The sequence below is a fragment of the Paenibacillus amylolyticus genome (assembly GCF_036894225.1).
In the GTDB taxonomy this organism is placed as follows: Bacteria; Bacillota; Bacilli; order Paenibacillales; family Paenibacillaceae; genus Paenibacillus; species Paenibacillus amylolyticus.
Window position 1 is genome coordinate 4,210,012 of the sequence record NZ_CP145892.1, and the last position, 115,343, is coordinate 4,325,354.

A 115,343-nucleotide genomic window follows, 5' to 3' on the forward strand; every position below is an offset into this window, starting at 1 on the left:
ATTTGATATAGGAGTAAGTATATTAAAATATGTTCAGGTATGATATTGACTATTCAGACTTTTTGCTATGGACGATCTTGCCATAACTTTAATATTTCATCCAACATAAGCTCATGAGTAAACGCAGTGTAGTCCAGCAGGACGCTCGACAAAAGGATATCCATTCTGCCATTCTGTACCGCTAACAACTCAAGCCATTCTTCAGACTTACGTACAGCAGACCATGTCTGCCTGGATGTCTCATCATCACCAACAATTAATAATATTCTTTCCACGTTGAGAACAGATAACTCCTTAATGGTTACTGTGCCCCGTTCCCAATAAGTCTCAACTCCTTCGGGACCCTCCATTTGCATATCAACGTAAAAAACGGAAGCAATGCTCCTTGGGCCTAACATCTGCAACGCTTCACCATAAACTTTGAGTACAACTAATCTGTCTTTTCGTATGAAATCCTCAAGCTGGTCCTTTATGGCCGTTGCCTTCTCTTCATATCTTTGAAGCCATACCTCTGCAATATCAGACCTGTCCAAAAAGCTTGCAACATATCTCAAATGCTCTCTCCAATCTCCTTTTTCCCACGGGAGGTCACACACAGGAGCAGTGGAATGAAGCTGTCTTTGCAAATCCTCAGACTCCGTCCCAACAGTAATAATATAATCAGGTTTAACTAATCGAAGCTGTTCCAGCCAGGTGGTCTCACTCTCTGCGAGTGGCATAACTTTGTCCGTTTCATATTTACGTCGGTAATAGTATGTCCACGGATGACTTGCCGGCGCGGCACAGGGAATGATCTGCAATGCAAGCAGTATACCAATGCTCACAGAATGAACTGCAGCAATTTTTTGTTTGCTATTACGTATAAACGCTGCTGGTGGAATGCCAGAGATTTGCTTGAATTTACGCCGGAAATACGTCTCATCCTGATAACCCACGTACGATGCCACATCCTTGAGTCGATAACTGTGATCATTTCTCATTAAGATCTGGGCTTGTTTAATTCGGTATAGCGTTAGATAGTCCACTGGACTGTAACCATACCTTTTCTTGAATAAACGCATGAAATGTCGAGGGCTCATTCGTGCCACATTTGCTAATTCCTCAATGGTTAATCTCTTCGAATAATTCTGCTCCATGTAGCCTTTGACATGTTCAATTGGTGAAGCCAGGTCCGTCTTTTCGGTAAAGGCCACGTCGTAAAACATGGTATACAACAGTTCCTGAAAACGAATCTGACCATAGTACCTTTGCAAACCATCCTTCTTCAATGTGTGGTGGTAAATCATCTGACAGATCACACCAACAGCAACGGGTGAAGATGAGCTGACCTCGCCATTCACTTCATTACGTAAAAGTTGCTTCATCATTTCAAGGGCTGTTCCACCCTCCTGCTCCAGTGCGTACATGACATCAAAACTCATGTGATACACGCCTCTTTCATCCAACGAATGCACATTTGCCTCAACCAGTTGCCCCGGGAAGCCTACATACAGTCCGCCCGCCTTCAATTCGATGAAACTGCCATCTATCTTTAACCACCCTTGCCCACTGGCTACAAATAATAACATGTATGTTTCAATGAAGTGTTTCCTCAGAAGCCACTCCGTCGCAGGATCACTCGTATAATTCACGTGAAGGAGCCTAAAATTCATATGATCCAGGTGATCCAAATGCTTTGAATTTATTTCGTTGTTGTCCATCTGCATTGATCTCCCTCCAGCCATGAACGATTGTATTGATTTCATTCTTCAAAAATATAACATACCACACTAACGAATAAAAAAAACACTCCGGCTATCCTCTAACCTGTCTTCAATGAATAAGATGCACTTATTATTGAAGGATCAGGCTAAAAAACACCAGAGTGTTATAAGTTCATATGTGTTCAGACGCTTAACAGGCGTCCGTAGGTTTCATCACAAAAATCTGTATTGAGCTTCAATTAATCCATTATACACGCCTTGTTTTTGGATCAGCTGCTCATGGTTGCCCTCTTCTTTAATTTCACCATGATCCAGGACGATAATGTTATCTGCATTCCGGATGGTTGAGAGACGGTGAGCGACCATAAAGGACGTTCTTCCCTGCAACAGCACCTTCAACGCTTCCTGGATTTTAAGCTCTGTCTCCGTATCAATACTGGCTGTAGCTTCATCCAGAATCAGTATGCGTGGATCAGCAAGCAACGCACGGGCAAAGGATAACAGTTGTCGCTGTCCCATGGATAATACGTTCCCGCGTTCCTCTACTTCGGTATCGTATCCGCCAGGCAGCTTCATGATGAACTCATGTGCATTGACTGCTTTGGCTGCATCCTCCACCTCTTCATTCGTTGCATCCAGTCGTCCAAATCGAATATTGTCACGAATCGTACCCGAGAAGATGAAGGTATCCTGTAATACAATGCTGATCTGGCTGCGTAAACTCTCTACTGTTACATCCCGCACATCCTGTCCGTCAATGGTGAGACGTCCGCCGGATATATCATAGAAACGACTGATCAGATTGATGATCGTACTTTTACCCGAGCCCGTATGACCAACAAGTGCAATCGATTGTCCCGCAGCCGCTGAGAAGCTGATTCCTTTCAGCGCCTGTCTGCCCTTCTCGTATTCGAACACCACATTTTCGAATGCGATATCTCCTTTAATAGAAGGAAGTGGCTTGGCACCTGGTTTATCCGCAATACTTGGTTTTTCATCCATGAATTCGAAGATACGCTCCGATGACGCCATTGCAACCAGCAACTGATTGTACATCTGTCCCAGACGGTTGATTGGGTCCCAGAAGTTGCCGACATAGTTGGCAAAGGCAACAAGTAATCCCACGGTTAACTGGTCATGTTGAATCAGGTAAGCACCAAACCAGAAAAGGATTAATGTACCGAATCCACCGGTAATCTCAATCAGCGGTCCAAAGCCCTGGTTCATCGCTGATGCTCTATCCCATGACTTTTTGCTAGACAGATTCATGTTGTCAAAGTATTTCATGTTCTCTTTTTCCTGTGTGTAAGCCTGAGTCACTCGAATCCCCTGAATGGATTCATTCAAGTGGGAGTTAATCCGAGAGTTCTTCATGCGCACATCCTGCCAAGCCCGACGGATCAGCACCCGCAGTTTGGTCGAGATGATAAACATGATTGGCACCGTAATGATCACGGCAAGACCCAGTTTCCAGTTAATCAACAGCAAGATCACAATGATCCCGAGCAACTGTACGCAGTCGATCATGACGTTAACTGCACCGTTCGTGAATAGATCCTGAAGGGAGTTAATATCATTCGTAACACGTACCAGTACGGAACCTGCCGGTCTTTTGTCAAAGAAGTTAAAGGACAGCTTCTGGATATGCTTGAACAGATCCGAGCGAAGGTCATAAATAACACGCTGTCCGATAATGTTTGTCAATTTGATCCGGTACGTATTGGCAGCCCACTGGATGAGATACAACACAAATATGGAGCCTGCAATAAGATAAAGCATAGTCATGCTTGGCAACCCCGTTGCCGGTGCGATGGCACGGTCAATCGCCAGACTGATCAGAAAAGGTACGGACAATTTTGTAATGGTACCCAAGATCATCATTAGAATAACGAGTGGTAACAGTTGTTTCGCATAAGGTTTCATGTATGCAAATAAACGTCCAAATTCTTTCCAGTTAAACGGTTTTTCAATAATTTCATCATCCTGATACACAAATCGTTCATTCAGTTTCTTCTCAGAGGCCACTTTTGCCTCGCGCCTGTCTGCTATCGTTTCGGCACTCATGAATTCACCTGCTCCCCAGCCTCCCGCTTACCGCGGGCAATATAATCTGCATATTGAATTTTATAAACATCCTGATATGGTCCAGGCACTTCAATGAGTTCGGTATGTTTACCACGTTGTACCACGCGACCTTCATCGAGCACCAGAATCTCATCTGCATGTCGTAGTGAAGATATCCGGTGTGCAATAATAAATGTCGTTCTGCCGCGCATAACTTCCTGGAAACCGGACTGAATCTCGTGTTCTGTCTCCATGTCCACGGCGCTGGTTGCATCATCAAGTACCAGAATTTTTGGATTTTTCAGCAAAGCCCTTGCAATCGCAATCCGCTGTTTCTGTCCACCCGATAAACCCATACCGCGCTCACCAACCACCGTGTCATATCCGTCCGGGAACTCCATAATGAAGTCATGAGCCTTGGCCAGCTTGGCTGCACGGATGATCTCATCCATGGTGACGTTCTTAAGCCCGTAGGAAATATTATTACGAATGCTGGATGAGAACAGGAATGTTTCCTGGAAAACAGAAGCGATCTGACTCCGCAAACTGCGGATGCCTATGTCTTTAATGTTTTTGCCATCCAGCTTGATCGTTCCTGAGTTCACGTTATAGGCACGCATTAGAAGCTGAATGATGGTCGATTTACCTGACCCTGTTCCCCCGAGGAAACCGATTACAGAACCGGGTGCAGCGTCAAAATTAATATCGGTTACTGCTGGCATTTTGTTGCCGTAGGCAAAGGTAACGGATTCAAATGTCACATGGCCGTTCACCTGGTCTGCCTCAACAATGACTGGATCTTGCGTTTCTTCCACATCCACTGGCGTATTCAGCAGCTCGAGCACCCGTTCACCTGAAGCTTTGGATTGCGTATAGTTGTTGATATGGAACCCAAGGTTCCACATTGGACCGATTATGTACCAGATCAAACTGAAAAAGGCAACGAGTTCACCGAGTGTCAGCGTCTTCTGTATAACCATTCTTCCACCGATCACCAGCAACAGCACGATACTCACCGAAGCAAGAATCTCCATGATCGGAAAATAGCGACTCCACAATGTTGCGGCATGAATCTGATTTGTTTTGTAACGCTCATTACGTATGGAGAATTTCTCCACTTCATAAGGCTCACGTGCAAAGGATTTTACCGTACGTACGCCAGTAATATTCTCCTGTACCGCTGTTGTCAGTGAACTGAGCGCCAGCCGCATCTCCTGAAACGCAGGGTGAATTTTGGATTCGAATCTCAGCGCAACGAAGGCAAGTAATGGGATGCATATGAGCGTGAACAGCGTAAGCTGCCAACTCATGGTCATCATCATGATTGCGCCAAATACGACCATGAAAACCATGTTGAGAATCTGGGCGAAACCAAATCCGATAAAGTTACGGATGGCTTCCAAATCTCCCGTGAGGCGGGACATCAGATCACCTGTCTTGGCCGTATCATAATAACGGAAGGATAAAAATTGAAGCTTTTCGTAACATGCATTACGAAGTCTGTACGCCAGGAAGTTACCCAAGCGTCCTCCAAAAAAGCCATGTAAAAACTGCATTCCCGCTTTCAAAATAACTACACCTAACACAGTCAAGGCAATTATGGGAACGTCTTCAAAAGTTCGCGGAACAATAATGTCATCAATCAGTATCCTCAGCATGTACGGATATACCAACCCAAGTGCGGTCGCTAAGGCGAGGAACAAGATTGATACAAATAAATACGTTCGCTTTTCCCAAAAAAAGGTTTGCAGTTGCCTAAGAACATCCATGTTTCTCCTCCTCTTATGTCGTTCAAAAATACTATGAACATTTATGAAGTTTATCACCGTACCCCATTCGCGGCAAAGCGAATAACAGACCATATTCTGCCTGCTTTCAGCTTATTGACGCATTAACGAAGGTAAATACCCACCTTTCAATCAAATGTTTGAATATTCTCTTTATTTCAGGTTGTTCGTACCAAAAAAAGGCTCCCTATATGCCTTTTCGGCAGGGGCCTTTTTGGATTGATTTTCGCAACATTTTCAATGTGTTGCTGTATCATTCATTTTGTTTTACAAAGACTTCCAGAGAATACGCGTTTTGCCGTGATTTTAACTGCGTTCAATCTGTTCCAGTTGGTAAGACAAGCTGGTCCATTGCTCCGCCGGAATTCCGCTCTCCAGTGTATCTTGAATTCCACTCACCGCCTCGTCCAGACGTTCTTCCAACTGACGGGATTGGTGTTGCAAGGATTGACAAATCTGGTTGTCATAAAACTGAATCAGTTTGTCTTGCGCAGCAGGAAGAACTTTAATGATCATCTGTTTGAGGACAGGATCAAGTGCCTCCTGTAATCGCTGACGTCCATCTCCTTCGAAGAACTGTTTCGGATTGCGGAAATAATTCAAATAGCTTTTCCATCCAGACGGTTCTTCCAGACGAACTTCTTCAAGCACAGGTGTACTCCAGCGTTCGTTCAGTGGCAGTGACACATCCACGCCCCCTGATAACTGCCTCACCTCATCTATACATTCCGTAACTTGCTTCATCAGCCAGGTCTGACCCGCCTGTTCAAGTCTGAGGGTGGTAGCAAGCAGTTCCTGCTCCAGTTCAATGGCAATCATACGTAACAGTTCACGTCCACAGGCTGCAAAAGCTATCTTCAGATTGCCCCGATCCTCCCGAAGTACGGATGGATGGAATGCTTCTGCCATGAATAAACCAAGGCGATAGGCAAGTCGCTGCCGCACATGGAACAGCAATTCTGCTGTTTCCTGTGACAGTTCTTCCTTCATGGATCTTGCTGCAAGTTGCTGTATGCGCTGGCGTGACTGTCCCTGGATCGTCTCCAGTTCATCCCGCCGTTGCTGCAATACTTCCTCCCCCTGAGCCGCATCTTCCGCACGCTTCTTCAGCCGCTGAATGACACGTGCCATCTCTTCGGAAGCTCCACCTACAGCAAGATCGGCTAATTCTCTGCCTGCAAATTGGTTGAACTCTTCCTCAAAACGGTTAAAACCAGATTGCTCAAGCAGCTTCGAATCCCCTGCCATCTTGCCTTCCATCGCCAGTATGCTGGATACCGGGAAGAGTCGTGGTGCCCGAATTCCATTACTGCGCAGTTGGGTACTCACATGATCGAGAACCTGCTCCAGTTCTTCCTCAGAGGAAGACAAGTCACTGGCATTCACAACAAAGAACATCTGATCCATGGCAGAACTATCTTTAACACGTCCCAACTGATTCAGGAACTGGCGATCTCCTTGGGAGAAAGCATGGTTGTAATACGTTACAAAAATGAGTGCATCCGCATTCTTCATATAATTGAAGGTTACACCCGTATGACGAGCATTCACGGAGTCCGCTCCTGGTGTGTCTACCAGTACAATGCCTTGTTCAGTTACATCGCAACTGTAATAGAGATCGATACTGTCTACAAAACAGGACTTTTTCTCGTTTGCGACAAAGTTACGATAACCGTCCAGATCCACCAGCACATCCTGACCTAACTGGTCCGCTGTTTCTTCCCAGCCGGCTGCTGCCGCCTGTAAAAAGCTGTAATGCGGGCGCCCAGCGGGGTGTACATCCTGTGGTGAGAGGGAACGTACTCGCTTTTGCCACTCCGCTCCAGGCTCACCCAGTCCGAGTAATCGGAAGGAATAGCCGAGGTCTTCCTGGAAGGCGTCCCGGGTCTTCATGCGGACCCGGGCTGTTCCATGCTCCGCGCCCCCGGCAGGAGCCATGATTCGGTTAATCGCCGCTGTTGTTGGATGCGGCGAGACGGGTAGTACAGCTTCGCCCAGCAACGCGTTGGCGAAGGAGGATTTGCCGGCGCTGAATGCTCCGAACAGCGCCAAAGTGAACGTGCCGCCCGCAAGCGAAGCCGCGCGTGCACGCAGATCCCGTACCGCCGACCCCATGGCGGGGTACGGCTCCACCAGCGCAGCAGCGGCTTCGAGTCGTGCCGCTGCTGCGTCCAGGCGTCGGCGGCGTTCAGCGCCAGCCGCCGACGATGGCCCAGGCACCGCGGCCGCGACTGCGCGCTGCGCTGGCGGTGCCTCTTGCGTCTGTGGCTGCGCAGCCACAGACGTTGACGTGCCCGCATGCGAACCGGGAGCTTCGCCCGGTTCTGGCACCGCGGGCACGTGCGGGCCCTTCACCTCCGGCAATAGCCCGGAGGGGAGGGGGCCCGCATGGGGCAGCAGGCTGCGCAGCCCTGCTGCCTCTGCGGCGGCGCTGCGCTGGAGCGCCGTGTAGCGCGCCGCCGCCGCGGATTGCGCCAGCAGCGCTGCGCGGCTGGCGTCCAACGCCTGAAGCGCGGCTTCGCCTCGCGCTGCCAGCGCTTCCAGCATGCGGTCGGCCAGCATCATGGCCGACCTGCGATAGCGGGCCTCAATCTCGCCCCGCACATCTTTACTGAACTGAATCACATACTCTGGAGATACCTCTGCACTGGCACTGCGTTTCATCTCCAATAGTGCTTCATCTACAGCAGGCAGTTCCGTATTGAGCGACTGCTCCCACTCCGCTCCCCATAGCTGATGGGATTCACCCAGCTGTCTAAGCATTGTACGAATATGTACCTCAACTTGTCCGGAAGCCTGATCCTGTAACAGTCTGACCAGCTCAGAAGCACGGCGTTGTTTCTCCTGCTCGGTTTTTCCACCTGAGAACAATAAACCTACCCTGAAACCTGGTTTGCGGCTCTCCAAATAGGCAGCAGCCGACGCACGAATATCCGCAGGTGTAAGATTTGCATTTGCCAGAAGAGGTTCAAGCTCCGCCCGGAATTTCTCACGCACTCGCGCAGGCCCGTTACGAATGTCTGCTGCTTGTTGATCAAGAAGCTCCAGCTCTCGTTCCAAGCGTTCAATTCCTTCCTTGCCACCAATTTCATCCAGCAGGGAATTCTCTTCGTCTTCACGTTTCTCGGCTTCTCTCGTCAGGTGTTGCTCCGTTACATGACTGGCCGAACTTGCCAAACTGTGCGTAATTAACGCTTCCTTCTCTTGCATCATGTGTCCAATGAGTTCCGGAAGCACATCCCACTGGTTGTAGCGATGCTTCTTGTCGCGGAGGGAAGTAAATAACAGTCCGTCATATCTGACTTCCCAGGCCGCAAATATAGCTTCGACACCTTCGGTATATTGGTCAAAAGAGAGCTCACGCTCCCGATGCTTGTCGATCTGGTTCACGATCAAAAACAACGGTTTGCCCCAATCCGACAGACTCTTGGCAAATGAAAGGTTTGTCTCGGACTGGACATGGTTATAGTCCATGACATAGAACACCACATCCGCCAGATGGAGCGCTGAATGGGTTGCGAGACTATGTCCGCGATCTGTTGAATCCACACCTGGTGTATCCAGCAGGACAGCATCATCTTTCAGCAGAGGAATATCATCCCATACCTCAATTGAGCTATAAGCTCCACCATTTTTGCAATACGACTCCAATTCCTCTGGAGAAACTTCAAGTGTTCCCGCTCCATTGTCAGCGCTTACGTTTGGAGTAGTATAAATAAGCGCTCTTGGCTTACCATTACGTATGGATACCACATTTGCACTAGTTGGCACGGGACTTGAAGGCAGCACCCGCTTACCGCATAAACTGTTGATGAGACTCGATTTGCCTGCAGAGAAATGACCACAGAACGCAATCGTCAGATGTTTCATTTCCGCCTTGCTGATTAAATCCGTTATAGCCTGTACGGCTGTATGGTCCCCTGTCTGCTCCATCGCTTCACGCAGCGGAAGCAGAGGTTTGGCCATTTCTTTTGGGTAATCTGTTCTGGACATGACTGGCCTTCCCCCTGGCTCCTCTAATTTGACATCCGTTTCGACGTCTATCTCTTTTACAACATTTATTTTAACATTATCAAGTTTGAATTTGAACGGTTGGAATTGAATATACATAAATGAACGTATAAGTCCTATAATCTAAAAAAAATAAAACCGAACAAGTCGGTTTTATCTGTAATACGTTTTATACACGGTATTTAGCAAATGCTTACCCCAAGTGTCTGTTGCATGAATGCGATGCGATCACCGTAACCACAACGATCATCATGACATTAATACAACAGAACCAATAGTGTAATCACTTCTTATGAAACTGCGTTCTCCATGGAAGGCAGCAAGATTTCAAATACTTGTCCATGTTGCAGAATTGTAATGTCTCTGCCTTTGTCTCTCATAACAACAACTTCTGGTTTAACGGACATACGCTCCAGATAATGTTCAGGCACGTCGCCAGAGTGGCTTACTGTGATGCCTTCTACTTCTTTTTCTTCATTTTCAGCCATTTCCTGTTCAACGATTTGTTCAAAGATATCGGAGAAGGCCTCAAAATTGTCAGTGTACACGGAAATGCATTTCATGATTATTCATCCTTTTCTGCTCATTAATTTATTTTTCGTTTTCGGGTGGTGACACGTTCCTTATCTTTCCTGATTTGGGACGTTTTCATACGTTTTTTCCCTTCCCTGCATATGTCCAGCAATGGACAGATATGACACGCAGGGTTCTGTGCCTTGCAATGGTAGCGTCCAAAAAATATAAACCGGTGGTGAGTTAAAGTCCACTCGTCCCGGGGTACGCGCTTCATTAGTTTCTTTTCGACTTCAAGTACGGAGTCATCCCAACCTGCAAGCGCCAGCCGCTTGGATACACGTTCAACATGAGTATCTACAGCAATTGCTGGTACTCCAAACGCATTGGAAACAACTACATTCGCGGTTTTCCGCCCGACACCTGGTAGCGTCACAAGCTGATCATGTTCCTGCGGTACATCACCGCCATACTGCTCTATTAAAATTCGGCACATGTTCTGAATATGCTTGGCCTTGTTCCGGTACAAACCGATTCGCCGAATATCCTGTTCCAACTCTTCGAGAGGAACTGTCAGATAATCTGCTGGGCTTCTGTACTTCTGGAACAGATCTGCGGTTACCTTGTTCACCGTTTCATCGGTGCACTGGGCAGACAAAAGGACAGCTACCGTCAATTCAAATGCATTGCTGTGATTTAATTCGCAATGTGCATCAGGAAACATTGCTTCCATAGTTTCGAGTATATGTCTAACCGTCGCTGCGTTCATGAAGAGCTACCTCCCACAAAATGACTCCACTCTGCGGAGCCTTACTTCGAAGCTTCATCCGAGTACTTTGCGGGGACCTCAAAAAGCTTGCAAAAAAAACGTCTTGATGCGGGAAAGATCCCGTATCAAGACGGTCATTCTTTTGATCCTCGAAAAGAAACGATTACTGTTTTTGAATCTCCAGAATAACATTGTTCAGGAGATACAATACAATATTATCATTATCTCTGAGAGATTGCACGCTTAAAGTATTGTCACCCTGGTGAACAAATACACTTGATCCGAGTGCAAAACGATAGTTTGTGTCTGCTGTCGTTTCCCGTTTAACCAAAATTTGGTTACCAACGCCATCATAAGACCAGAATTGTTTGCTCATGACAGTTAGTACTCTGAAGCGTGTGGAATTATCCGTATCTTTTGTCATTTCCACACGATCTCCGACCGTAAGACTCGTCAGTGAAGTTAATGTGGAGCCAGATTTCACGACTTTAACAGAACCGCTAACAGACACGGTTTCAGTCTGGCCGTTAAACTGCTTGAGCGTTACAGATGAAGCATCCACCGCTGTAACTTCAGCCAGCGTACGCTTCACGACTTGAACCGCTTTTGGCGTAGCTCCTTCAAACGTTACATTAATCAGGTTGCCTGCTGTCAGTTGTGAAGGCGTGATCGTCTGACCACTCTCTCCTGTCAGTACGGCTTGATCCACGTAGAACTGACTTGTCAACAGATCGGATTTTACTCGAATACGACTATTTGCTTCCAAGGCAACCACTTCGAATTGAGCCACAGTGTTCAGTGAAACCTTCTGCACTACATCCTGATTTGCTCCAAGCGTTACGGTCACTTTGTCACCAATCTTCAAATCTCCCAGACTTGCGCCCGATTTGTTATAGATCTCAACCGTAGGTAAGGTAGTATAAGGCACTGTAATCGTCTGATTACCAGACAACACACTGATTTTTCTGCCCGTTGTGTCAATGTTGCTGATCGTACCTTCATACTTGTAAATCACTTTAACGGACAACGCACGTGTTCCCACATAGGTCAGATCCAATTTGCGACCATCATTCAAAATCGACTCCAGACCAGCGAGTGTAGGTTTGGTCGTATTGTAGTCCAGTTTGGTTTTTTCGTCCAATGTAAATACAAACGGTTTTTTGTTGTTGTCCAGTACGGTAAGTACCTTTGTTTTGCTGTTGTAAGATACAACCGTTACTCCGTTCATAGGTTCCATTTGACGTCCAATCACCTGAATACGTGTTACCTGATCGTCAGAGTTCAATGACAACTCCACCTGATCCCCGTTCGTTGCATCCGTGATGAGATCATTTAGCGTCGCATCCTGAATACCATTAATAATAACTTCCGGCTTTTCAGTCAGCAGTTTCGCCTCAAGGGAACCCCCTTCACGTTTGAACGTTAACGTGGACTGGTTGCCACCGATCTCAACCAATGTTCCGCGCACAGATTGCTCCACACCTTGAGACAATGTGATAGTTTGCAAAACACTGTCCTTTACAGTGTATTTTACGGCACTGCCGGCTTTGAGATCAGCCACTGATATGATACGGTTTTGATATGTGATAAGCAGATTGTCATTGTATGCAAACTGCTCTGTAGCACCCGCTGCATTGACAAGTTTGATCGTTTTGCCAGAAGTGGATACTTCAGCAATTACGCCATTGTCACTCTTGTTAACAATGCCGGATTTCACACGAATAGCAACTGTTTTTTTGTCAGTCGAGAACGTCTCACGCTGTACTTCGATGATGCTATCTGCCGTAATATCGGATAGTTTGATTGCATTACCATTCTGATCGATGAATGCAGTTGCCTCATCATAACTATACGTTTCGTAATTCTCGCCCACAAAGATACCAATTTTATTACCAGACAATGAACGTGCAAATGTACCTTCAACACTTTCCACCTGCGGTGTAGCATCAACAACTTCCACATAGGAAGCCCCACCTGCAGAACCTACAACCATAACTTTTGTATACAGCTTCACATCTGTGGCGGAAGCACGAGTCTCACTGTCTTTCGTAAAGTAAGGCGTACTGCTGTTCACTGTGAAGTTAACGGCTTTGCCGTCCACAACCAGCGTGATCTGCCCATCTTTCAATCCTGTCACATAACCCGTGGTTGTGTTCGGGTACGTTGTATCCGTTAATGATTCACCACGACTGAAGAAGGTAGCCAGTTGAGCACGGGTTACGGAACCAGTTGGATTGAATTTGTTGCCTTCCACACCTTTGGCCAGATCCAAGCTAACAGCCAGATTGACATAACCTTTACCACTTTCGGAAATACTTGCATTATCAGCAAATCCGGTAGATTGATTGTTTTGTGCCTTCGCTTCAGCATCCTTATCCAATGAACGGATTAACAATTTTGTAATCCATTCCCGTGAAGCTGGTTTTTGACCCCAGGAGGTCTTGGATACATCCACCGTTGATTCTTCCGTTTTGTCAATCAGTCCCAGTTGAAGTGCCAGCGCGACATATGGCTTGAAATAATTTCCCACTTCCATGTTTGTCGGTAATGCCGCAGCCGTGTCGGTATTCAACTGGCCCTCTTGATTCATAAAACGGATTGCCATTGTTACAGCTTCTTGCTGTGTTACCGCGTCTCCTGGACGGAACAGGCCGTTGTTACCGAGAAGAATACCTTGATATGCCAGTTTGTACACATGTTTCTCAGCCCAGTATCCGACCTTGATGTCACTGAACAAACCAGTTGGTGCAGCCGTATTTGTTATTGCAGCAGTCTGACCCTGCCCCGTTTCTGTTGATTCTGCTGCCATGGCAGCTCCGCCGGCGCTAAGGGCCATCATGCCTGCAAGCACGGCTGATACTACTTTTTTAGAGTGTGATGTATGGTTATATTTAAAAGTCACCTATGATTCCCCTCTCTCATGTAAAACGACCCATATTCCGTGGATTCCCGGTACAACAGCATGCTGTACAGCCTATTCGGATCTTGTCATTGGATGTTCAAGATCCACATGGCCCATCAGACTCTCCGTCTGCTGACCATCCACCAGTAAATCAAGTGATTTTACTTCATCAAACTGGAAGAACGTTTGTTTTAGAGCATCCAGTGCATAAGACTCTCCACCTGCTCCAAGACGTGCCGTATCTGGCATATGAATATCCAGCGTAAGAGCTCCATCCTTGAACTGAACAGACTTCAATTCAATTTCTTTAGACCACAGCGGAACCAGTTTAGCGTCTTTGCTCTGTTGCAGTGATTCAAAGGCAGCTTTATATTTGGCATCATCCGATGCGTATGAAATCTCTGCCGAAGCTTTGTGCAACTCCAGTTCTTCTTCATCCGTATAGAATACAGTGATTGTTTTCTTTTCATTACTTTCGGAAGTTGCCGGCTTCTCCGTAGACGTTTCGCTTGGCGGAGTAGTTGTAGTCGCTTCCTCTGAGCTGCCTTCCTCCGTGGATTCTGTAGGCGTTGTATTCTCTTCAGGCTCAGCAGTTACCGGTTCGGTAATTGTTTCACCTTCAACCTCGGTTACATTGTTTTCAGTTCCTGCGCCTTGCGTCTGATTCGGAGCAGCTGTTGGCTTGCTTCCACATCCAGCAGCAACTGCCATAACCGTTACCAGCAAGGCTGCAATCCATATTTTCTTGTTCATTCTAACTCCGCCTCCTCAACATAAGGGCTTGTCCCTTATTTAATTCCCAGATACTCCTTGATTCCTGCAACAATCCCTTTGGCAACACTGTTCTGGAAACTCTCAGTGAACAGGGCTGCTTCGTCACTCTTATTGCTAAGGAATCCACCTTCCAGCAGAACTGCTGGCATTGTCGTTTCACGGGTCACATGGAGACTTGCCGTTTTCACTCCACGATCTTTCAGTCCGGAAGACTGTAAAAGATACTTGTGCATCACTGTAGCAAGTGCTTTGCTGTTGGAGCGTGTATAGAATGTCTCTACACCGTTCGCAGCAGCAGGGCCACTGTTAGCATGAATGGAGATGAAAATATCCGCTTTTATGTCTTGTGCAATCTTCACACGTTCTTTCAATGCCAAAAATGTATCATCGCTGCGCGTTAACACAACGTCAATTTTGGATTCTTTTTTCAACAAGGCTTCCACTTTCAGAGCCATTGCCAGATTGAAGTCTTTTTCACGTTTACCAGTTACACCGATTGCCCCAGGATCCTGATCTCCGTGACCTGCATCGATAACGACAACTTTTTTGCCATTATTACCAACTGGAGGGGCAGGTGTACCACTTTGATTGTCGAGGTTAATCATAACCAGTCCGGAATCATTTTGCACACTGTACCCTTTTGAACTGGACAGATCGATTACAAAACGAATTGTAGATGGACTGTTGCTGTATAACGAGTAACGAATCTTCGACACATCCGGATAGCCGCTAACGACGAGTTGTCCATTCTGGTTGCTGTCTAGAGCCTGTCCTTCACTGAACGAATCAGCAAATGCGGTATTCGGCAAGTCTATAACGATTCGATCTGGTCCTGTCATCGTGAAGACGTTCGGCTTCGTACTTCCGCTTGTTGCAATCATGAAGCGGTTGTCGCTGAAGCTGATGCCGTTCACCAGTACAAGACCTTCTTGATCCGATCCTCCGCCTTCATTGCCAGAGTTCGGAGGTGTGGTTGTCCCGTTTCCGGAACCTGAATTCTGGGTAACTAATGTTACCGTCTTCGTAGTATTGTTCCAACCCACCTTAAGACCCATTTCCTCACCAATAAATCGGAGAGGTACGAGCGTAGTACCATTTTTCACGAGTGGCGGGGCATCCAAGTTTACGTTACTGCCGTTCACCGTTGCCGTCTTCTGTCCAACAATCATCTGCATGGCAGTGTTGTCTTTGCTAATAGTCACTGTTTGAGTTTGCTGCTTCCACTCCACGCTATATCCAAGATTTTCGGACACAACCCGGATCGGAACCATCACCTTGCTGTTGATAATTTCCGCTTTTGTATCCGATGGCTGTACGATTTCTTTACCGTCTAGGATAATTTTCGTGTCTGTTGCTGCGTGACTATAGCCCGGGAATACGAGCCCAAAGACAAATAACAGTACCAAAAAACCGAACTTCTTCATCCTTCACCCCTACCATTCTCATATTTTTTTGCCGCATGTTGTCATTTTCCAACTCCGACTGACCGCTTGGGCATTACCAGACACCTATTAGACGCCCCTCGCTCTCAAAAGTTGCGAATATATTCCAACATAACAGAAAAAAAACGTTGTCAGATCAAGCTTTTTTTACATTTTAATGTCTTCTTTTTTCCTTATTTATCAAATATACATCTCTAAACAACGTAATACCCTAACCTTCATATTTGCGCACAATTCAATTTACAGTCCCAAAAATTCAACAATTCCGTCCACAATCGCCTGTGCACATTTGTCCTGGTATTCTTCCGTGAGCATGACTGCTTCATCTGTAGGGTTACTTAAAAAACCAAGTTCAAGTAACACAGCAGGCATGGTTGTTTCACGCGTCACATGCAGACTAGCCGTTTTAACCCCACGATCCTTGAGTCCTGTTACCGGTAACACATATTTGTGAAGAGCGTCAGCCAAAGTTTTGCTTTCTTTACGACTGTAGAGCGTTTCAATGCCGTTTGGTACCGGTGTAGTGAATTTGTTTCCATGAATGGATACAAAAACATCTGCCTGATTCAATTCAGCAATATCCACACGCTGTTTGAGCGAAAGTTCTGTATCATCCTGGCGTGTAATGACCGTTTGAATATTTGGGTATTTTTGAAGGGTTGCCTGTACCTTCAGTCCTACAGCCAGATTGAAATCCTTCTCATAAGCTCCTGACAAACTCACTGCACCCGATTGACGACCACCATGTCCCGGATCAATGACCACAATCGTTTTGCCATCATTGGTAGGTACTGCCGGTTGGCTTGTCGGTTCTCCACTCGTGGCTGTCAGGTCAACGAGCAAGACATTGTTATCTCCAACAGACCATTTGGCTGTAGCCGTCTGATTCATATCCAGAACGACACGCACGGTAGAAGGCGATTTACTGAACATGGCATACCGAACTTTGGAAACTATGGATGAATCCGTAACGAGAATCTGTCCACTCCCATCCGGGTTAGAGGCTTGTCCCTGAATGAATTCCTCAGAAAATGTCGCTGAAGGCAGATCAACAATAATTCGGTCTGGCCCACCAATACTGGATACTTTGGGGCTAATATTACCGTTTGTTGCTACAATCAAGCGATCTCCGCTGAAGCTGATGCCTTGAAGTTCTGTCAAACCATCCGGGACAGGTGCCTCAACGGGGTCACTGTCACCTTCCGTTTCAACTACGGGAGGAATACTAAATAGGCTTACTGTCTTGGTTCCATTGTCCCAGCCCACACGCAGACCCATGCCTTCCCCAACAAAGCGTAACGGAACAAGCGTAGTTCCCTGTTTGATCAGTGGGGGCGAATCCAGGTTCACCACGTTTCCATTCACTGTAGCTGCATCTTTGCCAGCCGTCATTTGAATCATGCTGTTTCCTTTTTGAACCTGGACTGACTGAGTTTCCTTCTCCCACTTCACCTTATAACCCAGGTTCTCGGATACAATTCGAATTGGAACCATGACCGTTTTCCCGATATTCTCTGCAGGTGCACCCGTCTGCTGGTTAATGGTTACACCGTCGAGTACAATCGAGGGCGTGGTGTCTGCATGGGCCATGATTGGGAATAAACATAGGAACAGAAGAAAAACGACTGCTGCCGACCATTTTTTCATACCTCATCCACCATTCTTTTTGTCTTTTGAACATCCGACCTGATTCTCTGCAGCGTAACATCAATGACAATATGTAACCTTCCATAATCTACTAATCAGTTTATCAGATATTGTCTGATCATCCGGTTACAACGTTGTCATATTTAGTCGGAAACTGAGTGGCAAAAAGTTGACTTTCTCCATTCGTCCAGTTCCCAAAATCATATTAAAATTACATTTCTCATCCATTTTTGCTATGCTGAGTTCAAATACTTGAATACAGGAGACTGAGCCTTGATGCCTAAAATACTGATCGTGGACGATGAAGCAGATCTTCGAAAGCTACTGACTGATTATTTTGAAATTAACGGTTATTCCGTGATGACAGCCAAGGACAGCCGGGAAGCGCTGCGGAAAGTGGAAAAACAACCCGATATCGTTTTGTTAGATATCAACATGCCTGAACAGAACGGCCTTCAATTATGTGAAAAAATTCGCGACTTTGTCTCTTGCCCGATCTTATTCTTAACGGCTCGAATCGAAGATGCTGATAAAATAGCAGGATTTCGTGCCGGAGGCGATGACTATATCCTGAAACCTTTCAGCATTCGCGAGTTGGGCGCCAGGGTCGAAGCACATATACGCAGGGAACAACGAATCCAAACTAAATCTTCGGTAAGGTTTAACAATGAATTGGTCATTGATTATACGGCCAGGGAGCTCTACTACCTGGATAAGCGAATTTCACTGCCCAAAAAAGAGTTTGATATTGTCGAATTGCTGTCCACGCATCCTGATATGGTGTTTGGAAAGGAACGCATATACGAAAAGATTTGGGGCATGAACGAGCAAGGTGACAGTAACGTGATCGCAGAGCATATCCGGCGAATTCGCTACAAATTAAAGGAATACGGCTGTGATAATCAAATCGAGACCGTTTGGGGAGTAGGGTACAAATGGCCAAGTTCATGACTAGGCTCCTGTTTTTAAAGCGATTGTCCTTGCTACAATCTTTTATGCTGTTGTGTGTGGTCACACTCATTGCCGTGCTTGCCGTTATAACTATGGAGTTTGCTTGGGCGGAGAACCTGCGGCTGCGTTTCGGAGAAACGGATTGGGTGATGCCCTCCCTCGTCACGGCGGTTCTGCTCACCGTAGCGACTGGAATTGTCACCATGGCCGTTCTATTTTACAGATGGAAGCTAAAACGTCCGCTGGAGCTATTAAAACGAGCATCCGAGAACATTTCGGCCAACGATCTAGACTTCCGCATTTCCTATGACAGCCAGGATGAGATGGGCGAGCTGATCACGCTATTTGAAAACATGCGCTCACAATTGGAAAAAAACCTTAAGACACTTTGGCGTTCGGTTGAAGAGCGCAAGCAGATCAATGCTATTTTTGCCCATGATCTGAGAACACCCCTGTCCGTGTTAAAAGGAAACGCCGAGCTTCTTGCCACCTATCTTCCTGAGAAGAAGTTGTCGGAAGAAAAGGTGCTGGACCTGATCCATACTATGAACCTTCACATCTTGCGTCTGGAGAGTTATGCAGAGGCCATGAACTCCATTCAGAGGCTGGAGGATGTGCCGTTGAACTTCCAATCGATGGATACGATCTCATTGACGGCTTTGCTGGATGGCAGCGCTGAACAAATCGCGAAACAGTTCGGTATACGTTTCGTCTCATCCGTGGAATATGATAATGCCTCAGTACATGTAGATCCCTATCTGGTCATGCAGATTTTCGAGAATATAGTGGCTAATGGGGCGAGATACGCAGCCAGTCAAGTGAACGTTCACTATGACGTTCAGGGAGGCATTATGAAGATTACCGTCTCAGAGGACGGTTCTGGTTTCTCTGAGGAAGCCCTGAGTAAGGCTATGCTCCCTTTTTACCGAGGCGAAGTATGGGATGCGAGCGAACATCGCGGGCTGGGCCTTTACGTTTGCAAGGTGTTTTGCGAAAAACATGAAGGTAGTCTTCGGATTGCAAACGGTCCTAACGGAGGTGGAAGCGTCACGGCAAGTATTGGGACCCGAGTTGATAAATAGTTGAAAATGATCTGATAACATCTCCTTATCTTGAATTCAAGGAGTGTTATCATGCTAAAACTGAAAAAAAGAATGTATATCACATTTAGCTGTTTGTTGTTATGTACCGCGTGGGCGTCCCCCTTATCCGCCAATGAAGCCAGAGACAGGACAGAAGTGCTGCAGGAGATCGACGAATATATGAATCGGAGCATGAAGACCAATTACATTAAGGCTGCTTCACTGGCGATTGCCAATAACGATGAGGTCTTTTACGCAAAAGGCTACGGGACATTGGCGGACGGCCAGAAGGTTACGGGCAACACCCCTTTTCCCATTGCTTCACTAAGCAAGTCCTTTACTGCTTTAGCCGTTCTGCAGCTGGTGGACAAGGGTCAGATCGACTTGGATGCGACTTACGCTTCCTATTTTCCAGAGCTTTCTCCACAGGACCCCCACGTTCTTGATATCACGGTCCGTCATTTACTGAATCAGACGAGTGGTCTCAATGACAAGATTAATCCCGATATGACAAAGACTCCGCAATTCCAATCACTGGCTGAAGCGAACCAATTATTAAACACGGTTCAACTTGCCCATATCCCCGGAACAGCCTACAGCTATCATAATCCCAATTACGTGCTGCTGGCGAACCTGGTGGAAAGTGTTAGCGGAGAGCGCTTTTCGGATTATCTGAAAAAACATATTTTTGAACCGTTAGGAATGAATCATACCTTCAGTGTCAATACAACGCAGCAATTCTATGAGAATAATACTATCCCGCTAGGACATTACCTGAGCTTGGGACGCGCTATAAGTCAATCCGAACCGCTTTGGTTCATTGAGGGCCCCGCCGGCATCGTTTCAACCGCAGAGGACATGTCCCTATGGATGCTTTCCCAATATAATGGCCGCCTCGTTTCCCCTGTGCTGATGAAACAATATCATGCCTCAGGAGCGATCGGTCCGTACGGCATGGGCTGGCTTGCAAACCAAGATGCGTCTAACGGCCAAACGATCTCCCACAGCGGCATTTTCTGGACCTACAAGTCCGAAGAACAGGTTTATTTGAACGAGCAAATGGGCATTGCCGTAATGTTTAATTCTGGTATAAACGCTTATGTGAATTACTCGGCATTTATTGATGGAATAGCGGATATTATGAGGGGACAGGAACCCCAAACCTCTTTTGTAAACGGTCGGAATATGGAAATGATCATGATTGCGCTGATCGTCGCTACGCTTGCATGGGGCATCTACGGCTATTCTCGCATACTTCGGAACTACCACCGCCTAACGATCAGCAAATTGATTATGATCACGGTTGGTAGACTGATCCCGGTTCTAATTCTCTTATCTCTGTCCCCCTTGGTTACGTTTATCGGCGGAGGACGTGTGCTGCCTTGGTTTGGCATCTGGACTACCCTATCAACTCCAATCATATGGCTTATGGTATGGTCACTTGTGAATTTCGTGCATTTGGCTTGTTATATCTATGTCTATTTTCAAAATACAAAAAACGACCCTTTGGAGTTACCTCAATAATCGATTTTTAGGTTCTCTATTTAGTCAGCTGTTATTGTATCTGTTGAAGTATTCGGTCAAGAAAAATCAGGAGTTCTATGTATAGCTGACTTATTAAGCTAATTTACTTCTGAAACTACAAAAAGCTTCTGTCTCACCGATGGGAACAAGGTCCCTTGGGCGAGGCAGAAGCTTTCTGTTATGCAATACTTTAACGATTAACCGAACAGTTTTGCCGCGTGGCGTTGTTCGTAAGCAGCGATCTCATCATCATGTTGAAGAGTCAGACCGATATCATCCAATCCTTGCAACAGGAATTGACGACGGTGCTCATCCAGATCAAAATCGATATGCAGTCCGTATGCATCAGTAATCGTTTTGTTTTCCAGATTTACATTCATCTCATAGCCTTCATGTGTCGCTGTACGTTGGAACAAGTCTTCAACTTGCTCTTCTGACAACTTGATTGGCAAGATTCCGTTCTTAAAGCAGTTATTATAGAAGATGTCTGCATAAGATGGAGCGATGACACAACGGAATCCATAGTCCAAAATCGCCCATGGCGCATGCTCACGGGAAGATCCACAGCCAAAGTTGGCACGTGAGATCAGGATGGATGCCCCTTCATAACGAGGTTTGTTCATTTCGAAGGAAGCATTATTGTTGCCCTCTTCATCAAAACGCCATTCATAGAACAAAAATTGTCCAAATCCGGTACGTTCAATCCGTTTCAGGAACTGTTTCGGAATGATTGCGTCTGTATCTACATTGACCCGGTCTACCGGTGCAACGATGCCTTGTAATGTTTTGAATTCTTCCATATTAAACGTTCTCCCTTCTGTCTGTTATAGATTAGATCGCTGCTTCTGTTTTGAAATTCCAATCCCGTACGTCCACAAAGTGACCCTTAACCGCTGCTGCTGCCGCCATTGCCGGAGAAACCAGATGCGTACGTCCTCCGCGTCCTTGGCGTCCTTCAAAGTTACGGTTGGAAGTCGAAGCACAACGTTGTCCTGGCTTCAATACATCCGGGTTCATCGCCAGACACATACTGCATCCCGCATCCCGCCATTCAAATCCGGCTTCCGTAAAGATTTTATCCAAACCTTCTTGTTCTGCCTGGATTTTAACTCGTCCTGAACCTGGTACAACAATTGCTGTAACCTGACTGGATACCGTGTGACCTTTAGCCACTTGTGCTGCTGCACGCAGATCTTCGATCCGACCATTGGTGCATGAACCGATAAATACATAATCAATTGGAATCTCGGCGATTGGTGTTCCCGGTTCAAGTCCCATATATTCAAGCGCTTTTTCAGCCGCTTTGCGTTCGTTTTCTGTAGGCAATTCAGCCGGAACTGGAACTTTAGAAGAAATGTCGGTTCCCATGCCAGGGCTTGTTCCCCAAGTTACTTGCGGAATCAATGTCTCCACATCGATTTCAACCACATGGTCGAATTCGGCACCTTCATCGGTTACAAGCTGTTTCCAACCCTCTACAGCTTCATCGAATTTGGCATCCGCTGGTACGTATTCACGTCCACGCAGATATTCAAATGTTGTTTCATCCGGAGCGATCAATCCTGCTCTTGCTCCACCTTCGATGGACATGTTGCAGACCGTCATACGCTCTTCCATGCTCAACTCACGGATGGATTCGCCTGTGTACTCAATAACATAACCTGTTGCAAAGTCTGTACCGTATTTGGCGATGACTGCGAGGATCATGTCTTTTGCGGTTACACCCGGGTTACGTTTACCGACAAAACGAACTTCCATCGTTTTGGCTTTTGCTTGTTGCAAACATTGAGTTGCCATAACGTGCTCAACTTCACTTGTTCCGATTCCGAATGCCAGTGCGCCAAACGCACCGTGTGTGGACGTATGACTGTCACCACATACAATCGTTTTACCCGGGTGAGTCAGACCCAGTTCAGGTCCCATAACGTGTACAACGCCTTGATCAATCGTGTCCAGATCATACAATTTCACGCCGAAATCACGGCAGTTTTGCGAAAGTGTATCAATTTGTTGTTTGGAGATAGGATCTGTAATGTTGAAACGGTCTTTCGTTGGAACGTTGTGGTCCATTGTTGCAAATGTCAGTTCAGGGCGACGAACTTTACGTCCGCTGAGACGAAGACCTTCAAATGCCTGTGGAGAAGTTACTTCGTGCACCAGATGCAGATCGATATACAGAATGCTTGGTTTGCCTTCTTCTTGATGAATTACGTGATTTTCCCAAATTTTCTCAAACATCGTTTTTTTACTCATCATTTTCACCTCATTATAAGTTCGTTCCTTGGAAGAGCCTCTGTTTTCTTTAAAAAGTGAAGCTCTTGAATGACATAAATATATCACCCTGTCCTTCATTGTTCCAAGATATAATATCTATAGATGTAATAGGTTTAACCTATAATGAGAGAAAGACAAATAAACCACTGCTCATCGCAGAGGTTTCAATTGATAACAATTATCATTATCATATAAGTCTTATACTACGTTCCCGCCTCTGCGCTGTCAATGCTTTTTATCTAGAACATCAAAAAACAGCCCTGAATCCAGAGCTGCTTTGCTAGTTTCTGTTATGAAATGAAAATTATCATATCAACGCCTTCTAATAGAGAGTACTTATCCGACTACTGTATTACAGACCGTTATTCGCAATCACATCTTTGTACCAATAGAAACTCTTCTTTCGTTTTCTCTCCAGTGTTCCATTGCCGTCATTATCCTGATCTACATAAATAAAGCCATATCGTTTCTCCATCTCTGAAGAAGAATAACTAATCAGATCAATCACTCCCCAACTGGTATAGCCCAGAAGTTCAACACCGTCCAGAATCGCTTCATGCATCTGTTCCATGTGAGAGCGGAAGTACTCAATACGATAATCATCCTGAATGCTACCATCCGCTTCAATCGTGTCTACCGCTCCAATCCCATTTTCAACGATGAACAAAGGTACCTCATAACGGCTATACAGTTCATTCAGTGAGATGCGCAGACCTACCGGGTCAATCTGCCAGCCCCAATCATTCGTTTGCAGATACGGGTTCTTCACCCCTCCAGTTGTATTGCCACTCACCTGCTCCAATCGGTCGCCATCCACACTTGATACCAGGGACATATAATAACTGAATGAGATAAAGTCCACAGTGTGTACTTTAAGAATCTCTTCATCCCCCTCAAGCATATCCAGGTTAATCCCTTTTTCGGCAAAAAATCTCTTCGTAAAGTACGGATACGCTCCACGCACCTGTACGTCCGTAAACATAAGATTGAATTGATTATCCCGGGAAGCAACAAGTACGTCTTCGGGATTACATGTATGAGCGTACGTTGTCAGTTTGGTCAGCATACATCCGATCTGGGAACCGGGAATGATCTCATGACAGTATTTCACTGCGAGCGCACTCGCTACAAATTGATGGTGCAACCCCTGATATACAGCCTGCTCCACATTTTCGAAACGCTCCGGAACAATACCACCACTCGTAAACGGATGACGAACAATGCTGTCAATTTCATTAAATGTAATCCAGTACTTCACTTTGTCCTTATAACGGGTGAACACGGTTTTACAAAAGTGAACAAAATACTCGACAACTTTCCGATCCGTCCATCCACCATGGTGATTCACCAGATACATCGGCATCTCATAATGCGACAACGTAATTAATGGTTCAATCCCTTGTTTCAGCATGCCATCAATAACGCGGTCATAGAACTGCAAACCGGCTTCATTCGGCTCTGTTTCGTTGCCATTCGGGAAAATTCGGGTCCAAGCAATAGATAAGCGCAACGTTTTGAGACCCATCTCCCCAAACAGGGCCAGATCCTCCTCATAGCGGTGGTAAAAATCAATGCCTCTGCGTTTCGGATATTCTCTGTCCGAGCTAGACTCCATCGCAGTTTTGATCTGTTCTTCATTGATCGCATTATGCTTTTTATACTCACTCTTGGCTACACCTTTTCGATAGATAGCAATGTCGGCTGTAGACAGACCTTTGCCATCCACATTCCACGCTCCTTCTGCCTGATTGGCAGCAATCGCTCCTCCCCATAGAAAATCTTCTGGAAACGTTCTTGTTGTATTGGTCATTGTGTATTCCTCCTTGGATTATCTCTGTAACTCTTTGATTCTTGCTCAATTGCGACTCATGACCCGATTGATATGAATAATCAAATACATCATCTCTTCATTGGAGATCGTATGTTCAAACCGAGCTTCAATATAATCCTTGATTAGCAGTACGCAGGCTTCTTCCTGCGGGTATTTATTCGCGATCTGTTCAAAGAGCTCATGATCCTGTGTGTTTAATGTTTTATGCTCAAAAAGCCGTTGAATGAAAAACTGCAAATGGGTCAAAAAGCGTGAATAGTTGATGCTGTGTGTATCCAGCTCCACTTGATAGTGAATTTTGATAATATTGAGTACATCCTTGACGGTATTGGTCATCATCATGACCTGATTCATATTGTCATCATTCTGCTGCGCATTAACGAGATGAAAGGCAATATTCGCCGCTTCCTCTTCAGGCAGGGAGAGTCCAAGCTGTTTTTGAATGAGAGACAGACCATGCAACCCGATGCTGAACTCCTGCGGATAGAACTTTTTCACTTCCCACAACATTCGGTTCTGGATCGTCATATTGTCCTTGAATCGCTTCATGGCCATATACAGATGATCCGTTAATGCGACATAGAGATGATCACTCAGATGGCGGGACAATGTATGTTTGGCATGGGAGATGATTTCATCAGCCAGAATCAGATATTCTTTTGGCGTTTCCTTCATCAGAGCGGTGAGATCCGAAGAGATCGTTTCATTTTCAAGGACATAGATCTTCTCGATCTCATCCTCGCCCACGACATCTCCCGGTTTGCTCCTGTAGCCGATGCCCTTTCCCATCACAATAATTTCCTTGTCATCCTCACCACGTCTGGCAAGAACAATGCTCGAATTCAATATTTTTATGACTTCCATATCAGGCTGCCTGCCTTTCATTCATATTTCAGCGGGTTATAACACCGTAATTAATGGTTTCCCCGGTCCTGTTGTCGCCGAAGATTCATTGCCCAGCACCTCCAGATAATCCGATGAATTGGTCACAATTACAGGGGTCGTGGTGTCATAACCTGCGGCTTGTATAGCTTCAAGATCAAATTCAATCAGGAGCTGACCATGAGAGATCTGTTCTCCTTCGTTCACTTTTACATCAAAATGTTGGCCTTTCAGTTTCACCGTATCCAATCCGACATGAATCAGAAGTTCTACCCCCTCTACCGATCTCAGACCGATGGAATGTTTGGTACGGAACACCGTTTCAATGGTACCATCAAACGGGGCAAACACCTTGCCAACACTTGGCTGAATGGCCATACCTTGTCCCATGGCTTCTTGCGAGAAGGCCTCGTCCTTCACCTCTCTTAATGGCAGAACTTTACCTTCCAATGGAGCAAAAACGATCTTTTTCGATTTGATCCCTTTGGATGGCTGGATTTCAGATTCGCCTCTCGCTTTGTTTGTAGGACTGCCTGCTATCGACACTGCTGTTGGAACAACATCCTGAAATCCAATGACATATACAGCGACAAACGCGACAATGGCAGAGATCAGCATGGTAATGATCGCATAGATAATATTCATATGATCTTCACTGATAAACATAGGCATAGATGCAATCCCCGGACCCACGGCAGCATATGCCTTGAGATTCACAATACCTGCGAACAACCCAGCGACTCCGGCGCCAATCATGCAGGCAATCAGCGTTTTCTTGAGCCTTAAATGTACACCGTACAGAGCAGGTTCCGTGATACCGAATACACCTGAAATTCCTGCAGACAAAGCGACTTGTTTCAGCTTGATGTCTTTGGTTTTGAATGACACCGCCAGTGCGCCTGCTCCCTGCGCCATATTGGATGCCAGCATCGCGACCAGCACCAGTGTTTCATATCCAGGTGAAGCCAAGGCTGCGAAAATAATGGGATAAAATACTTTATGCATACCGAACATGACAACCAGAGGCATCAGTATAGCCATAATGACAACGGTCAACCATCCAATCTTATCTTGAATCCAATAGATCAGGTTGGACATTCCCGTTCCGAGATACATCCCCAGAGGTCCAAGTACAATCAGGGCAACTGGAGCAACAATGAGAATAACAATCAAAGGTTTAAGGAAAATTTTGACTGGTCCTGGTGAGATCTTGTCCGCGAACTTTTCAATGTAAGACATGAACCAGACCGTTAAAATAATCGGTACCACGGATGTCGCATATTGAACGGATGCAACAGGAATGCCAATAAAGGACACCGGATCTTCACCGCCAAGCAGACCAATCATATTCGGGTGTAACATGATTCCACCAAACAGAACGGCAACAAAGGGGTTGGTTTTAAATCTATTTGCACTGGAATAAGCCAGTAGAATCGGAAGAAAGTAAAAGGCAGCATCAGACATGACACTCAAAACGGTATATGTCTGGCTCTCTTTAGACATCAGGCCGGTCACGGTCGCCAGTAGCAAAAGTGCCTTAAGCATGCCCGAGGCAGCAATGGCTGGGATAATAGGTTGGAAAATGCCTGCAATGACACTGGCAAAAGTATTAAACAGTCCTTTGGGGCTATAATCCGCTTTTTGTTTCTCCTGAATTTCGTTTGATTGCCGAGTATCCATCATCTTGGCAAGTTCATTGTAGACGTACGCGACGTCATTACCGATAATAACCTGATATTGTCCGCCGCTATTCACTGCGCCAATAACACCATCAAGGCTCTTAATTTCTTGGGTCTTCGCCATATCCGGATTCTTCAGGGTAAGTCTGAGCCTGGTAGAGCAATGAATTAACGTGTTGATATTATCATTGCCACCGACCAGCTCCATAATCGATTGGGCTAATTGTTTGTAATTCATGGTGCACCTCCGTTTCTTGATGGGAACAAAAAAAGACCTAAAAAGGGTAGGAAAAGAGAAACTCTTCCCACCCAATCTAGGTCTTGCCTGCCGAACAGTAACACGCCATCGTTGGATGAATGTTATTCAATTATATAAACGAAAAAGAATATGAACATTTGAAATGGTTCCGTACTAACACTTGAAACTGGCACACATGAAAACGTTGATTTTGTTTTACCCGGGTAAGTGGTTCTTATTAAGCGTTTTCAAAATCAGTATATCAACTCTTCTGATGGAGTGCAAGCGGTTAAGCGAAATTAATGATTTCTTCATCTGTAATGATATAATGGTGGCATAACGAAAGGAATGACCAATGACGATGGAATTCAGACAACTTCAATATACGTTGCAAATTGCGGCCGAACGCAATTTCTCCCGGGCAGCAGAGAAGCTGCATATTGCTCAACCTTCATTAAGCCAGCAATTATCCAAATTGGAAAAAGAACTGGGGGTACTACTGTTTCAGCGTAATACTAGTACCGTGGAGTTAACCCATGCAGGTGTTACGTTTGTCGAGCAAGCCCAGAAGATCGTAGATGCTGTGGAGCTATTGCGTCAGGAAATGTCCGACATCTCCCAGCTTCGCAAAGGTAAAGTCGTTGTGGGCAGCATGCCGATCACGGGATCACACCTGCTCCCACACGTGCTTCCTGCGTTTCAACAAGCTTATCCCGAGATTGAGGTTACCTTGTTGGAAGACTCCGGGCTTACGCTTGAGAAATTGACAGCAAGCGGCAAAGCAGATCTCAGTCTGTTATCTCTTCCTTTACAAGAGCCAAGTCTCGCCTATGTTGCCATTGGAGAGGAAAAGATTGATCTGGCAGTTCCCCCGAATCACCCTTTGGCACGCAGGGCAGATCCGAAACATCCGCTTCCCGTGCGAATTGAAGAACTTCGGGATGAACCCTTTGTTGTATTGAAAAAAGGGCAGGGCTTCCGCAAACTTACATTCGATCTCTGTGAGCAGGCTGGTTTTGATCCCCAAGTTGTGTTTGAGAGCACCAATATTGAAACCGTTCAGTCGCTGGTCGCCACTGGTATGGGCATTACACTGGTTCCACGCTTTATCGCCCGTGCGCCGCGCAGTGAGTTCGTGCCTGTGTATGTGCCACTTGCTGAGCCTACTCCTAGCAGAACACTTGTTGTGGCTTATCGTCAAGGCAGAGTGCTGTCGAAGGCAGCCGAAGCATTCATCCATACGTTTCAACAAACCGTGGCCGAACTGTCAAAGGGAGACTAAGAAATTGCTCTATGGTATAGGTACATTTCTTTAGGTACATTTCATACTGAACCAAAACAAAGGCTTGACCCTTATGGGCCAAGCCTTTGTCCTATACTCGTTTCCCGCATCCGCAGGATAGAGTTCTTACATTGCAATCACAGTAACTGGTTACAGTACAATGTTGCTTGTTAAGTTGTTTAGCTACAATGCTAATTTATAATGTTAACGTAGAAACGTACATAAGAAAACTTCATGTCTGGCGGTTTATTTACGCAAATTACGATCGCTTGTCAGCCTGTTTTGCTGATTCATTACACGGCCTTCGTCCTGAACAGTTGAATCAGGGGGTGATAGCCCTCCTGCTCCATTCTCTAAGAATGCCCTTAAGTGATCTTCCCTTGTGTTATCCTGTTCCAGTCTCCTGAGCGTATCTTTCACATGGTTGTCCATTGATTGATCATCCTCCTTGGTGACGGGATAGTTATCATTACCCGCGTCCTGGAAGAATAAACACTTTTTCTGAAGAATTTCATTTCAGTTTTTATTTTCCGCCAAAATAAACGCCAGGTCGACGGTCTTCAAATACGGGAATCCGTCCGCGAACCTCATCTACCAGAGATGGACGAATAATTCCGGTCACGATCTCTTCCCCTTCGCCACCTTCAGCCACAATCTCACCCCAAGGATCAATGATGAGGGAATGTCCGAAAAATTCGGTCTCTCCCCCTTTACCTACACGGTTACATGCGATCACATACATCTGATTCTCAATCGCTCGTGCGGTAAGCAACGTACGCCAGTGGTGCAGACGAGGTTTCGGCCATTCGGCGGGTACAATCAATGCCTTGGCACCATTCAAAGCAAGGGTGCGGGCAAGTTCCGGAAACCGGATGTCATAACAGATCGAAGCACCCGCTGTAAGACCGTTCTGCAATTCAAAAATTTCAGGTTCCGCACCTGGCTGTAAATATTTCTCTTCGTCCATCAGACGGAACAAATGTAATTTATCGTATCGTGTTACCTGTTTTCCTTCACGATCATAAGCGTACATTGTATTGTATATTTGACCATCCCGTTTCTCAGCAATTGAACCGCCAACGATGGATATTTGATGTTTTTGAGCAAAAGCAGACAGCCATTCCCGAGATTTCTGGCCTTCCGGGTCAGCGAGTTCATGAATTTGAGTCAAAGCGTATCCGGTATTCCACATCTCAGGTAACACAGCCAGCCCCAGATCCGGATATTGTTCTACCGCACGCTCAAGCAACGTCTGCATATGTTTATGATTAGCCTCAGGGTCTCCGAGTTGAATATCGCCCTGAATCAGGGCTACACGCATTTCTCCCTGTTGTTTTTCTGTCATGACAAGCACTCCTCTGAACCGTAATACCTGCTATCATAGCTTGATCCTCTTGAGGACTGCAAGCCTGTTTTTATTATGAACTTGCACACAACAACTCAGGGAGCAGGGTCAACAATCGATCACTCGTGAGCGCATCACCCACATTCCATGTTGACTCCTCCACAGGATATACCCGTCCATTCTGCACAGCCGGAAGGGCCTGCCAACTGGGACTTTTCATCAGCATCTCTGTAGCCTGTCTTGCCACAACTTCCTCAGGCAGCATAACAAACACATGATCTCCCGCGTACTGACGTACCGCTTCAGCCGAGATTTCCTTATAGGCTCTGCCTGCCACAAGTGCTTCCTTCACTTTGGTCACTGGCCTGAATCCCATTGGATGATATAACATAGGCGCCAGACCGATATTGCCCATAACAAATAATCGTGCACCCCGATGGTATGTAAATACGGATGCCGTTTCCCCCTCTTCAATCACAGTATGGATCTTCGCCCACATCTGCTCGGTACGCTCCGCATAGGAGGTTAGCCATTGTTCAACCTGCGGTTGTCTGCCAAACCAGCTGCCCAATCTGCGCATTCGTTCTTCCAAAGTGGCATGTGAATTGTAAGCAAGCGTCGGTGCAATCCGGTAAAGTTGTTCATACTGCTGTTCATTGCTGCTATCAAAAATAATCAAGTCCGGCTTCATGATAACAGCGGCTTCCACATTAACCGGAGCGACCGCGTCATATGTCCGTTCTTCCAGCAACTGAATGCCCAGCATCAGCATATCCCCAGCGCAATCTCCGTAATACATAATTCGCTCCGGATTTACTGGAATATTCACATCATGACCCAACCAATCTTGTACTAATGTCTGCTGCTGAATCGATCTGTCATATTGACGAGGAGATAATCCGGTCATTTGGCGAAAACGCCTGCTGAAATAATACTCATCCTTAAACCCCACGCGGCTCGCTATATCCCGAAGTGGTTCATCTGATTTGCGAAGCCAGTCCTTGGCATGTTTGATGCGAACATGATTCACATAATCGAGCGGCTTGTGACCCGTGAGTTGTCTGAAAAGGGTCGTATATTGTACAGGTCTGATCTCCGCAAGTCGTGCCAGTTTCTGTACAGTGATTTCTTCAGCATAATGGTCGTCCACATACTGAATCGTGCTGTGTAGTCTTGTCTCCATACTCTGTTCCGTCTTTGGAGAAGTGTACCGGGTAATGATCATCTCCATCCATTTTTGGAACTGTGCATTCAGATGGCTGTATTCAGCATCTGTTTTATAATTCCGAATGACATACATCTGCTCCAGCAACCCACTTAACGGAGCATAGGGATAACCATTCAATTGGTTTCTGTGCTCAAATAGAGCGCGGGTAAAGAGTTCGGGATCACCCGTCAACACATGAATAACATCAAAAGCCATTATGATATATTTCAATTCCGAGTTATTACGATGTTCAATCTGGTACCCCTCTCCCGGAGAAAGTGGATAAACACATCCCGTAGTAAACGGAAACTGTTCATGCCCTATATATAAACGCCCATCCCCTTCTTCACAGATCAGGAACGCATGTTTCTCGCAAGCAACTTCCAGCATCACCTGTTCAGGTGGTTCAATTCGACGTACCAGATGATCCAGCCGAAACATGAATGCTGAAAAGAACAACGCTCCCCCATCGGCATCCAAAGCCTGCATGTCGGTTCACCTCGTTTTTTCTAAAATGAGAATGATTATCAATCATTCTGTATGGTCTGATTATAAGCTAGAGATTGTTAATAATCCAGATATGAGTTTATTCAGCAAAAAAGAGCGTTCAACGAAATGTTGAAGGCCCCTTTCACTTTTTTTATAACTGCATTACTCAAAGGTGTTACTGCTGCCTCACTAGCTCGTCACCATTATTGAACCATCTGTTTTGGCAGCTCTTGTAACAGCCACTCCCTGGAAAGGGCATCACTAGAAGCTTTTACGATATTAAAACGATATACTTTTCCTTCTTTCACCGCAGGCAGGTTCTTCCAGATTGTACTATCCAGCAATTCCTTGGTGGATTGCTTCGCATCGTCGGTCACAGGATCCAGAATAAATATCCGATCACCGGCAAATTCAGATAATTTTTCAGTCGAAATCTCTACAAATCCCATGTCTTCATCCAATACTTTCTGGATTTCCGCGGTTGGCTTCAGCCCGTCTTTTCCGTATAACAACTGTGGCAATCCTGCACCCGCCATGACAAACAGACGATTCCCGGGATACATGGTGAATACCGAAGCAGTCTCCCCTTCTTTTAATCCGTTCTCATGAAGTTGCGTCCACATCTCTTCCGTCGCTTTTTGATGAGCCGTAACCCATTCCTCCGCTTCTTGCTTCTTATTCAACAAATCGCCAAGGATACGCATGCGATCTTCTATTAAACCAAACGAATCAAATGTAACCGTGGGTGCAACCTTTGCGATCTGATCATATTGAGCCTCGTCACTGTTGGAGAAAATAATCAGATCGGGATTCAGGTCTAACGCCTTTTCCACACTGATCGGAAATCCTACATCTTCTGACTGAGCAACCTGATCATCAAATACGGTTCCCTCTTGACGAAGTATGCCGACAGGAACTACACCAAGCGCGAGCAGATCCCCTGTAACTTCTCCATGATAGATAACTCGCTTCGGATTTACAGGAATCTCAACTTCATGGCCAGTCCAGTCTTTGAATATCCGGGTCTCGCCCTCGTTCGTCTCTTTCGTTGCAGTTTGGGTCTCTGTGGTTTCTGTGGCTGCTTTGGAATCATCTGCGCCAGCAGCAGGTGTTGCAGCCTGATTTCCACAAGCCAGTAGCAGGATGGATAACCATGTGATCGTTAATAATACTCCCGTATTTCGTATGCCCTTTTTCATTTCTATTTCTCCCCCTATATCATGTGCGTTGTGCCAGAAATTAATGATATTGATTATCATTATCGGATATTATCATAAAACATGGCTTCTCTCAGCTCAATGGACAAAACTAAATGAGTACTTTCAATTTTGTACAATACTCCGCTCTTTGCTCCTATGTACTGTATATTCAAGTGCATTTCCCTCTATACAGCTCGGGATTTGCGTGATAAATTAATGAGAACTATTTGCCATTATTAATAACCGGAGTGATGAATATAATGACCCAATCAGACCATACATCTGCTCGTTCAGCTTTTAAGATACCGACTTCTGATGTGATGACACAGCTGCCAACGCAATTTTTTGCTACCCTTGTTCAAAATGTAAATCGTGAAATCGCAAGTGGACATGACGTGATTAATCTGGGTCAGGGGAACCCGGATACACCTACACCTCCTCATATTGTGAAAACACTGCAAGAGTCGGCTGAGAATCCCCTCTACCACAAATACTCCCCTTTTAGAGGGCACTCTTTCCTGAAAGAAGCTGTCGCCAAACGTTATAAGGAAGATTACAACGTTGATCTGGACCCCGAGACTGAAGTAGCCATTCTGTTCGGAGGCAAAACCGGATTGGTTCAGTTACCTCAGGTCCTGCTTAACCCCGGCGACACCGTTCTCGTTCCAGATCCGGGCTACCCGGATTACTGGTCTGGTGTTGCGCTCGCCAAAGCAAACATGTCATTTATGCCTTTGCTGGAGTCCAACGCATTCCTGCCGGATTACGAAGCTGTTACAGCCGAAGATCGGGAGAATGCCAAGCTGATGTTCCTGAACTATCCCAACAACCCAACGTCAGCAACGGCACCCCTTTCGTTCTACGAAGATACGGTTGAATTTGCCATTCAAAATCAAATCGTCATTGCCAGCGACTTTGCTTACGGTGCAATTGGATTTGACGGACATCGTCCAGTAAGTTTCCTGCAAGCCCCTGGTGCCAAAGAAGTGGGGATTGAATTCTATACGTTATCCAAAACATACAATATGGCTGGATGGCGTGTTGGATTCGCACTCGGTAATGCAGAGATTGTCTCTAAAATCAATCTGCTTCAGGATCATATCTATGTCAGTCTCTTCGGTGGAATTCAGGCTGCGGCAACGGAAGCACTTACTGGCTCACAGGAATGTGTTGCCTCACTGGTTTCACGCTACGAATCGCGTCGCAATACGTTTTATGACGCTCTTTCCTCGATTGGCTGGCAAGCTTCGAAACCCGCAGGTTCATTCTTCAGCTGGTTGCCTGTACCTGCCGGTTATACCTCCGCTTCATTTGCAGACTTGTTACTGCGAGAAGCCAAGGTAGCCGTAGCCCCAGGTATTGGTTTTGGTTCGCATGGCGAAGGCTATGTGCGCGCGGGACTGTTAAGTGATGAAAACCGATTAAGCGAAGCTGTCGAGCGGATTGGTAAGCTGAATTTATTCAAGTAATTTACAGGACCATAACCCCTTTGCATATGCCAAGTTTCCATGGTATGTTATAAGAAATATTGAACGAAACGTGATGACGGGACCAGTAAGAGAATATCAGTCGCGCCCAGAGAGTAAATTCCACCCTGCTGAAAGAATTTACCGCGGCTCTTCTCTGAAACCTACCCCTGAGCGGCCTGTTACGTGCAGGACAGTGCCTTCTGTTACAGGGCATGAAGCCGGATGATCTAATCATCAATAAAGGTGGTACCGCGGAAGTAACGAACTTTCGTCCTTTTTAACTAAAGGGCGGGAGTTTTTTTTGTACCCGCTAAAGCCTGCTCCAGAAGCACTTATTAATCATGTTTAAGGAAGTGAAACCATGACTTCACGTATTGTAGTTAAGATTGGAAGCAGCTCGCTTACAACGGAAGAAGGCGGTCTGGATCGCAGTTCGATCACTTTTTTTGCCGGAGAAATTGCAGCATTGGCTGATCAGGGCCATGAAGTACTTCTGGTCACCTCAGGAGCGGTAGCGGCCGGATTCCGGGAGATCGGTTACCCTCAGCGCCCCAAACTGCTGCATGAGAAACAAGCCGCAGCGGCCGTTGGGCAGGCATTACTGATGCAGGCATATCAACAGGCTTTTGCAGCGCACCGCGTTACTACGGCGCAAATTCTGTTAACTCGTACAGACTTTCACAGTCGTAAACGCATGGGTAATGCAGGCATGACTGTGGAGGAACTGCTCAAACAGCGAGTGATTCCGATTTTTAATGAGAATGATACGGTGTCGGTGGACGAATTGAAGTTTGGTGATAACGATCTGTTGTCCGCATTGGTTGCAAACCTGGTGAAGGCACAGCATCTGATCATTCTTACCGATACCAACGGCCTGTACACCGCAGATCCGCGCAAAGATCCAACTGCCGTGCGTTATGACCGTATCCCCGAGATCACGGCGGAGATCTACGCTTTTGCCGGCGGTTCAGGTTCAGCGGTTGGCACAGGCGGAATGCGATCCAAAGTTGATGCAGCCAAGGTAGCTACACGTGGAGGCGTACCCGTATTTGTGGGAAGTGTGAAAGAACCCGGAGATATGCAGAAGGCAGTTGATGGCACGGGCAAAGGAACTTACTTTGAGACACGACTCGCTTCGTTATCCCGTAAAAAGCAGTGGCTTGGCTTCATGTCTACTCCGCTGGGAACCGTCGTTGTGGATGATGGTGCTGAAGAGGCACTTGTCCATGGGGGCCACAGTCTTCTACCTGTAGGGGTCAAGCGGGTACTGGGAACATTCCATGCCGGAGACGTCGTAGAGGTCATTGGAATGGATGAAACCTTGCTCGGTCGCGGTATTGTCAATTATGATGATGACCAGCTTCGACTCATTGCCGGACTTCCCAGTGGGGAAGTGATGAAACAACTCGCTAGCATCCATAGACTTGAGGTTATTCATAGAGACGAATGGATTACGTTAAAATAACTATGAAGCTATATAGTGGTTAAAATTTTAACTTTATATATATGAGGAGGAATTACGATGAGTGAAGTCAGAGAAAAAGCCAGCAAAGCCCAAGCAGCGGTTCCACAGCTGAACCGATTGAATACAGAACAGAAAAATACGGCCCTGCGTGTCATGGCAGATGCTTTGATTAAGGGAACGGATTCCATCATTACGGCAAACGCCGAAGATCTGGCACGCGGCAGAGAACAAGGTACGCCGGAATCCATGCTGGATCGGCTCGCACTTAATAAGGAGCGCATTGCTGGCATTGCTGAAGGGTTACGTCAGATTGCAGATCTGCCTGATCCAGTCGGCGAAGTGTTAGAGACATTTACCCGTCCAAACGGATTACATGTTGAAAAATTAAGAGTGCCGATTGGCCTAATTGGCATCATCTACGAAGCTCGTCCTAATGTAACTGTAGACGCAGCCGGATTATGTCTTAAAACAGGTAATGCAGTGCTTCTGCGCGGCGGCTCCTCTGCCCTGTCCTCCAATCGTAAAATTGTGGAGGTGCTGCATCAGGCACTCACAACGACAGACATGCCTGCTGATGCTTTGCAATTGGTTGAAGATGCAGATCGTGCTTCCGTAGATGAGATGCTCAAGTTGAACGGACTGCTGGACGTCATCATTCCACGCGGAGGAGCTTCCCTCATTCGTAATGTGGTTGCCAACGCAACGGTACCTGTCATCGAAACTGGAGCGGGCATTTGCCATACCTATGTGGATGAATCAGCCGATCCAGTTATGGCAGCCGAAATTGCCATCAATGCCAAGGCACAACGTCCATCCGTATGTAACTCCATGGAAACGTTGCTTCTGCATACCGCATACGCGGAAGAGCATCTGCCTGCTCTTGCCGAGCAATTCCGTGAGGCCAATGTGGTCTTAAAAGGTTGCGACACGGTGCGCCGTCTTGTTCCTTCTGCCCTTGAGGCAACCGAGGAAGACTATGCGACCGAGTACAACGACTATATTTTAAATATCCGGGTGGTCGAGAACCTGGATGAAGCGATGCAGCACATCGCACATTACGGAACCAAACATTCCGAGTGTATCGTAACCCGGGATACAGCCCATGCAGAGCGCTTCATGCATGATGTGGATGCAGCAGCCGTCTATCACAATGCGTCCACACGTTTCACCGACGGATTTGAATTTGGCTATGGAGCCGAAATCGGAATCAGCACTCAGAAACTGCATGCTCGTGGACCGATGGGACTACCAGCACTGACTTCAACCAAATATCGGATTACAGGCAATGGACAGATTCGTCAATAATATCCCAGCAACAGTTATATAGGAGGAACGATAAATATGAGTCAAGAGCAACAGACGTTACTACAACAGAAGATTACTTTCCACGGAGCAGGCGCGATGGCTGAAGCCATCGTGCGCGGACTGATCTCCCGCCTAGTCGTTCGTCCTCAGGATATTACGATGCTGAACCGCAGCAACCAGAAACGTCAGGAGGAGCTCAGCACCCGTTATGCTGTACATACCGGAACTGCCTCGCAATCCTTGGATCACCTTGCCTCCACTCCGGTCATTGTACTCTGTATGAAACCCAAAGATGCTGCCGCAGCGCTGCGCGAACTTGGGCCACTGTTATCACCGGATCAACTGATCGTATCTGTCATTGCCGGATTATCAATCCGCACGATGCAGTCCTTGCTTGGTCGTAAACAACCGATCGCGAGAACCATGCCGAACACATCCAGTACCATTGGACTCGGTGCAACCGGGCTTGCCTTCTCTGCGGAGATTACGGATGAACAGCGTAGTACGGTGATGACCATGTTTGAAGCGGTTGGTATCGTAACCATCGTACCTGAAGATAAACTCGAAGTGCTCACTGGGATTTCCGGAAGCGGCCCTGCTTATGTATACTATTTAATGGAGGCCATGATTGCCGCAGGTATTCGTGGTGGCTTATCCAGCCAGCAATCTCGTGATCTTACTGTTCAGACGGTGCTGGGCGCGTCACGTATGGTACAACAAACCGGTTTGGAACCGATGAAACTTCGTAGTGATGTGACATCCCCGGGAGGGGCGACCCAAGCAGCACTGAAGACGCTGGACGAAGGAGATTTCTTTGAAAATGTAATCGCAGCCGTCAACCGCTGTGCAGAGCGCTCACGGGAGATGGGAGCTGCTTTGGAAGGGGATTTAAAATGAATAACATGTGCACAGCCACATATCGTCTGCATGATGATCATGCAGACTTTCGCAAGAAGGCTCAGTCTATCGCGATTGGCATGACCGTGGGTAGCTGGACTGAGTTGCCGCAAGCCCAGCGTGAAGCGATGCAGAAACATCTGGGTGAAGTAATCAGCGTAGAAGTAAATGAAGCTGAAGGAATAGCTGCGGGTGAGCGTTACGCCGATATTACCATCGGATATCCTGATGTTAACTTCAGCCGTGATATCCCTGCCCTGCTCGTGACGGTCTTTGGCAAAATCTCAATGGATGGCCGAATTAAACTTACAAAGCTTGGTTTCTCGGATGGCTTCCTGAGTGCATTCCCGGGACCCAAGTTTGGACTGAATGGTGTTCGTGATCTGCTTGGTGTACATGATCGTCCACTGTTAATGAGTATCTTTAAGTCAGTTATCGGACTGGATGCAGATGAACTGCGTGAACAATTTATTCGTCAGGCTCTTGGTGGCGTTGATTTGATCAAGGACGATGAGATTCTGTTTGAGAATAAATTGACACCTATCGAAAAAAGAGTCGAGGTCTGCATGAAAGCTGCCGAACAGGCACGCCAGGAGACCGGCAAGAAACTTCTGTATGCAACCAATCTTACAGGACCTACATCTCGTCTGAAGCAACAAGCTGAACGCGCTATTGGTGCAGGAGCCAATGCCCTGTTATTCAACGTATTGTCTTACGGATATGATGTGCTGCATGAACTCAGCAGTGATCCTGACATCAATGTGCCAATTATGGCTCACCCTGCTCTTGCAGGTGCACTGTATCCTTCACCACATTACGGCATGTCCGCTTCGGTTGTACTAGGCCAGTTGATGCGTCTTGCGGGTGCCGATCTGGTGCTCTTCCCTTCTCCTTATGGTTCGGTTACGATGCCGAAGGAAGAAAATATGGCGATCACGGAGCAATTACTGACAGCCGATCTGCCAGTACGAACCAGTATGCCAGTGCCTTCAGCCGGTATCCATCCAGGCCTTGTACCGCTCATTTTGCGCGACTTTGGCACGGATGTCATCGTTAATGCTGGTGGCGGTATTCATGGACATCCTATGGGCACTGAGGCAGGCGGACGTGCATTCCTGCAAGCCATTGAGGCAGCTCAACGTTCCATTCCACTCGCGCAGTATGCAACCGAGCATCCGGAGCTGAAAAGTGCATTGGATCTGTGGGGTGGCGAACGATGAGAAGTGATAAAAAAACAGTCATTTTCTGTGACTTTGACGGTACGATTACGCTCTCGGACAATATTGTCGCAATCATGAAACATTTCAAGCCTGAGGGCATTGAAGCGATTATGAAAGATACAATTGAGCAAAAAATCTCGCTGCGTGAAGGTGTTGGAGCCATGTTTGCTCTGTTGCCTGCATCGCAGAAAGATGAAATTGTGGAATTTGTGCTTGGACAAGCGGGGATCCGTGAAGGATTCAGCGAGTTTCTTGACTACGTTCGCAGCGAAGGTATCGAATTCAATGTGACCAGCGGTGGTATGGACTTTTTCATTGAACCGTTACTCGCACCATTTCATATCCCGCAGGATCATGTCTATTGCAACGGAGCTGACTTCTCGGGTGAAACCATTAAGATTGAATGGCCAAATCCCTGCCAGCCTCCTTGTGAGAATGGCTGCGGCATGTGCAAAACAACAGTCATTCGTACCTTCCCGGAAGAACAATACAATCGAATCCTTATTGGAGACAGTCTCACAGATTTTGAGGGTGCCAAAATTGCCGATCTCGTCTACTCCCGCTCCATTTTGACGGATAAATGTATTGAACTTGGTGTGGACCATGTGCCATTCGTTACCTTTTACGATATCATCGAAGATATGAAACAGAAGCAAACACAAGGAGTGCTGTAAACGATGGGCTTTGAAAAGATTACATTGGAACACAAACGTCAGGTCCTTGAAGAACTGGCTGATATTAAAGCGTTGTTTGCCGGTCGTAACTGGTTCCCCGGAACAAGTGGCAATCTGTCGATGCGTGTAGGAGACTTTGAACCGGAGCAATTTTATTTTGCGGTTACCGCCTCAGGCAAAGACAAATCACTTCGCACTCCGGAAGACTTTCTTTTTGTGGACAAACACGGCAAAGCAATTGAAACAACAACGTTGAAACCAAGTGCCGAAACGTTGATTCATTGCGAAATCTATCGTTTGACGGGTTGTGGTGCTGTATTCCACGTGCATACTGTGTTTAACAACCTGATCAGTGAATTCTTTGGAGCAGATGGACACGTACCGATTCAAGGAATCGAATTGATCAAGGCTTTCAACATTTGGGAAGAAAATGCGGAGATTCGTGTACCCGTCCTGCCTAACTTTGCAGATATTCCATCTATCGCTGAATTGGTGCCAGGTGTACTTGATGCCAACGTACCAGGAATTTTGCTGCGTAACCACGGCATATATGCGTGGGGCAAGGATGCTTTTGAAGCGAAACGTCATCTGGAAGCGTTCGAGTTCTTGTTCGAAGTGATGTACCGTCAACTTCTGCTGAAGGGCGCTACGAAATAGCAATCATTTATTCGAAATCAAAGCTGTACAACCAAAAACACGCCAGAGGCTGATATACCTAGCCCTTGGCGTGTTTTTCTGTTATGGGATAACAGCGATTGAAAGGTTGCTCTGTCATCGTAGTGTCAGTGTAAATAATCTTTAGGTCACTCTACAGTCGATCATCCCGATCCTTGAATAAAAAGAGACTGTCTGCTCCCTCATCATTTCGATGAGCAGCACTTTGGATACCCGTCCCCCGTTGCTTGCCAAACAGCAGTTTCAAGCCGCCAAAAATGAGCAGCAAGGATACAATGACGGTGTTTAAATAGGAACGAATCTCGTATGTCATAAATGCATTAGGGAAGAGCTCATTCAGCTGTGGAATGACAAGCCGGATCGTCAGGTAATATAGACCCAGCGCGGCAATCCCGAAACCAATCAGACGCTGATGGCGGGCCCAGTCCTTGAAGATCGGTTGATCAACCAAAGGCTCGCGTCCATAACGACTGGAGCACTGTAGCCCGTCAAAGAAGCTGTAGAACCAGATTAACGGAATCATGAACAGAAACACAGATAAGTGAAGCAGGTCCAGAACATAGATACTGCCCAGGAACAGGAACATTAATTGCATGCCTCTTTTTTGTAATCCCAGATATAGATGACCTGCACCTGGAAAAGCAGATAGCAGCGTTGCAAGCACTTTGCTACGTCGTCCGGCTACTCTGCCCATCTCCAATTCCTCGAATAATGTCCGATCCTGTAATATCTCACCAGCCTGCTTACGGTGGACGTGCTGCACCGCATCAAACATGCAGTATACCCATATTACGGGCAGTATGAGCAGAAACATTAAAAATACGGATTCATTGGTGATCGAAGCCACAAAAACCATCATGGCAAATGAACCAAAGAACGCCATCAGGAACGACAACCCACGATGTAACAATCCCAGATGAAGATGTCCCAATCCCGGAACAAATGAGAGCAAAATGGTGAAGAACCGTTCACCCTCACTGCCTTTTCGGTACATGGGTTGACCATAGGGGCCCTCAGGATGGCCATATTCACCACCTGGATGTTGATGCAGCTCATCTTCATTCATCTGCTCCATAGGCCCTTGCTGACCCATGTATGCTCCCTGGTAGGCTGCCCCTTGGTGTGGAGGCGCTCCATAAGCCGCACCGTATCCCCTATAATGTGCTTCTCGGGCAGAAGGTGTACGGAGCAGAACAATAACCATATCCAGCATGCTGATCCCCCAGAAGAAAGCAGCAAAAAGTGCACCGAAAATCAATAAATCTTGTTCATTAGTGACCATGGCTAACATGAATGAGCCAACAGCTGTTCCGAAGAAAAGCAATGGATAGATCACAGCCCTTGCAGCCCGTCCCCAATACATGAAACCGAGACCTGGTATCAGGTTTAATAGAAATGCGAGTAATTTGTTACGATCTGAGTGCACAGTCGTCATCCTTTCTTTTCAGGCAATGCGAAACTATTTATGGTTTAGGCTTGAGGTTATCCAGCCATGAAGTGGCTGCCTCCGTCCATTTCTCGGTAAAAGACCCTCTGTGGTCGCCATCCTGGAACTTGTGATAGGGTGCTACCTTGTCAAAAAGTCCAGACGAGAGGAAGATCAATGTCAAACAGGCCGCTACCGCGTAATGGAACACTTTATGATCAAGCCAGCGCCGATTTCGTCCAGCACGGGGTTTGCGTTGTACCTTGGGTGATTGAATGCCCTCAATCCGATGCATGACTGAATCCGCAAACCCTGTTGGGTCATGTAGCGAAGGCAGTTCTCCATGGATACCAAGCGCTTCCAGATAGATGTCCATCGCATCCGGATCTTCCATCAGAAGCTGTTCCATTTGGTTCGCTTGAGTTTCACTCATATGGCCTTCAATATAATCAGTCCATTGCGCAGCGGTATACTTCTCCTGTTTACTCACGCCATTCATCCTCCTTCCAATGTTTTCGAATCCACTGCCGGGCACGATACAAGCGGGATTCCACAGTCTTCACAGCCACCTGTGCATCACTGGCAATCTGCTCATAATTTTTTTCGCTTAGATAATACGCAGTGATAATGTCACGATGCTGAGCAGGCAACTGATTAATTCGTTCGCGAAGTTTATCCTGACGCTCTTCACGAACGAGACGGGTAAGAACGTCTTCATCCCGTCCGGGCATATTGATTATTTTTTCTTCTCCACCCAGATCCTCAGCAGTTCGTCTGCCCAGCTTGCGTTTGGCATCAATCGCTTTGTGAAAGGCAATTCGGGTTAACCACGTTTTGAAACCTTCAGAACGGTAGTCGGGGAGAGACTTATACATCTGTATGAACGCCTCCTGAGCTGCATCCTGTGCTTCCTGATCGTTCCTGAGTACGGAATAGGCCACATGGTATACATGCTGGCTATATTTATCAATCAGAGTACGCATCTGGGAAGTATCTCCTTGACGGATTTGTTCGATTACGCGCGCTTCATCAATAACTCTCCCCTCCTCTCCAATACAATAGACGACAGCTTGTGCGTTAACCCCTGCGTGATCTATCAAATTTTTGTAAAACAAAATGAAATCATTGCCTGAAAGGTTGATGTTGCTGATCACTCATCCAATCTTTAATCCAAAAAAAACAGGCACAGAATGACTTCTGGCCTGTTTCTTGTCCCTGCCTACGCTGGAATTAACGTCCACCATTACGAAACCGCTGCGTGTACGCCTTCGCGTCTTGAACGGTCTTGACACGATTGCGACTCCACTCAAGCAGGATTCGATCGATATACCGGAAATGTACTTTGCCTGCAAAAACCGCTTCCTTCAGAGCCATTAGAATCAATTCCTCTTGATAACGGTCCTGATCCAACCAGCCGGATATCGTCTCACACTCCATTGGAGAGAGCGGACGTCCAAATTCTTTTTCAAAGATGGAGAACATGTTCCGTTCTTCCTCTTCTTTTTGAACACTGTTCGAATCTTGACGTGCTGTATTGATACTCTGCTGCTCCGCACGGAATGCGGCTACTTCTTCAGCAGTGCACGCTGCAAGCTTGGCATATAATCCATGTAAATCATATCGCTCGTACTGGATGTCCCGTTCTTCGTCACGGTGCTCGTCAATAGCAATATACCCATCCCTCATCAGACGTTGCAACATTCTGGCAATGCCTTCTGGTGCAAGTCCCATGCGCGCCGCAAGCTCTTCAAGCGTGGGAAACTCATTGAACTCTGCCTGACGGAATCCTAGCAGTTGAATCAGAAGAAGTACTTCTGCATCTGATAGGCCAAGCTGGTGATAAAAACGTAACAAGGCATACGGCAGATGGGCTGTACCCGAAGTCATGCCATAAGCTGCTCCATCCAACCAAGCTTTGGAAGTGGTGTCTTCCATAGACGCTCCTCGGTTAAGCATTAAGGGTACAGACGATAGAGCATACGTGGGAATGCGATTGTTTCACGTACATGATCCAATCCACAGATCCATGCTACCGTCCGCTCCAATCCCAGACCGAAACCGGAGTGAGGAACCGATCCGTATTTACGCAAATCCAGATACCATTGGTAAGCTTCATCCGAGAGATTGTGCTCCTCAAAACGTTGTTGCATCAATTCCGGATCATCGATACGCTGCGAACCGCCAATAATCTCTCCGTAGCCTTCTGGTGCAATCATATCAGCACAGAGAACAACTTCTGGACGATTCGGATCTGGTTTCATATAGAATGCCTTGATTCCAGCAGGGTAATGCGTAATAAAGACCGGTGTATTGTACTTCTCAGCAATTGCTGTTTCGTGCGGTGCACCAAAGTCTTCTCCCCAAGGAATATCAAAGCCTTGTCCATGCAGGAATTCAATCGCTTCATCATACGTAATACGCGGGAATGGAGCTACGATGCCTTCAAGTTTGGATACGTCACGACCGATAGATTCCAGTTCTGCACGGCAGTTTTTCACCACGGACTGAACGACATGAGCGATAAATTTCTCTTGCACGCGCAGACTTTCCTCGTGATCTACAAACGCCATTTCCGGCTCAATCATCCAGAACTCAATCAAGTGACGACGTGTTTTGGACTTCTCTGCGCGGAATGTTGGACCAAATGAATATACTTTGCCCAGAGCCATGGCTGCGGCTTCCATATACAATTGACCACTTTGTGTCAGATAAGCATCTTCATCAAAGTATTTGATGTGGAACAGGTTCGTTGTACCTTCCGCAGACGATGGTGTCAAAATCGGAGGATCAACTTGTGTGAATCCGTTACCATCAAAGAACTGCTGAACAGCGCGAATAATCTCTGCACGAATCACCATAACAGCACGTTGCTTCGTAGAACGAAGCCACAGATGACGATGGTCCATCAAGAAATCAACACCATGCTCTTTAGGCGTAATTGGATAGTTTTCAGTCAGGTGAATGATCTCAACCCCTGTAACAGTCATCTCGTAACCGGACGCACTGCGAGGTTCTTCACGAATAATACCTGTAACATACAAAGAGCTTTCTTGTGTCAGGCTCTTGGCATTGTTCCAGATCTCTTCACTAACTTCACTTTTCACAACAACCCCTTGGATATATCCGGTTCCATCACGTAGCTGCAAAAACTGAATTTTACCGCTGGAACGTTTGTTGTTAATCCAGGCACCGATTGTTACGGTTTCGCCCACATGCTCGTTCACATTACGAATTACACAATTCGTATTCATGCCCATATCTCCCCTTGGTTCCTGAATTTGAAAATGCAGCGGGCAGGCATATGCCTGTCCTCTGCACTTCCTTGTCATTCTATATTTACTTTACAGTTAGATTACTGAGAATTCAATACGATTCGGTGTGTATCACGTGCAATTACCAATTCTTCGTTTGTTGGCACAACGAGAACTTCCACTTTGGAATTCGCTGTTGTGATCCGACGTGGTTCGCCGGAACGAATGGCATTCAACGCTTCATCCAGTTCAACACCCAGATAAGTGAGTTGCTCACATACTTTTTGGCGAAGTACAACGGAGTTCTCACCTACACCAGCCGTAAAGACGATCACGTCTACACCGTTCATTGCAGCTGCATATGAGCCGATGTATTTACGCAGACGATATTCGTACATTTCAAAAGCAAGCGTGGAGTTGGCATCACCATTCTCCATACCTTCCGTAATCTCACGCATGTCACTGCTGATTCCGGAGATCGCAAGCAATCCACTGTGTTTGTTTAACATGGAGTTCACTTCGCTTACGCTCAGTTCTTCCTTGTTCATTACATAAGGTACGATGGCTGGGTCAAGGTCACCAGAACGCGTTCCCATCATCAGTCCTTCAAGCGGAGTCATACCCATCGAAGTATCAACGGATACGCCACCTTTAACTGCTGTTACACTACCGCCGTTACCGACGTGACAAGTGATAATTTTCAGATCTTCCACTGGACGATCCAGATATTCAGCAGCTGCCTTGCTTACGAAATCATGGGATGTACCATGTGCGCCGTAGCGACGTACTTTATATTTTTTGTAAAGTACACGCGGAATAGCATACAGATATGCTTTTTCCGGCATCGTTTGATGGAACGCCGTATCAAAGACCATTACCTGTGGCACACCAGGCATATTTAATTCAGCCGCACGAATACCCATCATTGCTGCAGGGTTATGAAGTGGAGCCAAGTCGAACAAACGACGAATTTCAGCTTTGGCAGCATCATCTACCAATGCAGATTCTTTAAATGCTTCACCACCGTGAACAACACGGTGTCCAACAGCTTGAATTTCACTTACAGAATCCAGTACACCATTTTCTTTGTGAGTCAAAATATCAATGACTTTACGGATCGCTGTTGTATGCTCCAGAATCTCACTAACTTCTGTAACATCCTCACGGCCTGTCGGTTTATGTGTCAGAATGGAGGAATCCATTCCGATCCGTTCTACCAAACCTTTAGCCAGTACAGATTCGTCAGTCATATTATACAGTTGATATTTGAGCGAGGAACTCCCCGCATTAATTACGAGTACTTTCACAGTCGGTCACCATCCTTGTCGTACTTGAAGAATCCTTCGCCTGTTTTGGCACCCAGGTGTCCTGCACGCACCATTTTCTTCAGGACTGTAGAAGGACGATATTTCAATTCTCCGAATTCACGGAACATTCTTTCGAGTGCAGCTTCAACAGAATCCAATCCGAAACGGTCAGCCATTTCGAGTGGTCCATGCTGGAAGTTATATCCGATACGCATTGCATCATCGATATCTTCAGCAGATGCAACACCTTCTTGCAATACATGCAACGCTTCGTTAATCAGCAGACAGATCAAGCGGGAAGTTACGAATCCAGGTGATTCATAGATCATGACTCCTTTTTTGTCCGCTACTTCTTCAACAAAACGTCTGGTCTCTTCGAAAGTTGTATCCGAAGTTTTAAGTCCACGAATAATCTCTACAAGATCAACCCGGGATACCGGGTGAATAAAGTGCATACCAATAACACGCTCTGGGTATTTGGTCGAGCTTGCAAGCTCGGTCAAACTCAGCGTGGATGTATTACTTGCCAGAATGACATTGCTTGGACAAACTTGGTCCAGTTGGCTGAATACTGCTTTTTTCGCATCCAGATCTTCTGAAATCGTCTCAATGACCATGTCGCAAGTTCCAAGTTCAGCTAAATGAGCTACCTTGGTAATGCGGGAAAGAATCAACTTCTTCTCCGCTTTTGTAATCGCCCATTTCTCCAGTTGTTTATCCAGATTGGTTTCGATCATGTCATATGCATGATCCAGCTTTTGTGTTGTATGCTCCACGAGAAGCACATCAAGTCCTTTGGCTGCGAGCATCTGGGAAATACCTTGCCCCATCGTACCGCCGCCGACAACTCCTATTTTTTTGAAAAACATGGTTCTGCTCCATCCTTTCGGTTCTCTATTTCTCTATTGTACCCTGTTCGCCGAAAATTACAAATTTCGACCCAACATATAATAATATCTTAGCACGAGTGAAATGTAAAAAAAAATAACCAGCATAAATAAATTATGCTGGTAGAAGGGCACTGTCACGAAATTGACAACGAAATTGCTCGCCAGACAAAACTTCCTCACGAATCAAGATGTCGAGTGAATTGTCGAAAATTGTCCGTTGTTCTTCAAGTAACCGCTTTGTCTGTTCCATCAGTTCTTGCAGAATTAATTTATTCTCTCGCATCAGTTCCTCGGTTGTGACCATATCCATGTTCACAATACCAAGTGAAGTCAACCCCGAAGCCATCATCGTCTGTACAACATTGGTGGCCTGATCAAAGTCATTGCGTGAACCTGTGGAACGACCACCGTAGTACATTTCCTCCGCAGCTGCTCCTCCGAGTGCAATCATGATCTGCTCTTCCAGAAAGCGCTTCGTATAGAGGAACTGTTCCTGTTGCGGGTTATGACGTACATATCCCAGCGCCTGACCACGCGGACTAAGTGCCACCTGGCTAACACTGCCTGGACGAACGAGTTCAGCCATAATGGCATGTCCCAACTCATGAATGGCGACCCTTTTCTTCTCTTCCACGCTCGACTCACGGTCTGTCTTCTCACCCATCATGACTTTATCAATAGCCAGGGATAAATGCCGCTGTTCGATGTTTAACAGCCCGTCTCTCATGGCGTATATTGCTGCTTCGTTCATCACACTTTCGAGCTGTGCACCGGAGAAACCATATGATTCTTCCGCTGTTTTCTCCAGATTAACTTCCTTCAACAGAGGTTTGTTCACCGCATGCAGTTCCAGAATATGCTTTCTGCCCTTTTTGTCAGGCAAGTCCACTTGAATGTGGCGGTCAAAACGTCCCGGTCGCGTCAGGGCGCTATCCAGCATCTCTTTGCGGTTTGTTGCAGCGATAACCAGAATTCTTGGCGTATCGGAAGAATAGATTCCATCCATTTCCGTCAGGAGCTGATTCAGGGTCTGATCATATTCACGCTGTTGACCACCCTCACGTTTCCCCCCGATGACATCGATTTCATCGATAAAGATAATAGCGTTTTCCTTATTTTCCTTGGTGGCACGAGTTCTCGCGTCCTTGAACAAATCCCGAATTCTGCTGGCACCCACACCAACATACATTTCCACGAACTCACTACCCGATGCTGCTACAAAAATAGAATCGGTGTAATGGGCAGCAGCCTTGGCCATCAACGTTTTCCCTGTCCCTGGAGGGCCCGTCAGCAAGATCCCTTTTAACGGGCGAATCCCGAACTTCCGGATTTCTTCATGTTTGATGAGAAAGTCAAGCGCTTCACGCAATTCCTGCTTAGCACTGTCCTGTCCACCAATTTCTTCAAAAGTAAGCTTGGAAGGTCCTTTTTTCTTCCGTTTACGTTCCTGTGCAGCGCCTACTGTAATCCCGCCACGCATTTGCATCATGAACAGCAAAGCTCCGACAAGCACTGCTGCAATCAGGATCGGAACAATATTAACACCAGTAAAAGCAAGGAAAATAATCAATACGGGAAAAAATCCGATGGCAACTTCTTTTGTCCACTTAGGCATTAGGCCACACTCCTATCTGACCGGGCACACGCGGCAGAATAATAAACTTGCTGGCATCTCCGTCTCTGAGACTGACATATACATTGTTGTCATCCATCGCTGTATTTACCTTAATTCCATTCGTCGCCATCTTTGACAACGTTGGTGTAATCTCGGTGTATTGCTTGTTCTCCATCGCCTGAGCTACGGTGAACATCGCATCACCCCACCAACTTTCCAGTGCTTCACTGGAATGATCCACAACATCCAACTTTAGTGAGCGTGTTCCAATCAGGGTCTGTCCTTCTTTGTGAATATATTGTACCAGTCTGCCCAAATCAACATCAGGTTGCAGATCAAGTTTCAATTGTACGTCATTGCGGTTAATAGTTAATTGAACGTCATTGACTCCATCGTACTGGGTTACCATTTTTTCAATCGGATTCTGCACAGCCACCTGACGATATACAAACCAACCTCCAAACAACACAACGGCTGAAATGACGGCAGTTATAGCAATAGGCAATACTTTTAGCTTCAAGTGAATTACCCCTCCCAGATTTTGGCCCAACCTACTGGCTTATTGGTATATACGAATATGTGCACATTGACTCCTGCGAGAATTTCGACAGGATTATTTGTTTTGAATATAACTTTGAGTACATATCTGAGTATATCACATCGTATATACAATTTCGAAGGCGAAAATATGAATAAATTATTAATTTTAACTATTTAAATCAAAAATGTTTACAGACAACACAAAGAACCGGTTCAGTCGGATATCCGTCTGCCGGTTCTTTCATTTCTTTAATTCTCTAGTTATGTCGCTCTATTTGTTCTAGCTGTTCGGGAGTGTATAGACCAGGTCCACCTGTTCTCCGTTGCTAAAACGATAAAAGCGATAGTGGTTATGCGTACCGTCTTTATAATACACTTGCCACACATATATTCCATTCACAACTCCGGGCATGATTCGTTTAATCTCACCGGCAGGAACTTCAGAACTGAAGCGATTGCGTATCTGCGCTTCGGACATGCCATTCTGCAGCAGCTCACTGTGTACAGCGTTTGCACCCTTAACCGGTTGATTGTTTGCGTCGAACTTAACCCAGACCATAACATCCTGGTTATCCTTGTTTTTGCCGATCAGGGTCCAGTAGATGTTGTCAGAGCCTTCTTTGTCTCCCCAGATGTACTTACGCAATTCATCATAGGATGTAATGCCCAGTTGCTCCTGTGCTGCTTGTATGGCGAGCGCTTCTTCCTTGCGTTGGTCCTGCGTGACATGAACGTAATAACGCTGAAGTCCAAACAGAATCAGAACCAGTGCAAGCAGCGAAATCCATATCCACTTCTTTTTTTTCTTCAAAAGCCGAACTTCCTTTCCCTATGATGCTGTCCTGCAATTAACGAGCAAGCAGACCATCAAATGCCAATTGAGACTCACGCAAAATGCGTTCTTCATCCAGCGTCAGACATTCGCCATGTTTCACTACTTGTTTTCCATCCACCCATACGTGTTCAACATCTTTGGCAGAAGCCGAGTAGATCGTATGTGAGATCAGGTCTGTATGTGGATAGAAATGTGCCTGTTCAATGTTAAGGGCGATAAAATCAGCCTTCATGCCAACCTGAAGTGCTCCGGTATTATTCAAGAAGATGGATTTGGCACCGTATGACGTTCCGAGTAATAACGCTTCGCCTGCTGGCACTGCCGTCGGGTCACCAGATACACCTTTGTGGATCAATGCAGCCAGTCTCATTTCCTCGAACATATCCAGGTTGTTGTTGCTTGCCGGTCCGTCTGTTCCGAGTGACACGGTAACTCCTGCTTTCAGCAACGCAGGTACCCGCGCAACACCGGAAGCGAGTTTCAGGTTACTTCCCGGGTTATGGGATACAGCCACATCATGACGGGCCAGAATCTCAATCTCTTCATCATTCAGATGCACCGCATGTGCAACCAGGGATGGACGAGAGAAAAAGCCCAGTTTCTCCAGATGTGCCACAGGACGCAGTCCATAATCAGCCACGTTCTGCTCGACTTCACGAAGCGTTTCCGACATATGTGTATGAAGGGGAAGGTTTAGGTCGTTCGCGACCTGCACAAGCTTCTCTATGTAGTCAGGAGGGCATGTATATGGTGCATGTGGCGAGATTACGGTTGTAATGCGACCATCTGCCTGTCCATTCCACTCACGCGCAAACGCAGCCGACTCCTCCAGCTTCCGCAATTGTTCTTCCTCCGAGCACAACCCGATTACACCACGTGCCAGTGCTGCTCTAACGCCGGATTGCTCCACAACTTTGGCAACTTGATCCATGTGATCGTACATGTCCAGGAAAGCTGTAGTTCCGCCTTTCAACATTTCAAGCACCGATAGCGAAGTTCCCCAATATACGTCTTCTGAAGTCATTTTCGCTTCCATCGGCCACATTTTTTCCTGCAACCATACTTGCAATGCAAGATCGTCTCCGTGCCCTCTGAGCAACGACATCGCTGCATGACCATGCGTATTGATCAGACCCGGCAGGAAGAACAGTCCTTTTCCATCCACTTTGGTACAATTTTTGTCTTCATCCGGCAATGTCTCACCAATATGCACAATCTTGTCATTCTCAACAACCATGTATCCGTGGACCACGTTCCATGTTGTGCCGCCTTCATTAACAGCAAATTTGCCATTGTGAATTACCCATCTATTTGTTGTCATCTTCCTCGTCGTCCTTTCCAGTATCCAAGTAATAGGCCAAACTAAGCAGATCTGTTGTAAAGTCAGCATGGTGAATGCGGATATGCGGCGGTGTTTTTAGAATGGTTGGTGCAAAATTAAGGATCGCTTCAATTCCTGATTCAATAAGCTGATCGGCTACATTTTGGGCTTCCGTATCCGGAACCGTGATAATTCCGATGCGAATGTTTTCCATTTTAACCGCTTCCGTCAATTCATCCATTGGTTTTACCGTCAAACTGTTGATTTGACTACCTATCTTCGGTCCATATGCATCAAATACAGCAACAATCTTCATGTTGTCTTTCAGATATGCGTTGTAGTTGGACAAGGCTTGACCGAGGTTACCCGCTCCTACCAGAGCTACATTAATTTGCTGATCGATTTTGAGAATGTGACGAATTTTCTCGATCAGATAGGATACATCATACCCGATCCCTTTACGACCAAAATCACCGAAGTAAGCCAGGTCTTTACGAATTTGGGCCGGATTCAGATCCAGCCTCTGTCCAAGCTCTTGAGAAGAAACAGTAGCCACCTCACGCTGATGCAACTCGTTCAAATAACGCAAGTATACAGGCAGACGTCGTACCACCGCTTCCGAAATTTTATCCGATTTCATTCTTGCTCCCCCTTACCAAGGCCACGATAAAATAATAGATGAAAAGATGAGCATTCTGTATAAAACTCAAAGATAAACGTGACATTTTATACAGAATGCTCCTTGTAATTTGGGTTATAAGTTCTTACGTGCAACTGCTTTAATCGGATACGGAAATATCTAATAAAGTTTAACGCCAAACGATAGTGTCATGCAATGATATAACGAACAAAACAACCATTATTTTTGTTCATTAGCAGGTTTTTCCAACCACTCGGTGATTCGTGGAACCATCTGCTCCGTGAGCATATGCTCCATTTTGGGACCAGGTAATGAATACAAAAAGAATTTACCATAATACGCTTCAATCACCCGTGTATCATAAACAATGACAATTCCTCTGTCCTTTGCTGTACGCACCAATCGGCCAAATCCCTGTTTGAAACGGATGACCGCTTGTGGCACGGACAGTTTCATGAACGGATTTTTCTTCTGTTCCTGAAGCAACTCACTCTTGGCTTCCACCAACGGATGATTCGGTGGCTGGAAAGGCAGTCGAACAATAGCGAGACAGGTTAGGGCCTCTCCCGGGATATCTACACCCTCCCAGAAGCTGCTTGTGCCCAGAAGTACCGTTGCTTTGGCATCTTGAAACCTGCGAGTCAATTTGGAACGACTTCCACTGTCAACGCCTTGCCCAAGCAACGAGATGTCGTTGCCAGACAGTGCCTCCTTCAGCGGATCATAGACCTGTCGCAGCATCTTGTATGAAGTAAACAGAACCATCATGCGTCCACGCGTAGCAATTGCCGTCTCTGCAAGTGATTGCACCAGCATATTAACAAAGTGCGCATCACCCACACTTCCCTTCACACTCGGGAAATCACGCGGAATCACCAGAAGTGACTGATCGCGATAGTTGAAAGGTGATGGCAACATCGACGTTAACAGCCGATTGTTCTCGGCCGCTTCCTGCAAGCCAAGCTGTTCAATCATGAACTGGAATGACTTATCTACCGAAAGCGTAGCCGATGTAAGCACAACACTTTTCTTTTTATCAAAAAATAAATCCTTAAGTTGTGCACTCACATCTACAGGTACGGCATACAGCTGGAGAGATTTGCTGCGGAATTGGCCGCTGGCTTCCATCCAGTACACCGTTTTGGCATCATCCATACGCATGAAGAAACGTAGATTCTCCTTCAATGTGGTCAGATCTTTCAGCAGTCCTGTAATGTCCGTGATCAGACTATCCGATTGATAATCATCCTGATCCTCTTTCACTTCAAGCAGCAATTTGTCCCCTTTGCGAACCAAATCACCCAGAGTCACATAGATCTGGTTCTCCAGATCCTGCAACTCCTGCCATTTTGCAGGTTTCTGAGATGCTTTCAGACGCAGTGAAAATTGCCCCGTCTCTCCCGGTGAAGCATCACTTCGTTCAGGCAACAGACCAAACAAGGCATCGCTCATACGATCCCACAGCTCCTTAACTTCAAGAGCGAGCGGGAACATCTGATCCACCATGGAGCCCCATTGCACCGAATTTTCATGCCCGGATAACTGCGAACGAAGCATAGGCAACTGTCCATTACGACTGTCTTTAAATAGGCGGGTCAGTGTATGAACCAAGGTGAAATATTTCATATGCATTCCAAGATGTTTACCAGCGACATCCTCCAGATGATGTGCCTCATCGATCACAAGACTCTCATAGGCTGGCAGCAGCTGATGCGCGGCTTTCACATCCGTAAATAATTTGGAGTGATTGGTGATTACGATATCAGACAACCCTGCTTCATGTTTGGCACGATGGTAGAAGCATTTACGGAACCATGGACAGGATCTTCCCAGACATGATTCGGATTCGCTCTGTACGGTCTCCCAGAAGTCCCCTCCGCGTCCGCTAAGGTTAAGTTCCTCATCATCTCCGGTTTCGGTCTGCGTAAGCCAGACGATCATCTGAGCAGCTGTGAAATAATCCTCTTTCGGTGTGGCGAATTCACGTTTATTGATTTTGTGTTCAAATTTGCGCAGGCACAGGTAATGTCCACGTCCTTTGAATACAGCAGCCTTAAACGGGAACGGAACCACTTGAGTCAGCATCGGAATGTCCCGCTCTCTCAATTGCTCCTGCAGATTGATCGTATGCGTGCTAACCATAACTTTCTGTTCTTGCTTCACACTTTCGTAAATAGCAGGCAACAGATACCCTAGAGATTTACCGGTACCCGTTCCAGCTTCGATCAAGAGATGTTTCTCTTCATCCAGGGCTTGCCTTACACTGCTGAACATCTGAGTCTGCGCTTCACGCTCTTCGTAATGATCCAGTGTATCCTTCAGATTCTCCCGAACCTGGTCCATAAACTGTTCGAAGCTTACACCATCGAGGGGGTTAGCCTCCCGCTCATCGCGTGGTGCACCAATATCGGTCCAATCACTTACATTAAGAGCAAGCTGACGATAATAGGTATGTCCGTCCAGGTCCTGAATCGGCTCTGCTTCCTTCTCACTGCGCATTCCGTCCAAAAACCAACCCAAGTCACTGTCTTCTGGTGCAAACAGGTCACTGAGGCGCTGAATCGTTATGAGCGGTAATTCCTTTAACTCATCCAGACACTTGAGTAGCACATAGGCTGTCGCCAGTGCATCACTGTCTGCCTGGTGAGGGCGATCATGTTGAAATCCGAATTCGGAAGACACATAACCGAGTTGATATGAACCCAGTGATGGGAATGTGATCTTCAGAAAATCAATTGTGTCCAGAATGCGGCCAGTGAACGGCAAATAACCGCAACGGTCAAGAGCATTCTGCAAAAAGTGAAAATCAAAAGCGACGTTGTGTCCAACAAGCACCACATCATTAAGCAGCGGAACCATCTCCATCATCATCTCTTCGAGTGAAGGAGCGTCCGCCACATCTTCATTGGTAATACCCGTTAACCCCGAAATAAACGGGGGAATCGGTACACCAGGGTTCACATAAGAACTATATATTTGAGTTATGCTGTAGTCATGATCTATGATGGCAAGTCCGGCCTGTATAATCTCACCGTCGGACTGCGTGCCGGTTGTTTCGAAATCCAATACGGCAAATTTCATTGCAATGTACGGTCCCTTCCATTCCAGTCTATGTTACAGCATAGCAAAAAAAAGGGGATTTGAAAATTAACTAACAAAAAAGCGGTGTCCCCGCCGCTATGCCAAAGGAGGGAACACCGTTTTTTTGTCGCCGAATTCCCGCTTAATGAAGGGTCGTCAGCTGATTAGCATATTGCAATTTTCCCCTGTTCAACCTGCAAGCTTCCATGTTGTACAGTGGTTCGGTCAATGTCGGGTCATACTGAAGGGCCTGTGCAAAGAGTGAACATGCAGCTTCGGGATTCGCAAGCTTGGCTTGAATACAGCCCAGGGCGTTACATACAAGCCCTTTCAAGCGAGGTGAACCCTTAAGGTACATGATCTGCTGCAAATGTGTCCCGGCTTCCGCCATTTGTTCCAGATTCAGATACGCGAGCGCCAGGTAAAAACGAGTCAATGCACTCTCCGGATGGTCGGTCACAACCCGGGAGAACTGCATGATCGCCTGCGGATACATCTGTAATTTGAAATAACCCTGACCTCGACTGAAACATTCCAGATGGAGTTCAGGCAGAGCGGTAACAGCTTCCTGTTCCGGTTCAAGGGAAGCAGGCTTATCCATCTCCCGCTCTCTCACCTGGCTCATCTTTTCTTCAAACATCAGCCATTCATCCAGCATTCCGTCACTCATCCGCTTAAGCAAGTTCCACTTTTGCAGCAATTCTTGTTTGTTCAGGCCTTCAGCGGAAGGATAGCTCTTGATAATTTCATCTAACATGTCGTTCATTTCTGCGAAAACATGCTGGAACATCGATGCATCCCCACCCTTGAAAAAATGGATTAGTGCAGTGACCTGTACTCATTTTTTGCTTCAAGGGCCGATTTCATTCTCCTTACCAGTCGATTACATAATTGTTGCGTGGACTTCCTGTTTCATCGTTTGTACAGGTTTATTCTGCCCATCTACAAATACAACGGTTGGTTTGTGAGTATTTGCCTCTTCTTGCGACATCATGGCGTAAGAAATGATAATGACGTTATCTCCAGGCTGTACCAGACGTGCAGCTGCGCCGTTAAGACATATGACCCCGCTTCCGCGTGGTCCTGGAATCACATATGTTTCCAGACGTGCACCATTGTTGTTGTTCACAATTTGCACTTTCTCGTTTTCCATCAAGTCGGATGTTTCCATCAAGTCTTCATCTATGGTAATACTACCCACATAGTTCAAGTTGGCTTCCGTTACCGTAGCCCGGTGAATTTTGGATTTCATGAGTGTTCTAAACATGGGACAGTACCTCCGATTTTTGCAACCTTATATTGTCAATCAATCTTGTTTTTCCGAATTTCACCGCAAGTGCGATGAGCAGATCGTCACGGCCTTGAACTTCTTCCTGATCTGTGAGCGGCTCCAGACTTGGAAAAGCCTGAATCTCGGCGTAGTCGATAACGGCAAGCGGTGAGGTTGCAATGTGCTCACGCAGAATACGACGGATATCTGCGGCTGTAGTAGCTACACCTGTATCTGCGGCTTCCTGAGCTGCACGCAGTGCCTTCGACAGAACCAAGGCCTGTGTACGCTGTTCTGCGCTAAGATAGACATTACGTGAACTGAGAGCAAGACCATCCTCTTCGCGAACAATTGGACAGGGTACAATTTCTACAGGCATATTCAAATCATTCACCATCTGTTGAATGACCGCAACCTGCTGAGCGTCTTTCATTCCAAAAAATGCACGCTGTGGCTGTACGATGTTGAAGAGCTTGGAGACTACAGTTGTTACTCCGTCAAAATGTCCTGGACGTGAAGCGCCACATAAGCGCTCCGTCAGTTTTGAGACAGATATCGTCGTTTGCGTTGCCTGTGGATACATCTCTTCAACAGAGGGAATAAATACGATATCCACTCCTTGTGAGCGTGCTGTTTCCACATCTCTGGCTTCATCCCGCGGATAACTGTCAAAATCTTCATTAGGGCCAAATTGAATTGGATTAACAAATATGCTTAATACCACGATATCGCTCTGTTGTCTGGCTGCCTGCATCAAGCTTGCATGACCTTGATGAAGATAACCCATTGTTGGTACAAGACCTACAACAGACGCACTGGACCGAATCGCTTGACGCTTCAAACTTAGTTCCTGTCTTAACTCTGCGATTGTCCGTAATACTTTCATGAGTTACTCCCCACCTTTTCCTTGCGTTGTCCGCCGTACAGTTGATCCAGAACACCATCCGCCGCATTGAATACATGCTCTTCGGCCGGGAACGAACGATCTTTCACTTCTTTCACGTAAGCTTCGATGCTGGTTTTGATTAATGTACCCACATCTCCATAGGTTTTGACAAATCGTTTGGGCGTATACGGAGAGGCGTATTGAACCACATCGTGGAATACCAGTACCTGACCATCACAGCCTCGTCCTGCTCCAATTCCGATGGTAGGGATGGACAGTTCCTCCGAGATCGCCCGTGCAACTTCTTCCGTAACCAGTTCAAGCACAATACCAAACGCACCTGCAGCTTCCAAGGCTTTGGCTTCGTCCATCAGACGTTTCGCATCCGCTGCATCCTTGCCCTGAATGCGGTAACCACCAATCTGATTAACCGATTGAGGTGTCAGTCCGATATGTCCAAGAACAGGCACGCCTGCTTGCACAACTGCTCTGACGGTGTCCGCTATCTCGACTCCGCCTTCCATTTTAACCGCATGGGCATGCCCCTCTTGCATCAGTCGACGGACACCCTTAAGCGTCTCATCCACGCTGCCATGATACGTCATAAAAGGCATATCAGCCACAATAAATGTCTTCTCAGCACCGCGCACTACGGAACGTGTGTGGTATACCATGTCGTCGATGGTCACCGGAAGCGTCGAATTATAACCCAGTACTACATTGCCGAGTGAATCACCAACCAGGATCAGATCAATACCTGCTTCCTCTGCTAGGAGCGCTGTTGGATAATCGTAAGCCGTGATCATGGTAAGCGGCACGCCATCCTGCTTATATTTTTTCATTTTCACAATATTCAACGCTTGTTTGTTCGCCATTTTTTTTCATGGCTCCTTTCTTCTTTTCAAATAAACGCAACAAAAAAACCTTTTAGTTTTCCACTAAAAAGTCCCGAAAAGTCAAAAAAGAGTCACTTGCGATCGTCCCTTCTGTCTCGGTCCTCTTCGGCTCAGAGCAGAATCCAACAACTCACTTAAACGTATTTCATTCTTACACTGCGGTCTGCTTATATAAAACACATCAAAGCAGAACAAAGGTTACTGTTACGAGAGTGCAATTCGGTCTACATTAGCCGATATCGCCTCACGAACACAGTATACCAAAGTTCTGCTCAAACTTCACGTCTTATGTTCATTTTACCAGTGAAAATTCGACAAATTGTTTATGATTTCCAGGAAATCTCACCAGAGATGATTAGTGTATGTTCTCCATCGTGCTTCTCCACGATAAGTGCACCAGAAGGGTCAAGACCAATTGCCTTCCCTTCAATGACACCATGAGGATTCGTCACTGTAATCTCTCGATTCATCGATACGGACAGGGCCTCCCATAGAGCTGAGATCACGCCAAATCCTTCTTTTTGATACAAAAAATACAACTGTTCAAGCTCCGTCAAAATGGCAGCCGTTAGTTTGGTGCGATCAACGGATTGACCCGTCTCCATCTTGAGCGAAGTAGCGATTGTGGTCAGATCTTCCGGATAATCCTCGGGATCAAAGTTCACGTCAACGCCTATACCTGCGATACAGTATCTGACTTCATGATCTTCTACCGTAGATTCAAGCAATATGCCACATACCTTGCGTCCGTCAATCAACACATCATTTGGCCATTTGATGCCCGCATCAGCTCCTGAACAAGCTCGAACGGCACGACATACAGCCACTCCTGTTAATAAAGTTAGCTGCGGCGTATGCTGAAGTGGTAGATCAGGGCGTAACAGGACACTCATCCAGATCCCTTTACCCGGAGGAGAGAACCACTGTCGACCGAAACGTCCTCTTCCTCCTGTTTGTTCTTCCGCAATGACCACAGCGCCTTCTGCCTGCCCTTGCTCAGCTAGCTTGAGAACATCCCCTTGCGTAGACAGGGTCGAAGCCAACAAAACAGCCTTACGGCCAAATACGGTTGTATCCAGGGCCAATTGGAGCCCAGTAGCGTCAATGCTATCCGGCTTCGTTACCAGACGGTATCCTTTGCGGGATACCGCTTCAAACTCATAACCCATGTCTCGTAACTTGTTCACATGTTTCCACACAGCGGTCCGACTGATGGACAGATTACGGCTGATCTCTTCACCCGATACGAATCGTCCTTCTGCATTTAATAACATATGTAACAGATCTTCATGTTTGGTCATCTTGAACCACCCGCTTCACTTCTGCACTTAGTGCTTCATGCTGATTCGCTATCGTTCCAATCGCCGTTTCTCGTAACAAATGTTTCATTAGTTGCCCCAGCCAAGGCCCGCCTTTGCGCTGCACCATTTGTAACACTTGTTCCCCTGTAATATCCAACTCTTTCAAGTCATGCACAGGAATCGATTGACTCCATTCGGCTGCAAGCTCTTGTACTAATACAACCTGCATTTCTGCCGGTTCGGACTGATTCCGCCATTCTGCTGGCAGTGCAGACTGTATTCGAAGCCAATCATCCGCCGCCTGAACGCCACAAGCCAGAACAGTAACGATCCAATCGGAACGGAGACTGACCGTATCCTTCGGCTCCTGCACGGAAGTATGAATCAACTGTTCCACCTGGAGGACCCCTGTTATACGAGAACGATGTTCATTGGAAAATGTCCACTGACGTAATAATACATCTGCTTCATCCTTGCTATAACCGCCAGCAATCAGGATGAGTGACCAACGAAGCAACACATGCTGACCTGACAATTGTTCCAAATTGGATAACAACATCTTGTTAAATCGGGTCGAGCTTACCGGCGCTTTGATATGCGCAAGGGAATCACTTCTGTATAACAGCTCCAACCCTCTTGAAGGATGCGGTCCAGACATCATTTTTACCATCTCGGTACGTACCCGTTCCATTGCTATATGTTGAAGCAGGTCTTTCTGCCTTACAAGACCCTTCCACGTGTTGTGGGCAATTTTGAAATCAAATACGGAAGCAAACCGGACACAGCGGAGCATCCGCAGTGCATCTTCACCAAATCGTTCCATCGCAGAACCCACACATCTGACTCGCTCTTCCTTGATATCTGCCTGTCCACCGAACGGGTCAACGATTGTCCCAGTGACGTCCATAGCCAGAGCGTTCATCGTGAAGTCACGCCGCTGTAAGTCTTCCTTGATATCCTGAACAAATTGAACCGCAGCAGGTCTGCGATTATCCTGATATTCGGATTCTGTTCGAAATGTGGTCACTTCAAAGTAATAACCGCCTGAACGAACGGTAACCGTACCGTGTTGTAAACCTGTAGGAATACAATCGTCAAACAGTTCCATGACTTGCTCAGGAGAAGCAGATGTCGTGATATCCATATCATCCACAACACGTTCCAGCAATTCGTCACGAACGCAACCACCTACCCAATATGCCTTGTAGCCATGTTTGTTTAATGTTGTGAGTACATTCTCACTTTGCATTGCCATTTCACGATCTACCTGTGTCCATTGAACCACCACATATCACCTCTTCTCTTGCCTGTTGTGGTATGCACAGTATGATTTCGTCAAAGAAATGATTAACCGCAAACCGGCTTCAGATTCGGAACTTCCCTTCCCAACACCCGGTAATATATCTGTTCATATTCATGCCGAATAGCATCATTGCAAAAGTCGTGATGCGCGCGCTGAAGACATGCTTCCCTGAACTCAGCAGCCAAACGATCGTCCGTCAATAAACGGATGGTGTTCTCGGCCATGGATTGTGTATCCCCGATCGCGGATAAATAACCCGTCTTACCATGTAAGACCAGTTCCGGAATTCCTCCGGCCTGTGAACCGATCGTGGGTACGCCACAAGCCATTGCTTCGAGCGCCACAAGTCCGAAACTTTCCTTCTCCGATGGAAGCATCAACACGTCCGCCATGGAGATGACCTGAGCAATGTCATCCTGTTTGCCAAGGAAATGAACTTTATCATTCAAGCCGAGATCATTAATCTTCCATTGCATCTTCGGCAAATCAGGTCCTTCACCAACAAATAACAGTTTGGCAGGAACCTGCTCCTGTACCTGACGGAAGACCTCTACCACATCCTGAGTTCTTTTCACCGGTCGGAAATTGGAGATGTGCATTAATATTTTTTCGTCAGGCGTAGCAAAGTCTCTTCGCAGACTGGCAGCATCCCGCGGATAATATATTCGTTTGTCAATAAAATTATAGGTTAGATCGATTGGACGCTGAATATCCAGCAATTCGACCGTTTCTCGAATCAAATCTTGTGATACGGCAGTAACTGCGTCACTTTCATTAATGGCTAGACGGATCAGATCCTTCAGAGATTCATCCTGAGCCAGAACCGTAATATCCGTTCCATGTAACGTGGTAACCACTTTAAGGCCGTCCCCTACCATTTGTTTCGCCAGAAAGGCACATACTGCGTGTGGCACGGCATAATGAACATGCAGCAGATCCAGCTGCTGTGACTTAGCCACCTGAGCCATCTTTGTTGCCAGTGACAGGTCATACGGAGGGTAACGGAAAACATAATAATCATTTACTTCAACTTCGTGATAAAAAATATTTTTCTGGAACGTACCCAGTCTGAACGGGATACTGTTGGCAATAAAATGAACCTGATGCCCCTGTTCGGCAAGTAATTTGCCCAGTTCCGTTGCGACAACGCCAGACCCGCCGAGGGACGGATAACAGGTGATGCCGATTTTTAGCTTTTTATCCATCCTGTGGACGCTCCTTTGATCTCCCGCTTCATGCAGGTTGATATAATGCAATGGAATAATGAAACCCTTCGTTTCATTAAACGTAAAATGTGAAATCGCTTATTGGGCACCCGGGCCAAATTGATGAACCACGTAAGGTGTAATTGTAGCAAAACCTTCTGCAAACGGGATGAGACTGCGTTGTCCGAGCAAGGAATCGCGGGCTCTTACACGATCAATATACCCTTGATTCAATGGCGTTGAGACCGCTCCGTCTCCCAGTTCGAATTGGGAACGATAAGAGAGCAATGATGCTTCTTTTTGCTCATAGTGTTCCGTAATATCAACAATCAAATCCGTAGGCCCGATGTCATTAATAAAGTAAAAATAAAGTTCCTTCACCTGCACGGCAGGCATGTCCGGCAAGTAGTTGCGAAGCTTGGCGTTAAATACAGCCTCCTGCACAAGCTTACTGCAATTGACATGATCCGGATGACGATCTTCCCAATACGGAGCAAACACCATCCGAGGGGCATGACGCCGTATCTCAGCCGTCACCGCCTGTACATGTTCAGGCGTAAGATATAAGCCACGATCAGGAAGCCCCAGATTCGTTCGACACGAAAGACCGAGGACGCGGGAGGCTTGCTCCGCTTCCTCGGTTCTGCGCTCTACTGTTCCGTTGGAAGACATCTCAGCACGAGTCAGATCACACACGCCTACTTTCAAGCCGGCAGCGGTATGTTTGGCAATCGTTCCACCCATACCAATCTCCGCATCGTCTGCATGTGCTCCAAAGATGAGAATATCCAGACTCATTCGGAATCACCCGAATTCAATCCAGCCTCCGGCTTGTATTTATGTACCAGCTCTCTCCAGGCAAAATCGCCACGATCCAGAGCCTTGACCAGAATCTCAGCGGTTGCGATATTGGTGGCAAGTGGAATACCCTGCACATCACAAAGACGTAGCAACGCATTAATATCCGGCTCGTGAGGTTGTGCCATCAGTGGATCGCGCAGGAAAATAATCAGATCCATCTCATTTTGCGCAACCAAAGCTCCAATCTGTTGATCTCCGCCCAATGGGCCTGATTCGAATCGATGAATCTTCAGCGACGTTCCTTCCATAATACGAAGGCCTGTTGTTCCTGTAGAATATAATTGATGGTCCGTAAAAACAGGCTCATATGCCGTCACGAAGTTAACCATCTCTTCTTTTTTACGATCATGGGCGATAAATGCTATTTTCAACATGACAATCTCCTTTAGTCGATAAAGTGGTCAAATCCGTAGATCATTCCTGTATACTCCATAACCTTTTGCACACCAATCTTAACACCAGGCATATAACCTGCGCGCTCGTAGGAGTCATGCCGAATTTTAAGTGACTGTCCATAATCTCCGAAAACAACTTCCTGCTGCGCGAATACACCAGGCAATCGTACACTGTGAATTCGGAAGCCATTGTAATACCCGCCGCGTGATCCTTCAATCGTTTCTTCTTCATTCGGATTACCTTGACGAAGTTCTTCCCGATTGGCAGCAATCAGTTCTGCTGTTTTGATCGCAGTTCCTGAAGGAGCATCCAGCTTCTGATCTCCGTGATATTCGATGATCTCCACATTTGGCATATGTTTGGCAGCCTGTGCTGCGAATCGCATCATCAAAATGGCACCAATCGAGAAGTTAGGGGCAATAAGCCCTCCAATTCCTTTGTCCTGGCACTGCTTGTCCAACTGTTCGATCTGCTCCGGCGTGAAGCCAGTAACACCCATGACAGGTCTGACTCCATGACGGATCGCGATCTCAGTATGTGCAAACGCAAATTGTGGTACTGTAAAATCAACCATAACCTGAGGTTTTGTTTCGGCAAAAGCCATTTCGATATCATCAGTCACCAGCACCCCACACTCTGGCAAACCAACAAGGGTTCCTGCATCCGTGCCTGCTCCGGAGCGGTTGACAGCCGCTGCAAGCTCCAATTCCGGGTCCTGAAGTACCAATTTCACAACTTCACGGCCCATACGGCCAGCCGCTCCGATCACGGCAACTCTGATTACTTCACTCATATTGACTGCATCTCCTCACTATGTTGGATCATATCGTAGAATCCATTTCAACTCGAAAGAAATCTTTGCAAAATGAATTCTTATTGGATGGATTTCATACGTTGCTTGATTTCCTGTAACATCTGATGCAGTTGCCCATTCTGCGGATCCAGCAAAATTGCCTCACGCAGCGCCTGAATTGCATAGTCAAATTCATTCAAATCACTGTAAGCCAGCGCAAGCATAACATGAGCTTCCACTGAGAGCGGATCAAGTTTGACCGCTTCTTGCAGAAGCGTAGACGCTTCCACATAGCGCTCTTGTGTTGCAATACCGGCCTGCTCCAACAGCAACTTCGCTCTGGAGGTCAATTGTTTTGCTTCCAACGTCTGCAGATGCAAAATATACTCTTCTGTTCCTGGCGACAATTCAACCGACTTGCGCGCATATTCAAGCGCTGGAACCAGATGTTTGCTGCGGGCGTGTGTAATGGAACAGCGATAATATAACTCCGCATGTTTTGGATGAGCGTGAATGGCTGACTCGAACCAACGAATCGCCTGCTCAAAATCATTTTGCAATATACAGCGGTAAGCCTGCTGCATATATTCTTCCGGTTTCATCATTAAGCTGACCCTCCCCGATCGGGTGATGGTACAGCATATGTAATCTACGCCTAATCGGTGTTTTTGGGAGTCCACCGATTGGCATCGCGGGTGTTAAATTTATGCATGACTTTATCGTGCGCCTCAGCCAGATCAATTCCCAGTGAGTTCGCAAAACAAATCGTGATAAATAAAATATCTCCAAGCTCAAGTTCAATGGAATTGGCTGCTTCGGAAGATTTCTTCGGCTTCTCGCCGAATTCATGATTCACTTCCCTGGCGAGCTCCCCAACCTCTTCAGACATCCGGGCCAACATGGCCAGAGGACTGAAATACCCCTCCTTGAACTGGGAGATATACTGATCAACCTCACGCTGCATTTCTGCGATGCTTTTCTCCATGAGAACGGATTCTCCTTTGAAATGATGTCGTATTTGTTCCTAATAATATCAGTTATTTAGATTCACTTCCACCATCATCAGCGACAAATCATTTTTAAAGAATCAATAAACAGGTATACTAGATGGGAATGATTGCTTCTTCATTCTAATTTATCTACAGCGAGGGATCTTATGAGCACTGCCAAAACCTGGATACAAGTTAAACTGGTTCTTCCCATCGTACTGGGTACAGCCTTATATGCCTTTGGGCTCCTCTATTTCATTATCCCCAACCAGCTTATGGAAGGTGGCCTCACCGGGGTTACGGTGCTGATTAATTACGCTTTTGGCATCTCACCTTCACTTACAACCTTGATTCTGAATGTTCCCCTCTTTCTGATTGGGCTCAAAATTTTGGGCGGCAGACAGATGATCTATACGGGTATCGGAATCGGGGCACTGACCGTTTTTCTATGGTTGTTTGAGAAGTTGATTCATATGGGCTGGATTGAACCATTACATACCGAGAATGACCTCCTGCTCGCAGCCCTATATGCAGGTGTCACCCTCGGAGCCGGCCTTGGCATTGTATTCCGTTGGGGCGGAACGACGGGCGGTTCAGACATCATTGCCCGTATTCTCAACCGCAAGTATGGATGGAGTATGGGCCGAGTATTACTGGGCATCGACTTCGTCATTATCGGGCTCTCTCTCATCTACATCCCCAAAGAAAAAATTCTGTATACGCTTGTAGCTGTATTCATCGCCTCTAAAGTCATCGACTTTATTCAGGAAGGTGCATATTCTGCCCGGGCATTTATGATCATTAGTGACCATGCACCCGAGATTGCGGACCAGATCACACGGGATATGGATCGGGGCGTGACCCTCATTCCAGCCATTGGCGCGTACTCTAAACAGGCCAAACACATGGCCTACTGCGTGATCTCCAGGCAAGAGTTCAGGAGATTGCAGACCATTGTACGTTCCATTGACCCGAGAGCTTTTGTCATCATCAGCGATGTTCACGATGTACATGGCGAAGGTTTCAAAGAAAGCTGATATAACACAGAAACTACAAGAAAACCTCTTTTTACATGAAGAGCCGTTAGCGTGGCTGTTCATGTGGAAAGAGGTCTTTTTTTATATACCACTTATAGACCAGGATCCATCAAGTTCATATCCCATTAGCGCCGAAAAGGAAAAATCCCTTGTTGCTGCGCACGATACTTACGGTATCCGGCGTAACTTAACGTTGCCACAATGACCGAACTAATGAGCAGCCCGGCTGCCCTGCGATCAGGACCCTGTACAAACGGTACAAAGGCACTCTCGTCCTTCTCGCGACCAAACAACTTGTTCACCAGTTCCTCCCCATGGCCAACCATGCTCTTTAATTGAGCCAGATCAGGTTGCTTGGCAGCGGTAAGCCCTTTGGTATGAGATAACCAGGCGTCCATCTGAGCAATTTCATACGGTTCACGGCGAATCAGTGCGGCAGGACGAATCGTCTCATAATGCTCCTCCAGAACGGTATAGCGGTTTGCCAGTACGGCCGCAGTTTGCCCTTGATTTGTAGCAGCGGATAAAGCGTCCAGATCGTTTTTCACGATTTTATAATACTGAAGCCATAAAGGCTTGGTTGGATTCGCGAGACTATCTGCTGCAAGTCTGAGTTTGGCTGAGGACTGCTGAAGAGAAGCATCGTCATTTTTCACCTTCACAACGGCTTGTTTCACTTCAACTATGGTTTCGGACAAGGCGTGTATGCCCTCGACTGTTGTTTGTCCCTCAAAGGAGATATGCTCCAGACTTTTACTGATACGCAGAATGCTTCCTCGCACTTCTTCAATATTATTCTCGAGCGCCTGACGATACAATATAGCTGCTTCCTCATTCAGTTGTGCAATTGAATTGCTTGTGGACACTTGCTGATCTGAATTCGAATTCAATGCTTCACTTTGCGCGGATACACGATATGCTAAGTTCGTCCACAGCATTAGAGCCATGAACGATACCACCAGTAAGCCAGTTTTGATCCCAAACGTTCTCTTCATGGACATCCCTCCCACCACCAATGTATGGCGGGGGACAGTTCATTAGAACAAGCTCAAGATCGGATATCAGGTTCGTTTCGCCTGTCTTAAGGCCAGCCACGCGCACAGAATGCTTACCAGTGTCAGTCCGAATGTGAAATTACGCACACCATCTACATGATCATAGAGGGATGCGGGTAACCAAGGGTAAATATCATATGTATAATCCATCGTATCGTTCAACAGCGTCCAAAGACCTGCAACGACAAGGGAAGCCCAGCGGAAGCCGAAAAAGCGTACAAAAATTAGAGCTTCTATGGCCATCGCACTATGCGAAGCAATCAACATCCAGTCTTGCCAGTGCTGTGTACCACCTTGCATCCAGCCAGCGAAAATAATGGACACCGCCCACACGCCATATTTCACAGATGTGACCACGGCAAGCGCCTGAATCAAATGTCCGATCCGTTTGATAATGATGGACCGCGGTGGGTACAACACCCATAACAACGCTAAAGTAAAAAACAAACTCGCTGTTGGGCTATCCGGCACAAATACGATCTGCCACACCGGCTGCTCAGCCAGCGTCAATTTCATTTGCTCTCCGTACCAGATGTATCCGTATACCGTTCCTACCGCATTACACCAAAATAATAGCCACAGGAAATAACGATTGGTTAGAAATTCTCTACTCCAGAAATACGATAAAGCCACATTCCCTGCCCCTTCCTTCATCAATATTGTGCACGATACAGTGCTGTCCAAAAAAACACTTCAAAAAAACCTGACCGCATAAACGATCAGGTTTCATTGGTTATTTCGATTTTACTGTTCTGCTTTCTGTTTCGCAAGCCATTCGGTCAGATGAGTAATCTCTTCATCCGTAACACCTTGAGCAATAGCATTATTATACTGAGGCTGCATTGCATTGTAGCCTTCTTTGATAATGGTCAGAATCTCTTCCTGGCTGTGCTTGTCACCTATGCCTCGAAGCGAAGGTCCAGTTGCGCCCTTCATATCAGCCGCATGGCAGCCAATACATCCAGCCTTCTTGTACGTTTCCATTGCAGGATCATCCTGTTCCACGATCGCAACTTCTTCTTGCTGTCCAGGTGCATTGGAAACGGGTGGGAGCCCCTGTTCACGCCTCTCAAGCGCTTCTTCTTCACGTTGAATATGTTCAGGCTTCTGTCCACTTGCTTCCAACTCATGCTCGTAGTGCGTCCACGCTACATTTGTCAGGTAGAATACAGAAATGACCGACAAAATCATCAGTGATGAAGCAATTGGGCGTTTATAGAAACGCCGCTCCTTGCCTGTATCCAGGAATGGTGCCAGTAGCAAAGCTCCAAAAGCAACTCCGCTGACCCCCAGTACCCCGAGCAGAACGTAATCGCCCGATGCGTATGGATACTTCAAGTACTGATACAGAAAAAGGAAGTACCAGTCCGGCATAGGAATTACGGATGCGCTCGGATTGGCCGGATAGCCTAAAGGTGCAGGTTCTGAGATCGTGAGAACCAGAATCCCCACCAATACAACGACACCAACCATCCATTCTTTCAGCAGGAAGTTGGGGATAAAGGCTTCTGATTTGCCGGGATACGCCGTGTAATCAGGAGGGGTAATGAAACCCGCCCCTTTACGGACCCGTGAATCACCGACAAAGATAACCTTTTCCTCATCATCCTTCTTATGTCCGTGAGCCATTGCGATTCCTCCCTTCTCAGTTTATAGTGGTCCCGAAATGCCCTGTCTGCGGATCATGATAAAGTGTCCGACCAGAAGCACCAGAAGCACAGCGGGGAGGAAGAATACGTGCAAGGCAAAGAATCGGGTTAGTGTCTGTGCACCAACAATCGTACCGCCTTGCAGGAATTCTTTAATAATCGGTCCCAGCCAAGGAACCGTATTGGCAATCTCCAGTGTTACTTTTGTTGCAAAATAGGCTTTGTTATCCCATGGCAACAAGTACCCTGTCAGCCCCAGGCCCAACATGACGAAAAAGATCAGCATGCCAACAACCCAGTTCATTTCACGCGGTGCCTTGTAAGAGCCTGTAAAGAACACACGCATCGTATGTAAGAACATCATTACGATAACCAGACTGGCTCCCCAGTGGTGCATGCCGCGAACAATTTGGCCGAAGGCTACTTTGGTCTGCAGGTACTCCACACTAGCGTAGGCATTGATAATATCAGGTACATAATACATGGTCAGGAACATGCCTGACAGAATCTGAATAACAGTAATAAAGAACGTCAATCCACCAAAGCAGTACACGAATGCGGAAAAGTGATGAGCCGGATTTACATGCTCTGGAACTTCATGATCCGCAACGTCCCGCCAGATTGGCGTGATGTCAAGACGCTCGTCAATCCAGTCATAGACATTTTTAAACATCTGCGTTCACGCCTCCTAATTCACTCGGGTGTTCGGAACAATGTCGCCCAGATATACCCAACCCTGCTCTTCCTTGACTACGTACTCATCCAGCGGTTTGGGGGCTACGGCAAGATTCTTCCCTTCCTTGTCATAGTGCGCGCCATGGCAGGGGCAATGATACTCGTCAGGGTATTGCTTGTCACTATTCCAGCCTACTGTACATCCCAGATGTTTACATATAGGTGAGAGTGCATAAATTTTACCCTGCTCGTCTTTGCGAATCCACGCCACTAACGATGCATTACTCAGATACCAACCATCCTGTTGTTTAAGTTCAAAGGTGAATTCTTGAGGCTCATTCGTAATTTTGCTGATTTCAGCTACTTTGACAGAGGTGCCTTCTCCCTTATGTTGCAAAATCGGGTCCACCGCAAAACGGACCATAGGAAGGATTGCACCGGCGGCCATGTAGGCTGTAGCTCCACCAAGCGTGTACGTCAAAAACTGCCTGCGTGACATCTCCATGCGGCTTGGCAATTTCAATGAAGCTTCGTGGTCATGCTCACTGCTCATACTGTCTCCAACCCCCTTTTTCAGCCAACTCTCTCAAACGTTTTCATTTTCATAAATTCCACGACTTACTAGAACATACATAATCATATAGTAGCCCTAGAACACCGTCAAGAATTTGTCACACATTTTTAAGGTTCAATTGTAAGCGTTATTAAAAAATTGTTGTAAAATTGTCACATTTGTCGCTAAAAACTATTTTTTCCACAACTCTCGTATCTTTTCCCCTATAAATCTCGCAATCCCTTCTTCTCCGACCTCATGAGTTAAGACGGACCGACTCAAAACCAGATCAGCAGCTGGAATTTCCATGCCATCCAAATGACCATCCGATGACATAATAACCACATATTTGAATCCTGAGGATTTAAGCTGTTCGGACAAGGAATTTAATGTCATTGACAATTCCGAATTAGCATAATGAAAGGCTGGATAAGTCATGATTCTCCCTTTGAAAGGAATTTCGACCAGATCCAGAAAATCTCTCAGCCGCTCCAACGCCTCGGTAGCTTCAACTGGCGACTGCTCACCGCTAAGAGCTGTGTATGGAATAAGGCATGTATCCAGATAGAGTTGCAGTTCAGCCCAGCTGTCTTGAGTCATCTCACTGAATTTCAATTCCCTATATCCCCTCTCTATCCATTTTATTCCCATATTATATATGACTATATCTTATAAATCCAGACATTCATTTCGGAATTACACATATCAAAAAAAGGAAACACGCATCTGCGCATTCCCTTTTATCTCAGAAAGGAACTATTTTGCTAATCAGTTTATGGTCCTCAGTTCATCCGTCAGACTCCGGAAAGCTACTTCGTCTCCGGTAGCTAACGCTTTATCGATTTCCAAATAGAGCTTCTCGCTGCGCTGTTTGCGAAGCGCTTCGTCCCAAACCATCTCAGCTGCCAGCCCCAACATGACTTCATACGTAACTTTCATTTTATCCAATAGGATGCACCTCCAAAACGGATTTAAGAGCTCCTATATTCTTTTCCTTTGGTAACATAACCCAGTGAAGTTCTGGACATCCGCTCCAGATCGGCATCAGTCAGCTCACGTATCACTTTGGCAGGTGTCCCCAAAGCAAGAGTATAGGGCGGAATTTTACTATTCTCAGTAACAACAGAACCGGCTCCAATCAGCGTATATTCGCCAATATCGGCTCCATTCAGCAGAATGGCTCCCATGCCGATTAATGATCCTGTTCCAATACAACAACCATGAATGATCGCTGTATGTCCTACTGAGACATCATCTCCCACAATCAAAGGTTGATCAGTATTGACATGACCGACAACGTTATCTTGAATATTACAGCGCTTTCCAATGATAATAGGAGCCAAATCAGCCCGCAGGACTGCATTGAACCAGACGGAAGACTCTTCTCCCATTCTCAAATCACCGATCAGTTTTGCACCTTCAGCCATATATACCGAAGGATGTAACTGAGGTTGTAGACCTTTGTATGGAATTATCATTATTATCACTCCTTAATTTGGGAGTGATTTTAGCAACTTGTCCTTCACTTGTCAAACATAATAGGCGTAATGTCTCCTGAGATGGAGCGACAGGATGCAGCAAGACGTGTGCCCCAGGCTGTCATTTGTATAGTCCTGCCTTCCTCATGTTCCCCAATACGGACCATGCCAAGATGCAACATCATTTTAACAATTCTGTTATCATAAATGGCCTCGGCCGTATCATAGTAAAACGGCTGAATGAACGGACCGATCTGACGAAACAGCGACTCGGCGGTTGACCATTCTTGGGCACATTCGCCTGTCCAATACACAATAGAGGACAGATTGGGAATAGCACCTTTATACAATCTTAACCAAAACCTAAATAGCTGTATCATTTCGGCTGTTTTCTCAGCTCCCAGCTTGTCTTCTCCAGCTGGTGATAACTTCAGCGTGCCTTGCTCCTCACGAACCAGCCGATGGTGAAATGCATAGTCGTAGAGAAGTGCGAAACGATCCGGGTAATCCTTGAAGGAACGGCCATATCCGAATCTCCATCCACCTTTGCCCACCAATTCCTCACTAATGTGTAGATGCTCCATAATCTGCTGTTGAGAGCGACGGTACATCATGCCTTCAGCGTTAAGGGCAATTTCGTGTTGCTGGACAAACTGCAGGAACAACTTGAGATCATCCGCTAAGAGATGATACTCATCCCGATACATGGGTGGCTCCGTTGTTTTGGTTATCCCTGCTCGCAGATGTGTGGATAACACATCCCTGAATCTTAATTTCAGATCCTGGGGTACCTGATACAAATACCTGGTCTGCTGCGTTGTCCCATTGAACAACCATCCACTCTTATTGAAGCGAACGATGAGATCACGTGGACTCGCGCCAGCCTCACTCTCCTTTTTGTCCATCGATTGACGGGCTATGGCAATGAGTTCTTCCATACCATAATACTGGCGAGGATCAAACAACAAGTTGTTCAAAAAGCGCTGATCTGCTTGATTCAGTTGACGTACCTGCTGCTCAAAAAAGGGTCTGCTGCCCAATGTAGTGAGAATACTCTGGATGAGTTCATGTTTGGAATTGGGCTTGCATTCACATTGGTAATAGTCTGCTATTCGATTAAGCTGGCCAATATCGGCAAAAGTAAGCATATCCGCTAGATTCATGGGTCCATCGCCTCGCCCGTTAACTACTTCGACTACTGATTCAGAGCCTGAAATAGTTTGGTTTTGTAAACATCGTTGACGGAATTCCCATAATCTAAACCTCTTTTTGGAAATCTTTTATGTTTTAAACCATACTATGCCCCGAGTTGGTCAATCAGAAGAAAAATGAGAGGTTTGAAATCATATACAGTCTTTATTTCCCCATAAAACGCAAAAAAAACAACCCAAGTTGGATTACTCAGGTTGTTTCGCTGTGTCCAAAGACAGATGTCGTGTGCAATTATATAACAGTGGACTCCAGTCATCACGTTCCTTTTCCAGGATCGTCAGTGACAGGTTTCCAATCCGTTCTGTATACCGATCTTTAAACAAAGCTGTTAAAAGGTTGGCTAAGAAAGCTCCGTGAGTGACAATGAGTACGTTTTGGTCAGAATAGGCCGACCATAGATCTTCCAGAAACGCCAGTGCACGAATCTGGATATCCGCTATCTGCTCCTGTCCCAAGTCTAATGTCTCCCAGGCTTGGCCCCAACGGGCAACCCGTTCTTCTGAAGTCAGACCTTCAATCTGACCAAAAGCCCTTTCTTTCAACCGTGCGTCTGGCTTGAGCAAAGGTACATTCAACAGCTTGGAGATAATCTCCCCTGTTTCCTGTGCCCGCGATAATCCACTTGTGATGATATAGTCCCATTGGTATTCTTCCGTCAGCAGACGTCTTCCCAGGCGCTCTGCCTGTTCACGACCTTCTCCATTCAGAGGAATATCCGTCTGACCCTGTATACGGCCCGCCGCATTCCAGTCTGTAAGACCGTGACGAATAAGCCCGATTCGCACTTACATCCCTCATTTCTCCACACGGCGAACGAAAGGTTATTACCTATGCACTCGCACCTTGTTTGCGTTTATTCGTTGTTCGATGCATACGTCCAAGAGAAAATAACGCCATTCCTATTGCAAGTAAAGAGAGGGCCATCCAATACTGCGGATAAGCAGGTCCCATGCTCACAACAAAAGGTTCTATGATACTTCCTCTGTCCGCTCCAGTCATGTTGTACTGATACATTCCAGAGGACGATGGTCCGCTTCCGGCAACCCCTGTCTCCAGGATACCCGTAGTAACAACTTTGGTTTGCTCAGCTTCTGATACATCTGGCTTAAACATTGCCATATACAGAAAGCTGCATAAAAAAATAGCCAGGAACGCGGCAATCCACAAAGACATATGCTTGCGGATCACAGCAGAGAAACGATTAACCTTTACCTCTTCCGGCAGTAACCATGGAGACTCCGCGTAGATCCGGTCCATAACGTTACGGTTCACTCTCTCTGCTTGTTGTTCTGTCACTGGAACCGGAATGCTGTGCAGCAAGATCTGAGCTTCTTCCCAGACCTCAAACTGCTCGGAGCACTCTTCACAACCAGCGAGATGAGCATGAAATGCAATCCGCTGAGGATGAGTTTCCGGCAAGTCCCAGACCAGTGCAAACAGTTCCTGGGCTTCATTGCAATTCATCGGTTCTTCATCCCTTCATATGGCTCGTACACCGGTTCGAAGAAATAAGGTTCCAATTGAGTTTTTACGCTTGATCTTGCTCTGAATAATAGCGATTTCACAGAACTGACGCTCTGCCCAAGAATATTCGCAATCTCTTGGTAGTCTAGTTGATCATACTCACGGAGTATAATCGCAGAACGCTGCTTCTCCGGCAAATTGTTAATCGCATCCCTAACCAGCATCACCCGCTCGCTGCGTAGTACAGCATACTCCGGTGTATTCTCCGAAGGAGCAACGGGAACAATCCCGCTCTCTTCAAGTGGGACATTTCCGCTACGCTGTTTGCGAAGCTCACTCAGTACCGTATTTCTCGCAATGGTATATAACCATGTTGAGAATGAGGCATCCACCTCACGGAAAGAGTGCAGACTGCGGAACGCCTTATAGAAAGTCTCAGAACAGAGATCTTCCGCAAGCAGCTCCATATTGGAACTTTTCAACATATGATATACGAAAGCCAGTATTTTACGCTGATAACGACTCATCAGCTCGGAATATAACTCCAGGTTACCTTCCTTGATCTCTCGAATCAACTGGGAATCCGTCATTTGAGTGCGACCCCTCCTCGCCCATCCATGTGCTTCTCCCCGTTCGACTCTATCCATGTATTACCGAACAGGCACAAAAAAGTTGCGGTTCTCACCGCATATAAAAAGCGTTCAGCGCCATAACTGGCCTTCCCGCCAAATTCCCCTATGTAATGGCAATTTCCCCAACGTTTCTACATTAACAGTATTTATTGTACAACGGTCTGCATCATCCTGGCAAATCCATTGGCATCCACAAAACCCGACCTGTCATTCATATGCGGTCATTTTCACGTTCATGACTTCATTTTGAGCCTTTTTGGTAACCCTTGCTTATATAGACGGACGATATACCGAAAAGGTTACAAAAATGTGATATTTATTGGATCTAAGGTATCCTAACAGATTAAGGAGGGAGATGTAAATAGAGGATGTAAGTCCAAGTGTAATTATTAACATATCAATGCCTTTCCCAAAACTTTTTAAGACAAAAAAAAGACCGCTTACATAAGCGGCCATTGCTCACGTGGAGCAATACAGTTATTGGATAGGAGTGGAGAGAAACCATACTGTACCCTTATTATATGTATACGTTTTCATTTTGTCAACACTTTCAGTAAAATTGTTTGAATTAATTATATCTTTCGGTAAATCAGGATAATACATCCTTTTTTTCTGTGACTGAAAATCAAATAACCACTCCAATATAACCTCACAAAAAAGAGGGCTTTCGCCCTCTTTCTCGTCTTATATCCACACTTGATAGCCTAAGGAATCCAATAACGTCTTGGCTCGTTCCATATCTTCTTCCTGACGGAAAGACAGACGCATAATACCCGGCACATCCACCCGGTTTTCGATAATCTCCAAGTTGCTCAAGTTGATATCATTCGCCCCAAGCTCAGTTGCGATCTTACCGATCATACCCGGTGCATCCTGGACATCAGTATACAGATCAAATAACGGCGAAATCATGCCTTTGCGTCGTTCTGGTAATATACTGCGGAACTCGCGGGCCTGACGGAATGCCTCCTCTATGCCTTCACCGTTCTTATGTTCCAGCATATCCGTAAAGGCCGTCATCTGGCTATTCCAGTCCTTTAGCAAGCCCAGCAGTACATCACGGTTGCTAAGCAAGATATCTCTCCACACAATCGCATCACTGGACGCAATCCGGGTAATATCCCGAAAACCACCTGCAGCCAGCATTTTATACAGTGGATTCGACTCATTATATTCACGCACCTGATTCACAAGCGCAACAGCAATAACATGTGGCAGATGACTAATCGCCCCCACGATGTCATCGTGCAGCAGAGGCTCCACACGCACGATCTGTGCCCGCGTATACGCAAGCAGCTCAGACAGCCTGCTGTAGGCTTCCTCAGGTACATGTTCTGAAGGGGTTAAGACATAGTATGCATTCTCAAACAACACAGCTGAGGCCGCATCTACGCCTGCACGCTCCGACCCTGCCATAGGATGACCACCAATGAAGTAAGCGTCAGTCAACCGCACATGCTCGGCACAAGCGGCAATGGAAGCTTTAGTGCTTCCTACGTCCGTGATGATACATCCTTTTTTCAATGGCAGCTTGGAGAGCTTTTCGAAATAGGATTCTAGCAAACCTACGGGAACGCACAAAAAAATAAAGTCGGCATCCTCTACCGCTTCTTCCAGAGAGAGCGTAGCATCATCCACTACACCGCTCGCTATGTACTTGTCCTTCAGTTCATCCAAGTGGGCGTAGCCCATCACGGTTACATCTGGCTTGCCTTTGAAGCAAAGCGCCAGTGAACCGCCGATGAGTCCTACACCAATCATTGCAATTTTTAGTTTCATGGGTCCTCACTCTTTCATCGCCAGTATTAAGGGCGTGCTACCGCCTTCTCAGCCAGCGTGTTCTCCAGTGCCGTGACAAATGCACGGTTCTGTTCTGATGTTCCGACGGACACACGAATGTAAGTTGGGTATACGTGGAATCCTGAGCGAACGATAATGCCTTGTTTGAGCAAGGATTGGAACGCAATTGCCGAAGGCATATTCAGGTCAAACATAATGAAATTACCCTGTGAAGGGAAATACGACAACCCGAGCCGTGTAAATTCATTTTGCAGGTAATCCCGATCCGTTGCATTCCGCTTCGAGCACTCTTGAACAAAATCCTGATCCAGTAGTGCAGCTTTTGCCGCAACCTGTCCAAAACGGGAGGTGTTAAACGGTTCACGTACACGGTTAATCAAATCAATAATTTCGGGACGTGCAATACCATATCCGATCCGAAGCGAAGCCAAACCGTAAATTTTGGAGAATGTCCGCAGAATGACCAAGTTCGGATACCGTTCGATCAATGGTATACTTTGCGGGTATGCTTCATCGGTTACGAATTCATAATAAGCTTCGTCCAGTATGACCATCACATGAGCAGGCACACGGTCCATAAAGGCTGTAAGTTCCTGCTCGGAGATGATCGTACCTGTCGGATTATTTGGATTACACACCCATACTGCTTTGGTTTTGTCGTTAATTTGCGCGAGCATCGCGCTCAGATCATGCGTGCCATCTTTCAGAGGCACTTCGATGGACACGGCACCCTCAATATCTGCATTGCTTTTATATACAGAAAATGTTTGATCTGCCATGATGGTCTCGTCACCCGGCAAGAAGAAAGCTCTCGTGATCAAAGCAATAATCTCATCGGAACCACAACCAAATATTAAGTTGTTCCGTTCAACGCCAAGATGCTTGGCAAGAACTCCCGTCAGCTCAACCGAGCTACCGTCTGGGTATATGCTTATATTCGTCATTTCTCTCGTAATGGCTTCCAGGGCGGCAGGAGAACTGCCGTACGGGTTTTCGTTGGAGGCCAGCTTGATGACTTGTTCAAGCCCCAGTTCACGTTTCACTTCTTCAATCGGTTTGCCCGGCTGGTACACAGGCAGATTGACAATCTGGGATTTCGGTTTCAACCCGACCGCCTCCTGTTATTGAAATAATGTTAGACACGAATCAGCGTGCACCTTACGTGTCCAAAAGATGTCCTTTCAGGACATCTCTATCCCTTTAATTGTGCCACAAAGTTGCGAATTTGCAACAGTCCCGCTGCACGCGTATCCGGATTTTCAAGCAGAGGAATCGCATCTTCCACCTGACGAACAATGGCACTACCTACAACAACGCCATCGCAGATGCGGGAGAAATGTGCCACCTGCTCATGACTGGAGATACCAAAACCTACCGCTACAGGGAGGTCTGTCAGACTTTTCACCGTCTCAATAAAGCTCTCTACGCCATCAAAGAAAGAAGCTCTCTCTCCGGTTACCCCAAGGGATGATACACAATAGATAAAGCCCCTCGCGCCCGTTACAATCCGCTCAATCCGGGCATTAGATGTAGGTGCAACAAGCGGCACCAGATGCACACCAGCACGATTTGAGCGTTCTCGCATCTCTTCCGCTTCCTCAATCGGCAGGTCCGGAATGATCATGCCACTAATATCGTGTTTGACCAATTCATCAAAGAATACATCCAGGCCTGTCTGCAATACCGGATTATAATAGGTGAACAGTACAAACGGCAGTTTCACACCTGCCTTACGAGCTTTTGCAGCGGTTTCCATCACAGTACGAATGGTAATCTGGCTTTTCAGCGCACGTTCGGAAGCGCGCTGAATGACTGGGCCATCTGCAAGCGGATCGGAATAGGGAACACCCAGTTCCAAAATATCCGCTCCAGCCTGTTCAAGCTCCTTGATGATATCAATCGTTGTGTCCACATCCGGGTCTCCCACGGTTAAAAATGGAATAAGTGCCGTACGATTCTGTTCCTTCAATTGCTGGAAGGTCTGGTCCATCAGATTCATCCCAAGTCACCTCCCGTGTATTTCATGATCGATTCAACATCCTTGTCTCCACGTCCCGACAGACAAATGACTACAATATCATTTGCTGTGAGTTCAGACGCCAGTTTGACAACTTGGGCAACCGCATGTGCAGACTCCAGAGCAGGAATGATTCCCTCCGTCCGACATAGGAGTTGCAGGGCATCCAGTGCTTCCTGATCCGTGATCGGTACATATTTTGCCCGTTCAATATCCTTGAGATAGGAATGCTCCGGACCAACACCCGGATAATCAAGTCCGGCCGAGATGGAATGCGCTGGCTGAACCTGTCCATACTCATCCTGCAACAGGTAACTCATAGATCCCTGGAATACACCATGCGTGCCTTTGGTCATCGTTGCAGCGTGATACTCGGTTTCGACCCCTTTGCCTGCGGCTTCAACACCAACAAGCTTCACATCCTGATCACCGATAAATGGATAGAACATACCGATCGCATTACTTCCTCCACCAACAGCGGCTACAATTACATCCGGCAAACGCCCTTCGATCTCCTGAATCTGACGACGGGTCTCATCACCAATCACACGTTGGAAATTCCGCACCATCATCGGATATGGATGAGGACCAACCACTGATCCGAGCACATAGAACGTATCCTCCACATTGCTGACCCAGTAGCGAAGCGCTTCATTACCAGCATCCTTCAGTGTCCGTGTTCCGGACGTCACCGGAATCACTTCTGCTCCGAGCAGCTTCATCCGAAATACGTTTAACTGCTGACGCTCTGTATCTTCTTCGCCCATAAATACTTTGCATTCCAGTCCAAGCAATGCGGCTACGGTTGCGGTCGCAACGCCATGTTGACCTGCACCCGTTTCGGCAATAACTTTCTTTTTGCCCATCCGTTTGGCAAGCAAACCTTGTCCAATGGCGTTATTAATTTTGTGCGCGCCTGTATGATTGAGATCTTCACGTTTCAGATAAATTTTCGGTCCGCCCAATCGGCGTGACAATTGCTCTGCATGATACAATGGCGTTTCACGTCCAGAATACTCGCTTAGCAGATAGTTCAGTTCCTTGTTAAATTCCTCATCTTCAGAGAAGTGGCTGTATGCCTCCTCCAACTCAATAAGTGCGTTCATTAGTGTCTCAGGTACAAAGCGGCCTCCGAAGTGACCGAAACGCCCGTGTTGATCCGGCAATTGATGTGTCATGCCTGCTTCACCCTTTCTACGAATGCTGTAATTTTGGCAATATCCTTCACACCTTCAGTCTCCACGCCGCTGGATACATCGACGCCGAAAGGTGCATATGTCTGTATTAGTTGTTGTACATTGTCCGGCTGCAAACCTCCTGCAACGAACAGATCAATTTCGCGACTTTTTGCCCATTCAGCATAGGCAGGGATTCGCTCCCAGGCAAACGTTTTCCCGGAGCCCCCTCCATATAGAGGATCATGGGTATCAAGCAATATCGCATCCACGAATTTATCATAAGTATCAAGAGCCCTTATGGCTGCATCATCAGCTTCCGGTCCCGTTTCATCTTTGGGAAAAGAAAAAACTTTGAACACTTTGGCATTCCACCGCTGCTTCACCTGCTGGCAAAATTCCGCAGTCTCCTGTCCATGCAGTTGAATAACATCCAGCTGAGCAATGTCCATAATGTGTTCCAGTTCTTCGAGCGTAGGATTCACAAATACACCCGCAAGCTTCGGCCGATCATAGGTAGACCATTCGAACAACACCGTTCTTAATGCAGCAGCCTGCTCGGGTTCGATTCGGCGGCGTGATTTGGCAAAAACAACACCAATGTAATCCACAGGCAAGTTTATCATCGATTTTAGCACTTCAACGTCCTGAAGTCCACATATTTTTACGGCCGCTGGCAGCGGGTTTCTCAGTTCTGACATACTGTCGCCTGTGCCATCGTGTATGGAAGTATTCATCATTTGGGCCCCATCAGATCATATACAGCCGCCTCGACATCATCCTTGCGCATGAGATGCTCACCTACGAGAATACCATGAACACCGGCCTGGATCAGAGGTACTGTTGATTCTGGTCCGTCAATACCACTTTCGCTAATCAAGGTAACGCCACTTGGAATCAATTCCATCAAATCCAGTGTCGTGTTCAGACTGGTTTCGAATGTTTTCAAATTACGATTGTTGATGCCCACAAGTGTTGCCTGCGGAATCTCCAATACCTGCTCCAGTTCTGTTCGATCATGGACTTCAATCAAGGCATCCAGCCCCAAACTTTTGGCGAATTCCAGATATTGACGAATCTGTTCAGGTGTCAGAATGCTGGCAATCAGCAGTATCGCATCCGCACCCAGTAATCTTGCCTCGGCAATCTGTCGTTCATCTATAATAAAATCCTTGCGCAATAGCGGAATGTTCACCGCTTGATGAATCGCCTGCAAGTACTCATTGCTCCCTTGAAAATACGACACATCTGTTAATACGGAGATGCAGTCTGCACCCGCTCGCTCATAAGCAACAGCAATCTCTACCGGATGAAAATCCGGACGGATCAACCCTTTGGACGGCGAAGCCTTCTTCACTTCAGCAATAAGGCCGAGTTTGCGATTGCGTCCGCTTGATAGTGCATGTTCAAACCCCCGGGTTACGGGTAGTTGTTCGATTTTTTGGATAGCTTCATCCATGCGAAATGTCTGTGCAAGAACTTCAACTTCTTTATGTTTGGTTGCAACGATTCGATCAAGATACATGACTATACGCCTCCGTTGTATGAATTAACTGTTCAAGCTTCCCGGCAGCTTTGCCCGAATCTACCGCTTCTGCGGCAAGTGTCACCCCTTCAGCAATGCTATCTGCAAGACCGGATACATAGATGCACGCTCCGGCGTTCAACAGAACGACATCGCGGTAGGCACTCTGCTCACCCTGGAAGATCCTCTTAATAATTTCGGCATTCTGTGTCGCATCTCCTCCAAGTACCGCTTCAAGCGGATGCAAAGACAAACCCATATCACGTGGATCAATATCATAGGTGTGCACTTCACCATTGCGAAGTTCAGACACCTGAGTTGGTGCCGAGATACTGATTTCATCCAGACCATCATGGCTGGCCACAACCAACGCTCTTTTGAGACCAAGACGATTCAGTACTTCAGCAATCATCGGCGTCCGGGAACGATCATACAGGCCAAGCAATTGGCGATCTGCTCCCGCAGGATTCGTTAACGGTCCGAGCATATTGAAAATGGTACGAACCCCCAGCTCTTTTCTAGGTCCTGCCGCATGTCGCATGGAAGGGTGATATACCTGGGCAAAACAGAAGCAGATTCCGATATCATCCAGACATTGTCTGGCCTGCTCACCGTTCAGATGGATATTTACACCCAGTGCCTCTAATACATCTGCACTACCCGCTTTACCTGAAGCTGAACGGTTGCCATGTTTGGCGACCCGAACCGAGACGGCCGAAGCAATGATGGCGGATGCTGTGGAAATGTTGAATTTGTGAATACCCGATCCACCTGTTCCACACGTGTCCAGCAAGCCGCTACCATCCGTTAGAATTCGTCCGCCCTGACCACGCATGGCTTCAGCAAAACCGGTGATCTCATCTACCGTTTCACCCTTCATCCGTAGCGCCATCAGCAAACCTCCGATTTGAGCCGGCGTTGCCTCACCTCTCATGATCGAGTACATCAAATCTCTTGCTTCGGCTTGCTCCAGATGGCTGCCCTCTAGAATCTTCGCCAGGCCATTTTTCACGCCTTCCTCACGAGTAATCTCAGAAATAGGGGTTACAGGGTTCTCATTCATTATTGGGTTTATGTTCATCTCCGGTCTCTCCTCTCTCAGTTCTTAGCGGCCGCTGGTGTGACAAAATAGTCTGCATTCGCCAGTCTCAACGTGCTGTCCTTTTCTTTGGCAGGAAACATTGCTTCTGCTGTTCGAATCGCCTTGAGCAATGCTTTAGCTTTGTTAACCGTTTCCTCATATTCATTCTCAGGCACAGAATCCCATACGATACCCGCTCCGGCCTGTACATATGCTTTTCCTTTTTTGAAAATAATCGTACGGATCGTAATACAGGAGTCCATGTTACCTGAGAAACCCAGGTATCCGATTGCTCCGGCATAAGCACCACGTGCCTCTTTCTCCAGTTCCGCGATAATCTCCATTGCACGCAGTTTCGGTGCTCCGGATACGGTACCCGCTGGCAAGCATGAGAGAAACGCATCGAAGAAATCCTTGTCTTCTCTAAGCTCGCCCGTAACGTTGGATACCATGTGCATAACGTGAGAATACCGTTCAATCTCCATGAACATGTCACACTTCACACTGCCGAAGCTGGATACCCGGCCCAGATCGTTACGCCCCAGATCAACCAGCATCAGATGCTCCGCGCGTTCCTTCTCATCCTGGAGCAGATCAGCAGCGAGTGCACGATCTTCCGCTTCTGTTGCCCCCCTTGGACGTGTACCTGCAATCGGTCGTGTCTCCACACGATTCCCGTCCACCTTGACCAGCGCTTCAGGCGAAGTACCCACGATAATCTCATCATCCATTTTGAGGTAGTACATATAAGGTGATGGATTCAGGGTCCGAAGCACACGATACACGTGAAGCGGAGAAACTTCCGTATCAATGTGGAAACGCTGGGATAATACCACTTGAAAAATATCACCTGCGCGAATGTAATCTTTGGCTTGCTCTACATTACCGATAAATTGCTCCTTCGTGAGGTTGGAGCGAATATCCCCCAGTTCCACGTCTCCCGGAATGGAACGCGGATTCAGGTTCTCCCCTGGTCCTTGCTGTTGCAAACGTTCTGCGGCCTGCTCCAGCTTCTCCGAAGTCACTGCATACGCTTGACGTATCTCGTCATCCGTTGCACCGTCCTTGACGTGTACATTCCCAACGAGCAGCATCTGCTGCTTCACATGGTCAAACACGATAATCTGGTCACAGAACATAAAGCGAATGTCATCCATATTCAGGTCATCCAGCGCGTGAGCTGGAAGTTTCTCATAATAGGACAGCAGATCATATCCGAAGAAACCAATTGCCCCACCTGTGAATGGTGGCAGTTCATCATCTTTTGGACTGCGATACTTACGCAGCAGTGCTTTCAGTTCTTCAATCGGTTTGCCTGGCAATTCACGAGTTTTCCCTGCTTCTTCTACAACAATCCGGCCCTTCTTGGCCGAAATCATCAGGAACGGATCTGTACCGATGAACGAGTATCTCGCCCATTGGATTCCCCCCTCTACACTTTCCAACAGGAATGCCCGGTCGTTGTCAGCATAACGGCGGAATATTCGAATCGGAGTCTCCATATCTGCCAGAATCCGTTTGACTACCGGAATCAGATTATACTCATTCGACATTTTCAGTACTTGATTAACGTTTGGCGTTATCATTAGATCACGTCCTTTCAGATTTAGGTAAGTTCAACTAAAGAGGTTTACACTGAGCACTCCGATGACAGAACAACCTTCCGATCGCTGTTATCCCCAGATTTTTTTGATTCCCTTTCTAAAGGGAAAAACCGGTGATAAAGGCGCACGCTTCGCTTCTTCACGTTATTTCTGTCCTCTTCGTTTTTGTGTAAAAGTTTAGTTGAACTTATAGGGGGAGAAGAAACAATTAAATGTACAAAAAAACCTCTACCATCAGGTAGAGGTTTGGTTATAAGCTGTATTTAACAGGGTGATGCTTCATAAATAACAAGTCCCTATACTTCGCTGTCGGATTATTCACAGGTCGCTGAATTGATGCATCTCACATCATCCAATTCGGAAAAATATATCAGTTATAACACTTCAACTACTCATTCCAATATTACGTAAAATATAGGAAAGTGCATTGATTGTGTTTGTACCAAAATATATCAAAACAAAAGATGTCCTATGACACGTTTGTTTTCCCTGTTCCTGTTACCTATTCCGTAGCACGACGTACCGTGAATCAGTTGACCGGTTTCTGTTGCCCCGGTTACCACCCACTGGACTCTGCTATATACTCCACTAGCTCAGCTGCTCTCAGCTCAATCTCTACTCTACTCAACTGGTTCTCACTATACATCATTATGATCGGTTTGACAACCCACTACTTAAGAACCAGAAGGTGTTGCCAAATCCGGACGTAATGCCTGTGCACCGTTCAGATACACATGGTTGATTTCATTCTGAGCTTTGTTTGTATTGACATGCACCATGAAACGAATGCACTGCGCCAAGGCACCTTTAACAGGAACCTCCAGTGCACACATTAGTGGTACGAGTTCCCAGCCATCCAGTTGGCGAATAGCTTTTGCCGGGAAAGCAGCATCCAGATCCCCAGTTAACGTAATCCACACACTGCAGATATCTTCCGGTTGGATCTCATTGCGATCCACGATCTCCTGCAACAATACTGCCGTTTCCTTCAAAATCTGTTCTTCGTTGTTCTGCGTGACTGTTGTAGCCCCGCGAATTCCCCGTGTGACCATCGCTGTTATTCTCCCTTCCTGAGCATTTCAATGACGTCCCGAACTGCCGACACAGGTACGTCCTTCACAATTCTTGCAGCCCCAATCCGATCAGGAATGATAAACACCATATGACCTTCACGGAACTTTTTGTCATGCATCATCGCTTCCATTAATGCATCCGTGTCGAGATGCGCAGGCATCGTTGTTGGAAGGCGAAGTGAACGCAACATGCGGACCGTATCTTCATAGAGCCCTGCTGGCGCACCAAGCTTCTCACCAAGCAATGCTGATCCAGCCATACCGATCGAGATCGCTTCTCCGTGCAGAAATTCTCCATAACCGGCAATCGCTTCAATGGCATGACCAATCGTATGTCCCAGGTTCAACAACGCACGTTCTCCATTTTCACGTTCGTCTCTGGATACAATCTCCGCCTTAATGCCACATCCACGTTCCAAGCCGTATCCAAGTGCTTCCGGATTAAGCGCAAGCAGTTCTTCCGCATGTTCCTCACACCAATGTGCAAAAGCCTCATCACGGATCAGCCCGTGCTTCAGCATCTCTGACAACCCTGCCGATACATCTCGTGGCGGCAAGGATTGAAGTGTGTCCACATCATAGAGCACTAGCTCGGGCTGGTGGAATGCACCAATCATATTTTTGGCCAGCGGATGATTGACAGCCACCTTGCCGCCTACACTGCTGTCATGCGCCAAAATCGTTGTAGGTACTTGAACAAACTTGATTCCACGCATATATGTAGCGGCAACAAAACCAGCCAGATCACCTACGACACCACCACCTAAGGCCAGAATCGCAGAACTCCGATCCAGTTTGCCTTCGATCGCAACGGTCATCATATCCTGGTACACCGAAAGGGATTTCGATGTTTCACCAGAGGGTACAACCGCCGATACGACTGTATAACCAGCCGTACGCAGCGTTTGCTCCAAACCTGACAAGTATTTGGGAGCCACATTTTCATCTGTAATGATGAGTAACGGACTTTTTTTGGTCAACCCATATTGCTCAAAATATTGAGGGGCTTGTGCCAATAGACCGCTGCCAATCAGAATCGGATATGAGCGTTCCTCCAACTGTACCGTCAGCTGACGCATATTAGTAATTCTCCAGTTGAGCGTTATAACTAGCAACATTAGCACGGATCTCTTCCATGGAATCCCCGCCGAATTTCTCCAGGAATGCTTTGGCAATTTCCCACGCTACAACATGCTCCATAACCACACTCGCTGCTGGTACAGCACAAGCGTCCGAGCGCTCAACCTGAGCCGTAAATGCTTCTTTTGTATCGATATCGACACTTTGCAGTGGCTTATACAACGTTGGGATCGGCTTCATCACACCACGTACAACGACTGGCATACCGTTTGTCATACCACCTTCGAATCCACCCAGACGGTTGGTTGCCCGGTGGTAGCCGCGTTCATCCGTATGCATGATTTCATCATGCACCTGTGATCCCCGAATAACTCCGGCTTCGAATCCGATACCAATCTCTACACCTTTGAATGCATTAATGGACATTACGCCTTGAGCGATTCGTGCATCCAGTTTGCGATCGTATTGAACATAACTACCAAGACCAATAGGTACACCTTCAACGATACATTCCACTATTCCTCCGATGGAATCGCCTTCTTGTTTAATCTGGTCGATGTAGGCTTCCATCTTCTTCTCTGTCTCAGCATCCGTAACACGTACAGAGGAAGCTTCTGTCACTGCGATCAGTTCATCAATCGGAAGGTCCTGATATGGAGCTTCGATCTCTCCAATGCGAAGTACACGTCCAGCTACTTTGATTCCGAATTCAGCCAGGAATTGACGTGCAATGGCACCACATGCCACACGTACCGTTGTCTCACGTGCACTGGAGCGCTCCAGTACGTTACGCAAGTCTTTAAGATTATACTTGAGTCCACCGTTCAGATCAGCGTGTCCGGGACGTGGACGATGAACGCGACGTTTCTCTTCGTCACTGCCTTCAATCGGCTCAATATTCATAATATTCTGCCAATGTTTCCAGTCGTTATTTTGAACAACCAGCGCTACCGGAGCACCTGTTGTATATCCGTGACGGATACCACCAACGAAATTCGCCTGATCCTTCTCAATCTGCATCCGGCGTCCACGGCCATATCCCTTTTGGCGGCGGTGAAGCTGGAAATTCAGTTCTTCAAAATCAATCGTCAAATTACTTGGCAATCCTTCAATAATAGCGGTCAATTGGGGTCCGTGCGTCTCCCCTGCGGTTAAATAGCGTAAACTCATAATACGTTCCCCCTTTAAACTGTTAAACTTCACATTGCTAAAATCCCATAATTTCTTTGCTTATTATAGTATAGCTGACCGGCTTTGACAAGAAAGTCGGCGCTTTCTTGTACTTGGTATACAAATAACCGCCTGAACACATGTACATGTGCTTCAGACGGCTGAACAACCATTATCATTATTTTTTCCGATAGAAGAATGTCTCTGCTGTCTCCAGACCATATTGTCCCGGGGAGAAGATCTGCTCCGTACTACCCACAAACAAAATACCGCCTGGACGCAAACTTGCTGCAAATTTGTGATACAACAGGTTTTTGGCTTCCTCGGTAAAATAGATCATGACATTTCGGCACACAATCAGATCGTACCCATCGTCAAAACGGTCCACCAGCAAATTTTGTTTCATGAACTTGATCGAATTTTTGAGTTGCTCATCAATACGGTATACCAAGCCATCCTGCTTGAAGTAACGGTTCGCCGTTTCCTTTGGCACATCCTTAAGCGAGCGTTCCATATAACGCCCTTCCTTGGCTTTGGCCAATGCACCTTCATCCAGATCACTTGCCGTAATGGAGCTGTCCTTCAAAATGCCCATCGTGTCCAGAATCATGGCAAGTGTATAAGGTTCTTCACCTGTTGAACAGGCCGCACTCCAAACTTTAGCACGACGCTTGGACCCCAGCAGCTCAGGCAGGATCTCGTCCCGCAGCACTTCCCAACGATTGGGATTACGCCAGAATTCCGACACGTTAATCGTCATACGATCAAGGAATTCGTAAAACAATGATTTATCCTTCTGCATAGCTTCAAAAAAGTTAGAAAATGTATGAAACCCGTTTTTGTTGCGAAGTGTGGTCAGCCTTCTTTTCATCTGGCCTTCCTTGTATTGAGCAAGATCAATGCCTGTGCTCTCTTTGATTTTACGAATGAATCCGGTGTAATCCGGGTCTAGTAGTTGTTCTTGCTCCAGCATCGTGTATCACCCTTTTGGCTAATAATTACAACCAGGCTGCGATGCTCTTGTCGTATACCACCAGTTCATCTGAAGCAAAGAAATTTGCTGCTTCACGGGAAGCACTTTCCGGTGAATCTGCCCCATGAATCAGATTATGTGGTGTGTGGCTGGCGAAGTCTCCGCGAATGGTACCCGGAGCTGCTTCCTTCACATTGGTTTTTCCGATGACGATGCGCGCAAGCGCCACAATATCGTCGCCTTCCCACACCATGGCAAATACAGGCCCAGATGTGATAAAACGAACCAGATCATCGAAAAATGGTTTACCCTCATGTTCAGCATAATGGCGTTTTGCCTGATCCTCAGACATCTGCACCAATTTGCCTGCCACCAACTTAAATCCTTTGTCTTCCAGACGGCTAATAATTCGACCGATCAATCCACGCTGCACACCATCCGGCTTCACCATCAAAAATGTACGATCCATCAGCTCACTCCTCACTCACGGTTCAAAGTTAATCACTATGTAAACGCAATCCCTCTGATTGTAACATACATGTCCAAATCCTCCCAATGAGGAATCTCACAGTTCTGTTCAACTTTGGGTATGAGTAATCTGAGAGTCGAAGGTCATACATTGTTTAATGCGTACGTTTAACCACAAAATGAGCGATATCACGCAGGTTTTTGGTCGTCTTGATGTTAGGTAGCTGATCGAGAGCATCGAGCGCTTTCTTCATATATCGGTCAGCTAGGGCTTCAGCTTTAGCAATTCCTTGACTTTGTCGAATCATTCCAATTGCATCCGATGCACTTGCCCGTCCTTCTTCATGCTGGACACGGGAAATCTCCTTAAGCAAAGGTTCCCGCAGATCGGATTCTTCCAAGGCATAAAGTACAGGAAGAGTGATATTTCCTTGCTTCATGTCACTGCCAGGTGGCTTGCCAAGTTGTTTCTCAGTACCTACCAGATCAAGTACATCATCTTGAATCTGGAAAGCCATCCCCACATTGTATCCGTACGTATACAGCAGGGAAGATACATGCTCAGGCGCACGTGTAGCCAATGCCCCTAACTGACAACTAACTGCAATCAGAAGTGCTGTTTTGCGGCGAATACGCAGCAGATAGTTACGAACACTTTGTCCCGTATTGAAAAAGTCGCGAATTTGCTCCATCTCACCAATGGACATCTGTACCATAGCTTTGGCAAGGATACGATGAATCGCTGGATCGGATAATCCGGCAGTCATTTCAAGTGCCTTACCGTAGATATAGTCTCCAGTGTACATGGCAATCCGGTTATCCCATTTTGACTTCACCGTGGGTTTGCCTCGGCGTGTCTCCGCATTATCAATGACATCATCATGAACGAGGGATGCCGAATGGATGAGTTCCAGCGGAACCGCAACCAGCTTCAGACGTTCAATGTCGTATGTACCAAATTTCCCACCAAGTAACACAAAAACGGGCCGCAACCGTTTTCCTCCTGCTTTGAGCAAATGAAGTGACGTTTCACTCAGCAGCTTCTGTTCTCCTCGAACACTGCGATACAATTCTTTCTCAATGTAATCCATGTCCTTTTTTAACAACCCGAAAATATCCAATAGTTTCATTCGTTCACCCGTATCAGCGTATTGTCAGTCCATAAATTCATGCTTACCTTCCCCTCCAGCAAGTCGGGCCTGCAGGCATTACGAAAAACCCGGCTTACCGTTCTTGCTTGTGTTGTTCTATAAGGTAATCTAACGTGTTTTTCTTCTCCGAATGTCATAGCCGACACCCGAAAATTAAACTCTGCGACTTGTTCTGAAACAAAATACAGAAGTTGCCGGAGCATGGGTCAAGACTGTGGTTCATGAAGACTCACCATCAGTGCTCACCAATACCCCGGGATTCGGGGGACAAATAAACCGAGCAACACTTTGGCAAAAAACAGCCTTGTATCGAACTCAGTCGTTATCCCCGTTCATCCGGTTCTCCCCATCTTGTAAACAGTTGATGTGGGATGCGCAAGCTATCCAGCACTTTCCCCACCAAAAACAGAATCAACTCATCCATAGTCTGAGGTTTGTAATAAAAAGCAGGCATAGCCGGTATCATTCGTACACCAAGACGAGAAAGCTTCAGCATGTTCTCCAGATGGATTGCATGAAGAGGCGTCTCACGTGGTACGAGGATCAATGTTCTTCCCTCTTTCATCATAACATCGGCTGCGCGAGACATCAGATTATCCGACGATCCCTGCGCGATGGACGAAAGAGTTCCCATCGAACATGGCATGATAACCATGCCGTCGGCCAGATAAGAACCACTTGCAATTGAGGCCCCTATATCACTCACAGGATGATAGATCAGAGAACCGGCACGGTTGCCGAATTTTTCTTCCAGCACCGCGTCCCGATTCGTCACATCCCAGTCCATTTCTTCTTTCAGTACACGCCACCCTGCATTGGATATGACCAGATGAACGTTATATTCCAAATCAAGCAGCGTTTCAATTAATCGAATGCCATATATGCTGCCACTCGCTCCGGTAATTCCGACAACCAGTCGTTTATTGTCCGGCTGCTGCACCATTTATTTCACCGCCAGATCAATCAGAGTGAACGTAAATACAATTAAACTAAGCAAACTGTTCATGGTAAAAAACGCCGTTTGAACACGGCTCATATCATTAGGCGATACAATATAGTGTTGATAGAACAGAATTCCATACGTCACCAACATGCCTGCGCCATACCACCAGCTCAGATCTGTCATCAACAATAACGCAAGAAAACCAATTGCAGTAATCACATGGAAGAACTTAGCGATCTGCAAGGATTTAACCAGGCCAAAACGGGAAGGTATGGAGTGAAGACCCTCACCCTGATCGAATTCCAGATCCTGACATGCATAGATAATATCAAAGCCCGCTGTCCAGAACACAATCGTAACGTACAGCACAATCGCTGTCCAATCCATCGTTCCTGTTACAGCTACCCAGCCACCAAGTGGTGCCAAACCAATCGTCATTCCGAGAACAATGTGACATAACCATGTGAATCGTTTGGTGTACGAATACAGTACCAACATAAACACAGCAATAGGTAACAGCTGCATCGATAATACATTAAGATTGGATGAGGCCCAGAATAACAATATAAATGAGATAATGACAAATATAACAACTTCCCCATTTTTCAACAGTCCTGCCGGGATGGCTCTCATCGCGGTACGCGGGTTTTTGCTATCAATCGCTTGGTCAATAATTCGGTTCAAACCAAAAGCCGCACTACGTGCACCGATCATCGCAAGCAATACCCACATGATCTGCATCCAGCTTGGGAAGGTATCATTCACTACCATGGAGCCGAGGATCGCCCCCATAAATGCAAAAGGTAAAGCAAAAAGCGTGTGTTCAATCTTGATCATTTCTAAAAAGATGCGAATTTTCCTAAACATGCTGATTCTCCTTGGTTCCAATATGCAGTGCCGCGATACCTCCGGTCAGAGGGTAGGCCTGCACTTGTTGTAATCCAGTTTCTGCAAAAATGTCTGCCAGTTCCTGCCTTCCCGGGAAAATGGCCAGTGAGTCCGGCAACCATTTGTACTGCTCAAAACTTTTAGCAAACACTTTGGCAAGATTCGGTAAAACCTTCTCAAAATAAAAATAATAAATGCCTTTGAACGGCTGCCATGTTGGCTTGGACAATTCCAGGCACACAACCATACCGCCCGGTTTGACCACACGTTTCATTTCAGACAACACTTGTCTGAGATCAGGTACATTACGCAACCCAAACCCGATCGTCACATAATCAAACGAATTGTCTTCAAAAGGAAGTGACATGGCATTTCCCTGTGTCAGGGTAATCTGCTTTTGACGTTGCACCGCATTGATCTTTGTCTGGCCGACCTCCAGCATGTTGCTACTGAAATCAAGTCCGTGCATGTGCCCCGTTTCACTTGCCTCTGCCATAGCAAGCGTCCAGTCACATGTGCCGCAGCACAAATCAAGACCGGTATCGCCTTTGGACATATTCATCTTTTTCATGGTGAATTTACGCCAAGCCTTATGCCTGCGGAAACTTAGGATATCATTCATGACATCATATTTTCCGGCTATACTCTGAAAAACCGAATGGACATATTCTTCTTTCGGTTTGGTCTCTCCGCTCCCCATTCGTCTGTCTCCCCCTCAATCTTCCCTTACTGCCGCATGTGAAGGCTGCAAATATGCCAAGTAAGGCTCTAGAATTGCATATATCTCATGCAAGCCCATCCGCCCTTCCTCATCTTGCAACAACAGTTGAATGCGGTGTGTACACTCGCGAAGCTTGTCCAGCAAAACCTCGCCAACCCTATGCTTCAGCACCATAGTGTTCCATGCACGTGCATCCAATTCAGACTGACGCAACACATTGCGCTCATCGTCATTACCATGCTCGTATATGTGCCAATATGCATAGCTGTGAAGATATTGTTTTGCGTCATTCATCCGTTTCAGTTCTTCCACGATCGTTTCGCAGGAGCTGAATTCGGTCAACAGGCTGTTCCATAAAGACTCTTCGTTATGTTGAATCATGCCTGTAAATGAAAGAAACAGCTGCATTCTCAGCTGTACCGTTTCACGCAAGTATTCGTCAGCCGAAACGAGAAGCTTCTTCATCCGTTCATACAGCGTCATCTTGCGTGCGTTCACTCCGGATACAGCACCACTGAGTTTGCCAATCATTTCAATTCTGCCCGCTTGGGCAAGCAATTGATAAAAACGGCTACTTAAATAATCCCCGGCGAGTACATTCAACTGACGTGAACGCATCTCCTGCTCTTTCCGCTCACCAGAAATGGTATCGATTCGATCATGCGTATCCATGGCCAACTGAACGAGCGAAGTTGCAAGAGCATATAACTCTTGATGCACCTTTTCGTCTGTGCGGCCCACAAATACCTGCAACAGACGTGCTCGGCTATCCGGAAATGATGGGATTTCCGTATGTTGTCGAATCATGTCGTAATCCGTATATTTCTTTGCTAGTTGGGGTACGCGATATGAATTCATTCTCAGCCTCCGAGCCTTAACATTGTTAAACCTTTTCTGCACTACAATCTTATATATTATAGCATATGTTGAACGGGCACGCACTGAATCCTGCTATTCTATTACCCCTGACTTGTCATTTCGAATTGCTTCTTCCAGAGTTCGGTCTCCATCAAATGAAACCAGTCCTTCAATTCATCTGAAAAGGCCGCACTTTTCCAGTTCCGTAATGTTTCAATCGCATACAGAGGCCACTCTCCACGCCGAATATCAGCAGCAAGTAACAGATGTCGTTTATGCATCCATTCATCTTCTGCCATCACACGCAACAGCACCTGATCCACGTTATCCAGACTCCGAAAGCCAAGATCCGCCACAGCTGCCATGTTCTCATAGATTTCAGTGTAACTTGTACCCGTTCCTTTAACTTTGAGGTCCAGTCTCAAAATGGACTGCTTCCATTCCACTCTTGCAATGGGAGTTGATAGTTGCATGGAACTTAGCACATCAACCAGATTGTCATTCGTTAGCTGAACTGGATGATGTGATGCAGAGGCAGGCTGTACGTTGTCCCCGCCCCATGTACGCATATGTAAGGTTTGTATCGCAACAAGCAGAAAGACCGCCGCAACCGTTGCCAGCATTGAAGCAGTAACAATCATCCGCGGTTTCATATACGCCTCCCTGCCTTTACCTGTTAGTGTAGTCTGTCCGGTAAAGGCTCATACCTCATTGTACAATGAAAAAAAGCAGGCTATGCCTGCAATCTTCATTTGAATGTATTCAATCTGTCCATTACTCCGATTCAATCTGTCCATGCTTGGTAATCAGCGTGGCTTTGCCCCGGATTTTAATAGCTGAAGTATGGGTGGTAAATTGGGCAAACATCACTTCACCCTTGTCCAATTTCTCGGTGTGGTGAAAACGTGTATCCTGACCTCGGGTTAATCCGATCACCTGGACACCATTTTCCTCTGCCTTAATTACAATATAATCATTGCCGGTTGGATGATCCATCACGCATGTCCCCTTCTTTAGTTCGATAGCGTTAATGATGATTAAGATTGTTTCATTTGTCAACCTGCGCCTTATACGAATGAACCGCAAGAATCATCGTTAAAGGGCAAAAGAAAAGGCCGTGAACAAGTCACGGTCTTTTTGTCGACATATGGAATATGTAGAAATCTTATTTAATTCCGTCTTTGAGCGCTTTACCTGGTTTGAATGCAGGAATTTTGCTCGCAGGAATTTCGATTTCTTCACCTGTTTGCGGGTTGCGTCCTTTACGTGCAGAGCGCTCGCGAACTTCGAAGTTCCCAAAACCAACCAATTGTACTTTATCTCCGCTTTGAAGAGCCTCAGAGATTGCTTCGAATACGGCATCAACCGCTTTCGTTACATCTTTCTTGGACAATTCAGTCGCTTCAGATACGTGTGTAATCAAGTCTGATTTGTTCATTTGTTTTTCACCTCCTGTATCAATGTCCTGAATGTTATACTGTGTTTCCGTTTTATAGCGAAATATACGTTCATACGCAAAAAATCTACGTACATCTTGAGCGCTGAACACAAATCTCCGCCTGCGGTCAACAGTCATTTTCGGCAGAATGTCGTCTGAAACCACGGGCATTTCAGACGCCGAACAAATTTCATACTAATACAGACAGCCCACAATTTCAAGTCCGGTTGCGGTTTAAGACGTAAAATGTAACCGCCAGGGCAAGCACGAGAACCCCACCTTTTACAATATCATGTGTGAAATACTGTACGTTCATCATCGTTAAACCGTTCACAAGTACACCAATCAGAACCGAACCAATGAAGGTTCCAATGACATTTGGTTTACCCGCACCAAACACAGAGAAACCGACAAATACTGCAGCTACGGATTCCATTAACAACGGTGATCCCGCATCAATTTGCCCAGATCCTACTTTGGAAGCATAGATGATCCCCCCGATTGCTGCAAACACTCCAGAGGCTACATAGGCGAGTGTACGCACCTTTTTCACCTTGATTCCAGACAACCGTGCAGCTTCCTCATTACCACCTGTAATGTACATCTGGCGCCCATATTTCGTATACGTCAAAAAGATATGCACACCTATTACCGCAATAAGTAGCATGATAACCGATATCGGCATACCAAGCCATTTACCCTGCCCTATAAGCAGGAATGTCGGGTCCATCTCTCCCGCAGCTTTGCTCCCATCAGGGAACTGCATGTGATTGTAAATGGTATATCCCTGTGCATACGTTTTGTGAATACCTCCGATGATGTACATCGTGGCAAGGGTTGCGAGCAAATCCGGAATACGCAATTTTACGATCAGCAAAGCGTTCAATAAACCAATAACAGCCCCGATAATCAGTGGCACGATAATGACGATCGCCAGTGGTTGTTGATACCAAATCATTAACGAAGCAGTAACGACGGTAGTTAATGAGACTGTCGCCCCAACCGAGAGATCAAATCCATCAACAATGAGAGATAACGTAACACCGATCGCTACAAAAGTAACGATAGAGATCGAGCCCAAAATATCGGTCAAGTTACTGTACGTAAAGAAATAAGGCAATTTAATGCCGAAAAATGCGATAACACCTATGATGACAATAATCGCCCCGTAACGGAACGCAAAATCCAGTGATTTATCCTTCATGATTGCACCTCTTGTCCACCGCTTGCATAGTATAGCAGCTGTTCTTGGTTAGTCTCGCCTCGTTTGAACTCTTTTACGATAACACCTTCGCACATGACAGCGATTCGGTCACCAATTCCCATGCCTTCATCCAGTTCACAGGTGAAATAGATTACACCCTTGCCCGCCAAAGCCAGTTCATTAATGATGCGGAAAATGTCACTTTTTGCCCCAATATCTACGCCTTTGGTTGGCTCATCAAATATAAATACATCCGCATCCGCATTAAGCCATTTACCAATGGCTACCTTTTGCTGGTTACCACCGCTTAGATATTTCACTTCCTGTTTCACGGACGATGTTTTAATTCCAAGCTGTTTCACCAATGACTCTGCATTCAGACGTTCCCGCTTGCGGCTTACGAAACCTAATGTACTAAGACGGCTTAGCAAAGGTAGACTTAAATTCCGTTCCACGTTCTCCTGAATCAGGATTCCTTGTTTACGTCGCTCCTCCGGTACAGAAACAATCCCCAGAGCCGCCGCATCCGCAGGCTGAGACAGACGGAGATTACGGTTGTTAAGCCGGATCTCGCCTCCCTCCAGCCGATCTGCACCAATCAGCAAACGAGAGCTTTCTGTTTTACCCGCGCCTACCAGACCCACCACAGCGAGGACTTCACCTCGGCGTACAGAGAGGTTAACACCTTTAACCTTCACTCCACGACGAAGCCCACGTGCCTCCAATAACAGCTCTCCCACGGGTGCTTCCGTCTTCGGAAACTCTTCTTCGAATGGTTTGCCCAGCATCTGTGTAACCAAATCGTTGATCGTCAGTCCCTTTGCTTCACTGGTAAATACGTGTTGCCCATCTCTCATAACCGTAACGCGATCACAGTGACCCGTCACTTCAGCAAGACGATGGGTAATGAAAATACAGGCAACACCCCGCTCCTTCAAGAGATGAACAATTCGGAAAAATGCATCCGTTTCTTCCTGACTCAGCGGTGCAGTCGGTTCGTCAAAAATGATCACCTTGGCATCCTGAATCAAAATCCGTGCCAGCAAAATCATCTGTTTTTCTGCAAGCGTCAGATCGGCCACTTTTTGGTGAACGGATATGTCCGCCCCTAATTGCTTTAACGCCTCAACAGCACGCTGTTTCAGCTTCCGTGGACTTTTCCACCAACCTCCAGCAGATGAAGCCAACTGATCCAGCATGATGTTCTCCGCAGCCGTCAGCTGTGGCACCAGTGCCGCATCCACTTCCTGATAGACACAGTGAATCCCACTTGCCTTTGCGTCTCCCGGAGAACTTAAATGAAGCGCTTGTCCACTCAATTGAATCGTCCCCTGATCCAATGGATAGGCACCAGACAAAATTTTCATTAACGTGCTTTTACCGGCACCATTGGCACCCAGCAGCGCATGAATCTCCCCACCTTTTACAGAGAAATCCACATCCTTCAGTGCAGGAATACCTGAAAACTGCTTGTGGATATGTTCCATTTGAAGCAGTATCGGTGCAGTGCTCATGATGTTAACCTCCAATCGTTCCCATACGGGAGTATCCCATTTCTCATCCAGACTCGCTCATCTTCATTATGGTAGAAAAAGCGCGCCTTGCGGCGCGCTTCCCATACGCTACTTATTTAACAGTAATTCCGTATTCACTCATCCAGTCCTTGATTCCTTGTGTGCTACCACCCCAACCTTCAACGAACTCTGACAGTTCCGAAGTGGAGATTTGTTTATCTGGCAAAGCTTCACGTTGAACATAGACCGGGTTAAGGACAACTGCATCTTCCGTCTCGTCCCCGTTCAGTTTCTGATAAGCATAACGTACCTGGACGCGACCAATATCCGTTGGATCAACAGCAGCTGAAGCTACCCAAGGATTTTTCGGATCCTGAATCATTTGCAGGTCCTCATCACTCATATCAATACCATACACTTTGATCTCATCACGTCCAGCTTGTTGAATCGCACGCGCTGCACCTTTGGCGAACTCGTCCCATGCAGTCCATACAGCTGTAATCTCACCTTTTGGATACTGCTTGAGAATAGCTTCCATTTTGGCTTGTGTATCCAGCGCCGGATTCTGTGCAGAACCAAATGTAGCTATTTCCTTGATGTCCGGATTTGCTTTCATGAATTCACCGTATGCAATCTGACGGCGTTCCATCGGTGCGAAACCAGCTACCCATACTTTGACAATATTACCTTGTCCATTGATATCTTTTTTCATTTGCTCCAGTGTCAGTTCAGCCATCTTCTGGTCATCCTGCGACAGGACAGTAGCTCCTGGAACACTGATAGCTGCGTCAAACACGACCACTGGAATATTCTGTTCTACTGCCTTCTTCACGCCTGGCTCTAATAGGGAATCCCCATGATCCGTGAGAATGGCATCAAATTTCTGGTTAATAGCGCTATCAAGCAAGGATACCATCTTTGCCTTGTCATTATCGGCAACAAACGTTGTCAGTTCTCCACCGAATTTTTCGATTTCTTCTTTTACACCTTGTACATATTGCTGCGAGAAAGTACCTGTATTGAATTCCATAATAAGTGCAATCCGTTTGCCGCTTAGAGGACCTGTAACTGCTTCCGTTTTTGGTGTATCATCTGATGCACCCGAAGCTGGAGTGGCTGCCGGTTCTTTTTTGATTCCGCAAGCGGACAGCGCCAATGTAAATACTAATAACACACTCAACCATAGCCATTTTGTCTCTTTTCTTTTCATCTCTGTATCCCCCTGTCCACTCTCTGTGATCTCGATCACAATAGTTGAATATTAATATAACGGCTAATCCCTAGTATGTAAATGGGTTTTAGCAATTTAAAGCTAAAACTCGCTAAGTTTTTTCGAAAGTACTATTCTTCCTATCCATTTCATCCAAAATAAAGAAATCAAGTAAAAAAGACCGCGAGGGGATGCCCCTTACGGTCTTTTGATGTCTTACAGAATGATAGCGATCAAGCCACCTGAACCTTCGTTAATGATTCTTCCCAGCGTCTCTTGCAATTTGTATCTTGCATTATCCGGCATCATGGCAATCTTGCCCTGGATACCTTCTCGCACAATGGAGTGCAGTGAACGACCAAACATGTCTGAATCCCATACCTTGATCGGGTCGTTCTCGAAGTCCTGCATCAGGTATCTCACCAGTTCCTCACTCTGTTTCTCCGTGCCGATGATTGGAGCGAACTCCGATTCCACATCGACCCGGATCATGTGAATGGACGGTGCCGTTGCTTTCAGACGTACGCCAAATTTGGTGCCCTGACGAATGAGCTCAGGTTCATCCAGAGCCATCTCGGCGAGAGATGGAGCAGCAATGCCGTATCCGGTCGTTTTGACCATCTCCAGCGCTTCTGCGAAGCGGTCATATTCTCTCTTCGCATGCGAGAATTCCTGCATCAATTGCAGCAGATGATCCTTGCCACGAATTTCAATTCCGACCACTTCCACGAGAATCTGATCATATAATTCATCTGGCGCATACAGGTCAATTTCGGCTACACCCTGCCCCATATTCATGCCACTCAGGCCTGCGCGATCAATGAATTCATATTCCATGAACTGAGCAACAACTCGATCCACGTCGCGAAGTCTGCGAATATCCTTAACGGTATCCCGTACGGAATTTTCATAGTTGCTGCGCAGCCAGTGAGTCTCGTTCAGCACCATAACCCAGCTCGGCAAGTTTACATTCACTTCATGCACAGGGAACTCATAGAGCACTTCACGAAGTACACCCGTCACATCATCTTCCGTCATGGTCGCTGCACTGAGTGTCATAACTGGAATGTCGTATTTGGCAGCAAGCTCACTGCGCAATTGCAGGGCTTCTTCACTGCGAGGACGAGTAGAGTTGATGACCAGGACAAACGGTTTACCCACTTCTTTTAATTCCGCAATGACTCGTTCTTCGGATTCCACATAGGAACTGCGGGCAATTTCGGCGATTGTGCCGTCTGTTGTTACCACAACACCCAGTGTGGAATGCTCCTGAATGACTTTGCGAGTACCAATCTCGGCGGCTTCCTGGAACGGAATTGGTTCCTCGAACCAAGGCGTGGAGATCATGCGTGGACCATTCTCATCCTCGTATCCCTTGGCTCCTTCCACTGCGTAACCCACACAATCCACCAAACGTACATTGACATCCAGCCCTTCGGCCACCTTGATCTGGACTGCGTTATTCGGTACAAATTTTGGCTCGGTTGTCATGATGGTTTTGCCTGCTGCACTTTGTGGAAGTTCATCCACTGCACGGGCACGATCAGCCTCGCTTGCGATGTTAGGCAATACGATCGTTTCCATGAATCGTTTAATAAATGTTGATTTTCCCGTCCGGACTGCGCCGACAACCCCGAGATAAATATCCCCTCCGGTCCGCTCAGCTATGTCCTTAAAAATGTCCACTTTCTCCAATGAAATCCCCTCCCTAAATTACTCCGAAGGAAAAATGCTAAAGAGCATCCGCTTCGTTTTTTCAATCAGAAGACTGAAATCCCTGCAACGGTAGAGCCGCCTTTGTGAGTGCCCGGAAGTCGTCCGCCGCCGAACGTTGCATTCTGATGAAACCGGCGAGAGCGGCGTTAACTCGTACATGCAATTGGACTAGTATCATCTTATGTATCCGTATGCGGCAATATGACGCGTATTTTTGTTTTTTTATCTTAAGGTGATGACATTAGGAGAATCCCCCGATCTCGGACTGCGCGTCTTTATTTCAATCTACTTTATGTGATCCGCGAAGCTTTTATGACGGTTATTGCTCATACTGACAAAAGAAAAAAGAGATATCCCTTATTTGGAATATCTCTTATTGAACCATTATAGCCATGGTGGTCATACAGCTAAATCATTTGAATTGCAACCATGCTTATTTTATGGGCTGGGCAACCGGCGCATTATTTTTCCAAGCGTAGAAAACCGATTTTACAGGTACGAAGTAGGAGTGTTCCACCAGCAAATCCCGAACATCTTCAGTCTCTGCTGGAGACACGTCAGACTTTTCCACTGCTTGCATAATGTCAAAAGCATAATCTACATAGACCTTGCCTTCGGCATCCATCATAAAAGGTAACGCCTGACCTGAATATACACTATTCAGCGTAATGGAAGGACTCCCTGCCTGAGCAGCCTGCTCCATATCCACAGCATATAACCCCGGATACAGTTCTTCCCCGCTTGGTAGCTTATTGTTATGTACGGACTTATATTGATTAACCATTCGCTGTACATCATTTACTTTCTGTACGGTCAGAAGATCCATCACTTTAATGGTCGGATTCACTTCTTCGTCCTGAATAAGGAAGTAAGCGCTCCCACCACTTTCAAAAGCAGTCCCTGGTATTTCATCCAGATACCCCAGTTGTTTCAACTTGGGCAGATCCACTCTGAACTTTTCATATTTTGGCGTTTCCATATCTGCATTAATGATTGGCAAAATTCCCTCATCTTGCTGAAATGCCTCGACCGCACTCTGGATGCGGCTCACGCTTTCCCGATAGGCTATCTTAGGGTCTGAATTGCTCTGGGATGGATACATACAACCACTTGCTGTAAAAGCAAACAACAGGAATAACAGCAGACCGCCCGTCTGATGTTTCAGACGCTGCCATCCGCTTCCTTCCACACATTTTGGCTTGTTACTAATCATTCGTGTCCTCCTTGAATAACTCATTAGAGAATCAATGTTATAACACTCAGAACCAGTCGTCTTCCTGTTGTTGACGTTCCAGTTGTTTCCGAATGGCTGCCTTCAGCGGGTCCTCTGGAACATGAACCGATAGAGATCCACACACCTTGGCCTGACAGGACAGTCGTGTACCTGCTTCCAACAGTGAACCCAGCTTGCGCTTTTCTGCATCTGTTGGTGGATACAGTTCCGTCCGATGTTCTTCATCCACGTTCACTTTGCACATCAGGCAAGCCGCTTTACCATCACATCGGGTCGTAATCTTGACTCCAGCACGTCGTGCTGCATGCAGAAGTGTTGCCCCTGGTTTGAGCGCTATCGATTTGTTCATAGGTAAAAAAGTAACTTTATAGTCCATCATTTTCCTCCCTCAACCTACTGGGGCCATGTAAAGCCAACAAGCTCTTCCACTTCGGCTCTGAAGCGGTTTGTCCAGACATTCTGTTGACTTAAAAGCATCATTATAGGTTGATGTGCATCTGGCTGCTCGCGCATCTGTTTCGCAATGGGGACATAACGATCTTCACGACCTCGTAGCAGATTAAACAAAAGCTCATGCGCAAGCGGCATCAGTCGCAGGCTATATGAACCCACTTGTGCTACTGGTGCATGCGGAGCAAGTACATGTTCAATCTCAATACGGTACCAACTTTTGCGAGCCCATATTTCGAAACCACCAACCAGTTCCAGCGCACATTCACCCACCTGATAGTGGCTCAGCAGAGAAGCATACGGTCCTGTCTTATCCACTGTAGGCTCGTCAAGCATTCCCCCCGGAGCGCTACGGTGAAGTTCTTTAGCAGCAGCAACATCCGCATAGATATCAATATCTCTCGGAGCCTGTTGCAACTCCACCCCTTGAAGCAGCAACCCACAACTTCCTCCAAGTAACCATGTCTGTGGCTGTGTGTTCCAGGCTTTGGCCGTTTCCAGCAAAGCCGCGTGTAATTCCGGATAACGCTCTGTCCGACCCTCCGTATCATGCGGCCCCATAGGCTCACACTCCCCTCATCCGTGTTCATTGTGTCAGTTCTTATGATGTGCTTATGCGGATGTTATCTTTCAGGCATGGGAAATCAGGTCAGAGAAGCGATTCCACCGAAAAAGCCAATCAGCATAATCAAAAATGCAATCAGAGAAAGAATCCCCCGTACAATACCTTTTGTTTTGGCACGAGCAAACGTAATCAGGAATACAGATAGTCCCATAATGAGGATGGCCACCAATGACAGCCACATCTTGTCCATTGCGCTCATAATCCAGCAGTCTCCCCTTCAGTCCATTATTCATCACTGACACTGTGACAATTGCAACCATTATAACACGAAATTCAGCTCAACTTTCCAAAAAAAAGACAAAAAAGCAAGCCGGCAGAAGCCGACTCGTCTTTTTGTCTTACTGGATCACCTGCACAAGCAGGTGTGATCTATTATTTTTTCATCATCATTTTCATTAACGATTCCATACTGCTCGGATTCAATCCGCTTTTCTTGACCGCACTCACAATATCCTTAACCGTATCCTCAGATACCGGAACTTTCGCCATGGCGGATACTTGTTTGATCAATTGGCGCAACTGAACTTCATTCTGAATCGTCGTTGGTTTCACCGTGCTTGCCAATTTCTTAACGGCACCTTCCGTTATCGTTTTACCCGTTTTCTTGTTGATTGCATTCAGTGCATCTTTGGAAATGTTGTTACCCATTCGTCTCCCCTCCTCCGGCAATACTCATGTGTATAGTATGAGTCTGCTACAGAAAAGGTGAATAAGCTTCTTATTTCACAAGGTACGTTTAGGCTGATTACAATCAGGAATGCCATTGCTCCCAGGTTTCAAGTTTCATGACTTCCATTTCAGTCTTCGGGTCACGTCCCATCAAGGCTTCAACCGCATCACGCGGCTGTCTCTCCTGGAATAAAACGTGATATAACTGATCCGCAATTGGCATTTGCACTCCGTATTTTTGTGAGATGAAATAGGCAGCTTGCGTAGTTCGAATGCCTTCTACCACCATGCCCATGGACTTCAGAACATCATCCAGCTTCTGTCCCTGGCCCAACATGGAACCTGCTCTCCAGTTCCGACTGTGCTGACTTGTAGCCGTTACAACCAGATCCCCGATTCCGGCAAGTCCCGAAAACGTTAGCGGATTTGCTCCCATCTCAACACCAATACGTGTGATCTCTGCCAGACCACGTGTTAGCAAAGCGGCTTTGGCATTATCACCAAATTGAAGACCATCCGACATACCTGCACCAAGAGCAATGATATTTTTGAATGCACCCGCCAACTCAACACCGATCATATCCCGATTCGTGTAAACCCGGAAATAAGCATTCATAAACAAAGCTTGGGCAGACTCGGCAGATGCCTTATCCAGTGAAGCTACAACCACTGTCGTTGGACAACGCTTCACCACTTCTTCCGCATGGCTTGGGCCAGAAAGAACAACCACACGTCCTTCTTCACATTCAAGCTCTTCTGAAATGACTGTGGACATCCGTTTGAGGCTTTCTGTCTCAAAACCTTTGGTTGCATGAATAACTAACATCTCAGGCTTGTAATAAGCCTTAAGCTGGTTCGTAACTGCACGCATGGCTGATGAAGGCGCAACAATTAACACAGCTATAGCACCTTCCACCGCAGCTTCCATATCAGTTGTTGCTTGAATCCGTGGTGAAAGCTCCGCATCCGGAAGATAGCGAGTATTAGTGTGCTTGTTATTGATTTCGTTAGCCTGGTCTTCACCACGTGTCCACATCATCACATCCAACTGATTGGCGGCGAGTACACTGGCCAGAGCTGTTCCCCAGCTCCCAGCGACTAGAACAGCAACTTTTTTAGACAACTCGTTTACCCCCTCCAGGGTTTTTCGATCCCAATTTATTTTCCTGTCCTTTGGCGAGCTTCGCAATATTGGTACGATGTCTCCAGAACGCAAACAGACAAATAATCAGACTCCCCCAGAAGATATTCATTGAATATCCGGGTAATACCATGATAAAGATGGGTGTAAATGCTACAAAAATCAGAGACCCCAATGAAACATAGCGTGTCAATACAATAGACAGAATGGCGATCACCCCAGCACATAACGCAGGCAGGAAAGCAAGACTCACCAGAACACCAATGGCTGTGGCAACGCCTTTTCCTCCACGAAAATGGAAGTAAAGCGGCCAGTTATGTCCTGCAATGGCTGCTATACCACTGAGTGCAGGAATCCAGGCAGAACCGTCGCTCAGCCAGATTCCAATCCATACAGCTGCAACACCCTTAAGTACATCAAGCAACAGAACAGCAATTGCCGGTCCTTTACCCAAAATACGCAATGTATTGGTAGCTCCCGCGTTTCCACTTCCGTGCTGACGAATATCGATCCCCCGTATCGCTTTGGCAAGGAGGACACTAAAGCTGATCGAACCGAGCAGATAACTCAGTACAATCGCTGCGATTTGTAAAATCACACACTTCTCCCCTAACTTTCGTCGGACTTCTTCCGAGTAAATATGCGAATTGGTGTTCCTTCGAAGTCAAACGCTGCACGGATTTTATTCTCCAGGTAGCGCTCATATGAGAAGTGCATCAATTCCGGATCGTTCACAAAAACAACCATGGTCGGTGGCTTAACGGCAACCTGAGTCACATAGTTAATTCTCATTCTCCGTCCTTTATCCGTTGGCGGAGGGTTAATTGCAACCGCATCAGACACCACATCGTTAAGTAGATGTGTTTGTACACGTAACGAGTGTTGATCTGCTACCCTTTTCACAACCGGTAACAATTTTTGTAAGCGTTGTTTTGTGAGGGCTGACAAGAATACGACTGGAGCATAAGTCATAAACAGGAAGTGATCCCGAATTTTTCTCTCAAACTCTTTCATCGTTTTGTCATGCTTCTCTACCACGTCCCATTTGTTCACAACAAACAATGACGCTTTACCAGCTTCGAATGCATATCCTGCAATATGCTTGTCCTGTTCAATAATGCCTTCTTCACCATTAATGACAATCAGAACAACATCTGCACGCTCAATCGCACGCATCGCACGCATTACACTGTATTTCTCAGTTGTTTCATATACTTTACCACGCTTACGCATACCTGCTGTATCAATCAGCACGTAACGTTGGCCGTCTTTTTCAAAAGGTGTATCAATCGCATCCCGGGTCGTTCCAGCCACGTCACTTACAATGACACGCTCTTCACCCAGAATAGCGTTCACCAGTGAAGATTTACCCACATTCGGACGTCCGATCAGAGCTACACGAATGACATCTTCATCGTAAGTCTCTTCCTCAAGTTCTGGCAACTTCTCCACTATTGCATCAAGCAAATCACCTACACCTGTACCGTGACTTCCGGATACGCCAATAGGATCACCGAAACCAAATCCATAAAACTCATAAATGAGCTCACTTCGTCCGATATTATCCACTTTGTTAACGGCTACAACAATAGGCTTGCCTGAGCGGTAGAGCATCTCTGCTACCTCTTCATCCGATTGCGTAATACCTGCTTTTGCATCACACATGAATACAATAACATCCGCTTCTTCAATAGCGAGCTCTGCTTGCATCCGAATCGATTTTAAGATTACATCTTCACCATCAATTTCGATACCACCTGTATCAATGATACTAAATGGTTTACCGTTCCATTCACCGATTCCATATATACGGTCACGGGTAATGCCCGGCTTGTCTTCCACAATGGCCAGTCTGTCGCCGATGATCCGATTGAAAATGGTGGATTTACCCACGTTCGGTCGTCCGACAATTGCCACAACGGGTCTTGCCATACATTCCACTCCTCCTGTCCATACTTACGATACTCATCATAGCAAAAAAGATATATCTTGGCTAACGTTTCATGCCAAATTACTCGCAATAAAAACAATCGGCGAACCCGCCTTGGGCTCGCCGATCTTGCTTTTGTTATTCAGCAAAATATGCAGTATATAACTTAGAACCATGCATTGTTAACTTATTTGAATTTGCTGAGTTTGTCTCCAAACAGTTCGCCAAGCGTAGTGCTCATACCTTGATTGTTCAAGGAAACGTTTGGATTGTTGATTTCTTCACGCGGAGCGTTGTTTCTTGAAGGTCTTTCTGATTTTTGTGGTTGAGCTGGAGCTTCTTCTGTTTCTTTGATGCTCAAGCTTACACGTTGCTCAGAAGGGTTCATGTCCAAGATTTTAACTTGAACTTCTTGTCCTTCTTTCAGCACTTCATGAGGAGTGCCGATGTGTTTGTGGGAGATTTGCGAGATATGCACAAGTCCCTCAACACCAGGAGCGATTTCAACAAATGCACCGAAGTCTACCAGACGTTTTACAACACCTGTTACGATATCGCTGGAATTGAATTTTTCGCTTGCTGTTTCCCAAGGACCTGGTTGAACAGCTTTCATGCTCAGGCTGATTTTGCCTTTTTCAGGGTCAACTTTCAGCACTTTCACACTAACTTTATCACCTTCAGACAGTACGTCGGATGGTTTTTCAACGTGTGTCCAAGCCAGCTCGGATACGTGAACCAAACCGTCAACTCCGCCCACATCAACAAATGCACCGAATTGAGTCAAACGTTGTACTGTACCTTCGATCACTTGACCTTCTTGCAAACCAGCCATTACTGTAGCTTTGTTTGCTTCGAATTCTTGCTCCAGTACGTCTTTTTGGGAAAGGATCACTTTGTTGTTCTCACGGTCGATCTCTTTCACTTTAACACGCAGTGTGCGTCCTTTGTAGTCGCTGAAGTCTTCAACGAAATGGCGTTCAACCATGGAAGCCGGGATAAATCCACGTACGCCCACGTCTGCTACCAGACCGCCTTTAACAACATCACCTACAACAACTTCGAATACGTCTTGGTCTTCAAAATGCTTTTGCAATTGATCCCATGCGTTTTCGCTGTCGATTGCACGTTTGGACAGAACGAGTTTTTCTTTCTCGTCGTCGATGCTAAGAACTTTAGCTTCAACTTCTTGTCCAACTTCTACTGCGTCAGACGCGCTGTCAACATGTAATGAAGACAGTTCACGAATTGGAATGACACCGTCATATTTATATCCAATGCTCACATAGGCTTGGTTATCTTCCAATTTGACGATGGTTCCTTTTACGGTATCTCCTTTTTTCAAGGAAACGAATTGATCCAACTCATCTTGGGTTGCTTCTTGATTTTTCATTTCTTCCGACATGTCAAATACCCTCCTCAATTCAAAAACCCCATTATATTCAAACCTGCCTGTAGCAGAGTTCAAAACACTTTCATCACTGAGTGCTCAAACTTTAGTCTCCCTCAAAAATATGGAAACATGCACTCAGCTACCGACGAAGCCATTACTTGCTTGGCACGCCCGTTTGCACCATCTCGTTAATCTTGGACATAATCTTTTCAGTCGCCTTCTCCAGAGCTTCTCCAGATGGGTCTTCCTTGAACTCGTCCAAACTTACTGGTGCTCCATATACAACTTTCATCTTACGAAAAACTTTGTAGTTACCGATAATAGCAGTAGGAATAACTGTAGCGCCACTGCGGAGAGCAAAACTCGCTGCCCCTTTTTTGCCGATACCTCCATCATTGTGACGGCTTCCCGAGGGGAAGATTCCAAGCACTTGACCATCACGCAAAATATTTAGTGAGGTTTTGATGGATTCCTTGCTGACACCTCCACGTTTAACGGGGAAAGCGCCCACGGCTTTAATAATTCGGCCGAGTACCGGAATTTCAAACAATTCGCTTTTGGCCATGAAACGTACCTGACGGCGAAGTTTGATACCAACGGTTGGAGGATCGAAGTTACTAATATGATTGGAACATAAAAGTACGCCGCCTTCTTTCGGAATATTCTCCCGTCCAACGGCCTCCAAGCGGAAAAGAATGGTATAAATGATCCGCAGTAATGTGCTGCAAAATGTGTAAATCATAGACCGATCTCTCCTCTGACCATTGTGCAATAAGATACGATTTTGTCAACCACTTCATGAATGTTCATCTCCGTTGTATCAAGGACGATAGCATCCTCAGCACAACGCAATGGGGAAATTTCCCGATTCTCATCCAATCTGTCACGGGTGGCAATGTCTCGCTCCAGCTGTTGCAACGTCAGTCCTTCAGAGGGGTCCAGTTCTTTGAAGCGGCGAAGCGCACGCTCTTCCACACTGGCAGTCATGAAGATTTTCACTTCCGCATCGGGCAGTACTGTCGTTCCGATATCGCGTCCATCCATGACGACGCCCTTGCGCAAAGCCATTTGCCGCTGAGTATCCACTAATTGCGTACGCAGCCCCTCGATTTGCGCATATCGGGACACGATTCCCGTCACTTCACGGGAGCGGATTTCCGAGGTTACTTCTTCCCCATTACAGAACACTTTCTGTCCGTCGGGATCCGGTTGTAAATCAATGACCAGCTTTTGGGCTTCCTGAAGTACCTGTGTCACATCTTCCGGTGTAATACCTTTCCGAAGCATATGCAAGGTTACCGCACGGTACATTGCGCCTGTGTCGACGTATACATACGCGAGCGCCTCTGCAACCAATCGGGCCACCGTGCTTTTCCCGGCACCGGCAGGTCCGTCAATTGCAACGTTCATTTTCCCGTTCTCTGATGTGTTCTGGCTTGCCAACGGGGCATTCCTCCTCAAACGATAAACCTCAATAAAAAAACAGGCATTGCCTGCATCGTGAAAATTATACCACACTCTACACATGGATGCAAAAACAGACAAATCAACGACGTTTGTAATCATTCATCGTTTGCACTTCAATTGGCGTTCCTTCCAGGCGGTCAATGGTGGTCAAATTCTTTTTGAGGCCTGGTACCAACAGCAGCAATTGATATACCACAAGCAGGATTAGAAGGACTGTAATCAGAATCGTAACCTTTCGTTCCATTCGCCTGGAGAAAACATAATAAAGTCGTTCATATCTGCGGGTTGCATGACGACGATTCAAGGCAATACCTCCGTTTTTTTCATTACGGTACCCGCAGTTCCCTCTCTTTATGCCAGAACATTCCTATTTCGTGCGATAGTCAAGTTGCCGCTCAAAACAAAACTTGATAATTTTCTGGCGCTCCGAATCTGAAATCTGCATAAATTTGAGCATGCATAGCTGTCTGCCGGTTTCCAGGGTTTTGATCCGCACAACTTCAGCTTCAAAATTCACATGTTCAATGGTTGAATTCCGGTAGGGAACCAGCAACCAGCATTTCAATTTTTGACCTTCAGCTATTGAGAAACCTGTTTCGCCGTAGATGGACAATCCACCACCGCCAATATCTTCAGTCAATCCGACAGCACGGGTCAGATCTTCACTCTGGATGGCCAATTCGAGGTTTGCATGAACACGAAGAAAGCTACGCCGTTGTATTTTGGATATATCGCTCGGAAGCGGTTTGCGGATACGGACAAGACGGACCACATCTTCCTCAAATCCCGTGATATAGGTATTAAAATAATGCCGGACCCCATCCTCCGTAATATATGAAATGGACAATTCATCTCCGAAAAAGAGCCTTTTCAGACGGCTGCTTCCTTGTTGCATTGGGACCTCAATCAGAAAACTGCTGTCATCCATATCTGCAATGCGTGATTTGTACTCTTTGTGTTCCTCTTTTTCATCTGCAGAAGCAATCTGGATGTATAAAATTTCATTTATTTTCGGAAACAAGCTGTTCACCGCCACTTTATGTATTTATCTTCGTATGTACAAGGACTATTATACCATGACCTTTCTCACATTGAACAAGAAAAAAACAGACCACATCGTGGTCTGCCGCAGTTATTCGCTCAACTTCAAATTCAAATTATCCATCTTTTTATGAGGTTGCATTGACCGGTTTGATCTCTTCAACCGCTTCTTCTATTCCTGTATTCGCATTAATGTATATCCGGTAACGAGAACCGTTAATTTTCCCTCCGAATTCATAACACAATACTTCTTTGCTGTAATCATTCTCAATCAGGGATTTGCGAACATAATTTTCTTCGAACTCCGAATTAAGCTTTTTCCGCGCCTGTTGCTCCGTAAGAGTTGCTTTCGGAATTTTGCGCATGTCATTATGTTCGTAAACAAAGTCACTCGCCTGGAAGCCGGTTACTTCGCCTGTATCCAAACCTACACGAACTGACATTTTCTCGGGATAAATCAAGGTGTCCCCTTGCTTACGCACATAAGTAAGGTTACCCAGATTACCATATTCATCGTAGTTTACAGCCTTCATATCCTTATAGCCTTTGTTCATTAGAAATTGATCTGCTTTAGCCATGGCATTCTGACGAGACACTTTTTTGGTTCCGATTGGACGCGTATCACTGTAAGAGATCAGCATTCCGCCATTACGGGTGAAATCCATCATCAGTTTGCCATTGTTGGCATGATCAATCGTGGCAGTGTAGGACTCCCAGTCTGTTCCTTTGCCGTTCTCCTGCACTTGGATTTTGCTACGATCCGCATCAGAGAATTTTGCAGCCTTGCTCTGAATCTGTTCTTTGGTCACCGGCAAGCCGTCCAGTTTCTTGACTGATCGTTTTGCATAGATGTTGGATACGGAAGGACCCCAATCAAGCTCCGGGTATTCCTGTACCTTTTTGTTTACAGTACGAAAACCATCAACGATCGTGTTGTCCATGGTTTGCTCTTGTGTTGCCATGGCAGTCTCTGCATCCATCCAGCGCAATCGGTCCGTCAGGACTTTCTGCTGCACATCCTGCAGATTCTTGGTAATCTCGGATGAATTCTGATACAGCTTTTTCAGGTTGCCCATTTCCTTCTCACTTAGCGGTTCGTTCGTCAAGTCACGCATCGACGCCCGATAGGCAAAGTTGGAAATACGCGAGAGAAACTCCTCTGTCTCGTTAAATGGTAGCATGGTGAGTGGCAGTTGGTTGATCTCATTCTGCGCTTCACTGGTGAGTCGCCATACATTCATCAGACCTTTGCGATGCATCCCCTGTGATGTAGAGTGAACCGCCAAGGTGTTGCCAATCTCCGAATGCAATTTGTCCATATGAAAAGATAAATCGTGAAATGCACGCTGATATTGATTCTCTGCCTTGATCAGAATTGCATTCTTCTCCTGATTCTCCTGATAGCCCCACACGAGCGCACCGACCAGCAGAACCGCAAATATCGGAAACATAACTGAACTTAATCGTTTATACATCGGTAGAGTCTCCTTTCTTCTAAACCACTACCTCTATTGTGGATCGAAGAAAGATCTCTTATGCATGCGATTTCCAGTCCTTACACAAGCAGGCTGCTAAAGTAGCGTTTGGGTCCTCCTTTTAATTCAGCTGAATCCCAGTTGCCATGCCCTCTTCTTCAATTTCGAACTGGTCTCTGTTATCACATAGGCACTGCTTGAATCCCGTCTCAATCCGGCCCCGATCTTTCTTGCCTCGTAATGTAAATCGTTCACCGCATTGTTTGCATCTGATTTTAATTTTAATTCTCATCACAACGATCTCCGTTTCTGTCGGTCATTCCCCGGAAGTTTATCTGTAAAAATAAAAACACACCGGAGTCATAGGCGCAATATGCGCTTTATGTCCACCAGTGTGTCCGTATTTTTATAATTTAACCTCTTCCTCCCGCTTCACAAAACGAAAAGGAGAACGGTTATTAGCTCGTGTGATTTTACCCATTGCCCCATACCACAGGCCCGCCATTAGCGGCGCTATAAACCACAACCAATGATTCACCATGGTGTTCATGATGACATCGTACAATGCATGCCAGAAAAATGGTAACACCAGAGAAAGAACCAGATACCACCGCTTTTTCTTACCACCGATAAACTTGGCTTTACCCATATAATAACCCATGATTACCGCAAACATAGCGTGCCCTGAAACAGGGAGCAGTGCCCGAAGGAACATGGCTGAGACGGATGCATTCCCCGCAAAGGCATACAACACATTCTCAACAGTGGCAAATCCAAGTGAAACAGCGACTGCATATAATATCCCGTCATACGGCTCATCAAATTCGGTGTGATTATAGATGATATGATAAAGTACGAACCATTTAACGAATTCCTCCACACCACCTGAGATCATAATGGCCTCAAGATAAGGATTATCCCCGAGCCACATCATCATGCCACGCTGAATAATCATCACAGGCAGTACCATCAGAATCCCCATGAGGAAAACCCGCAATACCATATGAAGTGGCTCATAATCATAACGGTCTTTCAGGTAAAAGTATGTTAACAAGGCGAGACCCGGAGCAACTGCTGCCGCTAAGACCGAAAACAAAAGCACCGAAATTCCCTCCTCTGACTAAAGACGCGATTACAACTAGAGATTAATCCTGGCGTTTGAAGTGGGTGCAGATAACATCAATCGCTTGTGCAGGAATAACAACCTTACCATACTCTTCCATGACTGCTGGAGTAACTGAGGAGCCTTCGCCAAATTCAGCAAGCAAGGCAATCAATGCCGCATGTTTGGTGGAATCTACCTCATCTGGCTCCAAATGCAAGAACCACTTGTCTTTATAGGAATAAAGTCTCCCAGCATCCGTAACATGCTGACGCAACATATGTGCAGCTTCAATGAGCACTTCAAAGTCCTTGAATGCATAAACAATGGAATCGCTTTGCTCGAGTGTAACTTCCATTTCATATACTTCTTCAGGAAGATCATCTTCATGACCTAAACCATATTGTTGCGGATCATATTTTCCACGTGTGACAATGACAACCATCCCTTGAGCGGGAAGTGCGAATACTTCGACAGCGAGTGGACCTGTGGCATCAAATCCAAGTTCGGAATAGGCCTGATCCATCATTTCAGTGAACAGTTCATGAACCTTAGGTATTTCCTGCCACATATCTTCTTTTTGTATTCCGCGCTCGCTCAGATCGTCAAAGGTCAGGAAAATCCGTATCTTATCGTGACTTAGTCGTTCTATTTTCATACAGGATCTCCCCTTTATAAGCAAGTCTTATAACAGATTATGAAGCACAAAACAATATGTGCTGAAAATAAATCTATGTAGTTATGTTATCATTTTATACCTCTAAATGCACGAAGTAAAATCGACAAAAAAAGAATCATTCCACAGCAAATCAAGACTGTGGATGATTCTAATTGGAGGTTTTGGTTTATAAACCCGGTACTGTTGTGTTTGTTTGGCTTAAAATTTGCTCAACTTCATGCTTCACATCGGGATTGGTGCGAATAAAATCTTTGAGCATGCTCATATTCGCTTCTTTTTCCTGCGGTGTGATTGCTCTTGCGGTCTTTGCTGCCGGATTTTTGTGGGATTCACCATGTTGATTTTGCTTGCTTGTGAACCCGTCCATACCCGGGAAAGTCATTTCCATCATCTTATGTTTTGCCTGATCCATCATATTTCTTGATGAACCCGATGACATCATGGGCAATTTGCCTTTGGACAGCCATGAACTGGCTGCAACACCAATGACAATGCCCCAAAAAAACGATGAAGCCTTCATTACACCAACCTCCTTCAAGTGTTAAAATCATATTTAGTGTTTGCGGTAGTGAGCGATCTCATTCCGTATAATTACAGGAAAGCGAGTTGAAATCATGTTTAGACATACCGCCGCATTGATCATTGCTGCAAGTTTGCTGTTGTCAGCTTG

112 protein-coding genes (1 of these 112 running past the window's edge) are annotated in these 115,343 nt (G+C 46.4%); 13 read left to right on the plus strand and 99 right to left on the minus strand.

Annotated elements, in window-relative coordinates; all coding sequences use genetic code 11:
* Positions 1-65 precede the first annotated feature (65 nt).
* From V6668_RS18620 to V6668_RS18665, 10 genes are all read right to left on the minus strand, one after another.
* The gene (locus V6668_RS18620) at positions 66-1,568 is read right to left on the minus strand and encodes an AraC family transcriptional regulator (RefSeq protein WP_338706413.1); all 1,503 of its coding nucleotides are present in this window, start codon (positions 1,566-1,568) and stop codon (positions 66-68) included.
* A gap of 348 nt (positions 1,569-1,916) precedes the next feature.
* Complete coding sequence (locus V6668_RS18625; protein ID WP_036672925.1) at positions 1,917-3,767, minus strand: ABC transporter ATP-binding protein; 1,851 nt, start codon at positions 3,765-3,767, stop codon at positions 1,917-1,919.
* Positions 3,764-5,536 (minus strand): ABC transporter ATP-binding protein, encoded by a 1,773-nt coding sequence (locus V6668_RS18630; protein WP_036613268.1) that lies wholly within the window; start codon positions 5,534-5,536, stop codon positions 3,764-3,766. Before V6668_RS18630 ends, V6668_RS18625 begins: the two co-directional genes overlap by 4 nt.
* A 324-nt stretch (positions 5,537-5,860) precedes the next feature.
* Complete coding sequence (locus V6668_RS18635) at positions 5,861-9,547, minus strand: dynamin family protein (protein WP_338706415.1); 3,687 nt, start codon at positions 9,545-9,547, stop codon at positions 5,861-5,863.
* Between the two features lie 308 nt (positions 9,548-9,855).
* Positions 9,856-10,128 (minus strand): hypothetical protein, encoded by a 273-nt coding sequence (locus tag V6668_RS18640; RefSeq protein ID WP_017687779.1) that lies wholly within the window; start codon positions 10,126-10,128, stop codon positions 9,856-9,858.
* A 23-nt stretch (positions 10,129-10,151) separates the two neighbouring features.
* Positions 10,152-10,847 (minus strand): endonuclease III, encoded by a 696-nt coding sequence (gene nth / locus V6668_RS18645; protein WP_338706416.1) that lies wholly within the window; start codon positions 10,845-10,847, stop codon positions 10,152-10,154.
* 163 nt (positions 10,848-11,010) lie between these two features.
* Positions 11,011-13,749: an S-layer homology domain-containing protein gene (locus V6668_RS18650; protein ID WP_338706417.1), complete on the minus strand. Its 2,739-nt coding sequence runs from the start codon at positions 13,747-13,749 to the stop codon at positions 11,011-11,013.
* Positions 13,750-13,821: 72 nt separating this feature from the next.
* Entirely contained in the window at positions 13,822-14,502 is a 681-nt protein-coding gene (locus V6668_RS18655) for a GerMN domain-containing protein (protein ID WP_036671957.1), read from the minus strand.
* Positions 14,503-14,537: 35 nt separating this feature from the next.
* Positions 14,538-15,947 carry an N-acetylmuramoyl-L-alanine amidase family protein gene (locus V6668_RS18660; RefSeq protein WP_047843524.1) on the minus strand — a complete coding sequence of 470 codons (1,410 nt, stop codon included), beginning with the start codon at positions 15,945-15,947 and terminating at the stop codon, positions 14,538-14,540.
* A gap of 258 nt (positions 15,948-16,205) precedes the next feature.
* Positions 16,206-17,612 (minus strand): N-acetylmuramoyl-L-alanine amidase family protein, encoded by a 1,407-nt coding sequence (locus tag V6668_RS18665; RefSeq protein ID WP_338706418.1) that lies wholly within the window; start codon positions 17,610-17,612, stop codon positions 16,206-16,208.
* Positions 17,613-17,888: 276 nt separating this feature from the next.
* On the opposite strand from V6668_RS18665, the gene V6668_RS18670 reads away from it, so the two are divergent.
* The 3 genes from V6668_RS18670 to V6668_RS18680 are packed head-to-tail and all read left to right on the plus strand — an operon-like array spanning position 17,889 to position 21,169.
* Positions 17,889-18,563: a response regulator transcription factor gene (locus V6668_RS18670; RefSeq protein WP_338706419.1), complete on the plus strand. Its 675-nt coding sequence runs from the start codon at positions 17,889-17,891 to the stop codon at positions 18,561-18,563.
* Positions 18,548-19,645, plus strand: a complete 1,098-nt coding sequence (locus V6668_RS18675) for a HAMP domain-containing sensor histidine kinase (RefSeq protein WP_338706420.1) — start codon at positions 18,548-18,550, stop codon at positions 19,643-19,645. Before V6668_RS18670 ends, V6668_RS18675 begins: the two co-directional genes overlap by 16 nt.
* A gap of 51 nt (positions 19,646-19,696) precedes the next feature.
* A complete protein-coding gene (locus V6668_RS18680) occupies positions 19,697-21,169 on the plus strand; it encodes a serine hydrolase domain-containing protein (protein ID WP_338706421.1) in 1,473 nt (490 codons plus the stop codon).
* A gap of 197 nt (positions 21,170-21,366) precedes the next feature.
* Here the strand turns inward: V6668_RS18680 and leuD are convergent, their stop codons facing one another.
* The 5 genes from leuD to V6668_RS18705 form a co-directional block, all read right to left on the minus strand.
* Positions 21,367-21,969, minus strand: coding sequence for a 3-isopropylmalate dehydratase small subunit (leuD, locus tag V6668_RS18685; protein WP_036607574.1), 603 nt, complete (start codon positions 21,967-21,969; stop codon positions 21,367-21,369).
* A gap of 31 nt (positions 21,970-22,000) precedes the next feature.
* Complete coding sequence (gene leuC / locus V6668_RS18690; RefSeq protein ID WP_036607575.1) at positions 22,001-23,422, minus strand: 3-isopropylmalate dehydratase large subunit; 1,422 nt, start codon at positions 23,420-23,422, stop codon at positions 22,001-22,003.
* 373 nt (positions 23,423-23,795) lie between these two features.
* Positions 23,796-25,253 carry a glycoside hydrolase family 1 protein gene (locus tag V6668_RS18695; RefSeq protein WP_338706422.1) on the minus strand — a complete coding sequence of 486 codons (1,458 nt, stop codon included), beginning with the start codon at positions 25,251-25,253 and terminating at the stop codon, positions 23,796-23,798.
* Positions 25,254-25,298: 45 nt separating this feature from the next.
* A complete protein-coding gene (gene licT / locus V6668_RS18700) occupies positions 25,299-26,159 on the minus strand; it encodes a BglG family transcription antiterminator LicT (protein WP_338706423.1) in 861 nt (286 codons plus the stop codon).
* A 15-nt stretch (positions 26,160-26,174) separates the two neighbouring features.
* Entirely contained in the window at positions 26,175-28,073 is a 1,899-nt protein-coding gene (locus V6668_RS18705; RefSeq protein ID WP_338706424.1) for a beta-glucoside-specific PTS transporter subunit IIABC, read from the minus strand.
* A gap of 361 nt (positions 28,074-28,434) precedes the next feature.
* On the opposite strand from V6668_RS18705, the gene V6668_RS18710 reads away from it, so the two are divergent.
* The gene (locus tag V6668_RS18710) at positions 28,435-29,355 is read left to right on the plus strand and encodes a LysR family transcriptional regulator (protein WP_338706425.1); all 921 of its coding nucleotides are present in this window, start codon (positions 28,435-28,437) and stop codon (positions 29,353-29,355) included.
* A gap of 246 nt (positions 29,356-29,601) precedes the next feature.
* Here V6668_RS18710 and V6668_RS18715 read toward each other — a convergent pair whose 3' ends face one another.
* From V6668_RS18715 to V6668_RS18730, 4 genes are all read right to left on the minus strand, one after another.
* Positions 29,602-29,787: a hypothetical protein gene (locus tag V6668_RS18715; RefSeq protein ID WP_017687767.1), complete on the minus strand. Its 186-nt coding sequence runs from the start codon at positions 29,785-29,787 to the stop codon at positions 29,602-29,604.
* Between the two features lie 91 nt (positions 29,788-29,878).
* A complete protein-coding gene (locus V6668_RS18720) occupies positions 29,879-30,700 on the minus strand; it encodes a carbon-nitrogen family hydrolase (protein ID WP_076250027.1) in 822 nt (273 codons plus the stop codon).
* A 73-nt stretch (positions 30,701-30,773) separates the two neighbouring features.
* Positions 30,774-32,396, minus strand: coding sequence for an ABC transporter substrate-binding protein (locus tag V6668_RS18725; RefSeq protein ID WP_076250026.1), 1,623 nt, complete (start codon positions 32,394-32,396; stop codon positions 30,774-30,776).
* Between the two features lie 203 nt (positions 32,397-32,599).
* The gene (locus V6668_RS18730) at positions 32,600-33,595 is read right to left on the minus strand and encodes an ABC transporter substrate-binding protein (protein WP_338706426.1); all 996 of its coding nucleotides are present in this window, start codon (positions 33,593-33,595) and stop codon (positions 32,600-32,602) included.
* Positions 33,596-33,855: 260 nt separating this feature from the next.
* On the opposite strand from V6668_RS18730, the gene V6668_RS18735 reads away from it, so the two are divergent.
* From V6668_RS18735 to V6668_RS18765, 7 genes are all read left to right on the plus strand, one after another.
* Positions 33,856-35,064: a pyridoxal phosphate-dependent aminotransferase gene (locus tag V6668_RS18735; RefSeq protein ID WP_338706427.1), complete on the plus strand. Its 1,209-nt coding sequence runs from the start codon at positions 33,856-33,858 to the stop codon at positions 35,062-35,064.
* 361 nt (positions 35,065-35,425) lie between these two features.
* A complete protein-coding gene (gene proB / locus V6668_RS18740) occupies positions 35,426-36,529 on the plus strand; it encodes a glutamate 5-kinase (protein ID WP_338706428.1) in 1,104 nt (367 codons plus the stop codon).
* A 57-nt stretch (positions 36,530-36,586) separates the two neighbouring features.
* Positions 36,587-37,834: a glutamate-5-semialdehyde dehydrogenase gene (locus V6668_RS18745; RefSeq protein ID WP_338706429.1), complete on the plus strand. Its 1,248-nt coding sequence runs from the start codon at positions 36,587-36,589 to the stop codon at positions 37,832-37,834.
* Between the two features lie 36 nt (positions 37,835-37,870).
* Positions 37,871-38,731 carry a pyrroline-5-carboxylate reductase gene (gene proC / locus V6668_RS18750; RefSeq protein WP_036671976.1) on the plus strand — a complete coding sequence of 287 codons (861 nt, stop codon included), beginning with the start codon at positions 37,871-37,873 and terminating at the stop codon, positions 38,729-38,731.
* Positions 38,728-39,951 carry a 2,3-diketo-5-methylthiopentyl-1-phosphate enolase gene (locus V6668_RS18755; RefSeq protein WP_076317454.1) on the plus strand — a complete coding sequence of 408 codons (1,224 nt, stop codon included), beginning with the start codon at positions 38,728-38,730 and terminating at the stop codon, positions 39,949-39,951. The genes proC and V6668_RS18755 overlap by 4 nt, the downstream gene beginning before the upstream one ends.
* Positions 39,948-40,625 (plus strand): 2-hydroxy-3-keto-5-methylthiopentenyl-1-phosphate phosphatase, encoded by a 678-nt coding sequence (locus V6668_RS18760; RefSeq protein WP_315371259.1) that lies wholly within the window; start codon positions 39,948-39,950, stop codon positions 40,623-40,625. Before V6668_RS18755 ends, V6668_RS18760 begins: the two co-directional genes overlap by 4 nt.
* Before the next feature lie 3 nt (positions 40,626-40,628).
* The gene (locus V6668_RS18765) at positions 40,629-41,282 is read left to right on the plus strand and encodes a methylthioribulose 1-phosphate dehydratase (RefSeq protein WP_338706430.1); all 654 of its coding nucleotides are present in this window, start codon (positions 40,629-40,631) and stop codon (positions 41,280-41,282) included.
* A gap of 151 nt (positions 41,283-41,433) precedes the next feature.
* On the opposite strand, the gene V6668_RS18770 is transcribed toward V6668_RS18765, so the two are convergent.
* The 25 genes from V6668_RS18770 to V6668_RS18890 all read right to left on the minus strand — a co-directional run bounded on the left by V6668_RS18770 (position 41,434) and on the right by V6668_RS18890 (position 66,102).
* A complete protein-coding gene (locus tag V6668_RS18770) occupies positions 41,434-42,735 on the minus strand; it encodes a multi-tm2 domain protein (protein ID WP_100527252.1) in 1,302 nt (433 codons plus the stop codon).
* A 28-nt stretch (positions 42,736-42,763) separates the two neighbouring features.
* The gene (locus V6668_RS18775) at positions 42,764-43,216 is read right to left on the minus strand and encodes a hypothetical protein (RefSeq protein WP_338706432.1); all 453 of its coding nucleotides are present in this window, start codon (positions 43,214-43,216) and stop codon (positions 42,764-42,766) included.
* The gene (locus V6668_RS18780; RefSeq protein WP_152416945.1) at positions 43,209-43,709 is read right to left on the minus strand and encodes an RNA polymerase sigma factor; all 501 of its coding nucleotides are present in this window, start codon (positions 43,707-43,709) and stop codon (positions 43,209-43,211) included. Before V6668_RS18780 ends, V6668_RS18775 begins: the two co-directional genes overlap by 8 nt.
* 247 nt (positions 43,710-43,956) lie before the next feature.
* Positions 43,957-44,661, minus strand: a complete 705-nt coding sequence (locus V6668_RS18785; protein WP_127549601.1) for a DnaD domain-containing protein — start codon at positions 44,659-44,661, stop codon at positions 43,957-43,959.
* 20 nt (positions 44,662-44,681) lie between these two features.
* A complete protein-coding gene (gene asnS, locus V6668_RS18790) occupies positions 44,682-45,977 on the minus strand; it encodes an asparagine--tRNA ligase (RefSeq protein ID WP_017687752.1) in 1,296 nt (431 codons plus the stop codon).
* 101 nt (positions 45,978-46,078) lie between these two features.
* Positions 46,079-47,284, minus strand: coding sequence for an acetate/propionate family kinase (locus V6668_RS18795; RefSeq protein WP_036671987.1), 1,206 nt, complete (start codon positions 47,282-47,284; stop codon positions 46,079-46,081).
* Positions 47,281-48,153 (minus strand): 3-hydroxyacyl-CoA dehydrogenase family protein, encoded by an 873-nt coding sequence (locus V6668_RS18800; protein ID WP_017687750.1) that lies wholly within the window; start codon positions 48,151-48,153, stop codon positions 47,281-47,283. The genes V6668_RS18795 and V6668_RS18800 overlap by 4 nt, the downstream gene beginning before the upstream one ends.
* A gap of 133 nt (positions 48,154-48,286) precedes the next feature.
* Positions 48,287-49,789, minus strand: coding sequence for an AAA family ATPase (locus V6668_RS18805; RefSeq protein WP_047843540.1), 1,503 nt, complete (start codon positions 49,787-49,789; stop codon positions 48,287-48,289).
* Positions 49,782-50,309, minus strand: coding sequence for a hypothetical protein (locus V6668_RS18810; RefSeq protein WP_036671991.1), 528 nt, complete (start codon positions 50,307-50,309; stop codon positions 49,782-49,784). The genes V6668_RS18805 and V6668_RS18810 overlap by 8 nt, the downstream gene beginning before the upstream one ends.
* 300 nt (positions 50,310-50,609) lie before the next feature.
* The gene (locus V6668_RS18815) at positions 50,610-51,140 is read right to left on the minus strand and encodes a DUF5590 domain-containing protein (RefSeq protein WP_047843541.1); all 531 of its coding nucleotides are present in this window, start codon (positions 51,138-51,140) and stop codon (positions 50,610-50,612) included.
* A gap of 37 nt (positions 51,141-51,177) precedes the next feature.
* Positions 51,178-52,485, minus strand: a complete 1,308-nt coding sequence (locus V6668_RS18820) for an amidohydrolase (protein ID WP_047843542.1) — start codon at positions 52,483-52,485, stop codon at positions 51,178-51,180.
* On the minus strand, positions 52,472-53,125 hold the full coding sequence (locus tag V6668_RS18825; protein WP_076250016.1) for a redox-sensing transcriptional repressor Rex: 654 nt from the start codon (positions 53,123-53,125) through the stop codon (positions 52,472-52,474). The genes V6668_RS18820 and V6668_RS18825 overlap by 14 nt, the downstream gene beginning before the upstream one ends.
* Before the next feature lie 219 nt (positions 53,126-53,344).
* Positions 53,345-56,206: an ATP-dependent DNA helicase DinG gene (gene dinG / locus V6668_RS18830; RefSeq protein ID WP_338706433.1), complete on the minus strand. Its 2,862-nt coding sequence runs from the start codon at positions 56,204-56,206 to the stop codon at positions 53,345-53,347.
* Between the two features lie 142 nt (positions 56,207-56,348).
* Positions 56,349-56,972 (minus strand): tetratricopeptide repeat protein, encoded by a 624-nt coding sequence (locus V6668_RS18835; protein ID WP_313771433.1) that lies wholly within the window; start codon positions 56,970-56,972, stop codon positions 56,349-56,351.
* A 117-nt stretch (positions 56,973-57,089) separates the two neighbouring features.
* Positions 57,090-57,473, minus strand: coding sequence for an aspartate 1-decarboxylase (gene panD / locus V6668_RS18840; protein WP_017687742.1), 384 nt, complete (start codon positions 57,471-57,473; stop codon positions 57,090-57,092).
* Positions 57,466-58,362: a pantoate--beta-alanine ligase gene (panC, locus tag V6668_RS18845; protein ID WP_338706434.1), complete on the minus strand. Its 897-nt coding sequence runs from the start codon at positions 58,360-58,362 to the stop codon at positions 57,466-57,468. Before panC ends, panD begins: the two co-directional genes overlap by 8 nt.
* Entirely contained in the window at positions 58,359-59,237 is an 879-nt protein-coding gene (gene panB, locus V6668_RS18850) for a 3-methyl-2-oxobutanoate hydroxymethyltransferase (protein WP_338706435.1), read from the minus strand. Before panB ends, panC begins: the two co-directional genes overlap by 4 nt.
* Positions 59,238-59,581: 344 nt before the next feature.
* Entirely contained in the window at positions 59,582-60,559 is a 978-nt protein-coding gene (locus V6668_RS18855; protein ID WP_036672005.1) for a biotin--[acetyl-CoA-carboxylase] ligase, read from the minus strand.
* Positions 60,546-61,844: a CCA tRNA nucleotidyltransferase gene (locus V6668_RS18860; RefSeq protein ID WP_338706436.1), complete on the minus strand. Its 1,299-nt coding sequence runs from the start codon at positions 61,842-61,844 to the stop codon at positions 60,546-60,548. Before V6668_RS18860 ends, V6668_RS18855 begins: the two co-directional genes overlap by 14 nt.
* Positions 61,845-61,906: 62 nt before the next feature.
* Complete coding sequence (gene bshA / locus V6668_RS18865) at positions 61,907-63,067, minus strand: N-acetyl-alpha-D-glucosaminyl L-malate synthase BshA (protein WP_036672009.1); 1,161 nt, start codon at positions 63,065-63,067, stop codon at positions 61,907-61,909.
* Between the two features lie 99 nt (positions 63,068-63,166).
* Positions 63,167-63,865: a bacillithiol biosynthesis deacetylase BshB1 gene (gene bshB1, locus V6668_RS18870; RefSeq protein ID WP_338706437.1), complete on the minus strand. Its 699-nt coding sequence runs from the start codon at positions 63,863-63,865 to the stop codon at positions 63,167-63,169.
* Positions 63,862-64,302, minus strand: a complete 441-nt coding sequence (gene mgsA, locus V6668_RS18875; RefSeq protein ID WP_017687735.1) for a methylglyoxal synthase — start codon at positions 64,300-64,302, stop codon at positions 63,862-63,864. Before mgsA ends, bshB1 begins: the two co-directional genes overlap by 4 nt.
* 11 nt (positions 64,303-64,313) lie before the next feature.
* Positions 64,314-65,117 carry a 4-hydroxy-tetrahydrodipicolinate reductase gene (gene dapB / locus V6668_RS18880; protein WP_036607633.1) on the minus strand — a complete coding sequence of 268 codons (804 nt, stop codon included), beginning with the start codon at positions 65,115-65,117 and terminating at the stop codon, positions 64,314-64,316.
* An 80-nt stretch (positions 65,118-65,197) separates the two neighbouring features.
* Positions 65,198-65,722, minus strand: coding sequence for a tetratricopeptide repeat protein (locus V6668_RS18885; protein ID WP_017687733.1), 525 nt, complete (start codon positions 65,720-65,722; stop codon positions 65,198-65,200).
* A gap of 50 nt (positions 65,723-65,772) precedes the next feature.
* Complete coding sequence (locus V6668_RS18890; protein WP_017687732.1) at positions 65,773-66,102, minus strand: nucleotide pyrophosphohydrolase; 330 nt, start codon at positions 66,100-66,102, stop codon at positions 65,773-65,775.
* A 171-nt stretch (positions 66,103-66,273) separates the two neighbouring features.
* On the opposite strand from V6668_RS18890, the gene V6668_RS18895 reads away from it, so the two are divergent.
* Positions 66,274-67,143, plus strand: coding sequence for a YitT family protein (locus V6668_RS18895; protein WP_338706438.1), 870 nt, complete (start codon positions 66,274-66,276; stop codon positions 67,141-67,143).
* Between the two features lie 125 nt (positions 67,144-67,268).
* Here the strand turns inward: V6668_RS18895 and V6668_RS18900 are convergent, their stop codons facing one another.
* From V6668_RS18900 to V6668_RS19170, 55 genes are all read right to left on the minus strand, one after another.
* Complete coding sequence (locus tag V6668_RS18900; RefSeq protein ID WP_338706439.1) at positions 67,269-68,138, minus strand: sporulation protein YpjB; 870 nt, start codon at positions 68,136-68,138, stop codon at positions 67,269-67,271.
* Positions 68,139-68,204: 66 nt separating this feature from the next.
* Positions 68,205-68,831, minus strand: a complete 627-nt coding sequence (locus V6668_RS18905) for a DUF1405 domain-containing protein (RefSeq protein ID WP_338708974.1) — start codon at positions 68,829-68,831, stop codon at positions 68,205-68,207.
* A 111-nt stretch (positions 68,832-68,942) separates the two neighbouring features.
* Positions 68,943-69,827 carry a menaquinol-cytochrome c reductase cytochrome b/c subunit gene (locus V6668_RS18910; RefSeq protein WP_036607643.1) on the minus strand — a complete coding sequence of 295 codons (885 nt, stop codon included), beginning with the start codon at positions 69,825-69,827 and terminating at the stop codon, positions 68,943-68,945.
* 21 nt (positions 69,828-69,848) lie between these two features.
* A complete protein-coding gene (qcrB, locus tag V6668_RS18915; RefSeq protein ID WP_017687726.1) occupies positions 69,849-70,520 on the minus strand; it encodes a menaquinol-cytochrome c reductase cytochrome b subunit in 672 nt (223 codons plus the stop codon).
* Positions 70,521-70,535: 15 nt separating this feature from the next.
* Positions 70,536-71,075, minus strand: coding sequence for a ubiquinol-cytochrome c reductase iron-sulfur subunit (locus tag V6668_RS18920; RefSeq protein WP_036607648.1), 540 nt, complete (start codon positions 71,073-71,075; stop codon positions 70,536-70,538).
* 192 nt (positions 71,076-71,267) lie between these two features.
* Entirely contained in the window at positions 71,268-71,690 is a 423-nt protein-coding gene (locus tag V6668_RS18925) for a DUF2487 family protein (protein ID WP_282320922.1), read from the minus strand.
* Between the two features lie 153 nt (positions 71,691-71,843).
* Positions 71,844-72,023: an IDEAL domain-containing protein gene (locus V6668_RS18930; protein ID WP_017687723.1), complete on the minus strand. Its 180-nt coding sequence runs from the start codon at positions 72,021-72,023 to the stop codon at positions 71,844-71,846.
* Between the two features lie 23 nt (positions 72,024-72,046).
* Complete coding sequence (locus V6668_RS18935; protein ID WP_036607653.1) at positions 72,047-72,553, minus strand: gamma carbonic anhydrase family protein; 507 nt, start codon at positions 72,551-72,553, stop codon at positions 72,047-72,049.
* Positions 72,554-72,597: 44 nt separating this feature from the next.
* Complete coding sequence (locus V6668_RS18940; RefSeq protein ID WP_036607656.1) at positions 72,598-73,716, minus strand: hypothetical protein; 1,119 nt, start codon at positions 73,714-73,716, stop codon at positions 72,598-72,600.
* A gap of 234 nt (positions 73,717-73,950) precedes the next feature.
* On the minus strand, positions 73,951-74,550 hold the full coding sequence (locus V6668_RS18945) for a histidine phosphatase family protein (protein ID WP_076328398.1): 600 nt from the start codon (positions 74,548-74,550) through the stop codon (positions 73,951-73,953).
* 43 nt (positions 74,551-74,593) lie between these two features.
* The gene (locus V6668_RS18950; protein ID WP_036607660.1) at positions 74,594-75,229 is read right to left on the minus strand and encodes an anti-sigma factor family protein; all 636 of its coding nucleotides are present in this window, start codon (positions 75,227-75,229) and stop codon (positions 74,594-74,596) included.
* Positions 75,226-75,819: an RNA polymerase sigma factor gene (locus tag V6668_RS18955; protein WP_036607662.1), complete on the minus strand. Its 594-nt coding sequence runs from the start codon at positions 75,817-75,819 to the stop codon at positions 75,226-75,228. Before V6668_RS18955 ends, V6668_RS18950 begins: the two co-directional genes overlap by 4 nt.
* Before the next feature lie 726 nt (positions 75,820-76,545).
* The gene (locus tag V6668_RS18960; protein ID WP_017687717.1) at positions 76,546-77,640 is read right to left on the minus strand and encodes a prephenate dehydrogenase; all 1,095 of its coding nucleotides are present in this window, start codon (positions 77,638-77,640) and stop codon (positions 76,546-76,548) included.
* A gap of 26 nt (positions 77,641-77,666) precedes the next feature.
* Entirely contained in the window at positions 77,667-78,767 is a 1,101-nt protein-coding gene (gene hisC, locus V6668_RS18965; protein ID WP_338706440.1) for a histidinol-phosphate transaminase, read from the minus strand.
* A gap of 86 nt (positions 78,768-78,853) precedes the next feature.
* The gene (gene trpA, locus V6668_RS18970) at positions 78,854-79,660 is read right to left on the minus strand and encodes a tryptophan synthase subunit alpha (RefSeq protein WP_338706441.1); all 807 of its coding nucleotides are present in this window, start codon (positions 79,658-79,660) and stop codon (positions 78,854-78,856) included.
* A complete protein-coding gene (gene trpB / locus V6668_RS18975; RefSeq protein WP_338706442.1) occupies positions 79,657-80,856 on the minus strand; it encodes a tryptophan synthase subunit beta in 1,200 nt (399 codons plus the stop codon). Before trpB ends, trpA begins: the two co-directional genes overlap by 4 nt.
* The gene (locus V6668_RS18980) at positions 80,853-81,554 is read right to left on the minus strand and encodes a phosphoribosylanthranilate isomerase (RefSeq protein WP_338706443.1); all 702 of its coding nucleotides are present in this window, start codon (positions 81,552-81,554) and stop codon (positions 80,853-80,855) included. The genes trpB and V6668_RS18980 overlap by 4 nt, the downstream gene beginning before the upstream one ends.
* A gap of 35 nt (positions 81,555-81,589) precedes the next feature.
* Positions 81,590-82,378 (minus strand): indole-3-glycerol phosphate synthase TrpC, encoded by a 789-nt coding sequence (gene trpC / locus V6668_RS18985; protein ID WP_338706444.1) that lies wholly within the window; start codon positions 82,376-82,378, stop codon positions 81,590-81,592.
* Entirely contained in the window at positions 82,368-83,408 is a 1,041-nt protein-coding gene (gene trpD, locus V6668_RS18990) for an anthranilate phosphoribosyltransferase (protein WP_338708975.1), read from the minus strand. Before trpD ends, trpC begins: the two co-directional genes overlap by 11 nt.
* Positions 83,409-83,476: 68 nt before the next feature.
* Entirely contained in the window at positions 83,477-85,045 is a 1,569-nt protein-coding gene (gene trpE, locus V6668_RS18995; RefSeq protein ID WP_036607674.1) for an anthranilate synthase component I, read from the minus strand.
* A gap of 692 nt (positions 85,046-85,737) precedes the next feature.
* A complete protein-coding gene (gene aroH, locus V6668_RS19000) occupies positions 85,738-86,115 on the minus strand; it encodes a chorismate mutase (protein WP_036607677.1) in 378 nt (125 codons plus the stop codon).
* Between the two features lie 5 nt (positions 86,116-86,120).
* Positions 86,121-87,215 (minus strand): 3-dehydroquinate synthase, encoded by a 1,095-nt coding sequence (gene aroB, locus V6668_RS19005; RefSeq protein ID WP_036607679.1) that lies wholly within the window; start codon positions 87,213-87,215, stop codon positions 86,121-86,123.
* Between the two features lies 1 nt (position 87,216).
* Positions 87,217-88,386 carry a chorismate synthase gene (gene aroC, locus V6668_RS19010; RefSeq protein ID WP_017687707.1) on the minus strand — a complete coding sequence of 390 codons (1,170 nt, stop codon included), beginning with the start codon at positions 88,384-88,386 and terminating at the stop codon, positions 87,217-87,219.
* A gap of 178 nt (positions 88,387-88,564) precedes the next feature.
* Positions 88,565-89,359 carry a CheR family methyltransferase gene (locus V6668_RS19015; protein ID WP_047843560.1) on the minus strand — a complete coding sequence of 265 codons (795 nt, stop codon included), beginning with the start codon at positions 89,357-89,359 and terminating at the stop codon, positions 88,565-88,567.
* Between the two features lie 25 nt (positions 89,360-89,384).
* The gene (gene ndk / locus V6668_RS19020; protein ID WP_017687704.1) at positions 89,385-89,828 is read right to left on the minus strand and encodes a nucleoside-diphosphate kinase; all 444 of its coding nucleotides are present in this window, start codon (positions 89,826-89,828) and stop codon (positions 89,385-89,387) included.
* Positions 89,829-89,982: 154 nt separating this feature from the next.
* Positions 89,983-90,957 (minus strand): polyprenyl synthetase family protein, encoded by a 975-nt coding sequence (locus tag V6668_RS19025; protein ID WP_017687703.1) that lies wholly within the window; start codon positions 90,955-90,957, stop codon positions 89,983-89,985.
* Positions 90,958-91,300: 343 nt separating this feature from the next.
* Entirely contained in the window at positions 91,301-91,921 is a 621-nt protein-coding gene (locus tag V6668_RS19030; protein ID WP_338706445.1) for a flavin prenyltransferase UbiX, read from the minus strand.
* A complete protein-coding gene (locus tag V6668_RS19035) occupies positions 91,922-92,788 on the minus strand; it encodes a UbiA-like polyprenyltransferase (RefSeq protein ID WP_036607688.1) in 867 nt (288 codons plus the stop codon). It lies immediately after the preceding gene.
* Positions 92,781-93,509, minus strand: a complete 729-nt coding sequence (locus tag V6668_RS19040; protein ID WP_036607690.1) for a demethylmenaquinone methyltransferase — start codon at positions 93,507-93,509, stop codon at positions 92,781-92,783. The genes V6668_RS19035 and V6668_RS19040 overlap by 8 nt, the downstream gene beginning before the upstream one ends.
* 15 nt (positions 93,510-93,524) lie before the next feature.
* Complete coding sequence (locus V6668_RS19045; RefSeq protein WP_338706446.1) at positions 93,525-94,388, minus strand: heptaprenyl diphosphate synthase component 1; 864 nt, start codon at positions 94,386-94,388, stop codon at positions 93,525-93,527.
* 101 nt (positions 94,389-94,489) lie between these two features.
* Entirely contained in the window at positions 94,490-95,041 is a 552-nt protein-coding gene (locus tag V6668_RS19050) for a hypothetical protein (protein ID WP_017687698.1), read from the minus strand.
* Positions 95,042-95,162: 121 nt separating this feature from the next.
* Positions 95,163-95,384, minus strand: a complete 222-nt coding sequence (mtrB, locus tag V6668_RS19055; RefSeq protein WP_017687697.1) for a trp RNA-binding attenuation protein MtrB — start codon at positions 95,382-95,384, stop codon at positions 95,163-95,165.
* A gap of 169 nt (positions 95,385-95,553) precedes the next feature.
* Positions 95,554-95,826 (minus strand): HU family DNA-binding protein, encoded by a 273-nt coding sequence (locus tag V6668_RS19060; RefSeq protein WP_024630670.1) that lies wholly within the window; start codon positions 95,824-95,826, stop codon positions 95,554-95,556.
* A 217-nt stretch (positions 95,827-96,043) separates the two neighbouring features.
* On the minus strand, positions 96,044-97,030 hold the full coding sequence (locus V6668_RS19065; RefSeq protein WP_338706447.1) for an ABC transporter permease: 987 nt from the start codon (positions 97,028-97,030) through the stop codon (positions 96,044-96,046).
* The gene (locus V6668_RS19070; protein WP_338706448.1) at positions 97,027-98,544 is read right to left on the minus strand and encodes a sugar ABC transporter ATP-binding protein; all 1,518 of its coding nucleotides are present in this window, start codon (positions 98,542-98,544) and stop codon (positions 97,027-97,029) included. Before V6668_RS19070 ends, V6668_RS19065 begins: the two co-directional genes overlap by 4 nt.
* Before the next feature lie 112 nt (positions 98,545-98,656).
* Positions 98,657-99,754 (minus strand): sugar ABC transporter substrate-binding protein, encoded by a 1,098-nt coding sequence (locus tag V6668_RS19075; protein WP_338706449.1) that lies wholly within the window; start codon positions 99,752-99,754, stop codon positions 98,657-98,659.
* A 216-nt stretch (positions 99,755-99,970) separates the two neighbouring features.
* On the minus strand, positions 99,971-101,449 hold the full coding sequence (spoIVA, locus tag V6668_RS19080) for a stage IV sporulation protein A (RefSeq protein ID WP_017687692.1): 1,479 nt from the start codon (positions 101,447-101,449) through the stop codon (positions 99,971-99,973).
* Between the two features lie 454 nt (positions 101,450-101,903).
* Positions 101,904-102,683, minus strand: coding sequence for a hypothetical protein (locus tag V6668_RS19085; protein WP_338706450.1), 780 nt, complete (start codon positions 102,681-102,683; stop codon positions 101,904-101,906).
* Positions 102,684-102,729: 46 nt separating this feature from the next.
* Positions 102,730-103,080, minus strand: a complete 351-nt coding sequence (locus tag V6668_RS19090) for a 2Fe-2S iron-sulfur cluster-binding protein (protein ID WP_036607701.1) — start codon at positions 103,078-103,080, stop codon at positions 102,730-102,732.
* Positions 103,081-103,097: 17 nt separating this feature from the next.
* Positions 103,098-103,715 carry a hypothetical protein gene (locus V6668_RS19095; RefSeq protein WP_338706451.1) on the minus strand — a complete coding sequence of 206 codons (618 nt, stop codon included), beginning with the start codon at positions 103,713-103,715 and terminating at the stop codon, positions 103,098-103,100.
* 83 nt (positions 103,716-103,798) lie between these two features.
* Positions 103,799-103,978 carry a DUF2768 family protein gene (locus V6668_RS19100; protein WP_017687688.1) on the minus strand — a complete coding sequence of 60 codons (180 nt, stop codon included), beginning with the start codon at positions 103,976-103,978 and terminating at the stop codon, positions 103,799-103,801.
* 173 nt (positions 103,979-104,151) lie between these two features.
* On the minus strand, positions 104,152-104,427 hold the full coding sequence (locus V6668_RS19105; RefSeq protein ID WP_076317428.1) for a stage VI sporulation protein F: 276 nt from the start codon (positions 104,425-104,427) through the stop codon (positions 104,152-104,154).
* Positions 104,428-104,530: 103 nt separating this feature from the next.
* Complete coding sequence (locus V6668_RS19110) at positions 104,531-105,571, minus strand: NAD(P)H-dependent glycerol-3-phosphate dehydrogenase (RefSeq protein WP_036607707.1); 1,041 nt, start codon at positions 105,569-105,571, stop codon at positions 104,531-104,533.
* Positions 105,564-106,187 (minus strand): glycerol-3-phosphate 1-O-acyltransferase PlsY, encoded by a 624-nt coding sequence (gene plsY / locus V6668_RS19115; RefSeq protein ID WP_074095653.1) that lies wholly within the window; start codon positions 106,185-106,187, stop codon positions 105,564-105,566. The genes V6668_RS19110 and plsY overlap by 8 nt, the downstream gene beginning before the upstream one ends.
* 11 nt (positions 106,188-106,198) lie before the next feature.
* Entirely contained in the window at positions 106,199-107,521 is a 1,323-nt protein-coding gene (gene der / locus V6668_RS19120; protein ID WP_017687684.1) for a ribosome biogenesis GTPase Der, read from the minus strand.
* Positions 107,522-107,706: 185 nt separating this feature from the next.
* Positions 107,707-108,921: a 30S ribosomal protein S1 gene (gene rpsA, locus V6668_RS19125; RefSeq protein ID WP_036607712.1), complete on the minus strand. Its 1,215-nt coding sequence runs from the start codon at positions 108,919-108,921 to the stop codon at positions 107,707-107,709.
* A gap of 142 nt (positions 108,922-109,063) precedes the next feature.
* Positions 109,064-109,651 (minus strand): lysophospholipid acyltransferase family protein, encoded by a 588-nt coding sequence (locus tag V6668_RS19130; protein ID WP_036607713.1) that lies wholly within the window; start codon positions 109,649-109,651, stop codon positions 109,064-109,066.
* Positions 109,648-110,352, minus strand: a complete 705-nt coding sequence (cmk, locus tag V6668_RS19135; RefSeq protein WP_036607714.1) for a (d)CMP kinase — start codon at positions 110,350-110,352, stop codon at positions 109,648-109,650. The genes V6668_RS19130 and cmk overlap by 4 nt, the downstream gene beginning before the upstream one ends.
* 103 nt (positions 110,353-110,455) lie before the next feature.
* Positions 110,456-110,680, minus strand: a complete 225-nt coding sequence (locus V6668_RS19140; protein WP_338706452.1) for a hypothetical protein — start codon at positions 110,678-110,680, stop codon at positions 110,456-110,458.
* 63 nt (positions 110,681-110,743) lie between these two features.
* A complete protein-coding gene (locus V6668_RS19145) occupies positions 110,744-111,397 on the minus strand; it encodes a flagellar brake protein (protein WP_076249995.1) in 654 nt (217 codons plus the stop codon).
* A gap of 148 nt (positions 111,398-111,545) precedes the next feature.
* Entirely contained in the window at positions 111,546-112,892 is a 1,347-nt protein-coding gene (gene ypeB, locus V6668_RS19150; RefSeq protein WP_036607717.1) for a germination protein YpeB, read from the minus strand.
* A 121-nt stretch (positions 112,893-113,013) separates the two neighbouring features.
* Positions 113,014-113,184, minus strand: a complete 171-nt coding sequence (locus V6668_RS19155; protein WP_164783335.1) for a hypothetical protein — start codon at positions 113,182-113,184, stop codon at positions 113,014-113,016.
* 114 nt (positions 113,185-113,298) lie between these two features.
* Entirely contained in the window at positions 113,299-113,994 is a 696-nt protein-coding gene (gene prsW, locus V6668_RS19160) for a glutamic-type intramembrane protease PrsW (protein ID WP_017687676.1), read from the minus strand.
* A gap of 43 nt (positions 113,995-114,037) precedes the next feature.
* Positions 114,038-114,652 carry a genetic competence negative regulator gene (locus V6668_RS19165; protein WP_017687675.1) on the minus strand — a complete coding sequence of 205 codons (615 nt, stop codon included), beginning with the start codon at positions 114,650-114,652 and terminating at the stop codon, positions 114,038-114,040.
* 187 nt (positions 114,653-114,839) lie between these two features.
* Positions 114,840-115,193, minus strand: a complete 354-nt coding sequence (locus V6668_RS19170; RefSeq protein ID WP_036607724.1) for a hypothetical protein — start codon at positions 115,191-115,193, stop codon at positions 114,840-114,842.
* A gap of 94 nt (positions 115,194-115,287) precedes the next feature.
* On the opposite strand from V6668_RS19170, the gene V6668_RS19175 reads away from it, so the two are divergent.
* Positions 115,288-115,343 carry the beginning of a polysaccharide deacetylase family protein gene (locus V6668_RS19175; protein WP_338706453.1) on the plus strand. 841 nt of this gene lie beyond the right edge of the window, so only the first 56 of its 897 coding nucleotides appear in the window; its start codon is at positions 115,288-115,290; the stop codon falls past the right edge of the window.

Coding starts and splice junctions, on each gene's coding strand:
- V6668_RS18780 (WP_152416945.1), bottom strand. CDS start 43,709: ATGCGTACTCTGATTGATAAATATAGCCAGCATGTATACCATGTGGCC.
- V6668_RS19085 (WP_338706450.1), bottom strand. CDS start 102,683: ATGATTAGTAACAAGCCAAAATGTGTGGAAGGAAGCGGATGGCAGCGT.
- V6668_RS19075 (WP_338706449.1), bottom strand. CDS start 99,754: ATGAAAAGAAAAGAGACAAAATGGCTATGGTTGAGTGTGTTATTAGTA.
- V6668_RS19100 (WP_017687688.1), bottom strand. CDS start 103,978: ATGAGCGCAATGGACAAGATGTGGCTGTCATTGGTGGCCATCCTCATT.
- trpB (WP_338706442.1), bottom strand. CDS start 80,856: ATGACACATCAATTGCCGGATCAACACGGGCGTTTCGGTCACTTCGGA.
- nth (WP_338706416.1), bottom strand. CDS start 10,847: ATGAACGCAGCGACGGTTAGACATATACTCGAAACTATGGAAGCAATG.
- V6668_RS18710 (WP_338706425.1), top strand. CDS start 28,435: ATGGAATTCAGACAACTTCAATATACGTTGCAAATTGCGGCCGAACGC.
- ypeB (WP_036607717.1), bottom strand. CDS start 112,892: ATGTATAAACGATTAAGTTCAGTTATGTTTCCGATATTTGCGGTTCTG.
- V6668_RS18785 (WP_127549601.1), bottom strand. CDS start 44,661: ATGGAAGACACCACTTCCAAAGCTTGGTTGGATGGAGCAGCTTATGGC.
- V6668_RS18635 (WP_338706415.1), bottom strand. CDS start 9,547: ATGTCCAGAACAGATTACCCAAAAGAAATGGCCAAACCTCTGCTTCCG.
- aroC (WP_017687707.1), bottom strand. CDS start 88,386: ATGAGTTTACGCTATTTAACCGCAGGGGAGACGCACGGACCCCAATTG.
- V6668_RS18895 (WP_338706438.1), top strand. CDS start 66,274: ATGAGCACTGCCAAAACCTGGATACAAGTTAAACTGGTTCTTCCCATC.
- panD (WP_017687742.1), bottom strand. CDS start 57,473: ATGTTTAGAACACTCATGAAATCCAAAATTCACCGGGCTACGGTAACG.
- V6668_RS18980 (WP_338706443.1), bottom strand. CDS start 81,554: ATGTCAGAACTGAGAAACCCGCTGCCAGCGGCCGTAAAAATATGTGGA.
- V6668_RS18800 (WP_017687750.1), bottom strand. CDS start 48,153: ATGTTTTTCAAAAAAATAGGAGTTGTCGGCGGCGGTACGATGGGGCAA.
- V6668_RS19045 (WP_338706446.1), bottom strand. CDS start 94,388: ATGAATTCATATCGCGTACCCCAACTAGCAAAGAAATATACGGATTAC.
- V6668_RS19040 (WP_036607690.1), bottom strand. CDS start 93,509: ATGGGGAGCGGAGAGACCAAACCGAAAGAAGAATATGTCCATTCGGTT.
- V6668_RS18885 (WP_017687733.1), bottom strand. CDS start 65,722: ATGATGAAACCGGAAGAATATATGCAGCAGGCTTACCGCTGTATATTG.
- V6668_RS19030 (WP_338706445.1), bottom strand. CDS start 91,921: ATGGTGCAGCAGCCGGACAATAAACGACTGGTTGTCGGAATTACCGGA.
- proB (WP_338706428.1), top strand. CDS start 35,426: ATGACTTCACGTATTGTAGTTAAGATTGGAAGCAGCTCGCTTACAACG.
- bshA (WP_036672009.1), bottom strand. CDS start 63,067: ATGGATAAAAAGCTAAAAATCGGCATCACCTGTTATCCGTCCCTCGGC.
- V6668_RS18950 (WP_036607660.1), bottom strand. CDS start 75,229: ATGAATTGCAATGAAGCCCAGGAACTGTTTGCACTGGTCTGGGACTTG.
- V6668_RS18835 (WP_313771433.1), bottom strand. CDS start 56,972: ATGAACGACATGTTAGATGAAATTATCAAGAGCTATCCTTCCGCTGAA.
- V6668_RS18660 (WP_047843524.1), bottom strand. CDS start 15,947: ATGAAGAAGTTCGGTTTTTTGGTACTGTTATTTGTCTTTGGGCTCGTA.
- V6668_RS18920 (WP_036607648.1), bottom strand. CDS start 71,075: ATGAGCAGTGAGCATGACCACGAAGCTTCATTGAAATTGCCAAGCCGC.
- V6668_RS19155 (WP_164783335.1), bottom strand. CDS start 113,184: ATGAGAATTAAAATTAAAATCAGATGCAAACAATGCGGTGAACGATTT.
- V6668_RS19025 (WP_017687703.1), bottom strand. CDS start 90,957: ATGAAACTATTGGATATTTTCGGGTTGTTAAAAAAGGACATGGATTAC.
- V6668_RS18675 (WP_338706420.1), top strand. CDS start 18,548: ATGGCCAAGTTCATGACTAGGCTCCTGTTTTTAAAGCGATTGTCCTTG.
- dinG (WP_338706433.1), bottom strand. CDS start 56,206: ATGAAATTTGCCGTATTGGATTTCGAAACAACCGGCACGCAGTCCGAC.
- V6668_RS19070 (WP_338706448.1), bottom strand. CDS start 98,544: ATGAGCACTGCACCGATACTGCTTCAAATGGAACATATCCACAAGCAG.
- V6668_RS18670 (WP_338706419.1), top strand. CDS start 17,889: ATGCCTAAAATACTGATCGTGGACGATGAAGCAGATCTTCGAAAGCTA.
- der (WP_017687684.1), bottom strand. CDS start 107,521: ATGGCAAGACCCGTTGTGGCAATTGTCGGACGACCGAACGTGGGTAAA.
- V6668_RS18955 (WP_036607662.1), bottom strand. CDS start 75,819: ATGACGGATTCCCAGTTGATTCGAGAGATCAAGGAAGGTAACCTGGAG.
- V6668_RS18640 (WP_017687779.1), bottom strand. CDS start 10,128: ATGAAATGCATTTCCGTGTACACTGACAATTTTGAGGCCTTCTCCGAT.
- panB (WP_338706435.1), bottom strand. CDS start 59,237: ATGGCGAACAAACAAGCGTTGAATATTGTGAAAATGAAAAAATATAAG.
- V6668_RS18680 (WP_338706421.1), top strand. CDS start 19,697: ATGCTAAAACTGAAAAAAAGAATGTATATCACATTTAGCTGTTTGTTG.
- V6668_RS19050 (WP_017687698.1), bottom strand. CDS start 95,041: ATGAAACCGCGGATGATTGTTACTGCTTCAATGCTGGCAACGGTTGCG.
- V6668_RS18715 (WP_017687767.1), bottom strand. CDS start 29,787: ATGGACAACCATGTGAAAGATACGCTCAGGAGACTGGAACAGGATAAC.
- V6668_RS18705 (WP_338706424.1), bottom strand. CDS start 28,073: ATGAATTACAAACAATTAGCCCAATCGATTATGGAGCTGGTCGGTGGC.
- trpE (WP_036607674.1), bottom strand. CDS start 85,045: ATGATAACGCCAAACGTTAATCAAGTACTGAAAATGTCGAATGAGTAT.
- V6668_RS19170 (WP_036607724.1), bottom strand. CDS start 115,193: ATGAAGGCTTCATCGTTTTTTTGGGGCATTGTCATTGGTGTTGCAGCC.
- V6668_RS19105 (WP_076317428.1), bottom strand. CDS start 104,427: ATGGGTAACAACATTTCCAAAGATGCACTGAATGCAATCAACAAGAAA.
- V6668_RS18805 (WP_047843540.1), bottom strand. CDS start 49,789: ATGCCTAAGTGGACAAAAGAAGTTGCCATCGGATTTTTTCCCGTATTG.
- V6668_RS18755 (WP_076317454.1), top strand. CDS start 38,728: ATGAATAACATGTGCACAGCCACATATCGTCTGCATGATGATCATGCA.
- V6668_RS19090 (WP_036607701.1), bottom strand. CDS start 103,080: ATGGACTATAAAGTTACTTTTTTACCTATGAACAAATCGATAGCGCTC.
- bshB1 (WP_338706437.1), bottom strand. CDS start 63,865: ATGAGTCTGGATATTCTCATCTTTGGAGCACATGCAGACGATGCGGAG.
- V6668_RS18630 (WP_036613268.1), bottom strand. CDS start 5,536: ATGGATGTTCTTAGGCAACTGCAAACCTTTTTTTGGGAAAAGCGAACG.
- V6668_RS19060 (WP_024630670.1), bottom strand. CDS start 95,826: ATGAACAAATCAGACTTGATTACACACGTATCTGAAGCGACTGAATTG.
- leuD (WP_036607574.1), bottom strand. CDS start 21,969: ATGGAAGAATTCAAAACATTACAAGGCATCGTTGCACCGGTAGACCGG.
- mtrB (WP_017687697.1), bottom strand. CDS start 95,384: ATGGATCATCCAACCGGCAATGATTATATTGTAATTAAGGCAGAGGAA.
- licT (WP_338706423.1), bottom strand. CDS start 26,159: ATGAAAGGCAGGCAGCCTGATATGGAAGTCATAAAAATATTGAATTCG.
- dapB (WP_036607633.1), bottom strand. CDS start 65,117: ATGAGTGAAGTAATCAGAGTTGCCGTGATCGGAGCGGCTGGCCGTATG.
- rpsA (WP_036607712.1), bottom strand. CDS start 108,921: ATGTCGGAAGAAATGAAAAATCAAGAAGCAACCCAAGATGAGTTGGAT.
- V6668_RS18910 (WP_036607643.1), bottom strand. CDS start 69,827: ATGGCTCACGGACATAAGAAGGATGATGAGGAAAAGGTTATCTTTGTC.
- trpC (WP_338706444.1), bottom strand. CDS start 82,378: ATGTATCTTGATCGAATCGTTGCAACCAAACATAAAGAAGTTGAAGTT.
- V6668_RS18940 (WP_036607656.1), bottom strand. CDS start 73,716: ATGAATCTAGCGGATATGCTTACTTTTGCCGATATTGGCCAGCTTAAT.
- aroH (WP_036607677.1), bottom strand. CDS start 86,115: ATGGTCACACGGGGAATTCGCGGGGCTACAACAGTCACGCAGAACAAC.
- V6668_RS18625 (WP_036672925.1), bottom strand. CDS start 3,767: ATGAGTGCCGAAACGATAGCAGACAGGCGCGAGGCAAAAGTGGCCTCT.
- ndk (WP_017687704.1), bottom strand. CDS start 89,828: ATGGATCGTACATTTTTGATGGTGAAGCCGGATGGTGTGCAGCGTGGA.
- V6668_RS19065 (WP_338706447.1), bottom strand. CDS start 97,030: ATGAAGGATAAATCACTGGATTTTGCGTTCCGTTACGGGGCGATTATT.
- V6668_RS18855 (WP_036672005.1), bottom strand. CDS start 60,559: ATGACCAAACATGAAGATCTGTTACATATGTTATTAAATGCAGAAGGA.
- mgsA (WP_017687735.1), bottom strand. CDS start 64,302: ATGTTGAAAATAGCATTTATCGCCCATGATCGTAAAAAAGAAGAGATG.
- V6668_RS19015 (WP_047843560.1), bottom strand. CDS start 89,359: ATGCTGGAGCAAGAACAACTACTAGACCCGGATTACACCGGATTCATT.
- aroB (WP_036607679.1), bottom strand. CDS start 87,215: ATGCGTCAGCTGACGGTACAGTTGGAGGAACGCTCATATCCGATTCTG.
- proC (WP_036671976.1), top strand. CDS start 37,871: ATGAGTCAAGAGCAACAGACGTTACTACAACAGAAGATTACTTTCCAC.
- V6668_RS18825 (WP_076250016.1), bottom strand. CDS start 53,125: ATGAAATCGGATAAAATTTCGGAAGCGGTGGTACGACGTCTGCCTGTA.
- leuC (WP_036607575.1), bottom strand. CDS start 23,422: ATGAGTAAAAAAACGATGTTTGAGAAAATTTGGGAAAATCACGTAATT.
- V6668_RS19095 (WP_338706451.1), bottom strand. CDS start 103,715: ATGGGGCCGCATGATACGGAGGGTCGGACAGAGCGTTATCCGGAATTA.
- trpA (WP_338706441.1), bottom strand. CDS start 79,660: ATGAATCTGATGGACCAGACCTTCCAGCAATTGAAGGAACAGAATCGT.
- asnS (WP_017687752.1), bottom strand. CDS start 45,977: ATGAATACGAATTGTGTAATTCGTAATGTGAACGAGCATGTGGGCGAA.
- V6668_RS18620 (WP_338706413.1), bottom strand. CDS start 1,568: ATGTTATTATTTGTAGCCAGTGGGCAAGGGTGGTTAAAGATAGATGGC.
- V6668_RS18665 (WP_338706418.1), bottom strand. CDS start 17,612: ATGAAAAAATGGTCGGCAGCAGTCGTTTTTCTTCTGTTCCTATGTTTA.
- V6668_RS18900 (WP_338706439.1), bottom strand. CDS start 68,138: ATGAAGAGAACGTTTGGGATCAAAACTGGCTTACTGGTGGTATCGTTC.
- V6668_RS18735 (WP_338706427.1), top strand. CDS start 33,856: ATGACCCAATCAGACCATACATCTGCTCGTTCAGCTTTTAAGATACCG.
- V6668_RS18695 (WP_338706422.1), bottom strand. CDS start 25,253: ATGACCAATACAACAAGAACGTTTCCAGAAGATTTTCTATGGGGAGGA.
- V6668_RS18960 (WP_017687717.1), bottom strand. CDS start 77,640: ATGAAACTAAAAATTGCAATGATTGGTGTAGGACTCATCGGCGGTTCA.
- V6668_RS18890 (WP_017687732.1), bottom strand. CDS start 66,102: ATGGAGAAAAGCATCGCAGAAATGCAGCGTGAGGTTGATCAGTATATC.
- V6668_RS18720 (WP_076250027.1), bottom strand. CDS start 30,700: ATGACAGAAAAACAACAGGGAGAAATGCGTGTAGCCCTGATTCAGGGC.
- V6668_RS18745 (WP_338706429.1), top strand. CDS start 36,587: ATGAGTGAAGTCAGAGAAAAAGCCAGCAAAGCCCAAGCAGCGGTTCCA.
- V6668_RS19035 (WP_036607688.1), bottom strand. CDS start 92,788: ATGTTTAGGAAAATTCGCATCTTTTTAGAAATGATCAAGATTGAACAC.
- V6668_RS18760 (WP_315371259.1), top strand. CDS start 39,948: ATGAGAAGTGATAAAAAAACAGTCATTTTCTGTGACTTTGACGGTACG.
- V6668_RS19130 (WP_036607713.1), bottom strand. CDS start 109,651: ATGATTTACACATTTTGCAGCACATTACTGCGGATCATTTATACCATT.
- V6668_RS18655 (WP_036671957.1), bottom strand. CDS start 14,502: ATGAACAAGAAAATATGGATTGCAGCCTTGCTGGTAACGGTTATGGCA.
- V6668_RS18730 (WP_338706426.1), bottom strand. CDS start 33,595: ATGAAAAAGGGCATACGAAATACGGGAGTATTATTAACGATCACATGG.
- V6668_RS18770 (WP_100527252.1), bottom strand. CDS start 42,735: ATGACGACTGTGCACTCAGATCGTAACAAATTACTCGCATTTCTATTA.
- V6668_RS18725 (WP_076250026.1), bottom strand. CDS start 32,396: ATGCAGGCTTTGGATGCCGATGGGGGAGCGTTGTTCTTTTCAGCATTC.
- V6668_RS18820 (WP_047843542.1), bottom strand. CDS start 52,485: ATGACAACAAATAGATGGGTAATTCACAATGGCAAATTTGCTGTTAAT.
- panC (WP_338706434.1), bottom strand. CDS start 58,362: ATGAAAGTATTACGGACAATCGCAGAGTTAAGACAGGAACTAAGTTTG.
- qcrB (WP_017687726.1), bottom strand. CDS start 70,520: ATGTTTAAAAATGTCTATGACTGGATTGACGAGCGTCTTGACATCACG.
- V6668_RS18935 (WP_036607653.1), bottom strand. CDS start 72,553: ATGATAATTCCATACAAAGGTCTACAACCTCAGTTACATCCTTCGGTA.
- V6668_RS19165 (WP_017687675.1), bottom strand. CDS start 114,652: ATGAAAATAGAACGACTAAGTCACGATAAGATACGGATTTTCCTGACC.
- V6668_RS18765 (WP_338706430.1), top strand. CDS start 40,629: ATGGGCTTTGAAAAGATTACATTGGAACACAAACGTCAGGTCCTTGAA.